The organism is Streptomyces sp. NPDC059477, from assembly GCF_042749375.1.
GTDB lineage: Bacteria > Actinomycetota > Actinomycetes > Streptomycetales > Streptomycetaceae > Streptomyces.
On the sequence record NZ_JBHYUG010000006.1, the window covers coordinates 40,669 to 156,011 of the forward strand.

Below are 115,343 nucleotides of genomic sequence, written 5' to 3' on the forward strand. Positions count from 1 at the left end.
GGGGGGGGGGGGGGGTGGGGGGCGGCGGCGGGGGGCATCAAGCCGGGGTCCACGGCCGCGGCACTGCGGGGCGCAAGGCGCCGGGCACGAGGCGGAGGACACCGACCCCGTGCCCGGTCCCGGCGACGGACCCAGCGTGCCGGACACCGGCGGCCCTCGGCATCCGTCGGTCCATCCGTCATTTCCGGGCGCTCGGGCGGGCGGCACAGGTCGTTCCGTGTCCGGGCCCGGCCGTGGAACGACCGATCCGGTGACGGATTCGTCCCTCCTCCCCGCCCGCGCAGACTGGCGCCATGTTCGAGGCCCGGCCAACAAGCCCGGCCCGCCCGTCCGGCCGAGAAGGAGCGATCAAGTGACTGGTGAGGTCATCACCGACGCCGAGCAGCGGGTCGATCACCTGTCCGCGTACGGCCGCGCCCTGAACCTCGTCCAGGCCGACACCCTGGACCGGTACCTCCGCGGCCGGGGCCTGACGACCCACCGGATCACAGGCGGGCGCGACAACCCGCTCCCCGCCGCACAGCAGGGCATCGGCCCCGCGGCGCACCGCGCCACCACGGCGCACGGGTCCCGCGCACGGGCGGACCTCCTCGACGCCCCCTCCATGACCGCACTGGTACGGGAGTACGGAACCGCGCCCGTACGGTGGTGGCTGCTCAGCGAGGGCCCGGCGGAACCGGACGCCACTTTCACGGTGCCGCGGATGCTCCGCCGCGCCGATGAGGACCTGACGCACGGCGTCGGAAACCTGGTCCAGCGGGTCACCGGCATGGTGCACCGCTTTCGCGGGGGTACGGTTCCGGCCGCGCGGGCGTCCACCGACGCCGACCGTGAACTCCTGGACCAACTCGCCGCCACGCGCGCGCAAGTGGGCGCCGCCCTGGAGTCGTACCGCTTCCGGCGGGCCGCTTCGGCGCTGACCACCTACGTCGGCACCTGCAACCGCTACGTCGAGTCCGCCGCGCCCTGGACCCTGGCCAAAGCGCAACGGCGGGGCGACGAGGCGGCGGGGCGCGACCTGGACCGGGTACTCGCCACCCTCATGACCGCCCTGCACGGCCTGGCCCCCTTATGGGCGATCTTCCTGCCGGAGTCCGGGCGGCGCATGGGCGAGCTGTGCGGGCCGCCCGGCACCGTACTGCCCCTTCCGCAGCCGCTCTTTCCCGCGTACGAGAACCGGGCGCCCGGATCCAAGGCCCCGGCTTCCGGGCGCAGGGGCCGGCTGGCCGGGTACAAGGGCCGGGCCTCCGTGCGCCAAGGCCGGACCTCCGTGCGCCAAGGCCGGACCTCCGGAGCCAAGGGCCGGGAGCCCAGGCACAAGACCCCCGCCGCCAAACCCAGTACCCCGGCCTCCACAGCCAAGACCTCGGCCTCCACAGCCAAGACCTCGGCCTCCAAACCCAAGGACGTGGCTGCCGAGCCCAAGGACGCCAAGGACGTGGGGTCCGGGCCCAAGGACGTGGCGGCAGCACCCCGGACCCCAGCCACCGCCGCCTCCCACGGGGGCACGTCATGACCACCCGCACGGCACGGCACACCAGCGCCCCGAACATCTCGGACCTGTCGCCGCTCTGGCGCACCCTCGCCAAGGGCCTGTACTCCAGCCCCGAGTGGCTCGCGTCCTACGAGCGGCCGGGAATCGACCGTACCTACACGTTGGTCACGGGCACCGGCGGCCCGAGACTGGGCGTGGTGGGGGAGCTGACCGCACGCGGACACCCCATCGTCGACAACCCGGCCCGGCTGCTGCACATGGACCCCGTCGACCTCTCGCCCTACCTGGGATCCGGCGAGCGGCAGCGGCTCGACCGGGCCCGCGCCGAGTCCGCCCGATCGTGGACGCCGGACCTCCCCGGCGTGGTGAGCGCGCTGCCCGGCGGCTTTCTGCCCGGTGTGCTGCGCGCCGACCCCGACGACTTCGCGCTGGCGGAGGAGGCCGTCACCCTGCTGGAGCACCAGGCCCACGAGGCGGGGGCGCACTCCACCGCGCTGGCCCATGTGCCCGAGACCGACCGGACCCTCCGAGACGTGCTGGCCCGCCGCGGGTACTCCTCCTTCACCTGCGTCGCCGAGTGCGTACTGCGCACGCCCTGGCGGTCGTTCGAGGCCTATCTCGGCGCGATGACCGAACGCAGGCGCAGCCGGGTCCGCCGCGAACTGCACGACTTCGCCGAGAGCGGCGCCGCCCTCGTGCCCGTCGACCCCCAGACCCTCGGCGACCGGCACGCCCTGCTGCACCAGGCACACAGGGCGAGGTACGGACACACGGTCACCCTGCCAGGGGCCCGGCGCATCCTGGCCGAGACCCTCCGCCATCTGGGCGGCTCCGTACGCCTGCTGGAGGTGCGGGCGCGTGGCCGCCTCGTCGCCTTCCTCCTGTACCACGAGTCGGACGGCCTCCTGTACCCCAAGCTGTTCGGCCTGTCCGACGACGTGGACGCCGTCGCGCCCTTCGCCCTCTCCCGCCTGTGCTACTACGCCATGGTCGAACGGGCCGTCGCCCGGGGGCTGCACGGCATCGTGCTGGGCCCGGAGGCCTACGGTGCCAAGGCCCGGCACGGCTGCGGGTACGAACAGCGCCTGTGCCATGTCAAGTTCCACCACCGGCCGCGCCGGGTCACCGACGAGATGGCGCGACTGCTCGACACGGCCTACCGCCGAAGGCTGAACTCCCAGCCGTGGTGCCCACTGTGACGGGCCGCCGGTCGTCATCCATCAGCTCTCGGGCGCAGCGGATCCACCGGGGAGGAACCGCCGCCGCGGGCATCCTGTTCCCGGGGACGCCCGCCCAACGGGAGGCGGCGCGCCCGGAGCACCGTGGGCCGGTCCGCGCAGCGGACGCCAAGGAACGAGAGGGAGCACGGATGCCGTATGACATTCGCGCCGTTCGGGTTCGGTGCGGGGCGGCGGGGCGCGTTGCCGCGTCGGCCGGGTGGGGCGCATGATGCGGGGATGTTGCCCGGTTTCCTGGCCCGGGCGGTCGAGCTGCTGCTCGGCCGCCGCGGGCGTTCGCTGCATGTGAAGGCGGCCGGAGCCGCGACGCTCATCCTTGTGATCGTGATGCTGGCGGGCTCCTACGCGGTCGTCGTCGCCGAGCGGGGCGCGCAGGGGGCGCAGTTGACGACGTATCCGAGGGCACTGTGGTGGTCGGTGGAGACCGCGACGACGGTCGGCTACGGGGACTTCTACCCGGTGACGCTGTGGGGGCGGCTGATCGCGGCGCTGGTGATGGTCGTCGGGATCACCGCCTACGGACTGGTCACCGCGGCCCTGGCCACGTGGTTCGTGGGCCGGGACCAGGAGCGCCGGCACCGTGGCGTGCAACGTGCCGAGGAGAGCATGGCGGAGGCGGCCCGAGCGTTGCACGAGCGCTTCGACCGGCTGGAACGGATGCTGGAGGGCAGCGGCGGCCCCAAGCGGTGACCTGGGACCCAAGAGGCCCAGCGGCCTGGATGACCTGATCGGCCCGGGACCTACTCCTCGGGCTCCTCCGCCGGAGGCACGATGTAGTCGTCCCAGGCCGGTGGCGGGATCGTGAAGGTCGCCGCGCAGGTGTACACCTCGCGGAAGAAGGCGGGGTCGGTGAGCGCGTCGTAGTGGCCCTCCTCCTGGAAGTGCCGTTCCGGGAGGATGCCCAGGGCCCGGCGGCCGATGCGCGCGGCCTCCTTGTCGCCGGGGGCACCCAGCTCGCCCGACAGCCGGAAGTCGAACGGCCTGGACGTGCCGTTGAGCCGGAGATAGAGGTCGAACTGGCAGTCGGCGTCGGTCTCGGTGTTGCGCAGGAAGGCGGTGAACCGCCAGCTGCCGTCCTGCCGGCAGACCAGCCGGGCCTCGGAGCAGTAGAGGGGCAGACGGGTGCCGACGGTGCTGTAGACCCAGATCTCCTTGCCCAGGGTGAAGGCCCGTTCGTCGCCGGGCGGGATCTCGCCGTCGGGCAGCGGCACGGTCGCCGGGGGCAGCGTGAACCAGTCGTGCCAGGTGCCGTCCACGTACCAGGCGGCGGTCCGCCTCCCGGATCCGCCGATGCCGAAGACCTCCATGTGATGGTCGTCGCGGGTCAGGGTGGCGAGATGGGCGGGCCCGGCGAAGGGCCGCTCGTCCCTGACCCTGAACCAGTCGTGCCAGTCCTCGGAGTCCCAGTAGTTCCCCCACGTCTGACCGTCCGCGGCGACGACGAAGACCTCCATGTGGTCCTCGTGGCGGGAGACCGTGGCCAGCGGTGACCCGGGTTCGAAGAGCCGGGTCCCGAGCGGGAACCACTCGTGCCAGGTGTGACCGTCCCACCAGTTGCCGCGCACCTGCCTGTCGGTGCCGATGCCGAAGACCTCCAGATGCTCCTCGTGCCGCGACATGCTGCCCAGCGGGGACCCCGGCGGGAAGTCGTACGATCCGATGGGCGTCCACGGTCCCCACTCACCGCCCCACGCGCCGGCGTGCACCCTGCGCTGTCCGTCGACCGCGTAGATCTCCATGTGGTCGTCGTTGCGGGTGAGCGAGACCAGGTGGGCGGCGGCCGGGAAGGTGTGGCCGGGGATCTCGAACCAGCCCTTCCACTCGCCGTTCCACCAGTTGCCCCACACCCGCCCCTCGCCGTCGACGCCCCACACCTCCATGTGGTCGTCATCGCGCGCCAGGGTGGCCAGCGGCGCACCCGGCGGGAAGGTGTGACCCGGCAGCGGGAACCAGCCCTTCCAGTCCCCGTTCCACCAGTTGCCCCACACCTGGCCGTCGCCGTCCACGGCGAAGACCTCCATGTGGTCGTCGTTGCGCGACACCGTGGCGACATGGGCGCCCGGCGAGAACGCGTGCCCGCCCAGCAGGAAGCTCCCCTCCCACGAGCCGTACCACCACCAGGACGTCCACATCCGCCCGGCGGTGTCGACGGCGAAGACCTCCATGTGGTCGGCGATCCGCGCCAGCGTCGCCAGCGGCGCACCCGGGGGGAACGACGCCTCCACGGTGAACGGCGGCGGCACCGTGTACTCGAAGGGCTGCCGGGTGGCCAGCACGGCGCCGATCCGGTCGAGGCTCGCGCGCGCCCAGGTGAAGCCCGCGAGGCTGTCGAGCGACTGGTAGAGCCCGACCGACTCACGGGCGGCCACGACGGCCTGTTCGGGCTCGCCCGCGCTCAGCAGATTCGAGCCCAGGACGACCAGGGCATGCGCCAGCGCGGGAACGTCCCGGGCGGCACGGTGGATACCGGCCTCCTCCGTGCCGGCCTGCGCCGCGTCGTGATGCCGGCCCGCCGTCGAGTAGCGGCGGGCGAGGTTCTGGAGCGCCCAGGCGATCCCGCCGGCCCGGTCCAGCCGCCGGTACCCGGCCGTGCCCTCCAGGGCCGCGCTGATCGCCTCCTCCAGCCGCCCGGCACCTTCGAGGTGCGAGCCCAGGGTGACCAGCGCATGGGCGAGCCCCGGCATGTCCTGGGCCGCCCGCTGGATGCCGACCCGCTCCTGTGTCGCCTCGGCGGCCTCCTGGTACCGGCCCGCCGCCGCACAGCGGTTGGCGGAATTCTCCAGGGCCCAGACGAGCCCGCCGCGGTTGCCCAGCTCGCGATAGAGATCCGCCCCTTCACGCGCCGCGGCGATCGCCTCGTCATGACGGGCGGCCTGCTGAAGTTCGGAGGACAGCACGATCAGGGCGTGGGCGAGACCGGACAGGTCACCGCTCTCCCGACAGACCCGGACCCGCTCCTGAGCCTCCTGCAAGGCACTGCTGGTGGTAGCCACGGCTCCACTCTTCCCCCGCGCGGGCCCCCCACCACCTCCGACGCGAACCGTCGCGAAAAGACGTGGGGAGAGACGACCCGGGTGGGGCACACGCCCCCGCTCCGTCACTCGTACCCCGCGGCCTCGCGGACGCCCGCCCGAAAGGCGCGCGCCAGTTCGGTGTCACGCGCGGCGTCCGAAGGAGCGCTTCAGGAATCGTTCGGCCGGGAGAGTGAGCGGGCCGCGGTGACCTCCTGGGTGTGCACGACGGCGTCGAACCAGTCGGTGAGCGATCCGCCGGCCAGATGGAAGGCGGAGTCGTCGGCGGCGTCATAGAAGGGGCCGATCAGACGGGTCCTGGTCGGGGTGTCGAGCCAGGTCCGTACGGTGGCCGGTGCCTCGGCGCGCAGGTCGAGAAGGTAGCTGCCGGGTCCGGCGGTGCCCAGGACCGTGTCGGCGAAGTCGGCGGGCGGGGCGGGGACCGCGTAGGGAAGCGTGCCGTGATGGAAGGTCAGGCCGATCGAGACGTAGCCCGCGCCGAAATGCTCGCGGAGATGGCTGCCCGCGGTGCGGTGCGGGACGGGCGGGGACGAGGGCGAGCCGGTCCGCGGGCGGCTGTCGGCGGTGTGGCCGAGGCCGCCCCAGTAGACGATCCGGTCCGCGGTCCGCTCCTGCCACCGGATGGTGTCCTCGGCCAGACTCCACTCGATCTCGGCGAGGGTGACCGACGGGGGTACCCGCCCCCGAGGGGCGCGGACCGTCTCGGCGAACCGGACCGGGTCATCGGGGTGCCGGCGGTTGAACGAGCGCATCCAGTGGACGACGTCGAGCATCTCCTCGGTCCGCCAGAAGGACCGGGCGCCGGCCAGCATCGGCCGCGGGTCACCCGCTCCCGTGCCGATGTAGGTGTCGAGGCCGACTCTCGACGCGTCGTCCCCTTCCAGCGCGAGGGTGCGGAACCCCAGTTCCTCGACCAGGAACCGGAGCATCCTGTGCGCGAGGACGGACAGTTCACGGGACTGACGGGTCGCGGCCCCGAGGGCCACCACTTCGGCGTCGCACACGACGTCGGCCAGCGGCCGGAGATCGGTCAACGGGCCTTCGGGGCCGGCGCTGGAGAGGCGATGGGCGTGCTGCCCGATCCACCGGGTCACCGATTCGGGCATGGGCGGACCTCCGTGAACTGCTGGGTCGCAGCGATCGGTTCGGGGACGCGTCCCCGGTCGCGGCCGGCGCCGCTGCGAGCAGCCTCGGACATGAAGCGGGGTTGAGGTCAAGCGGACCCGTACGACGAGGGGTGAATACCCGGGAACCGTCCTACCCCGTGTCATCGGAGGTCTACTGTCGGTGAACGCGACCGCGACAGAGAGGTATGGATTCCTGTGTCATCACCGTGCGACCCCAAGTACGCGCCGGCCGGCGACGTGGGTGCGGCGCTCTTGATGATCGACTCACAGCTCAAGGCCATCTACGACGGCAAGAGCGCGAGCGACCCCGAACAGGACGCGTTGGTGGCCCAGGTCACCGCGTCCATGGGCGCCATCGAGGCGGACGACGTGCTGGACGGCGTCTGTTCGATCATCTACGTGTTCATGAAGTGGCTGCGGCTGGCCCACGAGTCCCAGGACAAGGACGTCATCGAGTACGTGGTGCCCTCCGTCGTCGCCTCGATGACGATGATGCCCCGCAGTGTCCGCCCCGAGGCCATCCCCACCATGGCCGGTCTGCTCGTCGCCGCCGCCACCGGCCTGAGCCCCAGCCTCTGGCGGCGGCAGTACGGCGACTGGACCAAGACCGAGCTGACTCCCCTGGAGGCCACCGCCGTCCTGCTCGCCGAACACATCAACCACCTCACCGACGACCGTGACTTCGCCACCCGCCTGATCACCCAGGCCCTGTCCGACGCCGACGGATACGTCGACGCGGACGACGACGAGATGGACGAGAGCGAGGACTGAGCACCGTGCGGGGCAGGGCGCGGCCCGGCGGCACGGCGACTCACGGCCCCTCACGTCTCAGCGAGGGCCGGACCGACGACGGGATGACATCGACGGCCACATCGCAGGACGTGGCCTCCAGCGTGCCGTCGGTGCCCCTCAGCACCACCTGCGCCCAGCCCCGCCGGTCGTGGCTGTACGACGCCGTGCACACCACCTGCCGCAGGGCGGTGTCGTCGAGCGAGTCGAGGGGGAGGGGCAGCAGGACCGACACCTCGTGCTCACCCCCCACCGCCACCTGCACCGGCTGACCCGGCGGCAACGGGCGCTGTGTACCGCGCAGCCCGTTCGCCCGCTCCTCGGCCGTCGGGCCCTCGAACAGCGACTCGACGGCCTCCGCCACCAGCAGGGGCGGTTTCGGGGGCGGCGCCGCCCACGGCCGTTCCCGGAAGGACGGGATCAGCCCGCCGGTGGGGGACCGGAGGAACACCATGATCCAGTTGTCCGAGGTGAGCACCATGTCGATCACCGCGGGACCGCCCGCCTCGACGGGTTCCGTCGCACTGATGCCGCAGCCGGCGAGCAGGGTCGCGGCGAGGGCCACGGCACCCGCCCGGAGCCGGGTCCGGCGCGCGTCGTGCCGCGTACGGCCGCCCGCGCTCATGTGGGCTCCCCGCCGTCGAGCGGCAGCGTGACCGTGAAGACGGCGCCGGACGCGCCGGGCCGGTTCGCGGCGCGGATGGTGCCGCCGTGCAGCCGTACGTTCTCCTCGGTGATCGCCAGACCCAGGCCGCTGCCCGCCGAACGGGCCCGCGCCGGATCCGCCTTGAAGAAGCGGTCGAAGACGTACGGCAGCGCCTCCGGCCGGATTCCGGGGCCACCGTCGGCGACCTCCGTGACCAGCCGCGGCGTACCGTCCCTCGCCGTGTCCCGGCACAGTGTCACGGTCACCGGGTCCCCGCCGTGCCGCAGCGCGTTGCCGACCAGGTTGGCGATCACCACGTCGAATCGGCGCGGGTCGAGCCGGGCCCGGATGCCGTCCGGGAGATCGGTGCGGACGCGGTCGCTCCAGCGCCGGTTCGCCAGGGTGCGGCGGATGGTCTCGGCGACATCGACCTCGTCGGTGTTCAGCTCGGCGGCCCGCGCGTCGAACCGGGAGATCTCCATCAGATCCTCGACCAGCACCGCCAGCCTCCCCGTCTCCGTGCTGATCAGCCGTACCGCACGGGCCGTGTCCGGGTCGAGCCCGGCCGCCTCCTCGTCCAGCAGCTCGGTGACCGCGAGCATGCCCGCCAGCGGGGTGCGCAGCTCGTGGGAGACGTCGGAGGCGAACCGGCGGGCCCTGGTCTCCGCCTCCCGCAGCTCCGCCACCGACCGCTCCAGCGCCGCCGCCGACTCGTTGAACGTACCCGCGAGATCGGCCAGTTCGTCCCGTCCCTTGACGGGGATCCGGGTGTCCAGCCGTCCGCTGCCCATGTTCACGGCCGCCCAGCGCAGCTCGCGCACCGGGCGCAGCACACTGCGGGCGGCCAGCAGCGCGGGCACCAGCGCGATCGCCAGGCCCGGCAGGGCGCCGTTGCGGGCGGCCGTGACCAGCGCGTCGATCTGCGTCTGCTCCTCGTCCAGCGGCAGTACGGCGTACATCACCAGACCGGTGTCCAGCTCGGTGAACTCGGTGACACTCAGCACCACGGGCATGCCGACGACCAGATACGGCCGTCCGTCCTTGAGGACCCGCTGGAAGCTGCCGTGCGGATTGCTCGACGCCCGGTCGCGCAGCTCGTCGGTGACGACCGTGGACACCGGGCTGGTCCCCGAGGAGACGCGCAGGTTCGTGCCGTACTCGGCGAAGACGTACAAGGTGCGGGGCTTGCCCAGCTTGGCGAGGGTGCGGACGGCCTCCTGGAGTCCGGCCGCGTTGACCGGCACCTGGACCGTGTACTGGCGTATCTGGTCGCGGAACGAGGAGATGGCCGTGTCCTGGGTCGCCTGGAGCACCGAGTTACGGGCCTCGCGGTAGGTGAGGGCGGCGGTGGAGACGGCGCTGACCAGCGCGACCAGGAGGAACGCGAACACCAGACGGGTCCTGAGCCCGAGCCGGGCCCGGCCGGGCCGTCTCCGTCGGCGGGGTACCTCGGGCATGTCCTTCACAGCGGCCCGAAGCGGTAACCGAAGCCGCGCAGTGTCTGGATGTAGCGGGGCGAGCCCGGCAGATCCTCGATCTTGTTGCGCAGCCGCCGCACACAGGCGTCCACCAGGCGCGCGTCCCCGTGATAGCTGTGCTCCCACACATGCTCCAGCAACTGCTGACGGCTGAACACCTGCTCCGGCGCGGCGCTCAGATGCAGCAGCAGCCGCAGTTCCGACGGGGCCAGCGCCAGGGGCCGTCCGGCCTTGGTGACGGTCAGCCCGGCGCGGTCGAGGGTCAGTTCGCCGTGCCGTTCGATCGCGGGGCGCTCGGTGCCGGGTGCGTCGATCCGGCGCAGGACGGCCCGGATGCGCGCCTCGATCACCTCCGTACGGGCCGGTTTGACGATGTAGTCGTCGGCGCCCGCCTCCAGCCCTATGACGACGTCGAAGTCGTCGCCCCGGGCGGTGAGCATGATGATCGGGAGCTGTCCGGCCTCCCGGATCCGGCGGCACACCTCCACGCCGTTGATCCCCGGCAGCATCAGATCCAGCAGCACCAGATCGGGCCGGAAGACGGGGAGCGCGGCGAGTCCCTCCTCGCCCGCGGCCACGGCCGCCACCTCGTGGCCGCGCCTGCGCAGCCCCAGTTCGACCCCCTCGCGGACGGAGGGATCGTCCTCGATGAGCAGTACGCGTGGCACGGTGGCCTTCCTCCTCGGTTCCTCCGCCGGGACGTTCCTGGTTCTCCCGGTACCCCACTGTCTCCCCGGTTCGTCGTCGTCCCGTGGCCTTCAGCCGCGCGCGGGGCGCTTCCTGATCCGGCGCACGGTGCCGCTGAGCGCGGCGTCGAGTTCGGTGAGGCGCAGCGGGCGGGCCAGGGCCACGAAGACCATGCCGACCGCCACCGCTCCCACCACCCCCGCCGCCACCGGCCCGGCCCGCTCGCCGGTCAGTTGCGTGGCCGGCCGGGCCAGGCCCGCGGCGGGCACCGCAGCCACCAGCAGCCGGGTGAGGGTCCCGGCCGACGCCGAGCGCCACAGCGGCTCGCGGCGGTGCCGGGGCCGCCGGGAGTGCCGGCTCCGCTGCCGCGGCACCGGGCCGGGCAGTGGCGGCAGCAGCCGGCGCCGCAGCACCAGCGCGGTCAGCACCCACCCCACCAGCAGCGCGACCGAGTACGCCGCCGCCATCCCGGTCACCACGAGGCGCACCGGCAGCACGACATACGCGGCCACCGCCAGCCCCGCGTTCAGGGCCACGACCACCAGGTTGAGCAGGAAGGGCGTACGGGTGTCGCCGAGCGCGTAGAAGGCACGGGAGAGCACGTACTGACCGGAGAACGCCACCAGGCCCGGCGCGAACGCCATCAGGATGCCCGCCATCAGGGCCACGTCGTCCGGGTCGGTCCGCCCGTACCCGTACACCAGCGTCATCACCGGCTGCGCCACGGCCAGCAGCACACAGGCCGCGGGCACGATCATCGACGCGCTGGTGCGCAGCGCGTACGAGACGTCCCGGCGCACCGCCATCGGGTCGTCGTCGGCGGCGGCCCGGCTCATGCGCGGCAGCAGCGCCGTCATCAGGGAGACGGTGATGATGCCGTGCGGCACCGCCCAGAGCGTGTAGGCGTTGGTGTACGCGCTGAACCCCGCGCCGCCGTCGACGCCCAGCCGGGCCGCGTGCTGTCCGGCCATGGTCGCCAGCCGGGTGACGACCCAGTAGGCGGCCTGGTTGGAGAGCACCAGCAGCACCAGCCAGCCCGCCGCGCGCAGCGGCCGGGTCAGCCCGCTGCCACGCCAGTCGAACCGAGGCCGCCAGGAGAAGCCCGCCCGGCGCAGCGACGGGACGAGCGCGAGGGCCTGCACCGCGATGCCCGCGGTGGTGCCCCAGCCCAGCAGTGCCCGTTCGGCGCCGCTCAGCGAGCCTCCGTCACCGACCGCCAGATACAGGCCGAACACGGCGATGACGACGAGGTTGTTGAGGACGGGCGTCCACATCATCGCGCCGAACCGGCCACGCGCGTTGAGTACCTGGCCGAGCACGGTGAACAGCCCGAGGAAGAGGATCTGCGGCAGGCAGTAGCGGGCGAAGGCGATGGTCAGCTCGGCCTGGGCGCCGTTGTAGCCGGTGTAGAAGGCCATGATCTGAGGGGCCGCGGCGACGGCGGTCCCGGTGATGAGGAGCAGGGCGACCGCGCACACGGTCAGCAGCCGCTGGGTGTACGCGGCCCCGCCGTCCGCGTGCTCCTTCGCGGCCCGTACCAGCTCCGGCACGAACACGGCGTTGAGCGCCCCGCCGAGCAGCAGCATGTAGACGACCGTGGGCAGCGCGTTGGCCACCGCGTAGCCGTCGGCGGTCATCCCGATGCCGAGCGCGGCGGCGACGATCGCCGACCGGGCGAAACCGGTGGCACGCGAGACGATCGACCCGGCGGCCATGAGGACGCCGCTGCGGGCGAGCGATGGGGCCTCGCGCCCGGGAGGGGCGGGCGGCTCGTCCTGCTCGATGTGCCCGGTGTGCTCGTTGCGCTCCGGTCGGCCGACCGTCGAGGCGCGGCCGGCCGTCGACGTGCGGGCGGGGGTCGGGTTCACCGGCGCGCCAGATAGGCCCGGAACGCCCGGTACAGCGCCTGGTTGGCGGTCCCGCCCAACGGTCTCTCCCATTCCCCCAGCGTCTCCACGACGCTCCCCCCGGTGCCGAGCTTCCAGCGCAGAAGCCCGTACGAGCGGTCCGAGGGGTCGAGTGTGGAGGGTACCCCGCGCATGTCGTACACCTGTGCGCCGGATGCCTGGGCGTCCAGCAGCATCCGCCATTGCAGCGCGTTGGACGGGCGCACCTCGCGGCGGTGGTCGGCCGAGGCGCCGGTCTGGTACCAGACGCGCCGCCCGACCGTCACCATGGTGTGCGCGGCGAGGATCTCGCCCCGGTGGCGGGCCAGATACAGCTTCATCCGGCCCGGCTCCTCCGCGTTGAGCGCCGCGTACTGACGCTGGTAGTACGCCAGTGAGCGGCCGAGGCGGAAACCGTCGCGCCGCTCGGTCACCTCCAGCAGCCGGAAGAACTCGGGCAGCTCGGCCGCGCTGCCGACGACGACCTCCACCCCTTCCTTGCGGGCGCGCCGCACATTGCGCCGCCACTCCTGGTTCAGCCCGCTCCACAGCTCCTCGGCACCGCGCCCGGCCAGCGGCACCTGGAAGACATGGCGCGGCTGGGCGTCCGCGTCGCCCCCGTCCTCCCCCTCACCGCTGCCGCAGCGCCGCCATCCCCGGGCGAGCAGCCGGTCGGAGACCGCGGCGCCCAGCGGGTCGACCGCGCAGTCCAGCACATCCGCCAGCCGCCGCCCGGGCCCCGCGGCCGACTTCAGCGTGCGGGCGGGCCAACTGCGGTACGGGGGCGCCGGGCCGATCCGTACGGCGAAGGCGCCCGCCCCGCGCAGCCGGGCCAGCAGCGGATCGAGCCAGGTGTCGATACCGGGGTCGGACCAGTCGGCCACCGGCCCCTCGGGGAGGTAGGCGAAGTAGCGCCGGGTGCCCGGGAACTGGCGCAGCAGGGCCAGCGCCACCCCGGTCAGCCCCGGGGCGCCCGCCGACGGGTTCGGCCCCCAGCCCAGGAGCAGCGGGCGCCAGCCCTGCTTGACCTCGGCCCAGGAGGGGCACTGGAGGAAACCGGCGCCGAGCGCCGCGCCCCGCTCGGAGGCGAGGAACGCCCGGTGCGTGGCGGCGTCGATGGGTTCCAGCCGGACGACGCCCGGACCGCCGCCCGCGGACCGCTCACGCCCGTCCCGATCCGTCACGAGGAGAGCTGACACAGTGTGAGCCGCCTTCCGGTCAAGGTCCCGCGGCCCCGCCGGGCGGCGTGACCGCACAGGATGCTCACAGCGGTCCATGACCGCTCCGCGCGGGGAATGCGACCGGACGATGACCGTTCCCCACCCGTGGCTGTCACATGGCGCTCAGGGCGCTCACCAGCCGTTTTCCGGCCGTAGGGTCAGGAATGTCCCCCGGAACGGCCGAGCTGCGGACGGATGTGCGCAGCCGCAGCCGCCATGACATCCACCCAACCCCTGCTGTTCACCCTCGCCCACGGAGGTATCCGTTGCGCCCCATATCCGCGCCCCGTCCCGTCCGTACATCCGGGCCCCGTCCCGTCCGTACATCCGGGCCCCGTCCCGTCCGTCACCCCGCCACGCGTCTCGCGGTGGCCGCCACCGTGCTCGCCCCGCTGGCCCTGACCGCCTGTTCCGCCGACGGCTCGGGCGCGGGCGGGGACGACAAGCCGGGCCGGCCCGGGGCCGCGGACAAGCCCGTGACCGTGTCGGTGACGCCGACCGGGAACGGGGTCGAGCCCGGTCAGCCGATCCGGGTCACCGCCCAGGGCGGCAGCCTCACCGCCGTCACGGTCGTCGACGGCGACGGCAAGAAGGTCGACGGGAAACTGTCGGAGGCCGACACCGTATGGACGGCGGACCGCAAGGCCGGGTCGGCGGCCACGTACCGGGTCACGGCCGCGACGAAGAGCGCGGCGGGAACGGCGGGCAGCAGCCGGGCGTCGTTCTCCACGGCGAAGGCGGAGCAGCGCAACAAGGTCGAGTTCTGGCCGGGCAAGAACAGCACGGTCGGCATCGGCCAGCCGGTCTCCCTGGTCTTCGACCACCCGATCGGGAACCGGGCCGAGGTGGAGAAGGCGCTGAAGGTCACCACCTCCGACAACACCGAGGGGTCATGGGGCTGGATGAAGCACTACGACGGCCGCGACCGGGTCGACTGGCGGCCCAAGGAGTACTGGAAGGCGGGCACCCGCGTGACCGTCGAGGCCCCGCTGAACGGCATCTCCACCGACACCGACCGCATGTTCACCCGCGACTACGCCACACGCTTCACCATCGGAGCCCAGGAGGTCGTCAAGGTCGACCTGGACAACAAGCGGCTCACGCTTCAGCGCGACGGCGCCACCGTCCGTACGATCCCCGTCTCCGGCGGCACACCCGGCGGCGACAAGCGCTCCTGGGGCGGCACCTCGGTGCTCGTCTCCAAGGAGGGCACCATCAACATGAACTCCGAGACGGTCGGGCTGGGCGACGCCTACAACAAGATGGTCGACTACTCGATGCGGCTCACCTGGTCCGGGATGTACGCCCACGCCGCCCCGTGGAACGCCGCGTACTTCGGCAACCGGAACAAGAGTTCCGGCTGCATCGGCATGAGCACCGCCGAGGCCGCGTCCTTCTACCAGGACATCGAGGTCGGCACCCCCTTCGAGATCACCGGCAAGGACACCAAGGGCATCCCCGCCCAGGGCAACGGCTTCAGCAACTGGAACGAGACCTGGGAGCAGTGGCAGGAGCGCAGCGCGGTGCGGTGAGCGGGCGGAGGGAGGACATCCGTACACCTCGGAGGCGAATGTCAGTACGATCATGGCGTACACCGGACGAGGGGGAAGTGGACATGGCGAGGCGGCGACAGAACCGAGACGACGACAGGGACCGCGGACGCAAGCAGAAGCCCAGCCGAATGGACAAAGCCGAGGCGTGCACGGACAGTTGCAGTGCGGGGCGGGTCTGCTGTCCGGACCTGCTGCTCGCTTCCCTTCTCCTGCTGGTTCTGCCCGGCAGGGGCGGAAGTCCGGCCGCCGGTGCGCACGATCCCTCGGCGCCCCGCCCCGACGGCCGGGTGGCCGGCGCGCTGTACGACGGTGTCCGCCGCTACCGGACCAAGGTCAGCCCCACGCGGCCCGCCTGCTGCCCGTACACGCCGAGTTGCTCCACCTACGCCGTCAAGGCGCTGCACCGGCACGGCGCGTTGCGCGGGGGACGGCTGGTGCTGGGGCGGCTGCTGCGGTGCCGGCCCGGCGTCGCGCGGCGGCGGGGACACCATGACCCCGTACCTGAGTGAGCGAGCCGCGAACTCGGCGAGGCGAGGCCACCAGCCGTCGGCTTCCGGACCCCTTGGCCCTCTCGGCCGTCATTGCGCACTGGGCCTGACCCGCGCGATCACCGGCAGATGATCACTGCCCGTGGCCGGAAGAGTGCCGATACGAGCGACCGTCCCCGCGCGGGCCATGACCTGGTCGATGCGGGCCACGGGGAAGGCGGCGGGGAAGCTGAACGCGAACCCACGCTCGGCCGTGTTCAGCCGTGACGTCAACGGGGTCAGCCCCCGGTCGTCGACGGTGCCGTTGAGGTCGCCGAGGAGCAGCACCCTGTCCTGCTCCTCGGCGGCGATGACCCGGCCCAGCAGGCCCGCGCTCTCGTCCCGCCAGGACGACGCGAGGCCGCTCGCCCCGACACGGACCGACGGCAGATGCGCCACGTACGCCGCGATATCGCCGTACGGCGTCCGGACCACCGCCCGCAGCCCACGACTCCATGTCTCCGTGATCGCCCGGGGCTTGATGTCCACCGGCCGGATCCCGGTCAGCGGATGCTTCGACCACAGGCCCACCGTGCCGTGCACGGCGTGGTGGGGGTAGTCCGGAGCGAGCGTCCGCGCGTACACCTCCCGCGCGGGTGACACCAGTTCCTCCAGCGCGATGAGATCGGGCCCGGCGTCGGCCAGGGCGCGGGCGGTGCCCGCCGGGTCGGGGTTCTCGTCACTCACGTTGTGCTGCACCACGACCAGATCGCGCGGGCCGGGCTCCCCGGCGGGCAGCAGCAGACCGCCGAACTGATGGGTCCACGCCGCCACCGGCAGCAACAGCGCCAGCAGCGCGACGCCCGACCGGCGCAGCACGGCCGCCACCAGCAGCACCACGACCACCAGGCCGAGCCACGGCAGGAACGACTCCAGCAGACTGCCCAGCCGGCCGACGGCATCGGGCACCGCCCGGGGAAAAGCCACCAGCCCCGCGACCAGCACCGCCGGCACGGTGGACACCGGGCCCCACCATCGCCCCCGCGCCCCGCCGCCCGCACTCCACCACCCGGACCGGCGCCGCACCCACCCGTCCGTCCCCGACTTCCCCTGAACCATGGCTTCCCATCCGCTCGGACCTCCCTGTCCAGGACGGATCACCACAGAGATCAGTTCCGCCCCGCCGGCCCGGACCCCGTACACGTCCTGAACGTCACACCGACCCGGTGCGCCCGGCACGTGCGAAGGGCATCCCCGAGACATGACAACGGGGACTGTGCCACCCCGCACGCCGCTGTCAGCCTCGTTCAGGTCGATGTCACCACGACACGACCTGGAGGAGGGCCAGTTGAATCCGGAGTACGCCGCGTACTGCCAGACCGACGGTGACTTCTACGACGCTCCGTCCCGCATCGCCGACGCCGGCTCCCCGGAGACCGCCCGCTACGGAGCCGCCCGCGCGCCCGTCCCCGACGGCTGGGTCACCGCCCGGTCCGGGGACTGGCTCTCCTTCCTGCCGACCGGTGTCACCCTCCCCGCCCAGGGCTGGAAGATCCATGTCTCCGCCGCCACCGACAACGCCGAGTCCGTGCTGCGGCGCGTGCACGCCCACTGTCTGGCCCGCCGCCTTCCGCACAAGTTCGTGCCCGGCCCCCGGCTGCTGAAGCTGCGCAACGCCAAGTACGCGGACCGCGCCGGAAGCGGGAAGTTCATCACCGTCTACCCCGTGGACGAGGACTCCTTCCCCGCGCTCTGCCAGGAACTGGCCGGGCTGCTGGCGGGGGAGCACGGGCCGTACGTCCTCAGTGATCTGCGGATCGGCGACGGACCGGTCCACGTCCGCTACGGGGCCTTCGCCGCGCGCTACTGCCTGGGCGCCGACGGCCGACCCGTGCAGGCCATCGAGGACCCCACCGGCACCCTCGTCCCCGACCCCCGCGAGCCGCGCTTCACCCTCCCGGACTGGGTCACCCCGCCCGACTTCCTGCGGCCCCACCTCGCCGCCCGCACCGCCGTGGGCACCAGCGGCCTGCCCTACGAGCTTCAGGGCGCCCTCCACTTCTCCAACGGCGGCGGCGTCTACCTCGCCCGCGACACCCGCACCGGCGACACCGCCGTACTCAAGGAAGCACGCCCGTACGCCGGACTCGGCACCGACGGAGCCGACGCCGTCACCCGGCTCGACCGTGAGCGTGCCGCGCTCGAACAGCTCGCCGGACTGGACTGCGTCCCGCGCGTGCTGGACACCTTCGACCTCGGTGACCACCGCTTTCTCGCGCTGGAGCACATCCCCGGACGCACCCTCAACACCGAGATGGTCCGGCGCTTCCCGCTCTCCCACCCCGCGCCGACGCCCACCGAACTGGCGGAGTACACCGCCTGGGCCGAGCGGATGTATCAGCGGGTGGAGGCCGCCGTCGCACAGGTGCATGCCCGTGGGCTCGTCTTCAGCGATCTCCACATGAGCAACATCATGGTCGGCGACGAGGACGACGGCGGGCGCGTCGTACTGCTGGACTTCGAGGCCGCCTTCCCGGCCGACGAGGACCAGCGCGGACAGGTCGTCGCCAACCCGGCCTTCGTCGCCCCCGCCGACCGCACCGGCCGCGACATCGACCGGTACGCCCTCGCCTGTCTGCGCCTGGCCCTGTTCCTTCCGCTGACCACCCTCTTCATGGTCGACCGCGACCGCGCACCCCGGCTCGCCCGGTACGCCGCCGACACCTACCCGGTGGACGCCGCCACGCTGGAGCCCGCCGTACGGCAGATCGTGCGCGGCCTGCCCGACGCGGACGCGGAATCCGGGCCGCCGCTTCCCGGGCCGGGGGACTGGCCGCGCAGCCGGGACTCCATGGCCCGCGCCCTCGCCGCCTCCTGCACCTCCGACCGCCCCGACCGCTGTTTCCCGGGCGACATCGCCCAGTTCGCCAATCCGGCGGGCGGACTGTGCTTCGGACACGGGGCGGCCGGCGTGCTGTACGCCCTGCGCGAGACCGGCGCGCCCGACTGCCCCGAGGCCGAGGAATGGCTGCTCGACCGGGTGAAGTCACCCGCGCCCGGCACCCCGCCCGGCTTCCACGACGGGCTCGCCGGAATCGCCTGGACCCTGCACCGGCTGGGCCATCCCGCACAGGCGGCGGAACTGGCCCACCTCCTGATCCGCCAGCCCCTGGACCACCTCACCCCCGACCTGCACGGCGGACTGGCGGGCATCGCCCTCGCCCTCCACGACCTGGCCCAGGACACCGGCGACGCCGAACTCGCCACCGCCGCCGACCGCTGCGTCGACCGGGCCGCCCGCGCCCTCACCGCAGGGCCGCAGACCTCCCGTACCGGACTGCTGTACGGTGCCACCGGCCTCGCCCTGCTGTTCATCCGACGCCATGAGGCCATCGGCGACCCCACCTTCCTCGACCTGGCGGCCACCGCGCTCCGCCGCGATCTGGACCGGTGCAGACCGGCCCCCGGCGGCGGGCTGCACGTGGTGGAGGGGCGACGGCTGATGCCGTACCTCGGCGCGGGCAGCGCCGGACTGGCCCTGGTCCTGGACGACTACCTCACCCACCGCCCCGACGACGACCGGTTCTGCGCCGCCCGCCGGGCCATCGAACCCGCCCTGCGCTCGGCGTTCTACATCCAGCCCGCCCTGTACCGGGGGATCGGCGGACTCGTCCTGCACCTCGCCCGCACCCACCAGGGCGACCCGGCCGAACGCCGTCGCGTCATCGACCGGCACATCCGGCTCATGGGCCTGGAGGCGACCCCGTACGACGGTGAACTCGCCTTCCCCGGCGAACAGTTGATGCGCCGTTCCATGGACCTCGCCACCGGTACCGCCGGATGCCTCCTCGCGCTCGGCGCCGCCCTCGCCGACCGGCCGGTCTGCCTGCCCTTCCTCCCACCCCTCACCGCGCCGCCCGTCGGCGCCCCATGAACGCCCCTTGACCTGTCAGGGGGTCCAGCACCACCGCACCACACACCGCTGGTCTGTTCGATCCGTCCCCAGCACATTCGATCCGTCCCCATCAAAGGAGCACATCATGGCCCTTCTCGACCTTCAGAGCCTGGAGATCGCCGAGTCCGCCGACGAGCAGGCGGTCGGCGACCTGGAGAGTGTCAGCAGCGCGAGCCTGCTGCTCTGCCAGGGCAGCTCCGTCAGCCTGATCCAGTGCTTCTGAGCGCACTGACCGCCCTCGACACCCCGAGTGGCTGAGCCGCTGACCACCCAGGCGGTACGGACCGGTCCCGGACACCCTCCGGGACCGGTCCCGTCACACCGCCCACCCGCCCCCACGGCGGACGGCCCGCGCCCCCGGCCCGCCCGACCGTCCCTGATCCCCTTCATCTCCTTGGTCTTTCTCGTCCTCTCCGCCACCGGGGGCGCCCTCGCCGCGCTCGCCCTGCCCGCCGCGCTCGGCGTCGCCCTGGACCGGGTCGTGGCCGACGGCCGTGTCCCCTGGTCCGTACTGGCGGTGTGCGCGGCCCTGACCGCCGCCGAGGCCGGGTTCGACGCGCTGGTCACGCTGATCGGCGGTACCGGTACGGCGGCCGGGGCGGCCCGGCTGCGGACGGTCCTCCTCGGCCGTCTGCTGCACACCGAGGCACGCCATGCCGCCACTCACGCGCCGGGCGACCTCACCACCCGCCTGACGGCCAACGCCGCCGAGGCCGCCACGGTGCCGGTCGCCATCGCCCAGACCGTCGCCGGGGTGCTGGTGCCCGTCGGTGCGACCGTCGCGCTCTTCGTGGTGGACCCGTGGGCGGGGCTCGCGCTGCTCGCGGGCTTCCCGGCGCTCGTCGTCCTGCTCCGGCTCCTGGTACGCCGGACCTCCGTCACCGCCGCCGACTACCAGCGCGAACAGGCCCTCATCGCCGCCCGGCTGACCGAGGTCCTGGCGGGCGCGGCGACCGTACGGGCCGCCGGGACCGCCGCCCGGGAACGCGCCCGGATCACCGAGCCGCTCGGCCGCCTCGCCGCGCACGGCCGCCGCACCTGGGACGTCCACGGCCGCGCCGCCGCCGGCGCGGCCGTGCTGCTGCCGCTGCTGAGCCTGCTGGTGCTGGCCGTCGCCGGACTGCGGACGGCGACCGGCGCGCTCGGCGTCGGTGACCTCCTCGCCGTGGCCCGGTACGCGGCCCTCGCGGCCGGACTCGGCGTCCTCACCAGCGCCCTGAGCGGCATCGCCCGAGGCCGTAGCGCCGCCCGCCGACTGGACCCGCTGCTCGCCCTGCCCCCCGTACCCCATCGGGCGCACACCCTGCCGCCCGAGGGCGCCGGGACCCTGGAGCTACGGGACGTGGAGGTGCGACGCGAGGGACGGCGGGTTCTCGCGGAGGTGTCCTTCAGCGTTCCCGGCGGTACCTCGGCCGCCCTCGTGGGCCGCTCCGGCGCGGGTAGGTCGCTGGTCGCGGCCGTCGCGGGGCGGCTGACCGACCCCGACGCCGGGACCGTACTCCTGGACGGCGTCCCGCTCGACGCCCTCGCCCCCGAACGACTGCGCCACGCCGTCGCGTACGCCTTCGCCCGGCCCGCGCTGCTCGGCACGACCGTCGAGGACACGGTCGCCCTCGGCCCGTCCCGCCCCAGCCGCGCGGCCCTGACCGAGGCCCTGCGCGACGCGTCCGCCGACGGCTTCGTCTCCCTCCTCCCACAAGGCATCACCACCCCGCTCGCCGACGCGCCGCTGTCCGGCGGCGAGTACCAACGCCTCGGTCTGGCACGGGCGTTCGTGCGCGGCGGCCGGCTGCTGATCCTGGACGACGCCACCTCCAGCCTCGACACCGTCACCGAACACCGCGTCCAGCAGGCGCTCTCCCGCCGCGCCGGGGCCTGCACCCGCCTGATCGTGGCCCACCGCGTCACCACGGCCGCCACGGCCGATCTCGTGATCTGGCTGGAGAACGGGGGAGTACGGGCGACCGGACGGCACCGGGAGCTGTGGGCGGACGCGGAGTACCGGGGGCTGTTCCGGACGGCTGAGGACGCCACGCCCCTCCCGGCGCCCTCCTCCCCTCGGGGTGCGTCCCCGTGACGGACACAGGGGTGCCCGAAGGAGGTGGGGGTGAGGCCGGGGCGCTGCGCCGGGTCCTGCGGGACGGGCTGCCGTTCCTCCGCGCCCGGCGGCGGGTGCTGCTGCGGCTCGGCGGGTGGTCGCTGCTGGAGGCGGGCCAGACCTTCGCGGGCGGGTACGCCGTCGCCCGCTCCCTCGACGACGGCTTCCTCGCCGCCGCGCCCGGCACCGGCCTGCTGTGGCTGGCGGTCGCGGCCCTCGCCCTGGCACCCGCGTTCCTCGCCACGCGCGGTGTCTTCGGCCGCCTCGCCGACCTGGTGGAACCGCTCCGGGACGGGCTGGTGCGGCGGGCCGTCCGGCGGGCCGTCGACTCGGGGACGGGCGGCCCCGCCACCGTCGCCCGCGCGGTCGCGCAGGTCACCCACCAGAGCGAGATCGCCCGCGACGGCTGGGCCGGACTCGTGCTCGCCGCCCGGGGGTTCGCCTTCACGGCCGCCGGGGCGCTGGCCGGCATGGCGGCCCTCGACCCCCGCCTCCTGGTGGTCGCCCTGCCGCCCCTGCTGCTCGGCGTGGGGCTCTTCCTGGCCACCCTGGTCCCCATGGGTGCCCGCCAGCGGGCCTGTCTCGACCTGGACGAGGCGTACGCCGCCCACGCCGGACAGGCCGCCGCAGCCCTGCGGGACATCGCGGCGGCGGGCGCGGCGGGGCCGATGGCCGAACGCGCGAGGGACCTCACCGACCGGCAGACCCGGGCCGCCCGCTCACTCGCCCGCTGGGCCGCCGCCCGCGTCCTCGCCCTGGCCGTCGGCGAACGGCTCCCCCCGCTGCTCCTGCCCGCCGCCGCGCCCTGGCTGATGCGCGGCGGAGTGACCACCGGCGAACTGGTCGGCGCGTTCACCTATCTGACGGCGTCCCTCGCCCCCGCGCTGAACGCCCTGCTGACCGCCGTCGGGGCGGCCGGAGGGCGCCTGCTCGTGGTGCTCGACCGGTTCACGGCCACCGGAGCCGCAGAGCTGCTTCCGGGGCCCGAGCGTGCGGTGCCGCCGCTGTCGCCTGCCGGGCCCGAGCGTCCAGTGCCGCTGCCGTCGCTTCCGGCCCAGGGGCACTCCGTACGGCCGCCGGCGCTTTCGGTCTCCGGACATGCGGTGCCGCAGCCGTCGCTTCCGGCACTCGGGCACCCGGTGCCGCAGCCGTCGCCTCTGGCACTCGGGCACCCGGTACGGCTGACGTCACATCAGGCGCCCGAACCCCCGGTGCCGCCGCAGGCGCTTCCGGCGCTCAAGCTCCCGGTGCCACAGCAACCGCCTCCGGCGCTCAAGCAACCCGCCCCGCAGCAACTCCCTCCGGCGCCCAAGCACCCCGAAACCGGATCCGGAATCCGGGTGTCCGCCCCACCTGAGCCCATCCCTGAGCCCATCCCTGAGCCCATTCCTGAGCCCAGTTCCGCCCTCGCCCCCTACGCCGAACTCCGCGCCGTCTCCTTCGCCTACGGCCCCCACGCCCGCCCCGTCCTGGACCGGCTGGACCTGACCCTGAGGCAAGGGGATCACCTCGCCGTCGTCGGCCCGAGCGGCAGTGGCAAGTCCACCCTCGCCGCCGTACTGGCCGCAGTGATCGCCCCCACCGAGGGCGAGGTGCGCTGGCGGGGACGGCCCGCGTGCGAGGAGAGGGCGGCCGGTGCCGTACGTACGCTCCTGCCGCAGCAGCCGTACGTCTTCACCGGGACGCTCCGCGACAACCTGCGGTATCTGCGGCCCGACGCCCCGCCCGCCGAAGTCGCCGACGCGGTGTCGGCGATCGGTGTGGAGGCCCTGGTGGAGCGGTTCGGCGGACTCGACTCGCCCTTCGACCCACGGCACCTGTCCCCGGGCGAGGCCCAGCTCATCGCCCTCGCCCGCGCTCATGTGGCGACCGCCCCGCTGCTCATCCTGGACGAGGCCACCAGCCAGCTGGACCCGGCGGCCGAGGCCCGTGCGGAGTCCGCGCTCGCCGACCGCGCCGGGATCCTCGTCGTCATCGCCCACCGCCTCGGCTCGGCCCGGCGCGCCGGGCGCGTCCTGGTGATGGACGGCTCCCGCACCGACCTCGGCACCCCGGACGAACTGCTCGCCCGCTCACGCCTCTTCCGGGAACTGGCCGGTCACTGGGGCACGACGTGAACCGCGCCCCGTCCTCACCGCCCCCGTGTCCAGGCGGCGGCCCGGTGTCCGCGGGTCAGAGCCACCCGAAATCCCTGGACAGGCGGATCGCGTCCATGCGATTGCGGGCGCCCGTCTTGCGTATCGCCGCCGCGAGATAGTTCCGAACCGTCCCGCTCGCCAGATGCAGCGCGCTCGCTATCGCGCTGACCGACTCACCCTCCGCCGCCAGCGCGAGCACACGTAACTCGCGCGGGGACAGGGGCACATCCGTGGCGTGCAGCAGCCCGAAGGCGAGGGACTCGTCGATGTGACGTCCACCGGCCGCGACCTTGCGGACCACGGACCCCAGATTGTCCACCGGGCCGAGCTTGTCGACGTACCCGGTGGCCCCGGCGTCGCAGGCCCGGCGCAGATCGCCGGCGCGGTCGCCGCGCGCCAGTACCACCAGCGCGGGGAGCTGCCCGGCCGGTCCGCGCAGAGACTCCATGAAGGTCAGCACCTCCATGGAGTGCGGACACTCCAGGTCCGCGACGATCACGTCCGCCGGACACTCCGTCATACAACCGCGCACTCCGCCCTTGTCCGTGGTGCGCACCTGGATCTGTGGGTCCGTACTGAGCAGACAGGCCAGGGACGCCCGCCACAGGGGCACCGCGTGAACCAGGAGAACGGTCGTCATGTGAAGCTCCTCCGCTCGCTGCTTCGGTCTTGGCTCTTCGCTCACTTTCCGCGCAATCGCGTACGTTCTGTGCGCGACCGCCCACCAGTTGAGCACGAGGGGTCCACGAACCACTGACAAAATGCCCAACACGTCGGACGCGGAGGCGTAGCTGGCCAGAAAGAGCGGACGACAGCGCGGAAGCGTGCGGTGGAGCCAGTTCCGCTTACCGCTTACCGCGCGGACCGGGGGCGGCGTTCGCCCACCGAGTCCAGCAGCCGCCGGGCCCTGCTCGGCCGGTACGCCGGACCCTCCAGCCGTAGCAGCGCCCCGTTCCGGACCACGGCGTACGCGGCCGGTGTCGAGGACTGCGGGAAGGTCACCGGGTGGCGGCCCGAGGGCAGTGCGAGGCGGGCCGGGAGACGGAGGGCGGCGACCGTCCCCTCGGGGATCAGTTCGGCGTCCACCGCGAGGGCGGACACCGTCACCTTCACCCGTACCGGAGCGGTGCCGTCCATGGCCGGGATGTGGGGGAGGGGAAGCGTACGGTCGCCCCTTCCGGCGTTCGCCGACGCGGCCTGTGCGGTGTCGGGACCGAGCCGCCGCTGCCGTTGGCCGATGTCCAGGGCCAGTTGGCCGCTGCCGGTCCAGTAGGGGAGGGCGAGCCGGCCGCCGGTCAGGGCGCAGGGGGCGGCGGGGCTGCCGTGGGCCGCGCTGCCGGTGACGCGGACCATCCGGTCGATGCCGAGGAACTGGACGAACGCCCAGACGTCGTGCACGCCGCGCTCCAGGGGCCGTCCGCCGGCCAGCCGCTCCGGGTCCAGGCGCAGCGGGCCGGTCGCGATGAGCTGGGAGCGGCCGTCGCCGAGCGGGCGCAGGCTCACTCCCAGGTCGCCCTCCGGGTACCACCAGTCCTCGCGGTCCCGGTCCTTGACCACGAGTTCGGCGTGGGCGAGCCGTAGGGGGTCGGGAACGTCCCAGCCGTCGTCCGTGCCGGGTACGCCGCTGAGCAGCTCCGGGTCGAGGACGTACCGCCCGTCGCGTGTGGCGAGGGCGAGCGGTTGGCCGTCGCCGCGCAGCAGACCGAGCGTGATGTCGGCGACCAGGTGGCCGTCCGCCCAGCGCGGGGTGCCGACCTCGGTGTGGGCCCTGACCTCGCGGATGCGTTCGGCGAGCGTGACCGCGCCGTCGAAGTCGTCGCGTTCGAGGAGTTCGGCGCGGAGCCGGGAGACGGCGGGCAGGCCGTCGCGCACGGCGGCCGGGAACTCGGCCCGCGCCAGCTCACGGGCCGCCTCGAAGCGGGGGCGCTGCTCGGCCGGGTCCTCGCGCAGGATCTCTGGCTCGCGGGTGCGGGAGAGGATCTCGACGTGGTAGAGGCGGTGGAGGAGACGGTTCTGGAGGGCGTCGGGGTCCCCGGAGGGGGTGGTGCCGTCCTTGATCTGGCCGACGACGGTACGGAGGTTGGGCCAGAAGCCGTGCCGGGGGTTGAACCGGTGCTGGGTGTTGTTGCCGCCGTCGTCCCGCTTCATCCAGTAGTAGCAGGGATAGTCGGCGAGGACCGCGATCCGCTCGGCCTTGAGATAGGCGGCGCTGACGAAGAGCAGATCCTCCAGGATCCAGGGCCCCTCGGGGAAGCGCAGGCCGTGCTGCTCGACGAAGGCCCGCCGGAACATCTTGTGCGGCGACATGCTCTGCATCAGCTCGTCGTTCTCGATGGTGCAGGCGTCGACCGTGTGCCGGAACAGCCGGCGGGGGCGGACCATGGTGCTGGACATCTTGCCGAGCACGACATCGGCGTCAGTGCGGCGCGCGTGCGCGTACAGCCGCTCCAGCGCCTGCGGCCCGAGCAGGTCGTCGTGGTCGACGAACTGGATGTACTCACCCCGGGCGTGCCCCATTCCCACGTTGCGCGGGGCACCGGGCCAGCCGGAGTTCGGCTGGGTGTGCACCTGGACGTTCGGATGGGCGGCGGCGATCTTCTCCAGCCGGATCAGCGTGTCGTCCGTCGAACCGTCATCGACGTAGATCACCTCGTACTCGTCGGCGGGCAGACTCTGCCCGAGCAGCGACGGGGCGCATTCGTCGACGTACTTCCCGGTGTTGTACACGGGAACGATGACGCTGACCTTGACTCTCGGCATCCACTGGACTCTACCCGGCCCGCTTTCGCCATCCGGTGGCACGGATCATCGGGCGGATCACTGGGCGGGTCATCGGACGGATCGCCGGACGGATCGCCGGACGGATCGCCGGACGGATCGCCGGACGGATCGCCGGACGGATCGCCGGACGGATCACCGGGTGGAGATCTTGTGGACGACGGTGTCGTCCGGACTCAGCGGTCGCCCGTCCGTGGACAGGACTTCCAGCGCGCGCAGCGGCTGTCCCTGCGCACGGTCCACCAACTGTGAATGCGGTTCGCCGGGCGCGAAGAAGTTCTGTTCGCCCCACTGCCGCAGAGCCACGATGACGGGGAAGAGCGCCTCGCCCTTCGGGGTCAGTACGTACTCGCGGTAGGCGCTGCCGTCCGAGGCGGGGACGGTTTCGAGAACACCACCGGCGGTCAGGGTGCGCAGGCGCGTGGTGAGGATGTTCTTCGCCACGCCCAGACTGCGCTGGAACTCCCCGAAGCGCCGGCTTCCGTCGAAGGCGTCCCGCACGATCAGCAGCGACCACCAGTCGCCGATCGCGTCCACGGACCGGGCGACGGGACATTCGTTGTCGTCGAAGCGGGTTCTGGTGACCATGACGTCCCTCACTTTCATGTTGGTTGCAACATGCTACCAGGGCGGCTAGTGTCGTCCTGGCCAGTAGCAAGATGAAACCGAATGGGGAAGGGGGTCGGCGATGCCCGTCAGTGGTGACGCGGTGACGCCACGCACGGCGCACGGCAGAGGGACGGGTGAGGGCCACGGAGGGAAAGACGGGGGCGGCGGAGGAAGCAGCCCCGGATCCGCTCTGCCCCGTCGCGTCGTCGCACTCTTCGCCGTCGCCGCCGGGGCGGCGGTGGCCAACGTCTACTTCTCCCAGCCGCTCCTGGTGACCATCGGCCACGACCTGGGCATGAGCCCGGCGGTGGTCGGCAGTGTGGTCACCCTCACCCATGTCGGATACGGGCTGGGACTCTTCTTCCTGGTGCCCCTGGGCGACATGGCCGACCGCAGACGGCTCGTCGTGGCCCAACTGCTGCTCCTGGTCGTGGCGCTGGCCGTGGTCGCCGCCGCGCCCACGGCGGCGATCCTGCTCGCGGGCATGGCCGCGATGGGGCTGCTCGCCGTCGTCACCCAGACGCTGGTGGCCTTCGCGGCCTCACTGGCCCTGCCCGCCGAGCGCGGCCGGGTCGTCGGTCTGGTCACCGGCGGAGTGGTCATCGGGATCCTGCTCGCCCGCACGGTGTCGGGCCTCCTGGCCGATCTCGCGGGCTGGCGCTCCGTCTACATCGCCTCGGCGTCACTCACCGCCCTGCTCGCCCTGCTCCTGTACCGCGTACTGCCGCGTCACGGCGGCACGCCACCGGCCCCCCTGCGCTACGGGCAGCTCCTGCGCTCCACGCTCACCCTGTTCGCGCGGGAACGGCCGCTGCGGCTGCGGGCCCTGTTCGGGCTGCTGATCTTCGCCGCGTTCTCCACCCTGTGGAGCAGCGTCGCGCTACCGCTCAGCGAGGCCCCGTACTTCCTGTCCCACAGCGCGATCGGGGCACTGGGCCTGATCGGCGTCGCGGGTGCCCTCGCCGCGACCGTGGCGGGCCGCCTCAACGACCGAGGACTCTCCCGGTGGACCACTGGCACCGCCCTGGCGCTGCTCACCGTCTCGTGGCTCCCCCTGGCCTTCACCCGCAGCTCCCTGTGGGCCCTGGCCGTCGGGGTGATCCTCCTCGACCTCGCCGTACAGGCGGTCCACGTCACCAACCAGACCGTCCTCTACGCGCTCCACCCGGACGCGGGCAGTCGGCTGATCGGCGGATACATGGTCTTCTACTCGATCGGCAGCGCCGCCGGAGCCATCGCCGCGACGACCCTCTACACGACGGCCGGCTGGGGCGCCGTATGCGTACTGGGCGCCGCGTTCAGTGGCTCCGGGCTGGTGCTGTGGGCGGTGACCCGACACGGCTCCCCGGATCACACGTCCGAGGTGACCGCTCGCGAGGCGACGGACCATTGAACCGGCGCGGCCTCTCACGGCTCCCGTCGGGTCGTCCGCCCCGCGCCCACCCTCCTCGCCAGCCGTACGCCGAGCGCCGCCAGGAGAGCTGCCGCCAGGGCGTACACCGGCAGCCAGAGGGTCGTCGTGGCAGCCAGGCAGTCGTTGACGGCGTGTCGGCTCTGGTCGCTCCGCGCGGACTCCAGCGCGGCGCTGTCCTGGCCGCCCAGGCCGCCCAGCGCGGCCTGCGCCTGGAGGGCGGCGTAGTCACCGAGGCGGGCGCACTGGGCGCGGGTGCCGGGCATCGGGAAGAACCAGGCCCAGCGCTGTATGGCGGGGGCCACCGCGAGGGCCACGCACAGGCCGACGACCAGCGAATAGACCGTCAGGCTCCGCACATACCCGGATCTCGCGCCGGGGGTGGGGGACGGAGGGCTGGTGAAGGACAGGATCACCGCGAGCAGCGTGATGCCGAGGTAGGTGGAGAACCACTGCCACGAACCGGAGGAGAGGGCGAAAGCGAGGACGGCGGCGAGCGCGGTGCCCAGCACCCCGGCGCGATTACCGGCTCCCGGGTCCGTGCGGGGGGTCATGGCGCCCTGGCCGGCCGGGTGGCTGTGGTCGTCCATGCCCTCCGCCGCCTTCCGCCTGCTGCCTCGGCTGCTTCCTGCCTCGGCCGGGGCTCAAGTCTTGGACCGCGGCCCCGCGCGTACCCGCTCACCATGCCGGTCTGCCCGTCCCGGTCGCCCGGTTGGCGGGTGATCGAGTATCGCAGCGCTGTTATATTAGCGCTGTGACATCCACTGATCCCACCTCCCTCCCCGACCCCTGGCACTCCCTGCACATGCTGCTGGCCGCCATGGACGCCGAGATCGAGCAGGTCTATGTCGAGCGCGGGATCGAAGGGGTGCGACCCCGGTTCGCCTATCCGCTGATCCGGCTCGCCCACACCGGGCCGCTGACCATCCGCGACCTCGCGAAGTCCCTGGGCCGTTCGCACTCGGCGGTCAGCCAGACCGTCGCCGCCATGCGCAAGGAGGGGCTGGTGACCTCCGAGCCGGGCGCCGACGCCCGTACCCGGCGGATCGACCTGACCGAGCGCGGCCGGTCGCTGGTGCCGTTCCTGGAAGCGGAGTGGCGGGCCACGCACGCGACGGTCGCCGAGCTGGACGGTGAGATTCCGCATGCGATGACCGCCGTCGTCGAAGAGGTGCGGCGGGCGCTGGAACGCCGGTCGATGCGGCAGCGGATCCTGCACCATCTCGTCGAGCCGCCGCGATGAGGGCACGGGTCCGGTTCCTGGACACCCGTCCGCTGCGCGGCAGCCGGCCCTTCCGTGATCTGTGGATCGGTACGACGGTCTCCCAACTCGGCGCGCAGATGGCCAACGTGGCCGTACTGGCCCAGGTCTGGGACCTGACCGGCAGCCCCATCGGCACCGGCGCCATCGGGCTCGCCACCGGGCTGCCGATGGTGCTGTTCGGGCTGATCGGCGGCACCCTGGCCGACAGCGTCGACCGGCGGGCGGTCGTACGGGCCACCACCGCGGGCCAGTTGCTGGCCGCCGGCGGACTGTGTGCCCAGGCTCTGGCGGACAACCGGAATGTCGTGCTGCTCCTCGCCCTGGTCGCCCTGGGGACGTCCTGCGCCGCTCTCGGCGCGCCCGCCCGACGCACCTTCCCGGTCCGCCTGCTGCCCACCGACCAGGTCGCGGCCGGTCTCGCACTGAACAGCCTCTCCTTCCAGGCCGCGATGCTCGCCGGGCCCGCGCTGGCCGGGCTGGTCATCGCCCGCTGGGACCTGCCGGCCGCCTACGCGATCCAGGCCGTCGCCACGGCGGTCTCCGTGCTCGCGGTACTGCGCCTCCCCGCCATGCCTCCCATGGGGACCGGCGTGGCGGGTGGCAGACGCCGGCCCGAGCGCGGCGGGTGGCGGATCGTGCTGCGCCGCCCGACGCTGTGGGGCTCGCTGGTCACCGACCTGTCCGCGACGCTGCTCGCCATGCCGATCGCGTTGTTCCCGCTGGTCAACGAGATCCGTTTCGGCGGCGATCCACGGACCCTCGGCCTGTTCCTGTCCGCTGTCGCGGTCGGCGGGATCATGGCTGGTCTGCTCTCCGGCACGGTGACCCGCTGGCGCCGGAGCGGACTGGTGCAGCTCTGTTCGGCGAGTGTGTGGGGTCTGGCGCTCGCCGGTTTCGGCCTGGCCGGGCCGCTGTGGCTGGCGCTGGGCTGTCTGGTCGTGGCCGGGGCCGCCGACACCGTGTCCGTCGTCACCCGCAGTGCCCTGGTGCAGCTGGAGACCCCGGACGCGTACCGGGGGCGGGTCTCGTCCGTGGAACACGTCATCGGTGTCGCGGGTCCCGAGCTGGGCAACTTCCGTGGCGGTCTGCTGGCGTCGGCCACCTCCGCGTCCTTCTCCCTGGTCGCGGGCGGACTGTCCGCCGTCCTGGTGGTCGCCGCCGTGGCCGCGACCAACGGCCCCCTTCGCGCCTACCGCACCCCGCCGCCGCCTCCTCCCGCGAAGCCGGCCACCGCCGAGGTCGCCGACACGGCGACGCCCGGATAGGCCCGTCGAACCGGCCCTGCCACTTCCCCCCGGCCGTCCTTACCCTCCGGGGTTCACGCCGTCGTCGTACAACCGCTGCCGCTGCGGTGGGCCGGGCGGCGGGCGGGCAGGGGCGGTGCGGGGCGGCTGTGGGGGGATCGCTGGAGGCCGTTCCAGGGGAGCGTGGCGGTCAGGAGCCAGGTGACCCGGTCGGCGAAGTGGGGTTCGGGGACGGGGATCTCGACGCCGGGATGGCGGGTGTAGTGGTGGGTGACGGTGTCGGCGACATAGCGGGTCAGGGCGTCGATGCGGTGGCGCCGGGGGCGGGAGCCGGGGCCGGTGGTGAGCCGGCTGAGGGTGCGCAGGACGGTGGGGAGGCTGGCGTCGAAACGGATCTGGTGGGGCGGATCGACACCGGCCACGGTGAGGGTGTCGGTGCCCTGGTCGGCCCAGGCCGGGTCCTGCTGGGCCTGATCGGCTTCGTGGGCCTGGTGCCGGTAGAAGTCGGCGGCGTGCTGCTCGCCGCGGATCTGGTGGTAGAGGGAGAGCGTGTGGCAGGCGGGCGGGTGGCCGTCCCCGGCGGCGTACTGCCACCAGAAGCGGGCCCCGTCCTCGATCCCGGCGACATGCAGGGCGCACCCGAGCAGCCAGGCGGAGTGCAGGTCGGGGATCTGGTCGGTGAGGAAATCGAGGGTGCTGTGCCTGACGGTGCCGATGGCCGTCTCGCACAGGATGTGCAGGTACTGGGCGTCGGACCCGTCGTGGACGACGACATGCGCGGGCGGGCCGGGGCGGCGGGTGTCGTCGCCGGGGCGGGTGTCGTCGGGGACGTCGGGGTGCGGGTGGAGCCGGGCACGGGCGAGGAGCCGGTCGATGGCAGTCGCGGCAGTCATGGCGGTCATGGCGGGTGGTGTCACTCCGGGGTCGGTGGGCTCGACGGCCTCAGGAAGTCCTTGAGGGCGGCGCGTGCGTGATGGTCCACGGCGTGGGTGATGGCGTGGGCGTGGCCGAGGACGTCCGCGATGCGCTGATGGGGGATGCCGCACAGATGACGCAGGACGACGACGTCCAACTGGTCCTCGGGCAGGCGGGTGATGGCGTCGAAGAGATCGACGAGTTCGGTCAGGACGACGAGATGTCCCGGAGCCGCGGCGTGGTCGTGCACCTCGTGCGTGGAGAACACCGCCGGGCGCAGGTCGACCCGGCCGTCCTGCCAGCGCGAGGCGCGGATCATGACCCGGGATCGGAACAGCCGCCAGGCGTAGCGGTGGAGATTCTCGCTGGTGACCGCGTGGTTCCAGCAGACCCAGAGCATGTCGAACGCCTCGCGCACCACATACCGGGCGCGGCGGTCGGTCAGCAGAAAGGCGCGGGCGTAGTCGGCGTACGTCCCCGCCATGCGCTGAGTGAACGCCTGGTACGGCAGCGGCGGCCCGTGCCCGTCGTGGGCGACCTGGGCTATGGAGTACTCGATCCAGCCGTCCCCCTTGCGGGCCTCCCGGGCGCCCGCCGCCCACAGCCGGCGCAGCGGCGGGGCGGGCAGGCCCAGGGCGTGGGTCACGCTGAAAGTGATCTCCCAGGCGGGGTAATAGCCATTGCCGCGCAGGAGTTCGCTGATCCGGGTCTTGGAGTAGCCGGATCGTTCCACCAGGTCGTCCAGAGTGAGCCCGCCGGAGAACAGAATGGTGCGTACGGGTTCCAGCCAGGCGCGGTGCACAGGGCCCGCGTCCTGGGAGATGGGCGCGGGAGGGCGCCCGCGTTTGGGGGTGGCGGGCAGCGGCGGTGGTTTCGCCGGGCCGGGCGAGGGCGTCACCGCAGTGCCTCCCGGCAGCCCGGCCCGTAGGCTCTGGCGCCCCGTGGCCGGGCCCGGGTGCCGGGGGCGGTGCGGAAGAGGAATCGGACGATCTGGTGGGCCAGAAGGCCCGGGGAGAGCAGCAGGACCGCGGTCGCGACCGCGTGCCCCAGCACGATCGAGACCGTGCTCCATGCGAAGACCGCCGCCAGGACGGCAACGGTCAGCACCTTCTTACCGGACATCGCACTCGGTTTCTGTGAGCGAAGCAAGCGACAGCCCTTCCCCGCACCGGTGCTGACGCGGCGCCAGGAAGGACCGCCAGCATGCCGCCAACCCCGCCTGCCACGCCACGCGGTCACGGAGTTGCGGAACAAAGACCCACCGCACCACCGCCCGTCACTCCCCACCCGCCCCGGCATCCCGAGGACCCGGGCCCCGCACATCCTTCACCTCAGCGAACGGTTCGGGGCGCGGTACGGGAGCGCGTCCCGGTGCGACCGGCATCCCTCGCCCGGCGCCCGACCTGTCGGGCATACATATGGAAACGATATCGCAGGACTCTCTCCGTCGCCCCGCTTGTCCTCGACGGTGCTTGGTCGCGTGCCAGAGGGAGGGTGGTCGGCCCTCCTGGTGGCCGATCTGGGCCCCTGTGTTCCATGAATTACCTGGTCGTAGCCCCCTTCGGGGAGAGTCGGTCACGGGGTGCCCCGCAGGACCCCGGCGGCGTGCGCCCGCCATGAAACCCGCAGTGTCACACCTCTTGACACCCCGACGGCCCCAGTCGCATGCTCAGGCCACGATCAGTGATGGAAACCTTTCCATAGCTAGGGAGCATTCCGATGGGACGTCGGCGAACCATTCCCAGGAGACAGCGGGCCGCCGCCCTCGTGGTGGCCATGGCCTGCGCGGGCCTGACCGCCTGCGCGGCCACCGCGGAACCCGCCGGCAGCGCGAGCGAGGGCACCGGCTCGGCCGACGCGGGGGCGTGTGGAACGGTCACCTACCAGGACCCCGGCGGCAACGCCGACCTGAGCAGCCTCCCCGAGGAGACCAGGAACGGGTACAACGGCTACTTCGCGCCGGTCAACGCCTCCGCGTACAAGGACTTCAAGCGCACGTCGGACGGACCGATCAAGATCGGTTACAGCGATTCGTTCTCCGCCAACGGCTGGCGCGGCGACGCGCTGAGACGGCTGGAGGAGGATGTCGACCACCTCAAGAAGGCCGGTGTGGTCAGCAGTCTCCAGACGGCCAACTCCAATCTTGACAACAGCCTCCAGATCCAGCAGATCACCAGCATGATCAACCAGCAGGTGGATCTGATCCTGGCCATCCCCAACTCCCCGACCGCCTTCAACGGCGTCATCAAGCAGGCCCATGACGCGGGCATCCCCTTCGTCACGCTCAACGCCCATGTCACCTCGCCGTACGCGATCAACGTCGACACCAACTACCACCTGACGGGTGAGCTGGTCGCCGGCGGCATCGCGAAGATCGTCAAGGGGACGGGCGAGGTGCTCCTCGTCGACGGCATCAACGGCTCGCCCGCCTCCGCCGCACTGCACGACGGCTACCTGGCCGCGTTCGAGAAGTGCCCCGGCATCAAGGTGGCGGGATCCCTGGAAGGACAGTGGAGCGAGGCCACCGCCAAGTCGCTCATGCTCCAGTACCTCTCCACCCACCCCGGTGAACTCGCCGCCGTGGTCAACAGCGGCGGCATGACCAACGGGGTACTCCAGGCCCTGGAACAGACCGGCCGGCAGCCCGTGCCCATCGGTGACGCCAACCCGAACCAGGGCTCGCTCGTCTCGCTGCTCGACACCCTCCCCGACGCGTACGTGGCCGGCACCACCCCGCCGGCCCAGGGCATGGACGCCGCACTCCTCACCGGGATCGCCACCCTCCAGGGCCAGGGACCCAAGTACGACGCCATCGTGGCGACCCCGGCCGAGATCACCGGCCGCGACGCCCTGGACTCCTGGATCCGGGACGGCTGGACCGCGTCGTCCACCGCCCAGGCACCCGCACCGCCGGGATCCGACTGGCTGTCGGCCGAGCAGCTCGCCGCGTACTTCGAACGCCCCGCGCCGCTGCCCGAGCTGCCACCCCTGCCGTAGCGCCGCATCGGGGCGTCGGCATGTCAACAGGCGCCCCGAGCAGGACCGGTACAGGCGCCTCGACCACCAGCCGTGCGGGCGCCCGGCCACCAGCAGGACAGGCGCCCCGACCGGTACCGGTGCGGGCGTCTCACCCATACCCCTACGGGTCGGGTCACAGCACCTCCCCCAGACGGACAGGAATGGATCGGTGGAAGGAACATTCGGTGGTGAACCGGTCGGGCCGGGGCCCGGCCGAAGGACCAAGGCCGTACGCCAGGACCCCGCGGCGACACCGCTGCTGGAGGTCGCCGCGATGGCGAAGAGTTTCGGGGCGACCAAAGCGCTGACCGACGGGTCTCTGTCGATCGCGCCGGGCGAGATCGTCGCCCTGATGGGAGAGAACGGATCGGGCAAGAGCACGCTGGTCAAAACCCTCTCCGGGGTGATCCGACCGGACAGCGGGGACATCCGCCTCGACGGCGAACCGCTGGCGCCGGCCACCCCCCGCGCCGCGCTGCGCGCCGGAATCGTCACCGTCTTCCAGGAGATCCTGGTGGCACCGGACCTCACCGTCGTCGACAACCTGTGGCTGGGCTCGGGATCCCCGCTCGCCACAGGGAAGAACGAGCGCGCACGCCGCGCGGAGGCGGAGCGGATCCTGTCGGTGCTGTGCCCCGACCCTCCCGCCCTGGACGCGCGGGTCGACGAGCTGGACCTGATGCGGCAGCAGGTGTGCGTGATCGCCCGCGGCCTGCTGCGGCGACCACGGCTGATCATTCTGGACGAGGTCACCTCGACGCTCGACGTCACGATCCGCGACCGCCTCTTCGCGGAACTGCGCAGGCTCTGCGCCGCCGGGGCCGGAGCACTGTTCATCTCGCACCGCATGGACGAGGTGCTCTCGCTGGCCGATCGCTTCGTCGCGCTGCGCTCAGGGGCGACCGTCGGCACCCTCGACCGTGGCGAAGCCACCGCCGAGCGGCTGGTCCGGCTCATCTCCGGCGAGGAGGCCGCCAAGGAACGGGTCAGGGCCGTGCGCGCCACCGTGGCCGACAGCCGTCCGGTCCTTGAGGCCGCCGGAGTGCGGGTGCGGCCCGGCGCCGACCCGGTCGACCTGACCGTCAGGCGCGGCGAGATCATCGGGCTGGCCGGGCTCGAAGGCCACGGCCAGGACGAGTTCCTGCGCGTCCTGGCGGGGCTGCTGCCCCCCGGGGCGGGCACGGTGCGCGTCGTCCCGCCGGACGGGGGCGACGCGGTCGCGGTGCGCTCGTACCGGCAGGCGGTGCGTCTCGGCATGGCCTACGTACCCCGGGACCGCAAGGCGGAGGGCATCGCCGACGTGCTCTCGTCGCTGGACAACTTCAGCGTGCCGACGCTGCGCCGCGACTCGCTCGCCGGGGTGATCCGCCACCGGATGACGGCGAAGCGGTTCCGCGACTTCAGCCGGACCGTGAATCTGGCGCCCGCCCCGCGAACCCCGGTGGGCCGGCTCAGCGGCGGGAACCAGCAGAAGGTGATCATCGCCCGCTGGCTCGCGACCGAGCCCGGTGTGCTGCTGCTCAACGACCCCACCCGCGGGGTCGATCTGAGGACCAAGCACGAACTGTACGACCTGTTCGAACGGCTCGCGGACGACGGCATGACGATCGTGATGCTCTCCACCGAGGTGGAGGAACACCTGAATCTCATGGACCGCATCCTCGTCTTCCACGCCGGTTCCTGCACACGCGAGTTGACCCACGAGGAGGCCGACCGCGAGTCACTGGTGTCCGCCTACTTCGGACAGCGACACGACGCCCTGGCACACGGAGGCCCGCGATGAACCCCCGGATCGCCCTGCGCTCCCCGCTCGCCAAGGTGTGGGCCATGACCTTGGCCCTGGTGATCGCGAACGCCGTCGTCTCGCCCGACCTGCTCGCCGGGTCACGCCTGCCCGGCATGGTGAACCTCCTGGTCCCCCTGGTCCTGGCGGCACTGGCGAGCGTGCCGTCGATCCTCTCCGGCGGCGGTGGCCTCGACCTGTCGGTGGGCCCGCTCCTGGGATTCGTCAATGTCTTCGCGGTCGGGGTCCTGGTGCCCCGGGGACTCGGCTCGGCCTGGATCGGCATCCCGCTGTGCCTGCTGCTCGGCGCGGCCGTCGGCGCCCTGAACGGGGCCCTGGTGGCCTACGGCCGGCTCCAGCCCATCGTGGTGACCCTGGGCAGCTTCCTCGTCCTCGCCGGGCTGGCACTCGTCGTCATGCCCGAGCCCGTCGGCGGGGCCCCCGGATGGGCCGCGTTCCTCGCGGACAGCTCCCTCGGCGGATATCTGCCGCACTCGCTGATCCTCCTTCTCGCCGCCTTCGGCCTGTGGGCGGCGCTGCGCACGGCGGGCTTCGTACGCCTGGTCCGGGCCGTCGGCAGCGACCAGCGGGCGGCCTACACCTCCGGGGTGAACGTCCCGGCGATCCGGCTCGGCGCGTACACCCTGGGCGGTGTGTTCGCCGCACTGGCCGGCCTCGCACTGACCGCGCTCATCAACTCGGGCGACCCGACGGCCGGCCGGCAGTACACCCTGATGGCGATCGCCGCCGTGGCCCTCGGCGCGAACGCGCTGCACGGTGGCCGCGGCGGCATCCTCGGCCCGCTGCTCGGCGCCGGCACCCTCTTCCTCATCCAACTGCTGCTCTCCGCCGTCAACGTCTCGTCCCTGTGGATCCAGGTCGTCTACGGGACGGTGCTGCTGGTGGCGATCTGCCTGAACTCCACCACGGCGGGCGGAGCACGGCTCCGTACGGCCGCACCCCAAGGAGCCCGACCATGAACCTGAGCGCCGTCACCGGCCGGCTGAACGGAAGAATGACGTCCGGACCGGCCCAGTTGCTCACCATCGGTGCCATCTTCCTGGTGGGCCACACCCAGGTCGTCGGCTACAGCGGGCTGACCTCGATCCGGGCGATGGCCGTACTGGCCGCGTTCCTGGGCATCGCCGCCATGGGCCAGACCCTGGTGGTGCTGGTCGGCGGCATCGACCTGTCGGTGCCCGCGGTCATCGGCGCCGCCAATGTGATGGCCGCGAAACTGACCGGCGAGGGTTACTCCTCGCCCACGATGATCGCCCTGGTGCTCGCCTCCGGCTTCACCGTCGGGGTGGTCAACGGATATGTCACCAGCCGCTGGCAGGTGCCCGCGCTGATCGTCACCCTGGCCACCGGCTCGGTCGTCGGCGGCGCCGTCCTGCTCTGGACGAACGCGACCCTCACCGGCCGCGCCCCCGCCTGGCTGACCGAGTTCACCTCGTCCTCGGCCACCACCGGCCCGCTGCCCGTCGCCCCGGTCGTCGTGCTGTGGCTGCTGCTCGCGCTGGTCGCGGAGTTCGTGCTCCGCCGCACCCGCGCGGGCCGCAAACTGTATGTGCGGGGCGTCAACCAGAACGCCGCCCGGCTGATGCTGGTCAGCGACCGCGCCGTGACCACCCTCGCGTTCGGCTGCTCCGGCCTGCTGGCGGCCCTCAGCGGCCTGCTGCTGACCGGCTTCACCGGCTCCGGGCTCTTCGACATCGGCGCGCCCTACCTGTTCAGCGCGATCGCCGCCGTGGTCGTCGGCGGCAACTCCCTGCTCGGCGGACGCGGCAACATGCTGCGCTGCGTACTGGGCGTGATCGCCCTCACCGAACTCACCACCCTGCTCGTCGGATTCTCCCTGAGCGCCGCCGCCCAGCAAGCGGCACTCGGCGCGGTGATCGTCCTGGTCGTGGCCGGCTACGGCCGGGAACAGCCGCTGGGCAGCCAGATATGACCGGCCCGCCGGGTGATCAGGCGTACAGCAGCTCCGACTGCCACTCGTCCCGCGGCTGGTGGTGCAGGTTGAGGTAGGCCGCGGCCAGGGCCGGGGAAGCGAAACGGGGGTCGTCGCCGTCGATGTGGCCGGCGATGGTCACGGTGGTGACATGGACGCCGGAGCCCTGCTGCTCCTTGTGCAGGGCCTGGACATACGCCCGTAGCGCCGCCTTGCCCACCGACAGCGAGGTGTACTCGGGCGACGGGTCCAGGGCGAGCGCACCACCGGTGAACAGCAGGCTGCCCCGGCCCTCCGGCAGCAGCGGAAGGACCGTCCGCGCGGCGACCATCGCCCCGGTGACATTCACCGCGAGGGTGTGGGCGAAGTCCCGCGGGTCCTGTCCGGTGGGGGTGTCGGGAATCAGCAGCGCCGCGTTGTACACCAGCAGCTCCGGTGCTCCCACCTCCTCCGCGGCCCGGACGAGCGCCGTACGCAGCTCCTCGGGGTCGGCGGCGTCCGCCGGGCAGGCGCGCGCGACGCCGCCGTCGGCCGCCAGCCCGGCCGCGTACGTCTCCAGGCGCTCGGCACTACGGCCGAACAGCGCCACCGGGTGGCCGTCCTCGGCGCAGGCCTGTGCGAGGGCCAGGCCGAGGCCGGGGCCCACTCCGATGATGAACGCGGATCCCTTGCTCATGATGCTTCCTTCGACTGTGTGATGTGGTGCGCCACGGTTCTCTCTTCGGTTGTGCGGTGCGGTGCGGCCACGGTTCTCTCCTCGGCTGTGTGAAATGGTGCGGCCACGGTTCTCCCGTGGTGGGCAAGGGGACATCGCCCGTTCCCGTACTAACCCGCGGGGGCGAACTGCGGCAGACGCGCCATGATGGCCTGGATCTCGGCCTCGTCCGAGACACCCTGGAAATCGTGGCGCGGCGTGTACGGCGCTTCGAGCGCGCGGATCTCCTCCTCACCGAGGCCGATTTCCAGCGAGGCGACCGCGTCGTCGATCTGCCGGGTCGTGCTCGCCCCGACGAGGGGAGCGGTCACCACCGGCTTGCTGTGCAGCCACGCCAGGGCGACCTGGGCGCGCGGCACGCCCCGGGCATCGGCGACGCGGCCGACGGCGGCGACGATGTCACGGTCGGACGCCTCGGTCGCCGGTGAGTACAGCATCTCGGCGTACCCGTCATTGCCGCTCCGCGAGGTCGACCTCGCGTCCGACCACGCGCGGGCGAGCCGCCCCCGGGCCAGCGGGCTCCAGACGACCGTGCCGATGCCGTCATCGCGACAGAGCGGGATCATCTCCCGTTCCTCCTCGCGGGCGAGCAGGTTGTAGTGGTCCTGCATCGACACGAAACGGGCCCAGCCGTGCTCCCGCTGGAGGCGCAGCGCCTTCGCGAACTCCCAGGCAGGCATCGAAGAGGCGCCGAGGTAGCGGACCTTGCCGGACCTGACCAGGTCGTGCAGCGCTTCGAGGGTCTCCTCCAGCGGCGTCGTGTGATCGTTCCTGTGCACCTGGTACAGGTCGATGTAGTCCGTGCCGAGCCGCCTGAGCGAGTGGTCGACCTCGGTCATGACCGCCTTGCGGCTCAGGCCCTTTCCATTGGGTCCCGACCGCATCGGATTGCGCAGCTTGGTCGCGATCACGACGTCATCGCGATCGGCGAAGTCCCGCAGGGCGCGGCCCAGGATCTCCTCGCTGGAGCCCTGCGAGTACACATTCGCCGTGTCGAAGAAGTTGATGCCCCGTTCGATGGCGTGCTTGATGAGCGGACGGCTCTCGTCCTCGCCCAGTGACCAGACCGGGTGGCCGCGCTCGGGCTCGCCGTAGCTCATCGCGCCGATCGCGATCGGTGAGACCTCAAGTCCGGTGGTGCCCAGCTTTACGTAGTCCATGGTGCCGTCTCCTTCGATGGGTCCTGGGTGTGGGTACTCAGACGCGGACCGTCGTCTTGCCCCGGGCGCCGCCCGTCGCGTTCCGTGCCAGTGCCCCGGGGGTCTCCTCCAGCGTCACGGTCCGCTGGATCGGGACCGCGATCGCACCCGACGCCACCGCGGCGGTGATCCGGGCGAGCAGGCCGGGCTTGTCCCGCATCTGGAAGTTGCTCACGGCGATCCGTTCGGAGGCGAGCAGGTGCGGGGGCGCGGTGAAGGTGACGGACGCGGCCCCACCGCCGTCGCGGACGAGTGCGGCGTAGTCACCGAAGCGTGCCGTGTCACGGGTGAGGTCGAGGAAGACATCGATCCCGCCGGGATGCGTCCCGCGGATCTGCTCCGCCGGGTCACCGGCCGTGTAGTCGACCGTCCGTGCCGCGCCCAGCCGCCGGATCCAGGGCTCGGCATCGGGCCGGGCGGTCGCGATGACCTCCGCGCCGAGAGCCGCCGCGAGCTGGACGGCGAACACGCCCACCCCGCCGGTGGCCCCGGCGATCAGGATCGACCGGCCCGCCCGCACACCGAGGGCTTCGAGCACACCGAGAGCGGTCATGCCGGCGGTCGGCAGCGCCGCCGCGATCTCGGCGGGCATCCCGTCCGGGACCCGCTGGAGCGCCCCGGCGTCCGGGTGCTCGGTGACCACGGTGTAGTCGGCGAACGTGCCGGTGCCCAGCGGCGCGCGGAGAAACTGCCCGTGCACGAGGTCACCCGGCGCCAGCCCATGAACGCCTTCCCCCGCCTCCACCACCTCACCCGCGCCGTCCACACCGAGAACCAGCGGATACATCTGCGGCAGGGGCAGCAGGCCCTCGGCGATCCCCGCGTCGATCGGATTCACCGACGCCGCCTTCACTCGGACCAGGACCTCTCCCGGCGCCGGGCGGGGGACGGGCAGCTCCATCAGCTCCGGCTTGTCGCCCTTGTGGTGCACCGCGACAGCACGCATGACGTCATCTCCTGTGTCCTGACGGCCTCCCGCCCCCGTCGCGCTCATGTGCCGGGTGACATCGGACGGCCTGCTGCCAGTCAAACCGGGGCCACGGAGGATCTGAAGGACCGATCCGGGCAGCGTTGATACCCTGGGGGTATGAATGACCTGGAGACGCGACAGCTCCGGTACTTCGTCGCGGTCGCGGAACAACTGCACTTCGGGCGCGCCGCCGAACTGCTCGGCATGGCCCAGCCACCCCTCTCCCGCGCGATCCGCGAACTGGAGCACCAACTCGGCGTGCAACTCTTCCGGCGCAGCACCCGCCAGGTAGCCCTCACCCCGGCCGGGGAAGTCCTCCTGCGGGACGCCCGCACCGCGCTCGACGCGGTCAGCGCCGCCCGCCGCAGGGCCCAGCACGCGGGCGAGCCGACGCCACGACTGAGGCTCGCCCTCAAGGCGGACATCGACGGCGGTCTGCTGCCCCGGCTGCTCGACAGGTACGCCGAGGGGGAGGCGGCCATGCCGGTGGAGCTGGTACTGGGTCCGGTCGGCGAGCAGGCGCAGGCCGTGCGCGACGGCCGCGCCGACACCGCGCTCCTGCTCCACCCCTTCGACGATCGCGGCCTGGACTTCGAACCCCTGCTCAGCGAGCCGTTCCTGATCGCCCTCGCGGCGGCCGACCCGTTGGCCGCCCGGCAGCGCCTGAGCCTGGCCGATCTGGCGGGCCGGAGCCTTCCCGGCGGGGCCCCGGCCGACCAGGGCCCGGTACCCGGCCCGCGCGGCTGGGCCGCGACGTACGGCCGGCAGACCGGCCCGGCCTGGAGCGACATACCCACGTCCGGCACAGATGGCGACGCCTCGGACCACAGCGCCTCGGGCCACAGCGCCTCGGACCTTCCGCAGATCTTCCGGCTCGTCGAACTCGGCAGTATCGTCTGCTTCTTCCCCGCCTCGCTCACCCGGCGCTATCCACGCCCCGAGATCGCCTACCGGCCGGTGACCGACCTGGCCCCGGCGGCGCTGGCCGTGGCCTGGTCACAGCACTCGCACGCGCCGTCCGTCGCCGCCTTCGTCCGCGCAGCCGCCGAGGTCGCGGCCGACGCCACACGGGACGCGGGAAGCGCCTTGGAGGGCGCGCACCTGGCCCTGGGCTCGCATCGCGGGCCGGACACCGGCGGCAGCGGGCGCTGAGCACCGGGACGGCCGACCCGCATGAGTCCTCGGCGGCGGCGCGCCGGGGACAGGGTGGCGACCGCGACGGTCACGAAAGCGGTCGTGACGGTCGGGTCGCCGCCCTCCGTACGGTGATCCGGTCGCCGTCGCGCCTCGGGGTGGACCCGGCCCTGGGCCACGCCCACTTGGCCCACTGGCCGACGGCCGGGACCGCCGGACCATGAACCCACCCCACCTCACCCAGGCCCCACCCGGACCCACCGGGGACGCACACGGACATCCACACGGACGACACCCACCCCCAGCGAGCGGGGCACCGCACCCGCCCACCGCCCCACGCGGCACCACGCCCCACCCGCACCTCCGCTCGCCTCGATCAGCGCATCACCGTCCACCACGCACCCGACACTCCACACACGCGATACCCACGCACCCCGATACCCCGCGCCGAACCCGTCACGGAGACGCCAACGCGCGGTGGGACGCGGTGGCGACCAGCGCCGCCAGGGCGGCCGGGAGGGCGAGAGCCACGGGCAGGGACGTGAGGGAGGCCAGGAGGCCGATCGCCCCGGGGCCCGCGGCGAGACCGATGTAGCCGACGGCGGTGACCGTGCCCACCGCGCGAGGACCGCCCTGTCCCGCCGCGGTGATCAGCGACGGCACGGTGACGGACAGACCCAGTCCCAGGGCCGCCCAGCCGGCCAGGGCCGCCGGGACGTTGCCGATGACCAGCGAGCCGCCGAGACCGACGGCCGCCACGACGGCACCCGTGCGGACGACGGCGGGCGCCCCGAACCGCGCGGTCAGGCCATCGCCCAGAAGCCGTCCCACGGCCATGGCCGCCGAATAGACGGCATAGGCAGCGGCGGCCACGGCATCGGTGGCGCCCAGCCCGCTCAGGTGGATCGCCGACCAGTCCAGGGCGGCACCCTCACTGAGCAGACAGGCCGCCGCGAGGGCGGACAGCAGACTCACCCGGCGGCGCGACCCGGCGGCCGAGCCCGCGGCGGCGCTCCGGGCGGGGGCGTCCAACTGCGCCGCCAGACGGATCGCGGGCGTCGCGGCCGTGGCCGCGAGCGCCACCAGCACCCCCACCGCCGTGAACATCACCGAATGGGACACCCGGGCCGTGCCCGCGGCGAGGGCGGCGCCACCCACACCTCCCACCGAGCACGCCGCGTGGAGCGACGCCATGATGGGCCGGCCGCAGGCGGCCTGGCAGTTGACCGCGGCCGAGTTGATACCGACGTCGAGAATGCCGTGGGCGACCCCGAAGACAGCGGCTGCCGCGATCAGCGTGGTGAGGGTACGGCACTGGGCCAGCAGGACCAGGGTGAGGCCGAACGCCGTGCCGGGCCCGACCAGCAGGCGCGAGGGGCCATGACGGTGTGCCAGACGGCAGCCGAGCTGGAGACCGCCGACCATGCCGGCAGCCGCGGCCAGCAGCACCAGGGAGAGGCGCCCCGCATCGAGCCGGGCCGCCTCCTGGACCGACGGAAGCCGGGCGCCCCACACCGCCATCGCACCGCCGAGACCGGCGAAGAAGCCGGTGAGCAGCCAGCGGGCGGCCTCCGGGGACGCCGCCGCGGACGCGTGCGCCGACGCCGCCGCCGCGCGCCCGTTCATACGGCGTGCCCAGGGTGGGACACGGTGCCGCGCCCCCGGTTGCGGTGTGTGGTGACCGGCCGGGCATACGGGTCCGGCGGCACGGTTGGTGACATCACGTACTCCTTCACAGGGGCATGCGGAGGGCGATCGTGTTGCCGGTGGGCGCGTCCACGGGATGACGCGGGGCATGCGCTCTCTGCGGGAGCGGCAGGAAGACTTCCGGGCCCACCTCCGCCTCGCGGAAAAGCGGATCGCCAACCTTGAAACTGCTGTCGTTGATCCGAAAAATGGGCCGAGGGACATAAGCAATGGCCTGACGGTCAGGCTTCTCGATCCCGACCGCTTCGCTACCCCGGCAGAATTAGGACAATTCGAGATAGGGAATTAAATGGCGCCCAAACCGCCCGGGGTGGGGAAAATTTGATCCCCGACACCAGCCGCTCGACCGGGAAGCGAGTGCGGTGCAGGTGAGAACCATTTTCATGCCCGCTCTTCCCGTGATCTTCAACGACTGCACGCGCACCGAGGCGGTCGTTCTCGAATCCGGAAACCGAAACCCTCGCGGTATCCGTGCGTCGACGCTGACGCCCGAGCTGATTTTCAGAAAACGCTCCACATTGGCGTGAAATTTGTCGGAGAACGCCCATCGTCTGCCAGTCGGAACCATCCGCGCGTTGAAATCTTCTTTGTAGTCGATTCCGTATTATTCAAATCGTCCCGCGCGGTTTCCTCGCAGGTTCCGAAAGGGGCCGGTGCTGCGCCCATTTGGGCGGCGGGCATCTGTGGGGCGGGCATCCGCGGGTCGTGTGTCTGTGGGGCGGGCGTCTTCGCGCGCGGAGGGCCGTACCGGACGCGTCGCGGACCCGCCGCGGGAGTCACCCGGGCGACTCGCCGTCTCCCACCGGTGGTTCGCCGAACCGGGTCAGGATCAGCGCGCCCACCACCGCCGCCGTGAATCCCGTGATCGCCAGCCACTGGAGACCGTCTCGGGGCTGGTCACCCAGCCATGCGATGCCCGCGAGCGCCGGGCCGACGGTCTCGGTGAGGACCATGCCCGCCGTCGCCACCGTCACCGAGCCGCGCTGGAACGCCGAGGTCAGCAGCAGGAACCCGGCCGCCCCGCCGAGCAGCAGCGCGTAGAGCGCCGGATCGGTGAACAGGGCGGGAACCGCGAGGGAGTCGATCAGCCGTACCGAGATCTCGACCACGCCGAATCCCGCGCCCGCGCCGAGTCCCAGCAGCAGGGCGCGTGCGGTGCCCGGCAGACGGCCCGCGAGAGCGCCGGTGAGGAGGATGACGCCGGCGGCGCCGAGCAGGAGCCAGGGCAGGGCGGGCGGACCGGGCCTGCTGCCCTCGGGACCGGAGGCGAGGGCGATCATCGCCAGCCCCGCGCAGACCGTCACCACGGCACCCCGTTCGGTGGCGTTGAGACGGACGGACAGAAGACGGGCCGCGACCACCGCCGTGACCGCGAGGCTGGCCGCGAGCGCGGCGCTCACCGCGTAGAGGGGAAGGGACCGCAGCGCGATGACCTGGAGGCAGAACCCGATGCCGTCCAGGGCGAGTCCGGCGGCGTAACGCCATTGGCGCAGGGCGCGCAGCAGCAGTGCGGGATCGACGCCGGAGCCGGTCCCGGGCTCCGCCGCGCGGGCGGCGACGGCCTGGAGGACGGAGGCTGTGCCGTAACAGACCGCCGAAGCCAGCGCGCAGGCCATCGCCAGGTACACGTGATCAGACTCCAGGTGGATGAGAGGCCCGGTGCCGTGGGCGGCGGGGAGGCCGGGAGCTGCGGGTTGGCCGTCTGCGCTCCGACGTCAGCGCGTCGGCGGCGCGTCGGCCGGACCCTCGTACTCCTGCGCTCCGATGTACTCATGGGCCTCCGCGTCGGGGAGGCGGACGGAGTACGCCCAGAAATAGATCAGCAGGCTGAACGCGGCGATGGTCACCATGTCCCACCACAGGGGGAGGGCACCCGTCGCGCCACAGGACACCGTCGCGGCCGGGCCGGTGCTGCAATAGCCACCCTGCCACGAGATCACCCCCATGCCCACGAGATAGACGGGCAGCCACTGCGCGGAGCGCCAGTCCATGTGCGGGACCCTCGGGTTGAGTTTGAGCAGCGCCGAGCCGCCCAGCAGGACATAGCCGAGGACGATCGCCAGGCCGAGCCGCCACAGGGTGTCCCAGCCCGCCCAGTAGATGATCAGGTTGGCGACGATGAAGGCGACGGGCGCCCAGAACATGCCGCCGGGCAGCCGATAGGGCCGCTGCCGGTCCGGGTCCTGTCTGCGCAGGCACCCGAAGGCGAGCGGCGCACCCGCGTACATGAGGACGCTCGCGGAGGTGACGAAGCCGACCAGCTTCTGCCAGGTGGGGAACGGCAGGAAGATGATGAGTCCGACGACGAAGGCGAAGAACAGGCTGAACCACGGGACGCCTCGCCGGGTGGTCCGCTCGAAGACCTCGGGTACGTACCCGTTGCGGGACAGGCCGTACGACACCCGGGACGCGGCGGTGGTGTAGATCAGGCCCGTGCCCGTGGGCGAGACGACCGCGTCGATGTAGATCAGCGCGGCGAGCCAGCTCAGCCCGGCCGACAGGGCCAGTCCGGCGAACGGCCCCGCCTTGTCGGCGAAGGTCAGATCGGCCCAGCCATGGGTGAACGCGCTCTGCGGCAGCGCCCCGATGAACACCACCTGGAGGGCCAGATAGATGAGGGCGCCGAGCAGGATCGAGCCGATGACCGCCCGGGGGATGTCCCGCGCCGGATTGCGGCTCTCCCCGGCCAGCTGGTCGGCCTGCTCGAAACCCAGCAGCGCGAAGATGATGCCGCTGGTGCTGATGGCGGAGAGCACACCCTGTGTGCCGAAGGGAGCGAAGCCGCCATGACCGAAGTTGCTGCCGTGGAAGACGGTCGCCGCCAGCACGATGATGGTCAGGACGGGCACGGCGACCTTCCACCAGGTCGCGGCGCTGTTGGTGTGGGCGAGCCACCGGATGCCGAGGAAGTTCACCAGGACGAAGAAGGCCATGAAGGCGACGGCGAGCCCGTAGCCCGCCGCGGTGAGGTGGTTCTTCTCCGTCTGTACCCAGTCGGCATGGACACTGAGGTAGTTGAGTGACGCCATGACCTCGATCGGCGCCGTGGCCACCGCCTGGAGCCAGGAGAACCAGCCGAAGGACGCCCCCGCCGCACTGCCGAAGGCATAGTGGGGAAAACGCGCGGTGCCGCCCGCGACCGGATACATGGCCCCCAGCTCGGCATGCACGAACGCCAGGACGATCACGGCGAGAGCGCCGATCCCCCAGGAGAGCAGGGCGGCCGTTCCCGCCGCCTGCGCCGCGAACAGCGCCCCGAACAGCCACCCCGATCCGATGATGGACCCCGTGGACGTCCAGACCAGGCCGATCAGACCGATGTCTCGCTTCAGGCCCGGATTCGAGGACACCTCGGGTACGACCGTCTTCGGCATCTGCACGCACCATGTTCCACGGAGGACGACGAGACGCGCGGGACATGATGCACGCGTCGGCGCGACCCCTTTCCTCTGTCTATGTCCCGGTACCGGGCCCACCGCGCCACCGGGAAGAGATGTTGCGCCGGACGCGCGGCGAAGACACTCACGTCAGTGAAGGCAGTGAAGGCAGTGAAGATCCTCAGGGCTCCGAAGGCCCTGTTCTGAGCCCGTCCGGCACACGGGTGGTCGTATAGGCGCGGGTCAACCACCTCTGAAGGTGGGGAGCCTGGGCCAGCAGGTTCCGGTAGGTGCGTACGGCGTGGTGGTGCAGAGCCTCCGCCACGGGCGCCTCGACCGCCTCGGGCCGCCACAGGAGCAGGTGCCGCTGCCACAGCGGGTCACCGCTCAGCGGTTTGACCACCACACCGTCGATCGGGCACAGGGTGGGCTGGACGGCGGTCACCCCGAGACCCTTGGCGATCATCGACTGCAACTGGTCGAGCACATGGAACTCATGCGTGGCGGCCGGGATGAAACCCGCGGCCTGGCAGGCGTCGTAGAAGGCACCGGGCCAGCCCACCCCGTCGTCGGAGGAGACGAACCAGGTGTCCTCGGACAACTCCTCCAGCGGGACCTCGACACGGTGGGCCAGCGGATGGCCGGCGGGCAGGGCCACGAAGACCGGGACGGTGCTGATGGCGCGGTGCGCCAGCGCGGGGGAGTGCCGCACCGGCAGCCCGGGGTAGTCGACGCCCAGCGCGGCGTCGAGTTCGCCGGACTCCAGGAGTCTGAGGAGTTCACCGGTGGCGTACACACTGTGGACGGAGACCGTGAGGTCCGGGCAGGTCTCGCGCAGGGTGTCCAGGAGCGTCGGCACCACCGGGGTGTTGGTGACACCGAGCCGGAGCGTTCCGGCCGCCGCGGCCGGGTAGCCCGGGTTCCGCCGGCCGAGGGCATCGGCGCGGATCAGGATCTCGCGGGCCTGGCTCACGACGTCCGCGCCGTAGGCGGTCAGCTCCACGCCCGTGCTGCTGCGTACGAACAGCCCCTCGCCGAGCAGTCGCTCGATGCGCCGCAGCTGTGTGCTCAGCGCGGGCTGGGTGAACCCGAGCGCGACCGCCGCCCGGCCGACGCTCCCGCAGTCCGCGAGCGCGCACAGCACCCGCAGATGGCGCAGCTCCAGTTCCATCGGTACACCTCGCTGTGTGGTGGAAACGCGGTCCATTATGCGCGCGGGCGCGGTGGGCGGGGCCTGGTCTGCACCGGCTCGCCAACGACTGCGCGTACGGACTCGCGGACATGCGGTGGCCTGGCCTGAGCCATCCGTACGTCCCGACCGCCCCGCCCGGTCCCGGCCGCCCCGCTACGTTCCCGCCACCCGAACGTTATGACCGCCCCGCTCCTTCTCTTATGCCTCAACCCGTTGGCCCGGACCGGCCGGTCGTGGAAATCTCCACTGGGCGTCCTGTCCCGCCGTGCGGTGGAGCGGGTTCGCTCCCCGTGACTCTTGCACCGCGGTGCACGTCGAGGAGAGACACCATGCCGCTCACCCAGGTCAGCTTCGCCGTCGAGGCAACCCCGGCCGCGGTGCGCGGCGCCCGCCACCGTATCTCCGCGGCCGTGAGGTCCTGGGCCGGACAGTACGACGACGAACTGCGCTTCCGCCTGGAACTGGTGGCGTCGGAACTGCTCACCAACGGCCTGGTGCACGCGGGCGGCCCGCTCACCGTCGAGGTGACCCTGGAACACGATCTCGTCGTCATCGGAGTTCTCGACGGCGGTACGGCCTTACCGCGGCCCCGTGCGGCGGGAACCGACGACGAACGGGGCCGCGGCCTTGCCCTCACCGAGGCCCTCTGCCTGTTCCAGGGCGCCGAACACACCGCCACCGGCAAGCGCTGCTGGGCGGTGCTCGCCACGGCGTCGGCACCCGGCCCGGCCGCCGAGGACACACCGGGCAGCGCTCAGGACGGCGCCGCCCCGGACGTCGCGCGCTGGTCGCTGACCACCGCCGGACAACGGCTGCTGGCGCACCTGTCCCCGGCGACACCAGGCCACGGGGAACCATGTCCATGACCCATTCGATTCAGGAGACCACGGTGGCAGCGGAGACGGACGAGGACAAGCGACGCAAGAACGGTCTGTACCGGCAGGTGAGCGCCGAACTCGCCGAGAACATGAAGCGGGGCTGGGCGGACACCGAGCGCTACGGACTCCAGCCGATCGCGCAGGCGGCCCACACCGCGCGGCGCAGGGCGGAGCTGTCCGCCCGCTTCCCCGGAGAACTGCTGGTGATCCCGGCCGGCGGCCCGAAGGTCCGCGCCAACGACACGGCCTACCCCTTCCGGCCCTCCTCGGACTATGTGTACCTGACCGGCGACCAGTCACCGGACGCCGTGCTGGTCCTGGAGCCCGATCCGTACGGCGGACATCGGGCGACCGCCTACCTGCTCCCGCGCTCCGACCGCGAGAACGGCGACTTCTGGCTCGACTACCACGGTGAACTCTGGGACGGCCGCCGCAACAGTCTCGCCGAGAACGGACAACTGCTCGGCCTGCCCTGCAACGATGTCCGCACGCTCACCGACCGGCTCGGCGCCACCATCGGAGCGGCCCGTGTGCTGCGCGGCCATGACATGGGCATCGAGGCCGCCCTCGCCGCACGGACGACAGCCGAGCGCGACGACGAGTTCCGCGTGACCCTCTCCGAAATGCGCCTGGTCAAGGACGAGTTCGAGATCGCCGATCTCCGCTTCGCCTGCGAAGCCACCGCCCTCGGCTTCGAGGACGCCGTCCGCGCCCTCGGCACCGCCGCACCGACCCCCGAGCGCCTCATCGAGGGCACCTTCTTCACCCGCGCCCGCATCGAGGGCAACGACGTCGGCTACGCCTCGATCTGCGCGGCGGGACCCCACGCCACGACCCTGCACTGGGTCCGCAACGACGGCGAGGCCCGCCCCGGCGACCTCCTGCTGCTCGACGCCGGGGTGGAGACCCGCCATCTCTACACCGCCGACGTCACCCGCACCCTGCCCGTCGACGGCCGCTTCACCCCGATCCAGCGCAAGATCTACGACGCGGTGTACGCGGCCCAGGAGGCGGGCATCGCCGCGGTCAAGCCAGGTGCCGCCTACCGCGACTTCCACGACGCCGCCCAGCGGGTCCTGGCCGAGCATCTGGCCGCCTGGGGCCTGTTCGAGGGCCGGTCGGCGCGGGAGGCCCACGACCTGGGGCTCCAGCGCCGCTGGACCCTCGCCGGCACCGGTCACATGCTCGGCCTGGACGTCCATGACTGCGCAAAGGCCCGGACCGAGCTGTACGTGGACGGCACGCTGGAACCGGGCATGGTGCTCACGGTCGAACCGGGCCTGTACTTCCAGTCGGACGACCTGACCGTCCCCCAGGAGTACCGCGGCATCGGTGTACGCATCGAGGACGACATCCTGGTGACCGAGGAGGGCAACGAGAATCTCTCGGCCCGCCTGCCCCGCAATGCGGACGACGTGGAGGCATGGATGGCCCGGCTGCGCGGCTGATGCCTCTCACGGCCCACGTCACCGTGCGGCCGGCCACGACACAGGAGGAGTCACTCGATGAAGGAGCAGGACAACGTGTATGACATGAGCATGGAGAATCGAGACGCGCCGGCCACGGCGAACGGCGGCCCCTTCGAGGGAGGGTGGGCGGCCTCGGACCTGAAGCTGCCGCCGGTCACGGGAGCGGCGTACGCGGCCAAGCGGCGCGCGGCGGTGTCCGAGCGGTTTCCCGGTGAACGGATCGTCGTCCCGTCGGGCGGTCTGAAGGTCAGGAGCAACGACTTCGACTACCCGTTCCGCCCGCACTCCGCGTTCGTCCATCTCACCGCCGAACAAGGGTCGCAGGCGGTCCCCGACAGCGTCCTCGTCCTCGAACCCACCGGAAGCGGCCACTCGGTCACCCTGTTCACCCGGCCACGGTCACCGCGCGACGGCGGACCGAACGGCACGGAGTTCCACAGCGACCGACGGTACGGCGAGTTCTGGACCGGCCGACGCCGCACGCTCTCCGAGACCGCCGACGCACTCGGCATCGAGGCCGCCCCGCGCGACGACCTGGACCGGGCCCTGCGTCCCGACGTCCCGACCCGCGTGCTGCGCGGCGAGGACCCGCGCGTGGACGCACTCATCGACGCGCGGCTGTCACCGTCCCCCCACGCCGATGCCGAACTGGCCCAATTCCTCTCGGAGTTGCGTCTGGTCAAGGACGACTGGGAGATCGGCCAGCTGCGTACGGCCGTGGACTGCACGATCGCCGCGTTCCACGACGTCGTGGGGGAACTGGACCACGCCACCCGCCTCGCACGCGGGGAACGCTGGATCGAGGGCACCTTCAACCGGCGGGCCCGGCTCGGGGGGTACGGGCTGGGCTTCGAGACCATCGCGGCGGCCGGGGCACACGCCTGCGTCCTGCACTGGATGCGCAACGACGGCCCGGTGCGGGACGGGGACCTGCTCCTGCTGGACGCGGGGGTCGAGGCCGACTCCTTCTACACCGCGGACATCACCCGGACGCTCCCGGTCAACGGCCGCTTCACCGACGCCCAGCGCCGTGTCCACGACCTGGTGTCCGCCGCCCAGGCCGCGGGTGCCGCCGCGCTGCGGCCCGGCGCCCGGTACGGCGCTTTCCATGACGCCGCGATGCGGGTCATCGCCGAGGGACTCGACGCGTGGGGGCTGCCGCCGCACGGCCGACCGGGCGCGGCCTCGGGCTCTTCGTCGGAGGCCGACCTGTACCGCCGGTACACCGTCTGCGGCTCGGGCCATATGCTCGGTCTGGACTGCCATGACTGTGCCGGTGCCCGCAACGAGACCTACCTCGGCGGCACACTCAAGGCCGGTCATGTCCTCACCGTCGAACCCGGACTGTACTTCCAGCCCGACGACCTGACGGTACCCGAGGAACTGCGCGGCATCGGCGTACGGATCGAGGACGACTTCGTCATCACGGCCGACGGGTCCCTGTGCCTGTCGTCGGCCCTGCCCCGCGGCGCCGACGAGGTGGAGACCTGGATGGCATCGCTGCGCTGACCTCCCCGCACGGTCCGAACCGTCCGTCTGTCACAGCAACGTGACATTGTATAGTCGGAGGGTTATTGGGCTGGTCGGACGGAGGGGCAGCGATGACTCATCTCGAACCGCAGGTGATCTCCGTCCACGCCCATCTGCGCGATCAGGTCGCCAACGCGCTCCGGGCCGCCCTCACCGCGGGTGAGCTGCGTCCGGGAGTCATCTACTCCGCCCCGGCCCTGGCGGCCAAACTCAGTGTGTCCGCCACTCCGGTGCGCGAGGCCATGCTGGACCTGGTCCGGGAGGGCCTGGTCGAAGCGGTGCGCAACAAGGGGTTCCGGGTCACCGAGATGACGGAACAGGACCTGGACGAGTTCACCGAGCTGCGCACCCTGATCGAGGTCCCCACGGTCGGCCGGGTCGCCGCGACGGCGAGCGCCGAGCAACTGGAGACACTGCGTCCCCTGGCCCGGCAGATCGTCACGGCGGCCGAGCGGCATGACGTCCTCAAGTATCTGGAAGCCGATCACCGTTTCCACCTTGAGCTGCTGGCCCTCGCCGGCAACCACCACCTCGTGACCGTGGTGTCCGACCTGCGTAAACGCTCACGCCTGTTCGGCCTGAGCAGCCTGAACGAGACGGGGCGCCTGGTCGCCTCCGCGCAGGAGCATGTCGAGCTTCTCGATCTGATGGTGGCGGGCCGGGTCCAGGAGGCGGAGGAGTGCATGCGCCGTCATCTCGCGCATGTCCGCACCCTGTGGGCCGACGGCCGGGCGGATGCCGAGGACCAGGAACCCGCCGTACGGCTCGGCGGCTGAGAGAGCTTCCACCGTCGCCCCCATGAGGGCGGTAGCGCGGCGCGTGGTGAGTCCCTGACTTCCGGACCCCGCCCCTGCCCTGCCCACCAGGCGCTTTCCCCGCTATGAAGCCAAGTCCCGTTGGTCGTGGGGCAATTGGAAAACCCTGGATTCCGTCAGACGACTTCCCTGAGTCATGTCACCTGTGCAATGGTACATGTCACATAGGTCGTGGGCATGTCAATCTTGGCATCGGTCGCGCTCCGGTCCTTCCGACGGCGCGGCCCTCCCCGATCCACGACCCTCTCTTCCTCCACAGGCCACGCACGGCGTGGTCCTCACCCTCATGGGAGGCGTAGTGAGAAAGTCACTTGTCCGGCGGAGTCTGGGCGTGGCACTGCCACTTGCCCTGACCCTCGCCATGGGTACCGGCCTGCTGTCGCAACCGGCCGGCGCCCACCCCGCGACCTCGCTCTCCGCCGCACAAGCCGCGGCCGGGGACGGGCAGCAGGACGGCCCTCCGCCCATGGCTCAGTCGGCCACCGCCACCACCGCCGAGACCGAGCACATGGGCAAGGAGAGCCGCGAGGCGTCCGAACTCCCGCCGCTCGCGGCGGACAAGGACGCGCTCAAGGAGTCCTACCGCCCGCACGACGACGTACTGCCGCAGCCCTCGAAGTCAGCGGAGTCGGCGGCCAAGGACGCGGCAGCGGAGCAGACCGCCGCCGTGTGCAACGTCTCGGACTTCACCAGCCGCACCGGCAGCGCGCTGGTGCAGCAGATCAAGGCCTCCACGACCGACTGCGTCAACACCCTGTTCAGCCTGACCGGGACCGACGCCTACCAGGCCTTCCGCGAAGCGCAGATGACAACCGTCGCCTACGCCCTGCGCGACGGCTCGGCGGCCTACCCCGGCAACTCCAGCACCGGCATGCCGCAGCTCGTGCTGTATCTGCGGGCCGGCTACTACGTCCAGTACTACAACGCCAGTGCCGTGGGCACCTACGGCAGCGGCCTCCAGACCGCCATCCGCGCGGGACTCGACGCCTTCTTCGCCAGCCCGCACTCCGGCGATGTCAACGACGCCAACGGTGAGACCCTCGCCGAGGCCGTCACCCTCATCGACAGCTCCGAGGAGAACGCCCGCTACCTGTACGTCGTCAAGCGGCTGCTGGCGGACTACGACTCCTCCTGGAACTCCTCCTGGTGGATGCTCAACGCGGTCAACAACGTCTACACCGTGACCTTCCGAGGCCACCAGGTGCCCGCGTTCGTGACCGCCGTCCAGTCGGATCCCAGCCTGATCGACGCCCTGTACACCTTCGCGACCGGCCACCTCTCGCTGCTGGGCACCGACCAGTCCTACCTCACCTCCAACGCCGGACGCGAACTCGGCAGGTTCCTCCAGCACTCCACCCTGCGCGCCAAGGTCCGCCCGCTGGCCGCCGGACTGCTCAACGCAAGCTCCCTCAAGGGCACCACCGCCCCCCTGTGGGTCGGCGTGGCCGAGATGACGGACTACTACGACAAAGCCAACTGCGCGTACTACGGAACCTGCGACCTCCAGACCCAGGTCGCCAACGCGGTGCTGCCGGTGACCTACGTCTGTAGTGCCAGCATCACCATCAGGGCCCAGCAGATGGCGGCGGGCGAGCTGTCCGCCAGCTGCGACAGCCTGCGCAGCCAGGACGCCTACTTCCACGACATCGTCCGTGACAGCGGTCCCGTCGCGGGTGACAACAACACCAAGATCGAGGTCGTCGTCTTCGACTCCAGCACCGACTACCAGACCTACGCCGGCGCCCTGTACGGGATCGACACCAACAACGGCGGCATGTACCTGGAGGGCAACCCCGCGGCGGTCGGCAACCAGGCCCGCTTCATCGCGTACGAGGCCGAATGGCTGCGCCCGGACTTCCAGATCTGGAACCTCAACCACGAGTACACCCACTACCTCGACGGCCGCTTCGACATGTACGGCGACTTCGGCGCCAACATCACCACCCCCACCATCTGGTGGATCGAAGGCTTCGCCGAGTACGTCTCCTACTCCTACCGCGGTGTCCCCTACACGGCGGCCATGACCGAGGCGGGCCGTGGCACCTACGCCCTGAGCACCCTCTTCGGCACCACCTACAGCCATGACACCACCCGCGTCTACCGCTGGGGCTACCTCGCGACGCGCTACATGATCGAGAAGCACCGCGCCGACCTGGACAAGGTGCTCGGCTACTACCGCGCCGGTGACTGGACCGCCGCCCGCACCTATCTGACCAGTACCATCGGCACCCGCTACGACAGCGACTGGTACACCTGGCTGGCGGGCTGCGCGGCCGGCGACTGCGGCGGGGGCACCAACCCGCCCGGCAACCAGGCTCCCACCGCCGCGTTCACCACCGCCGCACAGGACCTGAAGGTCACCTTCACCGACCAGTCCACGGACTCCGACGGCACCATCGCCTCCAGGGCCTGGAACTTCGGCGACGGCACCACCTCCACCGCCACCCACCCCATCAAGACCTACAGCGCCGCCGGCAGCTACCCGGTGACCCTGACCGTCACCGACGACAAGGGCGCCACCGCCACCGCCACCAGGACGGTCACCGTCAGCAGCGGCGGCGGCACCGTCACCGAGTGCACCGGCACCGACAGCAGGGAGCTGGGCCAGAACTGCCGGCGCAGCAACCAGTCCGCCACCACCGGAAACTACGCCTACCTCTACCTTTACGTCCCGGCCGGCACCACCCAGCTGAAGATCACCACCTCGGGTGGCACAGGTGACGCGGACCTCTACTACAACGACAGCGGCTGGGCCACCACCAGCAGCAACAAACAGCGCGCCACCGGCACCGGCAACAGCCACACCCTGACCGTCAGCAACCCGGCGGCCGGCGCCCACTACATCAGCCTGCACGCCGTGAGCGGCTTCAGCGGCGTCACCGTCAGCACCAGCTACTGACCGACACGCGGGACGGCCCGGGGCGGCGGCACGAGGTGATCGAAAGGGATCACCACCGCCGCCCCGGGCTCGCGGCGCACCCGGGCGGGACCCGTCGAGGCTCTCGGTCTCACCCCATGGATTCCAGGATGTTGTCGATGATGTGCCAGAAGAGGAGTTCACCGAGGGCGGCGCCGGCCCCGGTGGTGGAGGACAGGACGCCCCGCGTGGACATACGGGTCGCGTCCAGCGGGTGACGGTAGATCCCGGCCGGTGGCGGGGTCTTGTGCTCCGGCCGCTCGGGGCGCACGGTCCCGGGCCGCAGATAGAGCATGAGACTGGTTTCGGTGAGGCCCGCGTGTTCCGCGTGCCAGCCGGGGAAGCCGGGCAGATGGTCGGCGATCCAGCCGTCACGCACCATGCTCCACCAGCTGAACGCCATGATCTCGGTCTCCGGGAAGGCGACCGCGGGCCGGCAGCCGTCGATGGCCTCGAAGAGCAGTGCCTCGTTCTCGTAGTGACCGTTGATGACGACCAGCTTGCCGGGCCGCAGCGGGGCCAGCGAAGCGAGGACATCGGAAAGGGAGTCGATCAGCGTGGTACCCCGCAGATGCAGGGTGCCGGGCCAGTGTGAACCGCCCCCGCTCTGCGGCAGTGACCGGGCGGCGATCGCCTGGACCGGCATCACGAACCCGCCGGACTCCGCGCCGACCTGCCTCGCCAGCGCCTCAGGGATGTCGAGGTCCACGGACAGCGGCAGATGCGGCCCGTGCTGCTCCAGACTGCCGACGGGCCAGACAAGGGTGGCGCCCCGCAGGGCGGATTCCACCTCGGCGCTCGTGAGATCGCCGTAGAGCAGGGAGGCCGGGGCACGCGTCCGCCGGGTCATGGGTGCGCCCTGCTTCGGCCGCCGTCGTCCTCGCCGTCCGGCGGCGGCAGACTGCGTCCGACGAGGCTGGTCGCCGACCGGCCCATGCCGGTGAGCCGGTCGTCGACACCTCGGCAGATCTTGGCGAGCGTCGCGTGCATGTCGTGGTGCAACGCCGTATAGACCTGGACGGCGTTCGCCCCCACACTCAGGTACTCGATCACATCCCCGCATTCCTGGACGCCACCGCCGCCCAGCACGGGGACGTGCGTCCCACGGCGACGCAGACCGTAGATCTCGGCCAGTACGAGCGGCTTGATACCTGGACCCGAGTACCCGTACACCCCGCCGAGCCGCACCCGGCCGGTGGACGGATCGACCGCCAGGCCCGCGATCGTGTCGCTGAGGGTGATGGCGTCCGCGCCTTCCCCGACCGCCGCGTCCACTCGCGCGTACAGGCCCTCGCCCGCCGCGAGCTTCACACTGAACGGTGTCCTGACGGCATTGCGGACCGCCCGTGTGTAGGCGGCCACCCGCTCCGGTGTGTCCTCGCCGTACCCCTCGTCGTTCAGGCAGGAGATGCCCAGCTCCAGGGCGGGGCTGCCGGCCGCCGTGACCCGCTCGGCGAGCCGGGCCAGTTCGGACGGCGTGTCGGCGTGCACCGACGCGATGAACGGCAGACCGTCGGCCGCCATCCGGCGTGTGATCGTCAGCCATTCCTCGACACCGCGACGTGAGTACGTCGTGCTGTTCAGCATCCCGGTCGGCAGGCGCAGGATCCGTTCGTCCCCGCCGGGAGGAGGGCCGGGATGAATGGTCTTGGTCACCACCGCGCCCGCTCCTCCCTCCAGCAGCCGACGAATATTGCGCTCCTGGTCGGTCAGCAGGCCCGATCCCACCACGACCGGGGAGGCCAGCCGCATGCCGAGCACCTCGGTCGCCGCGGCGTTGCCCGCCTCCCCGCTCACGTCGCCGCCGCCACCTTGCCGGTGACCGCGGCGAGCAGCCGCACGAAGGAGTCCGGGTGCCGCTGCGCGTCCTCCTGGTCGACCACGGACACCCTGGCCACCGTCGGCAGACCGCGCAGCAGATGACTGGCGTTCTCGGCCATGGGCACGGGGGTCACCATCACGATCGGCTTGCCCTGCGCCGAAGCCCAGCCCAGCTCGATGTGGGTGCCGTCGGTCCGCAGGAGTTCGCCCTCCAGCACCGGGAGGACCGGGACGAAGACATCACAGCGGCGCATCCAGTCGAAGTCCCGGACACTGACCTCGTCCGGTGTGAACAGCGGGGTGTCGACGCCGAACTTCTCCGCCACATGTGCCGAGAACACGGTGCCGTTCGCGGCGGTGACGGCCTCGATGATGTGGTGGATGACATGCCGGAGCGGGGTGTGGAACCCTCCGTTGCCCAGTGCGTGCTGAATGGGGCCGCCGACGAACACGCGGAGGCCGGTCAGATCGGGGGTGCCACGGGTGCTCTCGGTGAGGTCGGCAGAGATGTCGGTCATGGCGTTCGTTCTCCTGGCCTGTTGCGGGTGGTGGGACGGGTGACGCGGTCAAGCTGTCGTGGCGTCGTTGTCGGCGTCGTTGTCGGCATCGATGGCGGCGTCGTCGTCGGTGTTGTCGCGCGCCCGCTCGCCGAGCGCGATGTTGTGGACCCTGATCTGCGTGTATTCGAGAAGTCCCCAGTAGCCGTACTCGACGCCGACGCCGGACGCCCGATGCCCGCCGAAGGGGACGTCGTGCCGCAGGTCGCCATGGGTGTTGACCCAGACGGTGCCGCACTCCACCCCCGAGGCCAGTTCCCTGGCCCGGCGTTCGTCGCCCCACAGCGAGCAGCCGAGCGCGTGAGCGCCCGCGCCCGCCCGGTCGAGTGCCTCGGGGACGGTGTCGTAGGGCACGACCGGGATCACCGGGCCGAACTGTTCCTCGCGCTCCAGCGCGGTACCCGGCGGCAGGTCGGCGACGACGGTCGGCCGGTAGAAGTACCCGGGCCCGGGGAGCGCGTATCCGCCGGCCGCGAGCCGCGCCCCGGCGGCGACGGCCCGGTCGACCAGCCCGGCGACCCGGTCCCGCTGGACGGCACAGACAAGGGGGCCGAGGGCGGAGCGCGGGTCCATGCCGTCGCCGACCACCGTGGAGCGTGCCAGGGAACCCAGCAGCCCGACCAGCCGGTCATGCTTGTCCCGTGGCACATAGACGCGTTTGACGGCGGCGCAGAACTGGCCGCTGTTGACCATCGCCCGCCGGAACAGCTCCGGCGCGACCCGCTCGGGATCGGCGTCGGGCAGGACGATGGCCGGGTCATTGCCGCCGAGTTCGAGCACGATCCGCTTCAGGTCCGTCGCCGCGGCTCGGGCGATGTCCTGGCCGACCCGGATCGAGCCGGTGAACGAGATGAGCCGTACCGCGTTGTGCCGCGCGAGGAGCGCTCCCACGGCGGCGTCGCCGGAGACGACGCTCAGCGTCCCCGGCGGCAGTACCTCGCTCAGCAACTCGCCCATGAGCAGGCTGGACAATGGCGTCTCCGGCGCCGGTTTCAGGACCACGGTGTTCCCCGCGAGCAGCGCCGGGGCGATCTTGCAGACGGCGAGGAGCAGCGGGAAATTGGAGGGCGCGATGGCCGCCACGACGCCGTACGGCACATGCTCCAGGGAGATCTCCGCCCGTCCGTCGTCGACGAGCCGCCGGCGTCGCAGGCCGAGGGCTGCGGTGTGCGCGAACCAGTCGGCCGCCGCCCGTACTTCGGCCAGCGCGTGGCGCAGCGGCTTGCCCTGCTCACGGGTCAGCAACTCGGCCAGGTCCCGCTCCCGCACGGCCAGCGCGGTGCGGCACGCGCGCAGCAGGGCGCGCCTCCTGCGCGGCGGCAGGGCGGCCCACGAGCGGAAGGCGGTCGCCGCCGCGTCCACCGTGTCGTCGAGCTGCTCGGCGGAGGCCACGGGCGCGTGGGCGAAGACTTCCCCGCACGCCGGGTTTTCCACCGGGAGACGGCGGCCCGGGGCGCCGCGTACGGGGCGGCCGGCTACGGTCATGGCCGGTCTCATGAGCGGCTGCCGGCGGCGGTGGGCTTGGCCAAGGCGAGGGCCGGGGCCTCGGCGTCGGTGGTGGTGTCCTCTGCGGTGGCATCGCCGTTCACCGCCGTGGCCTTGCCCGCCGCCATGGCCGCGCCGACCGCCCGGTGGATCTCACCCGCGATGCGCTCGGCCGTCGCCGCGCTCTCCGCGCCCACGACGACGCCCAGTGAGGGCCGGTGCCGGGTGAGTGCGCGGACGGTCGACGGATAGGCCCGGATGCCGCGAGCCCACAGGTCCTTGAACACCGGGCGGACGTGGGCCGTGTACGACGCGACATCGGTGAGCCGTAGCGGCAGGGAGTCATGGGAGTGGATGACCGGGCGGTCGGCGGCCCACCGCTCCGCGAGGGCGATGGCGTGCATGGCACCGGTACGCCGGGCGTTGATCTCGGTCACGTACAGCTCACCGTCGAGGCCGAGCAGGCAGTCGACCGAGAACCAGCCCCGGTATCCGAGGGACCGGACGAACGCGTGGACGGCCGTGCCCAGTACGGTGAGCCGTTCCTTGAGTCCGGGGGCGAGGACTCCGGGGCCCAGGGCCAGGCTGCGGTACCGCAGTCCGTCGACGCCGAGCACGCTGTACTCCAGCCGGGGCGACTCACTCCCATCGACCAGGATGTCCATGGCCGGGCAGTCGACGGCATGGTCGATGTGGTCCTGCACGAGGAGCGGGAAGGCACCGAAGAAGGGCTCGCGTCTCAGCACCTGCCAGAGCCGGGCCGTTCCCTCGGCGCCGCCGCGCGCGATGGCGGAACCGTAGCCGCCGACGCCGTACATGCTCTTGACCACGGCCCGGCCGCCGCCGCCCCCGATCGCCTCGACCGCGCCCTTGAGCTGGTCCCAACCGGCGACCGAGATACCGCGCGGGACGCGGAACCCCGGGATGTGCGAGGCGAGATCGACGCAGCTCTGCTTCGATTCGAGATATTCGCAGGACCAGTAGTGCTCAGGGTCGGCGACGTCCAGTCGTACCTCCTGCCCCTGGCTGCGGAGCAGCGCGGCCAGGGTGTACAGCTCGGGTGACGCCCCCCAGGACACGAACCGCACCGTGCGCGCCCCGCCGGTCGCGGTGCGCAGGGCGGCGAGCGCCCGGTCGTCGTGGAGCAGATCGTGGACGAGACGGCCGGTGCGCGGTGCCGGTGACACGACCGGGGGCACGGAGGTGCCGAGAGCGGCGTGGACATCGGCGAGCCAGGCAGGGGAGTATCCGGCCGGGAGCAGGAGTACACGCTTCTCGGTGCTCCAGAAGACGCACTGGTCGGCGAGGCCCGTGCCGTGTTCGATCAGGTCGCGTTCCACTCCCGGGTCGAGATCCAGCAGTCCGCGTTTCAGATTGAACTCGACGGTGTTCGGGATCACCAGGTCAATGGTGTGGGGCATGGCGTGGGACATGCTCTCCTGCCTTCCCTGACGTAGGACGCGAGTGGGGTGCGAGGACCGGGGGTCGGCCGAGCGGTGGCAGTACCTGTTCCAGGGTCTTGGCGAGCGCGAGCGTCGTGCGGTCGCCGAGATAGGGTCCGGCGACCGCCATGCCGACCGGCAGACCCAGGCGCGTGAGCCCGACCGGGACCACCGTCGTGGGCAGGTGGCACACGCCGGTCAGCCCGGCCCAGGTGAGCTGGTCCCAGTAGGGCCTGCTCCGGCCGTCGACCTGGATGTCCCGCTCGGCGAAGGGGCGGTGGTCGTGCGGCGGCGCGGCGGTCGGGGCGACCGGAAGGAGGATCGCGTCGTACATCTCGAAGAACGCCCGCCAGCGGAGTCGCAGCCTGGCCCGATGCGCGTCGGCCTCCGCCCAGGAACGGTGGGACAGGGCGACGTGCTCGGCCCCCAGCTCCGCGCCCGGGACAGCGTCGCCGTGCACGATGGTGTCGACGTCCCGCACGGAGTACGTGCTGAACGCGACCGGTGTCAGCAGCGCGCGGAACACCCGGTCGCTCGTGTCCAGACGGATGCCTCTCGGGGCGACCTGCTCCACCGGGACACCCGCGCCGGCCAGTCGACCCGCCGCCTGTTCGAGCAGGCGGCGTACCTCCCCGTCCACCGGGCAGTACGCGTCGTCGAACCAGGCGGCGACCCTGCGGACCCGGCGGGCGGGCGGCAGGTCGAGCCGCCAGGCGGGGGCGTCACGGGAGTCGGGCCCGGCGACCGCGTCGAACACGGCGACCAGATCGTCCACGGTACGGGCGAACGGTCCGGCCACCGTCAGGTCCGTGACCGTATGGGCGAAGGGCGCGGGCGGCACATGCCCGTAGGTGGACACCGTACGGAAGCTCGGCCTGTGCCCGAAGACGCCGCAGTGCGAGGCGGGAAGGCGGATGGAGCCGGCCACGTCGGAGCCCAGTTCGACCGGGGTAAGACCGGCGGCGACCGCGCCGGCCGACCCCCCTGAGGAACCTCCGGTGGAGAATGCCGGATCCCAGGGGTTGCGCGCGGTGCCGAACAGGTCGCTGTGCGTCTGTACGTCGGCCGAGTGCTCCGGCAGGTTGGTCTTGCCGAAGACGACGCAACCCGCGCGGCGCAGCGCCGCCACCGCGTCGGCGTCGCGGACGGGTACATGGGCGGACAGCGTGGCCGTACCCCCGGTGGTGCGTGTCCCGGCGGTCGAGAAGCAGTCCTTGACCGTCATGGGGACACCGTGCAGAGGTGGCAGCAGCTCACCGCGGGCGGTCAAGGCGTCCGCCTCCTTCGCCGCCGACATGGCGTCCTCGCACAGGGTCACGACCAACCCGAGTCCAGGGTTGCGCTGTGCGACGGCGTCGAGGAGCGCCGCCAGGTGTTCGCGCGCCGAGACCTCGCGCGCGGCGATGGCCTTCGCCGCCTTGAGCGCGGGCCACCAGCACAGTTCCTCGTCGCCGCCCAAGGTGCCACCACCTGTTGCCGTCGGGGCTCGTGTCGTCATGGGTGATCACCCGGCGACCGAGGTGGGCTCGGTGAACGCCACCTCGTCCGCGGCGAAGGAGACCAGGAGCTGTTCGACGGCCGTGAGGAAGGCCCGTACGGCTTCCGGGGGCAGCACCCGCGGGTCCGCGCCGAGGATGATCCGGACGCGGTCCGGTACGTCGTCGTGGATCACGAGGAAGAAGCGCTCGGCCTCGTGGAGTTCGTCGTCATGCCCGATACGGCTCTCGGCCGCCGCCTTGCGGATGTCCGCCGGTGTCGCCCGCCCTGTCGGGGGACGGTCCTCGCGGATCGATCGCGCGTCGTTGAAACAGCACGACAGATCGAGGCGCTCGCCGCGTTCCCGTTCGTGCTTCTCGACCAGGCGCTCGGCCCGACCGGGGTCGTAGAGACCGTTGGCGTAGGCCCGCAGCGCCGCGACACGGGCCGAGCGCATGACGTCGGCGACGGTCCTCCCGTTGGTGTCGACGACCGCGAGCACCTCTTGGTGCAGGTTGGCGACCGTGCCGCGCAGTTCCTGGTCGGTGCGGTTGGCGGTGAGGAGCCGGAGCGCGCACCGGGGGAGACCGGCGCGGCGCGCGAGCAGCAGCGCCACCACGGCGAGCAGGACCGTCGAACTGCTCGTCCTGTGGCGCTCGGCGAGCACCGGGAGCGCCAGGGCCACCGCCCGCGAGGTCAGGACGGCGCTGTAGAAGGGCGGCAGGGCGTCCTCCGGGACCGTGGCCGCGCCGGGAAACATCGTGGAGGGCATCGCCGCGAGTTGTTCGTCCCAGTAGCGGTCGGCGCGGGCCAGCAGACGCCGGCCGCGTTCCGACTCCTCGAACGCCGCCTGCTCCACCGGCTGACGCGAGGGCGGCGGCGGCCCGGCGGCGACACCGCGGACATGGGCGGTCAGCAGCCGCGTGATCTCGGCTTCGAGGACGCGCAACCCCGTCAGGTCGGCGGCCATGTGCGAGACGAAGAGGACACCGTGGACCGGTTCACCGTCATGGCACACCACCGCGGCCCGGAACGGCAGATCCACCGCGTGGTCGAACGCGCCCCGGCGGGCGCCCGCCCCCCACTCCGCGATGATGTCCCCCACGCCTGCCGCGCCGGCGGCGGGAAGGGCCTCGACCATGAAGGACCCGGACCGGATCACCTCCTGGCGCAGTACACCGTCCGCACCGACGCGGTACACCGTGCGCAACGACTCATGGCGGCCGACCAGTTCGCCCAGCACCTGGCAGACCTCGGGCCAGACGCTGCCGAGAGGCAGCACAACCGGGTGGAGCTGATGGTAGAACGCGGAGTCCGGCATCCGCCGCTGGATCAGATTCCACATGTGCCGTTGTCCGCACGTCGCCGGACCGGCGGCGGAACGTCCACCGGAGAACGCGACTTCACACCGAATCGATTCAGCCACGGCCCGCCCCTAATAGCTCGAATGCACACCGGGTGTGAGCAAGTGGGTTTCCCGACCGTGCAGAGCCGGCGAGAAGACGCACATCAGCGTCATCCCGTGCTGCGAGCGCAGGACGTGTGGTTCCCCCATGCCCGGGGCGTACAACATCCCCGGTCTGATCTCGAAGACACCGTCGTCCGTCTCCACGGAACCGGAGCCGCTCACGCAATAGCAGATTTCCTGGTGATTGTCGTACCGCAAATACGATTCGCTGCCGGGCTGTACATAGGTCTCGGTCAGACTGAGCCCCAATTCATCGGCCTGTACGAGCAGTCGCCGACTCGTTCCATTGCCCCAGTCCACGTCACATTCGGTTCCCACGACATCTTCGACCGTGCGTACCAGCAAGGTTCACCCGTCCAGGATTCGGTGTATTTCCAGGGTCGGGCATCGAGTCTATGGAGCACGGGACCGGGAAATCCATGGACAGTACGGGTATAGCCACGTGGCTAGGCCCGCCGGAGCGCCCGTTCGAGGCTTCCTGGGGCCGGCCGTCGCGCCTGACCCTGGGGCTTGTCGCGATGCCGACGGCGGCATAGGGAGGCTCCCGGGCGACCGATGAGTGCGATGTGCGCGATGTGACCGACGCGTGCGATGCGTGCGATGTGACCGACGCGAGGGATACGAGGGATGCATGCGATGCGAGCCATCATCCTGACCGGAGGGAAAGGGACACGCCTCCGGCCTCATACCGAACACCGGCCCAAAGGTCTGCTTCTGCTGAGCCAGTACTCCATCCTCGAAGTCATCATCCGCCGACTTCGAAACGCCGGGTTCCGTCATATCACCTTGTGCGTCTCCCACTTGGCCGACCAGATCGAGGCCGAATTCGGCGACGGGGGGACACTCGGCGTGCGGATCGACTACAGCGCGGATCCGCAGCCCATGGGAACCGCCGCGCCGCTGGCCCGGGTCGCGGACTGGAACACGCCGGCCCTGGTCATGAACGGCGACGTCCTGACCGCGCTCGACTTCGCCGATCTCTACCGGACGCACCAGAACAGCGGAGCTGTTCTGACCGTCGCGTCACACCGGCGCCCCGTACCGATGGGATTCGGCGTCCTGGATATCCGCGGTGACCTGGTGGCCGGTATCTGGGAGAAGCCGACGCTCCATCTCGACATCTCCGCCGGCATCTATGTGGCGAATCCGGCCGTTCTCGATGTGATGACCCCCGGCGAACCCATCGACATGCCCGATCTGGTGGCCGCGATGATGGAACGCGGCCACCGAGTCCACGCCTATTCGTTCAGTGACCGATGGCACGACATCGGAACTCCGGAACGGTACGAAGAGGCGAAACGCTGCTTCGCGGAGAACCCGGACCTGTATTTGCGCAACATCGACGCCGAGGGCCGGAGCGGCCCCGAGAGCCGGTCCGAGGAGAACGGATACCCGGAGTTGCTCCACTATCCCCGCGAACCATCCCTAAGCAAGCCATCCCTAAACAACCCATCCCCCCACAACGCATCAAGAGAGGCCAACGGATCCGTGACACAGGACGATCCCGCGACCGACGGCCTGACCTCGAAGATCGCCCAGGAGATGGGGGCGGTACTGCAATGCCGGCCGCCGGGCCCCGCCGACGACTTCTTCCTGCTCGGCGGCGATTCCCTGCGTGCCGTCGAGTTGATGACGCGGCTCACCGAATGGTTCGAGCCGCAGGACGCGGCGGCGGCCGACCGCCTGCATGCCGCGCTGCTGCTCGCGGTGTTCGACGACGCCAGCCCGGACGCCCTGGCCGAGGTCGTCCGGTCGCACCGCCTGGCAAGCAGGTCGAGCCGATGACGTACGGCGAGACGCTCCACCCCCGCGATCACCGGAGAACGACGCCCATCACACCCCCCACCCTCACCACCTGCCTGCGAGTAGCGGCCCACCGCACCCCCGACGCCCTCGCCGTCAGCACCCGGGGCAGCGCCGCCTGGCAGGACATGACCTTCGCCGAACTCCACGACCGAGCGTTCACGGCGGCGGCGCACGCGACCGCCTGGGAACGGCCGGCGGGACCGGTGATCGTCCTGGTGGACAACACGCCGATCTGTGTCGCGGCGATGCTGGGGCTGTTCCTGGCCGGTGTCGACACCGTGCTCGTGGAACGCGAGAACTCGCACCTGGGCGACGCCCGTTCCGTCCTGCACCGGCTGCCGCCGGCCGGGCTGGTCGGCCCCTCCGACGTCCAGGTCGTCCCGGGTCTCGCGCAACGCACCTTCGAGGAGCTGGCGCACGCGCCCGTACCGCCCGGCGTGGTGGTGCGGCGCGAGGACCCCGCGACGGCCGTCCTCCAGCTCACCTCCGGCAGCACGGGCGAACCCCGCGTCGCCCGGCAGACACTGGGCAGCACGCTCGCCGGCGGGGTGCTGTACCGGGACATCCACCGGATCACCGCCGCCGACACCGTGCTCGCGATGGTGCCGCTGTCACACTCCTTCGGCCTGGTCGGCGCGCTGGCGACGGCCCTGGTCTCCGGCGCCGGGCTGCGGAGCATGACCAGGTTCCGGCCCGGCGCGGTGCTGGAAGCCCTCGACGCGGGCGCCACGGTACTGCTGGGCACGCCGCTGGTGTACCAGTTGCTGACCCCGGTGCTGCCGCACACCGGACCCTCCGGGAACGTACGGGTCGCGCTGTCCTCCGGCGGTCCCCTGACGAACGCCTCGGCGCAGGCGGCGGCGGCCCGGCTCGGCGTACCCGTGCACCGGGTCTACGGCAGCACGGAGACGGGCCTGATCGCCTGCGAGCACGACCGCGACGACCCATGGCCGGCGGACTGTACGGGGGTGATGGCACCGGGCGTCGACTGGCGGGTCCGGACCGGCCGCTCCCGAACGGCCCGGCAGGGGCGCGGCCAACTACTGGTGCGGACCTCGACGATGTTCGAGGGGTACGAGGACGGCGGCGGCGCCCCACCGATGGAGGGCAACCTCCTGGCCTGCGGAGACCTCACCGAGGTCGACGAGTACGGCCATGTCTTCGTCGTCGGGCGCAAGGACGCCTTCGTGAACGTGGGCGGGCGCAAGGTCAGTCCGCGACGCGTCGAGAACGTGCTCGCGGAGCATCCCGGAGTCCGTGAGGCGCAGGTGTTCGGGGCACCGGGGCGGACCGGCGAAGAGGAGATCCACGCCGCTCTGGCCCTGCGTCCGGGCAGCGACGCCGCCGCCGTCCTCACCTTCTGCCGGGCCCGGCTGATGCCCTACGAGGTGCCGCACCGCGTGCACGTACTCACCACCTTGCCACGTACCGGCATGGGCAAGATCGACCGGCATCGGCTGCGGGAGATCGCGGCGGCCGGACACCGGAATGGGGACAACCGATGACCGACAGCACAAGTAGCAGCACAAGTAGCACCAGAGACAACAGCAGAGATATCAGCAGAGAAGACGCCAGAGATGACAGCACCTGGGACCGTGGCCCGGTCGTGGTCGTGGGTCTCGGCTATGTGGGGCTGCCCCTGGCCGCGTCCCTGGCCGCCGCGGGCGTGGACGTCATCGGCGTCGAGACGAACGCCGAGACCCGCCGGACCCTCGCGCAAGGCAGGGCACCCTTCTACGAGCCGGGCCTGACGGAACTGCTGTGCGCGCTGCCGCCCGGCCGGTTCACCGTGGCGGCCACGCTCCCGGAGCGGGCGCCCCATGCCGCCGTGATCTGCGTGGGGACCCCGATGTCCGCGGCGACCGGGCAGCCGGCGCTGGAGCAGCTGGAGGCCGCCGCCGACGCCGTGGCCGCGGCGATGTCGGACGACACCCTCGTCGTGGTCCGCAGCACCGTACCGGTCGGCACCTGCCGCGAAACCGTCCTGCCGCGCCTGCGGAACCGGGTCGCCGAACCCCTCCTGGCGTTCTGCCCCGAGCGGCTGATCCAGGGGCGGGCCCTCGCCGAACTGGGCACGCTCCCGCAGATCGTCGGCGCCCTGGACACGCGGTCACAGGAACGGGCCCGCGCCCTGCACGCACGCATCACCCCGGCCCATGTCCCGGTGTCGTCACTGGAAGCCGCGGAGATGATCAAACTGATCTGCAACGCGCACACCGACGTCATGTACGGCTTCGGCAACGAGGTCACCATGATGGCCGCGTGCTTCGGGCTGGACGCCGACGAACTGATCGCCGGCGCGAACCTCGGCTATCCGCGACCGGACCTGGCCCGCCCCGGATACGTCGGCGGCAGCTGCCTCACCAAGGACCCCTACCTGCTCACCCACGGGACACGCGCCCGCGGCTACCGGGCCCCGATGGTGGCGGCGGCGCGGCACGTCAACGAGAGCGTGCCCGCCTTCGCCGTCGAGCACTTCACCCGGGCCTACCGGGCGGGGACGACCCGGCCGCTGTCCGAGGCCAAGGTGCTGGTGTGCGGGGTCGCCTACAAGGGGCGACCGGAGACGGACGACGTACGCGGCGCCGCGTCGGCCCAGGTGGCGAAGGCCCTCGACGGTGTGGTGGCGACCCTGGCCGCCCATGACTTCCTCGTACCGCCCCACCGCGTCAAGGAACTGGGCTGCGAGCCGATGGCCCTGGAGGAGGGCCTTCGCGGGGCCGACGGGCTCCTCCTGCTCAACGACCATCCGGGGTACGCCGAGATCACCGCCGAGCACCTCCGCTCCAGGATGCGCCCCCCGCGTGTGGTGTTCGACATGTGGGGCCTGCTCGAACCCGCGCTCGCCGGGCACGGCGACATCACCTATCTGAGGCTGGGCCGTGTCTGAACGCGCGCTGATCACCGGGGGAGCCGGCTTCATCGGCCTGCACCTGGCGAGGGAACTGCTGCGCACCGGAACCGAGGTCGTCCTCCTCGACGACTTCTCCCGGGGCCGCCCCGACGACGCGTTCACCGCGCTGTGCGGGCACGCCCGAGCGGTGCCCCACGACCTCCGCCTCCCCATCCCGGACGACCTGCTGCCCACCGTCGACCACGTCTACCACCTGGCCGCGAAAGTCGGCGTGGGCCAGAGCAACCGGGCTCCCGGCGACGTCCTGCGGACCAATGTGCTCACCACCGTGAACGTACTGGACTGGTGTGCCCGGAACCCGCCGCAGGCGCTCTTCCTCAGCTCCACCAGCGAGGTGGGGGACGGAGCCGTACGCAGCGGCCTCGCCACGCTTCCCGCCCCGGAGGACGTGCCCTACGTGCTGCCCGACCCCGCCCTGCCCCGCGCGGCGTACTCACTGGGCAAGGTCGTCTCCGAAGTGCTGCTGCTGCACGCCGACGGGGAGTTCCGGGTCCGCATCGGCCGCTACCACAACGTGTACGGGCCGAGAATGGGCTACGCGCACGTCATCCCGCAGTTCATCGAACGGCTCCTGGCCGGGCAGCACCCCTTCCCCCTCTACGGCGCCCACCAGACCAGATCCTTCTGCCATGTCGACGATGCCGTCGCCGCCACGGTGGCCATGACACGGCTGCCCTCGGACGAGCCCCTGGTGGCCAACATCGGCAACGCCGACGACGAGATCAGCGCCCTCGCGCTCGCGGAACGGCTGTTCACGATCGCGGGCACACACCCCGAACTGGTCATCCACGAGCCGCCCCCCGGCTCTCCCGAACGCCGGCTGCCGGACCTGAAGGTGCTGACCACGGCGACCGGCTACCAGCCCCGGGTGGATCTCGACACCGGGCTGCGGCAGACGTACGCCTGGTACGCCTCCGCCCTTCCGTACCGGCACGGGGCCGTGTCATGACCGCCGTCCACGTGGCCTTCGGGGGCTATGAGGGGACCCAGGCGGGTGCGGAGCGCATGGCGTGGCGCACCACGGCACGGCTGGCGGCGCGCGGCTACCTCATGACCGCCGTCACCGACTCCGTGCCGCCCCCCGGACTCGACCGTGACACCATCCAGGTGGCCAGGGCGGCCGTTGACACCCGGTTGGGTCCCGTGCGGACGACTCCGGACCTGGTGCACGCCTACGACCTCGGACAACCGGACCCTGTCCGCCGCGCGATGAGGGTCGCACGGGAACACCGGGTCCCCTTCGTCCTCACACCCGCCACGGACCCACAGCTGTGGCCCGATCCCGCGCTGGGCCGCCGGGCCTGCGCACTGGCCTCGGTGATCTACACCTTGACCGCCGCCGAGCGGGCGGCGCTGTGCCTGGCGGGCGCACCCGTGGACCGTATGCGGCACGTCGCCCAGGCCCCCGACCTCGCCGGACGCCCCGACAGGGCGGCGTTCCGCGCCCGGCACGGCATCGACGGCCCGGTGGTGCTGTTCGCGGGCCGCCGCATTGCCACCAAGGGCTACCGGCAACTCCTCGCCGCCGCGCCGCTGGTCTGGGACCGGCTGCCGGACACGACGTTCGCCCTCATCGGGCCCGGCCCGGGCCGCCGCCCCGACCCGGCGGAAGCCCACCTGTACCGGGACGGCCGCGTGCTCGATCTGGGCGTGGTGTCGGACCAGGACAAGTGCGACGCCATGGCCGCGTGCGACGTCCTCGCGCTGCCGACCACGGCGGATGTCTTCCCGCTGGTCTTCGCCGAGGCGTGGTCATGCGGGCGGCCCGTGATCACCGGCCGTTTCCCGGGCGTCGAGGACGTGGTGCGGGACGACGTCGACGGGCTGATCGTGGGACGCGGGGCGCGTGAACTCGCCGACGTTCTGGTCACGCTGCTCACCGACCACGGACGCCGACGGGCCATGGGGGCCGCCGGTCTCGCCCGCAGCCGCACCGAGTTCGGCTGGGACCGGGTCGCCGACGACGTGGCCGCCGGGTATCACGCGGCTCTCACCCCACGACGGCCGGTCATGGCGCGGTACACGGCGAGGGAGGCAGGGTGAACACCAACCCGCAGTGGAGAGTGACGGTCGCCGACACCTCCATCGGCGCCGAGGAGCGGGCGGCGGTCACCGAGGTCCTCGCCTCGCGATGGCTGTCACTGGGGCAGGTGACCCGTGCCTTCGAGCGCGAGTTCGCCGCCGCGCTGGGTGCCGCCGACGCCGTCGCGGTCAGCAGCGGAACCGCCGCCCTGCACCTGGCCATGCTCGCGCTCGGCATCGGACCGGGCGACGAGGTGATCACCCCGTCCCTCAACTTCGTCGCCTCCGCCGAGGTCGCCGCCCTCCACGGAGCCCGGCCGGTCTTCGCCGACGTGCGCTCGGGCAACGACCTGACGGTCGCCCCGTACGAGGTGGAGAAGCTCATCACCGCCCGCACCAGGGCCATCGTCGCGATGCACTACGGCGGACACCCCGCCGACCTGGAGGCGCTTCGGGCGATCAGCCGCACCCGCGGTGTCGCCCTGATCGAGGACGCCGCCCACGCGCCCCTCGTCCCGACCCCGCTCGGCATGGCCGGGACCGTCGGCGACCTCGGCTGCTTCAGCTTCTTCGCCACCAAGAACATCACCACCGGCGAGGGCGGCATGGTGGTCGCCCGCGACCCCGACGTCCTCGCCCGGGTCAGGGCGATGCGCTCCCACTGCCTGACCCATGACACCACGGAGCGGATGCGCACCGGAGGCGCCACCTACGACGTACCCGCCGTCGGACTCAACTACCGGCCGACCGAGATCTCCTCCGCGCTCGGGCGGGTGCAACTGGCCAAACTCACCCAGGACCGCGCCCGCCGGCAGTGCGTCATGTCGGTGTACCGCGAGCGGCTGGGCCTGGCCATGCCCTTCGACGACCGGCCGGACGACGGCGCCCACCACCTGGCCGTCGTCCTGCTCCCCCCGCACATCGAACGCACCCTGCTGCGCGAGGAGTTGAACACCCTCGGGGTGCAGACCTCCGTGCACTATCCGCCGACCCACCAGTTCACCTACTACCGGGAACAGCACGGCAGCGCGCTGCGGGAACTGCCGCTCACCGAGCACCTCGCACCCCGGCTGCTGACGTTGCCGCTGCACGCCCTCATGTCCGACGACGACGCGGTCTATGTCGCCGACGCCGTCACCACCGGCCTGCGCCGATCGGCGTGGAGGTAACGCGATGGAATTCACCACCCACGCGGGCCGTGTCCACGCCGGGGGGCGGCCTGTGCCGGTCGTCGGCGTCAACTACCACCCCTCCCGGGCGGGCTGCCGCATCTGGAGCGACTGGGATCCGGCCGCCGTGCGCGAGGACTTCGCCGCCATGGCCGAAGCGGGGTTCACGACCGTCAGACTGTTCGTGTTCTGGCGCGACTTCGAACCCGCACAGGGCAGGCCGGAACCCAAGGCTTTCGCCCGGCTGTCCGAAGCCGTCGCGATCGCCGCCGAGCACGGGCTGTCCTGCGTCCTGTCCCTCTTCACGATCTTCATGAACGGCCGTCTGCTGGACCTCGACTGGCGTCATGGCCGCAGCCTCTGGCGCGATCCGGCGATGCGCGACGCCGAGGAGGACTTCGCGCGACACGTCGCCCGCGCGGTGCGCGCCCACGGCAACGTCCTGGCGTTCGACCTCGGCGACGAGATCCCCGCCGTCGCCCCGGCGGAGGCCGGCGCCCTGTCCCGCGAGGAGGTGGCGTCCTGGTACGCGCGGATGGCGGGCGCGCTGCGCGAGGAGGCGCCGGGCGTGCTGGTCCTCCAGGCGAACAACGCGTCGGCCGTGTTCGGCCCGTCGCCGTTCGGCGTGGACAACGCGGAGCCGCTCGACGTGATCGGTGTCCACGGCTTCCCGTCCTGGGCGGCCGGTTCCATCGAGTCCACCCTGTCGTACAAGGCCACCAGCCTGAACTCGTTCCTCGTCCGGTTCGCCGCCGCCTACGGGGCGCCGCTGGTGGACGAACTCGGCAGCTACGGAGTGAACGAGGCCACCGCCGCCGCCTACCTGGGCGCGTCCGCCGCGTCGGCGCTCGCCAACGGCGCCATCGGCGTACTCGCCTGGTGCTGGCAGGACATCGCGTCGACCGACGAACCGTACGCGGGCAGCCCGGCGGAACGGCACGCAGGGCTGCGGCGTCTGGACGGATCCGCGAAACCGGCGTTCACCCGGTTCGCCCGACTGGCCCGCTCGGCCGCCTCCCTCGCGCTCGACCCACAGAACCCCCGGATCGCCGTGTACCTGCCCGAACGGATCCGCGCCCGCCCACAGTCGTATCTCGACCACGAGGTCGGCACGGTCGCCGCCTTCTACGCCCATCTCCTGCTCAAACGCGGGCATCTCGACTTCCACTTCGTCGCCGGACCCGTCGACGGCCATGACCTGGTCATCTGCCCCTCCGCCGACCAGCTGACCCTCACCGACATCCAACGCCTCAAGTCCGCCGCGTCCGGCGGCGCCACCGTCTACGTGTCCCTCGGCGACCGGCACCACGGGTTCCCCGGCGAGGAACTGACCGGCGCGGAGATCGTCGACTTCGCGCTGTCCGACAAGGGGAAGGCGTCGTTCTCCTGGCGGGGCACGGACTGGCCCGTCGACTGGCACGCGGGCAGATCCGCCCCGGTGACCCTGCGGGCGACGACCGGCCGCGTGGCCGCCACGTTCGCCGATGGCACCCCGGCGCTGGTCGTCCACCCGGTCGGCGCCGGGCGCATGGTGTTCTGTGCCGTGCCCGTCGAACGGATGCTTGATGTCCCCGGACGGCTGGAGTCCCGGCCGTGGCACTCCCTCTACCAGGGGATCGCCGAACTGGGCGGAATCCGGCCACTCGTGAAGTCGGTCGCACCCGAGGTGGAGATCGCCGTCGGCGCGCGGACGACCGTACTGGTCAACCACGGCACCGTCCCCCGGCAGGCGCTCGGCGTCACCGTCGCCGCGAAGGACTGGGCGGTTCTCGCGTCCCCCGGACCGGGAGCCGCCGCATGATGAGCGGGGTGGTCTACCGAGGGCCGGGAAGGATCGAGGTCGACACCGGACTCGACCTGCCCCGGGTGCGACACGACCGGGACGCCGTCGTCCGGGTGACGAGGACCGCCATCTGCGGCACCGACCTGCACCCCTACCGGGGCGAACTGCCCGGGTTCGCCATCGGGAGCGTGCTCGGCCACGAGTTCGTGGGGGTTGTCACCGAGGCGGGCCCGCAGGTCCCGTTCGCCGTCGGCCGGCGGGTCGTCGCCTCCGACATCATCGCCTGCGGCCGGTGCGCCCGGTGCACGGGAGGCTGGCACTACCAGTGCCCCGAGCGCACGCTGTTCGGCTACTCCACCCTGGCGGGCCCCGAGGTCGCGGGCGGCCAGGCCGACTACGTCCGGGTCCCCTTCGCGGACGTGGTGCTGTCCGCCTGCCCCGACGACCTCGACGACGACCGGATGCTGTTCGTCGGAGACATCCTGAGCACCGGCTACGCGGGCGCGGAGGCCGCGCGGATCACTCCGGGGGATGTCGTCGGCGTGGTCGGCGGGGGACCGGTCGGGCTGCTGTCGGCCCAGTGCGCCGGGGTGTTCGGCGCGGCACGCGTCGTGGTGACGGACCCCGACCCGCGCAGGCGCGCGAAGGCGGAGGAGCTGGGCTTCGAGGCCGTCGAGCCGTGTGCGTTCGGCCCGGTCCTGCGCTCCGGCTCGGACCGGGGGGCAGCCGCGGTGATCGAGGCGGTCGGCTCCGCCGCGGCACTCACCTGCGCACTGGAGAACGTCGGCTACGGCGGCACCGTCGTGGCCGTCGGCTCACACGCCTCACGGGCGGTGCCGCTCGACGCCCGGGCCGCCTTCGCCCGGGAGTCGACGCTGCGGTTCGCGGTGGGCAACCCCCTCCGCGTACGGGACCGGGTGGTCGCCCTGCTGCGCGCCGGCCTGCTGGACCCGGCACCGCTCGTGTCGCACCGCCTGCCGCTGTCCGAGGCGGCCCACGGCTATCGGATGTTCGACGCACGCCAGGCGCTGAAGGTCGTACTGCTGCCGGAAGGGGGCGCCTCGGACGGGTGACGGGGTGGAGTTGGGGTGAGCGGTGTGGGGGCGGCTGCGGGTGCGGTGAGCGATGTGCGGGTGGCCTGGGAGCGGGTCAGCGCTGGATGAGTCCGCGTTGGATGGCGGTGACGACGGCCGCTGTGCGGTTCGGTGCGCCCAGTTTCAGGAGCACGCTGGCGACGATGCGTTTGGCGCCATGGGTGGAGATCGACAGGCGCCGGGCGATCTGCTTGTTGCTGAGTCCCTGGGCGAGCAGTGCCAGTGCCTCGTTCTCGCGCACGGTCAGGGAGCCGTTGCGCTCCCGGGCGGATACCGGGAGCCCGTTCGCGCGCTGGATCAGCTCGCGAGCCAGCGGGGCCGGCATGGGGACCTGCCCCGCCACCAGCTGACGCAACGCGTCCTCCAGGGCGCTCGCGCTCAGCTCGCCGAGAATCAGGAATCCGTCGGGATTGAAGGGGCCCGCGAAGCTCTGGACCGTCAGGTCGGTGCTGTGCAGGATGAGCAGGATCTTGGGCCGGGCGCCACCGGAACCGCCGAGCGCGCCGTCGATCTCGGCGAGGTCGCTCAGGATCAGTACGTCGGGTGACCGGGCGCCGACCACGCCCTGGGCCTCGGTCCAGTCCTGGCAGTGCCGGACCGTACCGACCAGGGGGATGCCGTCCAGCGTGGCGTCCATCCCGAGCCGCAATATCTCGTCCCGGAGCAGAGTGACGATGTCCAGCGGCCGGAAGATTTCAGTGCCACACGATAAAGCCGAAGCGTCCACAGTCCCCCCGTTGGCTCTATACGCAGCGAATCAAGCCGTACGGTCGACTTTCTACCAAATTCGTGATCGAACGGGCAAGAGGGAGGCGCTCGTACTGGCCAAGTGCCATGAGCGGATAATCGGACAACGCGCAATTCTCCGACAGCTTTACCGGCATTCGGCGGAGACAGCGGGGGGTGTTGTTTCGGTGTCGAAATCTGTAGCTTGAGAGTGAGAATTCGAGGCGAGTAAGTGAGTCTTTCGGGCCGTGGCAGTAGGACGCGGCCTCGGCCACGGCTTCCGCCGTGCGCTTTTCCGGCACTCTTGGAGGTCCAGGAATGACACTCGCGCAGGAGAATGTCCACCCCGACCGCAACGAAGTCTTCACCGCCACCGAATTACGTGAGCTGACCCGCCGCTCCAGCGGCCTGGCCCTGCGCCGCTCCTCGGCGCACGCCCTGCTGTACGCGGTCATCATGACCGGGGCTTTCGTCATCGACACCTGGTGGGCCACCGGGCTGGGCTGGGTACTGGGCGCCTTCGTGGTCGCCTCGCTGCACAACGTGCTGCACTGCACCTCACACGGCACCTTCATGAGGACCCACCGCGGGAACCGCCTCGCCGGACAGTTCGCCGGCACGCTCCTGCTCATGAACAGCGCCCTGTACCGGGTGTTCCACCTGCACCACCACCGCAACACCCAGACGGCCGACGATCCCGAACCCGACGGCGTCATCGTCAATCCGGGGCAGTACGTCATCGCCATGCTCAATCTGGACTACTTCCTGGGCTTTCTGCGGATGTCCGCGGCCTCCCTGAGGCACCGGTACCCCTACTTCGTCACGACCGACCGAGCCCGCGCCGCCATCCGCCGCGACACCGGGATCATCGTTCTGTGGGTGGCCGCCGCAGCCGCCGCCACCGCCCTGTGGCCCATGGCGATGCTCACCCTGTACATCGCGCCGACCTGTCTGGCCTGGATCCTGAACAATTTCTCCATCATGCCCGAGCACTACTACGTGGACCGGACGGACAACCCGTGGCGCAACACCAACTCGGTGTACACGAGGAGCACATGGTTCGGCTTCCTCAACTGGAACACCAACTACCACGCCGAACACCACCTCTATCCCGGGATTCCGGCCTGGAACCTGCACGAGGTGTCGAAGCGGGTACGCGGGCATCTCGCCTTCACCGAGACGTCCTACCTCCGCTTCCACGCCCGACTGATGGCCGACCTGGTCAACGGCCGGGCCAAGGAGCGGCCCTTCACACTCCAGGAGGGCCGGGCGACGAGCTTCTTCTACCCACTGGAGAAAACCGAGGCGAAATTCAAGGGGCCGGTGTCTTGAATCGGATGCCCCGGGGGACCGCTGAAACTCCCGGCCGGGCGCTGGCTGTTGTTTTCGGTCTGAAATCGGTAGCTTGCCGGTGAGACCCGTCGCATCGGCACGGGATTTCGGAGGACAGCATGACGGTGAAAGAAGAACGTGTGTGCGGCGATGCCCGGAGCGGACACACCCTGGTGCGGGCCCGGAGCCTGGTGAAGCGCTTCGGTGATTTCACCGCGGTCGCCGGTATCGATTTCGACATTCACAGAGGGGAGTCTTTCGGCTTGCTGGGGCCGAACGGCGCGGGAAAAACAACGACCATGCGGATGCTGAGCTGCGTCAGCGTGCCGTCCGGCGGCGAACTGCGGATCCTCGGCCGTGACCCGGCACGGGAACAGACAAAAATCCGCGAGCGGCTGGGGATCTGCCCCCAGGCGGACAATCTCGATCTGGATCTGACGGTTGTCGAAAACATCACGACGTATGCGCGGTACTTCGGTATGTCCCGAGCACGGGCCCTGCTCCGAGCGGCCGAGCTGCTGGAGTTCGCGCGGCTCAAGGACCGGGCCGGGGACCGGGTGCAGTCCCTGTCCGGCGGGATGAAGCGGCGGCTGAGCATCGCCCGCGCGCTGGCCAACGAACCCGACATGGTGCTGCTGGACGAGCCCACGACCGGCCTGGACCCGCAGGCCCGGCACCTGCTCTGGGAGCGCCTGTTCCGGCTCAAGCAACGCGGGACGACACTGGTGATCAGCACGCACTACATGGACGAGGCCGAGCAGCTGTGCGACCGGCTGGTGATCATGGACGGTGGCCGGATCGCCGCGGAAGGATCGCCGCGCGAGCTGATCGAGGTCCATTCGAGCCCCGAGGTGGTCGAGCTGCGGTTCGGCTACGACGCGGCCGACACGTACGCCGGGAAACTGGACGGGATCGGTGACCGGGTCGACCCGCTGGCGGACCGCGTCCTGGTCTACGCCCGCGACGGCGACGCGGTGGTCAACGAGGTCCACCGCCGTGGCCTGCGGCCCGCGAGTGTGCTGGTGCGCCGGTCCACGCTCGAAGACGTCTTCCTCCGGCTCACCGGCCGGGCACTGGTGGAATAGCGATGGTCCATCCCTCGGTGGCCGTGCTCGAACGGCACATGCTCCTGTACCGCCGGCTCTGGAAAGCGTCGGTGTTCTCCTTCTTCGCCCTGCCCTATCTGTTCCTGGTCAGCATCGGCGCGGGCGTGGGGGGCTATGTCGGCGAGGTCGACGGGGTCTCCTACCTGGACTGGATCGCGCCGGGCATCCTGGCCTCCACGGCGTATCAGATCGCCGCCAACGAATCGACGTACGGCGTCCTCAGCGACTTCGAGTGGGTCGGCGGATTCCACGCCATGCGCGGCACGCGGGTGTCGATCCGGGACATGATCGCCGGCTGGCTCCTGTATGTGCTGTTCGTGGTGACCCTGTCCGTCGTCGCGTTCCTGGCCATCGCCTGGATGTTCGGTGTGCTGCACTCGCCGTGGGTGTGGACCGTGCCCCTGGTGTGCGCGGTGCTGGCGCTCGGCGCGGCGGGCCCGACCATGGCGTTCGCGGCGTGCATCCGCAACGACGGCTACTTCGAACTGCTGATCCGCTTCGTCGTCATCCCCAGCACCCTGTTCGCCGGAGTGTTCTTCCCCATCAGTGAACTCCCCGACGGCTTCCGGCAACTCGCCTGCGCGTCGCCCCTGTGGCACGCCGTCGAGCTGTGCCGCGCCGCTGTACTGGGGACATCGCCCGCCTGGCCGGTTGCCTGGCACATCGGATACCTGCTGCTGTGGGCGGTGGCGGGCTGGATCTGCGCCGAGGTGGCATTCCGCCGTCGGCTCGCGAGCTGAGGGAGCCCCACGATGCTCACACAAGCCATCGCCGGTCGCCTCTTCGCGACCCGGTCCGCAGCAGTGGTCAAACGCAACGCACGGGCCATGCAGACCGGGCCCTCGGCCTGGCTCCTCGTCATGGCCGGGCTGGTCGAGCCCCTGTTCTACCTGCTCTCCATCGGCATCGGAGTCGGCAGCCTGATCGCACAGGACATCTCCTACCGGGGCCACCAGATCCCCTACGCCGCGTTCGTGGCCCCGGCGATGCTCGCCACCTCGGCCATGACGGCGGCCTTCTCGACCACGACCTTCTCCTTCTTCGCGAAACTCCGCCAGTCCAAGGTGTACGAGGCCGTCCTCGTCACCCCCGTGCGCCCCATGGAGGTCGCCGTCGCCGAGGTGGTGTGGAGCGCCGTACGCGGGGCGGTGTTCTGCGGCCTCTTCCTGGTCGCGATGGTGCTCCTGGGCACGGTCCCGGCCGGCTGGGCACTGCTCGCCCTCCCGGCGTCCGTCCTCGCGGTCGTCGCGTTCGCCGCGATCGGGCTCGCGGCCAGCACCCTGATGCGCGGCTGGCACGACTTCGACGCGCTCACCACGGCCCAGATGGGACTCTTCCTCTTCTCCGGCACCTTCTCACCCACCCAGGACTACCCGGTCGCGGCACAGGCCCTGCTCGAAGTCACCCCGCTGTACCACGCGGTCGAACTCCTCCGCCGCATCTGCATCGGCGACCTCGGCCCCTCCTGCGTCTGGCACACCGTCTACTTGCTGGCGGCCACGGCCCTGTGCCTCACCTTCGCGGCCCGCCGCATCCACGCCATCGTGTACGACTGACAGCGCACCCTTGCGCGGCGTCGTGACCGTAGTCTCGGACCGAAGGCCGCCGCGAGGTCGGTTCACACTTCCTCCACATACCTGTCACTGGCCAGCTCCTGCGCCCACCTAAGATCACTGTGCCGACGGCCCGTGCGGTGACGATCACCGGCCCGGGATGAGCGACACCGCGATGGCGTACGGGACAAGCCGCCCCCGAATGGGGCCGGTTGGGGAAGAAGGGCGGGGCCCAGCGTGGGCAAGGGTGGGGAATCCATACCGGACGAGGAGTGGGAGCGCTTCCTCCGTGAGGCAGGGGCCGGGGGCAAGGACGCGCCCGAGGAGCCGTCCGCACGCGCCCGCATGGTGACACGTCGGCTCCAGGAGGAGGGCGGCCCACCGCAGCCCTGGCGGAGTCACCAACCGCCCCGGCGCCGCGGCGGCAAGGGCTGGTACGTGGTCGGCCTGCTGGCCCTGGCCGCCGTACTGGTCGTGGCGCTGGATCCCGGACGGGTCACCGGATGGTTCACGGACGGCGGAGCGGATGGCGGGAGCGCGCCGCTCGCCGCTGAGTCCGAGCGCCCGGACCAGCCGCCGCCGACCGACCCGGTGGCTCAAGGGCCGACCCTGGACGAGCCGTTCAGGGGCTCGCCCGCGGCACAGTGGGCCGACGGCACGGCCGGGATCAGCCTGCCCGAGGCGCGGGCCACCGGCTGGATGGACAAGGAACAGGTCGCCCAGGCGCTGCAACAGACCCGCGACTTCCTCGCCGCGTCCAGCCTGGAGACGGGCGTGCTGCGCGGTGACCGGCCCACCGAGGCGCTCTCGCTGATCAACCCCCACCAGCAGGACGTCCAGGACTATCTGACGGCCGCCTTCGACACCCCCAGCCAGGAGAACAACCCCCTGCTGCTGTTCAGCCGGTTCGAGGACACCGAGATAGAGCTTGTCGGCGACGTGATCAAGACGCGCGGAAGCATCACCTACCGCGAGGGCGACAGCGGCGCGGTCGAGGTGACCACCGATGTCACCTACGTCTATCCGGTCACCCGCGCCGCGGAGGGCAGCGACGAGGTCGCCCGCACCATCGTGCGCCGCGAGATCATCATGAGCTGGGACGACCCGGTGAAGATCGTCATCGAGCCGGGCACCTTCTCCCTCGTCTCCTACATGGTGGACACCACCAACGGCGGCTGCGACACCTTCACCGGCTACCTCACCCCCGAGTTCGACTCGGAACTCGCGCAGCCGTCCCCGGGAGACGGCCCCGCGGTCGACCCGTACGACCGCAGCGAGTCGATGGACACACGTATCGCGGAGGCCGGCGACGCGGAGTGCGGAACCGCCACCCGATCCTGAGCGCCGCGAGGGCGGCCGAGGGGAGGTGACCTCCGTTCGTGCGGTCACCTCCCCTTCGGGCCACGGACGCCGGCTACCGTCGACCGTGATGCAGGCCGCCGCCGCGCCCCGATCGCGCGTCACGCGCCCCGGGCCTGCGCGGCGGCGCAAGCCGCTCGCGCTGGTCGCCGCCCTGCTGCCGTTGAACGGCGGACGAGTGGTTTCAGGAGAAGGCGCGGATGACCGCTCGGATCTCCGCCACGTGGTTCCCGACCGCGCCGAAGTGGGCCAGGGCACTGAGGTGTTCGCGCAGATGCAGCAGCGGCATACGTTCTCGCCAGCCGTCGGCCGGCGGTGAGATCTCCTGGTAGGCGCCGAAGAAGCGCTCCGGCGGCGGGGCCGTGCAGTACAACATGCTCAGCTCGGACTCCGCCCACATCCAGCACACCGCCGGATCGATGAACGCGGGCTCGCCGCCGACGGTCGCGACCATGTTGCCCTGCCACAGATCGCCGTGGTTCAGCACCGCCGGTGCGGGCGGGACCAGTTCGGGAAGGCGGGCGCAGATTCGCTCCAGGCCCGCCACATCGGCCGCGTCGAGCGCCTGACGCACCTTGGGCTCCCGCACGTAGCGGAGGATGCGGCGCTCCGCGAAGAACTCGTGCCCGTCATCCATCCACCCGTTCTCCTGGGGCAGGAGTCCCAGCCAGCCGTCGGAGTCCCAGCCGAAGCGGTCCCCGCGCACGGAGTGCAGTGCGGCGACGGCCCGGCCCGCCGCCTCCCAGTACGCGTCCGTGCCGGGAAGGTCGGCCTCCAGCGACTCCAGCAGGAGATGACGCGCGCTCACCTCGATCACCCGGGGCACCTGGAGCCCACCCGGCTCCGCGAGTACGCGCAGTCCCTGCGCCTCGATGGGGAACAGGGTGGCCGGTGCGTTGGAGGTGCCCTTGAGCACGAGGTGGGATCCATCGGCCAGAGTCAGGCGCCAGACGTCGTTCGCCACACCGCCGGTGAGCGGTTCGGCGCCCACGACATCCGCGGCGACAGCGCTGGGCAGGCTCATCAGCCCCGGATCGACGTACAGGATGGCTTCGAATTCCCTCTGGGGGAGCATCGACACCGATTGCCTCTTTCCCTTGGTGCAGTGCGTCGGTCGGTCGGGTGAAAGCGCCGTCCTGGAAGGTCTTGGCATGATCGTCCCACTCCGGGCGTTCGAGGAACAGCGTCCGGTTGACAGCGCGGGTGCTATCGCCGGTCGAGGTGCTGGGCGAGGGTGGCCAAGATGTCGTCGACGGGACCGAACGTGAGCATGGCGGTGGTTCCGCCCGCGATCTCGCCGCGCAGGGGAGAGAGGGCGTCGTGCGCTTGTGCGGCCAGTGACTTGTTCCGGAGCTGGACCGCTGTCCGTGCGGTGATGGCCCAGAGCGAGTCGTACAGGTGGTCGGCAGCGGGTGGGGGCAGGGTGCTGGCGGCGTGGCGGGCCGCCGCGAGGTCGCCGTGGGCGAGGTCGAGCAGGGGCCGGGCCCAGGGGCGGTAGGGGCCCCAGTCGAGGGCGGGGTCGGTCGGCGCGGGGCGTCCGTGGCGCAGACGGAGGGAGAGGAGCGCGAGCGGGAGAAGGCCTGCTTCCACGCCGGGCATCCCGGCGCCGGCGAGGTCGGTGGCCACCCCGCGATAGGCGCGAGCGGCCTCGGCGGGGTCGTTCGACCGTTCCGCCAGCCGCATCGCCCGGAAAGCGGCCGTAAGGACGTGCACCAGCGGGGACTCGTGCACGGTGGCGAGCCGCTCGGCCGCCACGACATGGGGCTGCGCCTTCTCGGTGTCGCCGCGGGCGGCCTGGACCTGGATCTTGATCAGATGGCCGAGGATCTCGAACATCGGGAGATCATGCCGCGTGGAGACGTCGATCAGCTCGCGGGCGATGGCGTCGCGTTCGCCGGTGCGCCCGGGGTGCTGGAAGGACTGGATGAATCCGGCGTTGAGCGCGAGCACCAGTACGTTGGGGTCGTGCAGGTCCCGCGCCAGCCGCTCGGCTTCGCTCGCCGCCTCGGCGGCCCAGCGGTCACGGGTGCCGCGATGCTCCAGCGCGATGGTGGCGAGGAGACGGGCCCGAAGCGCCGGTGAAGCCCCAGGCCCAAGCCGGTGCAGAGTGCGCCGGGTGGTCGCCACCAGGGCCGCGGACCGTACGGGATCGTCGGTGCGCGACCAGATGGTGGGGACGTCGTACGCCGCGATCACGCGGGCGGTGAGGTCAGGGTCTCCGGTCCGTTCCGCTTCCGCGACCGCCGCGGCGCGTTGCTCCTGGGCGAGCACCAGGTTGGTGCCGCCGGTGACCGCGGCGGCCCGGGCGACGGTGCTCATCGAGCGCAGCCGGGTGTACGTACCCGTCGCCTCGGTGCGCGTGAGCAGGCGCAGCCGGTCCTCGTCCCGGGGCGCGGGCGTGAGGTGGGGGGCGTGCCGGAGGATGTCCCGTTCGAGATGGTCGAGACCGTCCGCCGATTCCAGTCCGAACCGGTCCAGCAACCTGGCTCGCGCGTCACGGATCAAGGCCAGCGCGTCGACCTGACGGCCGGCCTGGTAGAGAGCGTGGGAGAGCAGGACCCAGGCATCCTCCCGCCATGGGTGCACCGTCGCGAACGCCTCCAGCGCCGGGACGAGCGGCGCGCCACGTCCGAGGTCGAGCATCGCCCGCGCGCGCAGTTCGACGGCCTGCCGGTGAAGTTCGGCCAGCCGGGCGCGCTCCGCCGTCAGCCAGGGCGAGGCGTCGAGGTCCGCGTACGGCTCGCCCCGCCACCACGAGAGCGCCTCGCTCAGCGCACCGGCGGCCCGGCCGCCGGGCTCGTCGCGCATGGCCCGCAGGGTGTCCTCGAACCGGTGGGCGTCGATGTGCGCCCGTGGAATCCGCAGGGCGTATCCGGTACCGACGGTCTCGATGACCTGGGACCGGGTGCGCGGGAGACGTTCCGGTTCCAGGGCGCGGCGCAGCTCGGCGACGAACGTGCGGATCGTACCGGCCGCCGTGGGCGGCGGGTCCGCCCACAGATCACCGAGCAGCACCGCGAGCGGGACGGCCCGGCCGTCCGCCGCCACCAGCCGGGCGAGAACCTCACGGCGGCGCCGGCTGCCGACCGGCACGGGCCGGCCCTCGGCATCCGTGACGTCGACCGGTCCGAGCACCTTGACGAGGATCTCCATGCCCTCATTGTCATCGGCTTCGGGCTGCCGCCGCTGACCCACTGCTAACCCGGCTCACCGATCCTCATCCTGTCCACGCATCCACCCGTGAGCGAGAGCGGCTCAGGGGTCAGACAGCAGGAAAGGGCCACTATGGGCATCAGCATCACGGGGTTCGAGACCAGGCCGATCAAGGTGGCCGACGGCGTTGAGCTGAACGCGGCGGTCGGCGGAGAAGGACCGGCCCTCGTGCTGCTCCACGGCTTCCCCGAGACCCACCTGATGTGGCGGCATGTCGCACCCGCCCTGGCCGGGCACCACACCGTGATCTGTCCCGACCTCCGCGGTTACGGCGCCAGCAGCAAGCCGGACGCGGTCACCGAGGACACGTACGCGAAGCGCACGATGGCCGCGGATGTGGTCGGCCTCGCCGACGCGCTCGGGTTCGACCGGTTCGCGCTGGTCGGGCACGACCGCGGCGCGCATGTCGCCTTCCGGGCCGGTCTGGATCACCCGGACCGGATCAGCCACCTGGGAATCCTGGACATCGTCCCCACCCTGGACACCTGGAACGTTCTCCACGGGGTCGGCGCGGCCGTGGCCTTTCATCTCTACCTGATGGCCCAGCCGCCCGGTCTGCCCGAGCAGCTGATCGCGGGCAGCTCCGACGCGTTCTTCGGCCACTTCCTCGACAGCTGGTCCGCCGGCTCCGACGCCATCCCGGCGGACGTGCGCGCCGAGTACCTTCGCGCCTCCCGGAACGCCATCGCGTCGATCGTCGCCGACTATCGCGCCACCGCGACCATTGACATCGCACATGACCAGGCCGACCTCGACGCCGGCAACCGGCTCACCATGCCGGTGACCGTCGTCCAGCAGGACTGGGGCCACCGGCTCGGGTTCGACGCCACCGGGATCTGGCGGCCGTGGGCCACCGACCTTGAACACTTCACCACCCAGGCGGGCCACTTCATGGCCGAGGAGGCTCCGGAGGACATCGCGACGGTGATCCTCGACCTGGTGAAGCGGTGAGTGCCGCGCGCGGGGGGTCGGTGTCGGCCTGACTCACCGGGGCTCCCGGTGTCGCGGTCCCCGGCCACCGACGGGTCGCGTGACGCCCGCCGGTCCGAGGATCAACCCGTCACGGCATGGGGAGCACGTCATCGACCGACTCTCCTCCGAAGCTGTGTCAGACCCTTTCGTCGCTGGTCACCGGCGTGACGGTCAGCTGAGTGAGGTGGTTGGCGCGGAGCGCGGTGAGTGTTCCGAGGGCGGCGATCGCCGCGAAGCCGAGCAGGAGGAGGCGTGCGGACGTGACGGTGGAAGGGCCGCCCAGGTTGACCAGGAGACCGGCGACCGCCGCACCGAACGCCGTCGACATGGTGAGTACCGTCGCGATCGCCGCGGCGGCCTTCTCTCCCTCCGCCTTGTCCGGTGTGCCGGCCATCGCGGCAACGGACAGGTGGGGCATGGCCAGACCGATCCCGGTACCGGCGAGGAGCAGAACGGGCAGCCAGGCGATGACCAGAAGGGTTGGTGCGTCGCCGTGCTGCAAGAGAGCCAGCACGGCGAGCCCCGCCGCAAGAAGACCGGGACCGGCCACCCGTAGCCTTCGAACCGTCCGCTGCCGACGTGCTGAGGAGCTGATGACCTGGCTCACCGACCAGCCGAGCGACAGGGCCGCGCCGAAGAACCCGGCGGCGGCCGGTGGCAGTCCGCCCAGGCGCTGACCGAACAGCGGCAGGAAGATCTCCACGGCGACACCGGCCGCGAGGAACACGATGGTCAGATAGACCCACCGCACAGCGGAGCCGGTTTCATAGGTCGAGCGGGGCAGGACCTGGACCTGACTCCGCTTCTCCGTCACCACGAACGCCACGACCAACGCCAGTGCCAGCGCGATGAACACCCCCGCCATGACCTCGTTCGAGAGGATCCCGGCGACACTCACGGCACCCGCGGCCCCGATGACCAGCACCGACGAGCCCAGCGGCACCGGCACCGCCACCGCCTCGGCGGGGTCGCTCCCCGGAAGCACCCGGGGGACGAACGCCGCCATCACCGCGGAGGCGACAGCCAGCACGACGAAGGCCGTTCGCCACGATCCGAACTGGGCGAAGAGCCCGCCCAGAGCCGGGCCGACGAAGTTGCCCAGGCCGAACATGGCGGAGATCAACGCACTGCCCCGCACCCACAGTTGGCGCGGCAGTGCCGAATAGATCAGTGCGAACCCCAGACCGGTCAACAGGCCCGCCCCGAGTCCCTGCGTGCCCCGGCCGACCAGCAGGACCGGCATGGACGGACTCGCCGCGCAGACAACCGAACCGACGGTGAAGACGCCGAAGCCGAGCAGATAGGAGCCGACACCACCGCGCCGGGAAAGGGTGCGGCTCACGAGCATGGTCGCGACGACCTGGGCGGTCAGGAAAACGGTCATGCTCCACGCGTAGAGGCGTTCACCGCCGATGTCCGCGACCGCCGTCGGCAGCAGGCTCGCGGCCAGGTAGATCGTGACGGCGCCGATGAGTACACCCCCGGCGAGCACCACGGCGGTGCCGACATGGCTGCCGAGTTCCCGCCACGACCCGACGCTCCGACTGTCGTCCACTGATGAACTCCGTCCCTTGATCGGCTACTCGCGGGCATCATGGCGGGGCGGGGAGACCCGGTAATCCGGCATATCGGACGTGATCTGTCTCACATTGACGGGCTGGCGTGGCTTCGCGTACGTCGTCGCCGGAGCGAGCCGGGCCGGACTCCGCTCACGCTCCGCCTCCCTCTCCGCGCAGAGCGTGTCCATTGCCCGTGATGCCGGGCTCTCCCGCCGCCGGAGCCCGGCCGCATCGGCGCGGCGCCGGGCGATGGTGCCGGGCGTAGCGTGGGTGTATGGCAACGATCCGCGGTCGGCCGGCGCGGCTGCGCGGGGACGAGCGGGGCTGGCTGCGTGGAGCGGAGCCGCCACGCTGGGTGCGGGTGCTGCCCGTCGCCCTGTTCGCGGGGGTGACGGCGGCCACCCTGATCAGCCGAAACGCGCTGGACATCGGATTCCTGCTGGGGGCCATCCCGCCGCTCACCGTGCTGAGCTACGGTCCGCTGGCCACGGGGGTGATGGGCGCCCTCGTCGTGACCGTGATGAACGTGCCGAGGACGCATCTCAACCAACCCGGGAACACCGATCTGCTCACCCTCGTCTTCGTCGTGCTACTGAGTGTGTTCGTGTCCTATGTGCGCAGTCACCGGGACGCCCAGCTGGTCACCGAGCGGACGGTCGCGGAGGCCGTACAGCGGGCGGTGGCACCGCCGCTGCCGGACCGGGTCGGGGACATCGGCTGCTCCGGGCTGTACCGGGCCGCCCAGCACGGGACACTGGTCGGCGGGGACTTCTTCGACGTGCGAGAGGGTCCGTACGGGGTGCGGGCCGTGATGGCCGATGTACAGGGCCACGGACTGGCCACGGTCCCCACCGTGGTGTCGCTGCTGGGCGCCTTCCGGGAGGCGGTGCTCGACCAGCCGGATCTGGCGGGGGTCGCGGCGCGGATGGACCGCAGACTGACGGTGGACTCCTCGGGTGCGCGCGACTCCGAGATGTTCGCCACCGCCGTACTGATGGAGTTCTCCGCCGATGTCCGCTCGGTGCGGATCGTGGTGCGCGGCCATCCACCGCCCGTACTGCTGCGGGACGGACAGGCCCGGGAGATCGCCGTCACCTCGGGGATTCCGCTGGGCATCGGCCGGTTCGGGGGCGACCCGCCCAAGGAGATCACCCTGGGACTGGGGCCGGGCGACCGGCTGTTCCTGGCCTCCGACGGGGTGTGGGAGGCCAGGGGCGACTCCGGCGACTACTACCCGCTCGCGGCGCGGCTGCGGGCGTTCGACGGCGAGGACCCGGCCGTGCTGACCGCCCGCATCTGGGCCGACCTGCTGGAGTACTGCGGCGAGGTCGGGGACGACGCCACGATGCTCGTCCTGACGCCGCTGCCCGTCGAGCCCTGACGGCCCCGGCAGGCCGCGCGGCTCGCCCTCACAGGCCCCGTGTCCCCAGTACCTCAAGACCCCATGCCGCAGGCAACGCATCGGTGAGCAAACCAGTCTGCACTCACATGAAGATCTCTTTCCTCATTCACAACGCCTACGGGATCGGAGGGACCATCACCACCACGAACAACCTGGCCGGCGCGCTGGCCGAACGGCATGAGGTGGAAATCGTCTCGGCACTCCGGCACCGCGAGAACCCGAACGTCCCCACACACCCGCGGGTAGGGCTGCGCCCCCTCGTGGACCTGCGGTCCGAGCGGGAGCACCCGCTCCATCTGACACCGGCGAAGGTGTTCCCCACCTACGAGTACCGCTACCGGCAGTACAGCGCCCTGACCGATCAGCGGATCGGGGAGTTCCTGGCGGCGACGGACGCCGATGTCGTGGTGGGGACGCGGCCGGGCCTCAACGTGCACATCGCCCTCCAGGCGCCCACCAGAACCGTGCGGGTCGGACAGGAACACCTCACCCTGGACAACCACCCGCCCCGACTGCGCCGGGTGCTGCGCCGGACGTATCCGCGCCTGGACGCCCTGACCACCGTCACCCACGCCGACGCCACCGCGTACCGCAGGAAGATGCGACTGCCGGGCGTCCGCGTGGAAGCGCTGCCCAACAGCGTCCCCGATCCCTCGCTCCCGCCCTCGGACGGCACGGCCCCGGTGGTGGTCGCCGCCGGCCGGCTGGTCCCGGTGAAGCGGTACGACCTGCTCATCGAGGCGTTCGCGGCGGTGGCCGCCGAACATCCCCACTGGCAGTTGCGGATCTACGGAAAGGGCGAGGAACACGACCGGCTGAGACGGCTCATCGAGGAACTCGGCCTGTACAACAACGTGTTCCTCATGGGCGTCGCGATCCCCATGGAGGCCGAGTGGGCCAAAGCGTCGATCGCCGCGGCGACATCGAGCTTCGAACCCTTCGGCATGACTCTCGTCGAGGCGATGCGCTGCGGACTCCCCGTCGTCAGCACCGACTGCCCGCACGGCCCGGCCGAGATCATCGCGGACGGCGAGGACGGCACGCTGGTCCCCGTCGGCGACCGCGCGGCCCTCTCCGCCGCCCTGCTCACCCTCGTACGGGACGACGAGACGCGCCGCCGGATGGGGCGCGCGGCACTGAAGAACTCCGAACGCTACGCCCCCGGCCCGATCGTGGCCCAGGCGGAGGACCTCTTCGGCGCCCTGGCCACGGCGAGAGCGGCGGGCCGTCCGGCCGCCACGCACACCACCGGCATCGACGGCACGCTCGTGGCCGGCGGCTACGCGGCCCGCGACGCCGCCTACTCGGCCGCCAGCACCATCCTCAGGACCGTACGGAAGGCGAAGCGATGACCACCGACCGCGGCGAGAGCGCCGAGAGTGCCGCGAGCGTACGGCCGTCCGGTCAGCAGCCTGCCGCCGGGACCGCGCGTCCCCGCGCCCACTGCACGGTGGCCGGCGACGGCCGTATCGCCCTGCGGATCACCACGCCCGTCACGCCCGCGCCCACGGCCTCCCGCCCCCGGCTGCTGCTGCGTCTGCGCCCTCCGAAGGGCCGACCCGAGCAGGTCAAGCACGTGTTCGACCTGGAACCGGCGGACGGCCCCGGCCACTGGCGGACGACCATCGAACCGGAGCCCACCCTGGAGGAGGGCCGATGGGACCCCTACCTCCTGCCCGCCGCCGACGACCCGGCCACCGACCCGGCCGACACCTCCCGCCAACGGCTCCTCCCCGGCGTCCGCGATCTGCGCGCCCTCATGACCGGCCGCACTCCCGGCGCGACCCCGTCACCGCTGGCGGTCCGTGTCCCGTACGTCACGCTGGACGGCTACCTCGCCCTGCGTACCTGGCTGCGCACGGCGCACGCGGAGGTGGACCGCGTCCGTGTGACCGATGCCGCGCTGTCCGTACAGGGCCGGCTCTTCGGCGCCGACCTGGGCGCCGGAGCGGTGGCCCTGCTGCGCCGCCGCGGAAAGGACGGCCCGGTGCGGGAGGCGGAGTTGACCGCCCAGGACGCCCACAGGTTCTCCTTCACCGCCGCCTACCAGGACCTGCTCGACGCACCCGGCACCGCCGGTCCCGGCCTGTGGGACGTCTTCGTACGACCGTCCGCGGACACGCCCCTGGTCCGTACGGCCCGGCTCCTGGACGACGTCGCCGACCGCAAGAAGGTGTTCGTGTACCCGTCCTCGACACTGGACGCCCTGGAGGCACGCCCCTACTACACGGTCGACAACGATCTCGCGGTGGAGATCACCGGCGGCTGACCGGGGTGTGAGACACCCCGGCGGTGGCGGCGCGGGCCGGGGCAGCCGTCAAGGACCGGTGACGCGGCGGGAGGCGGGGAGCGGGTGCCGCCGCCGAGGCGTCTGGTGGGGCTGCTGGCGGGTGTTGGGGCGTGTTGCCCGGTATGAGCGCCTGTGCGCCCTGCACGCACTCTGCCCCGATCCCGCGGGTACGGCGCATCGTCGGACCCGTGGGGGATACACAGGAGCAGGAGTGCGCGGGGCGTGGTGACGGCAGCGCCTGCCCGTACGGGGCGGTGCTGACGATCGACGTGGGGCCGGTGGAGTACCGGTGCGACGAGTGCCGGCACTACTGGGAGCTGGACGAGACGGAGCCGGAACGCCGGGCGGGTGCGGAGGACTCCCTGACCCAGCCGCTGGGCGACCCGGGTGAGGCGGGTGAGGGCGCCGCGGCGTAGTGACGCCCGGTGGGTGTCCGCGTGGACGGCACGACGGAGATCACCCTGGAGACCCTGCACAGGTACGCGTCCGGACAACTGGCCCGCTACAAGCTCCCCAAGCGCCTCAAGATCGTGCCGGTCGTCCCGAGGAACGCGGCCGGAAAGCTGGACAGGGCCCGCGCCCGGCGCCTGGCCGACGAGGCGAACTGACGATGCTCACCGTCCCGGCCCTGCCCGCGCTGGACATTCCCGGCCCCTGGCGGACCACCGTGGAGTCACGGACACGCTTCACCGCGCGCGCCGTCCGGCGATGTCATCGTCCAAGTGGAACCCTGCGCGGTCGGCCGCCTCCGCGACGCCTACCCCGAGGGCGCCCGGGACGTGGAACTCCTGCTCACACCCGCCCCGCACAGGAACCTCCTGCCGGACGTCCTACGATCCGCGGCGCACGCCGTCCGCGCGGCGGACCCCGAGTGCCGCCGCGTGGTCTACGCCATACCCGAGGACGACCGCCCCTCGGCCGAGGCCGCCGCGACCGCCGGCTTCCGGTACGTCGTCGACATCGACCTCCGCGACCGCCACCTGAGCCCCACCTGTCGGCGAGGGGCGGGGAACCCGTCGACACGCGGAGCCCAGAGGCGGTACGGAGGGCGGCCCCCGTCACCGCATCGGCGGGCCGTGACCGTACCCGGGCCGCAACCCGTGACGGCAGGCGGCTGTGGCGCGTTTCGTCAGATGTGCACCAAGAGCCGTACAACTTCTCCCTAACAACAAGTGTCTGGTACGGCAACAGCACTTGTCCCATGGAGGGATATTTTGATCAAGGTAAGCGTTGTTGTACCTATCTACAACGCTGGTTCCTACATCGAGCGTTGCGCGCCCTCGCTCGTCAACCAGAGCCTCGGGGCCGACGCGTACGAGGTCGTGTACGTCGATGACGGGTCGACGGACGACTCGGCCGAGCGTCTCCGGCGGCTGGCCGAGGCGCATGCGCACGTCCGGGTCTACGAGCAGGAGAACTCCGGCTGGCCGGGCAAGCCGCGCAATGTGGGGGTCGACCGGGCCAGGGGGAAGTACGTCCAGTTCGTGGACCAGGACGACGAGTTGTCGTACGAGGCGCTGGAGCGGCTGTTCGCCCTGGGGGATCGTAACGGGTCCGACATCGTGCTGGGCAAGACCCACGGGACGATGCAGGGGCCCAGCAATGTGTTCAAGCGGACGGTCGAGCGGTGCACCGCCGCCGACGCACCCCTGTTCGAGAGCCTGACACCGCACAAGATGTTCCGCCGGGACTTCCTGCGGGATCACGGGATCCGCTTCCCGGAGGGCCGCGTCAGGCTGGAGGACCAGCTGTTCATGGCCCGCGCCTACGTACGCGCGAAAACGGTGTCGATTCTCGGCGACTACCCCTGCTACCAGTGGAACCGGCGCGAGGACGGTGGCAACAACAGCAGCCGCCGCGTCACCGCCGACGACTACTACGGCCACCTGGACAAGGTGGTGGAGGCGATCAAGGAGGGCACCCAGCCGGGCGACCTCCAGGACCGGCTGCTGCGCCGTTCGTTCCGAGTGGAGCTGCTGCGGCCGGTGAGCGAGCCACGGGTGCTGCGGCGCACGGGCAAGGATCTGGAGGAGTACTTCACCACCGTCCGCCGGATGGCGATGAGGAGCTACCCGCCGGGGGTACGTGATGGGCTTCCGGCGATCAGCCGGTTACGTGCGGAACTGCTCGTGCGGGACCGGCTGGACTCCCTGATCGAACTCGCCCGCCGCACCGAGCGGATCACACCGCACGTCGAGGTGGACGACATGCGCTGGCGGAACGACAAGCTGGTGATCCGGACCCGGATCGGCATGATCCGGGCCGACGGCCGCCCGCTGACCCTCGTCGAGCGCGGCGGACGGATGCTGCTCGACCCCGAACTCCTCGACGGCATCGAGGGAGCGGAGGGCTGGGAGGTCCCCGATCCCTTCTCGCACGCGTACGGGGAACTCATCGTCCACGACACCGCCAAGAACCAGTGGTGGTTCCCCGACGGGGAGTTGGCACCGGAACTGGAGTCGCTCGGCGGTGGCCGCCACCGGGTCGTGGTCGCCGGGGAGACGGTCATCGACCCGCTGACGCTCACCGGTGCCGGGCCCATGACCCCCGGCACCCACCAGGTCTGGGTCGGCGCACAACTGCTGGGTGTCGGCCGTCGCCCCCGACTGGTCCCCACCCGGGGCCGTGCGCGTATCTCGCTGGGCACCGTCGCCGTCGGCGTACCACCGCGCCTGGTCTCCCCGACCTGGACCGGGCCCGGCGGCCAGTTCGAACTCGCCGTCAGCGGTCCCGACCGGATCGGCACCACCCGCCGCCTCCTGCTGCGGACCGCCGCCGACCACCGCGTCCGCCAGGGCTACCGCTCGGTGGTGCGACGCCTCCCGCGCGGCGTGAAACAGAACATCCGCGCCGCGGCGCGCCGTGCCGACGGGTGGATGCGGCGGTAGCGGGGGCGGGGGGGAGGGAGGGAACGGGGCCTGTTGGTCGTGCAGTTGCGGGCGGATGCGCGTAGTTGACCCCGTGGTGGTGGGCCAGGTGCGGCTCGCGGTCCGAGGGGCGGGCAGCGGCCGACATAGTCGCACCGCCAGGGGCAGTGTCTGCGGGGCCGCACGCAACCGGGTGGCCCGCAGGCGCGTCCAGGCAGGCAACGACGCCCACCGAGAGGTCCCCTCCGTGCTCGCCCTGCTCCGCAAGACGGCCCTCGCCGTGCTCATCGCCGTGGCCCTGGTGATCCTGGTCGCCCTGATCGACCCGGTCTACGCGCTGATCCTCGCCGTGCTGCTCTTCATCATCGGCACCTGGGTGGTCCACTTCGCGCTCTCCCACCGGGAGCCGCAACCCCCGGCCGACACCTGGCGCCGGGACGACCACCGCGGCCCGGGGCAGTTCTCCCGACGGGCGTCCGCGGTAGGGGTGGTGTTCGCCGCCGACGTCCGTGCCGCCCCGGATCCGGGACACCGCCGACACCGCCTCAGATGGGACTGTTCGGCCCGCAGCCCCGCAGATGAACGCGATCACCTCGTCCAGCCGGGGCTCTCTCGCCATCCAGTCCACTGGACATCTCCGCGCGCGGGCCGTCACCTCCGGCCACCGGGCCGGTGCCCGGCGGGCCATGCCGTACCGCCGGGCAGCCGCCGGTCAGTCCTTCAGCGGGATGCTCAGCGGGAAGGCCATCTCGAAGCGGTGCTCGGCGAAGCGCCATATGCCGTCCGCGCCCTGCTCGCACTGGCCGTGCACCCTGCCCACCCGCAGCTGTACATGGGTCTCGGACACCGTCGGCTCGAAGGCGTAGGTGGTCATGACCGCCTCGGACCGGGCACGGTCCGCACCCTCCGGAAACACCTGGAGGTTGGCCCAGGTGTGGCAGGTCCGCCGCCGCAGGTCGGTGAACCGGCCCCCGTAGAACTCCGCCACCGCCGCCCGGCCCCGCAGCGCCTCACCCGTCGGGGGAGAGAAGGAACAGTCGGTGGTGAACAGCGCGGCGACCTCCTCCGCACGCTTGCCGTCGATCGCGGCGCCGAAGCTGGTCAGCAGGGAGCCGATGCCACGGTGAGCGGCGTCGGCGGGTGCGGCGGAGGTGCCGAGGTGGGGATCGGGCGGGGTGAGAACCATCGTCGGTCGTCCCTTCTGGTACTGCCCTGAGATGGGCCGGATGCCGTGCACGGTACCGGCGACGGGCGCCGCGGGCGTCGTCCGGAGAACATCCCGGCAGGAGCATTGACCCTAAGTCACCTAGTGACTTAGTCTGAGCCACGTTACAGGCCGAGCCGCCCGACAACCACTGCCCGGAGCCCCGCCCGGCTCCACCACCCGCACCCCTCTTCGCCCGCTGACGGCACCCCTGTGTGCTGCTGCGGACGGCCGCGCCGCACGTCTGCGGCCCTCCCACGCCCGCCAGTTGCACACCGGGCGACCCGACACGTCGGCGCCCGTGGCCGACCACGGAGGATGCACCCATGACGGATGACATGAACAACGAACCGAAGTTCCGGAGATTCGACCGTGGCCGGGTCGCCGACCGGATCATGGAGGACCTGCGCAACCAGATCCTGACCGGCACCCTGACCGACGGATCGCGGCTGCCGGCGGAACGCGAACTCGCCGAACAGTACGGGGTCAGCGGTGCCACCGTCCGTGAAGCCGTACGTGCCCTGACGACCATGGGCCTGGTCAGCGTGCGCCACGGCAGCGGCTCCTTCGTGACCGCGTCGGCGGACCGGATGATCGCCGAGTCGATCGCCTCGGCGATCCAGCTGAAGCACGTGGGCGCCCCCGAGGTGCTCGATCTGCTCGGCGTGCTGAACGCGCGCGCCGTGGAGACCGGCGCCACCGACGCCTCCGACGAGGAGATCGCCGCGCTGCGCTCGGCCGCGGAGAAGCTCGCGGTGGTGACGGACGTGGAGGAGACGGCCGCCGATCTGCGACGGTTCCTCCACCGGCTGTCCGACCTCTCGCGAAACGCCTTGCTGTCGACGCTGTGCCGGTTCTTCTCCGAGGTGCAGGTGGAACTCGCCTTCGCCCTCTCCGGAGGACCCAACCTCGCCGACTGGCAACGCAACACGGGCGCCCTGCACGCCCACCGCATGGCCGTCGTCGAAGCGGTCGAGGCCCGCGACGGCGCGCGGGCGGCGGCCATGGTCCGGGCCTACCACACCCGGGCGCTGGAAGTGGTCACCGCCCGCCCCCGCGCCGACGGGGCCACGCTCTCCGATCCCCAGTTCTCCCAGCTCATCGCAGCCCTGATCGACACCCGGTTCACCGCGACCGCACGGTGACCGACTGACCCCCACACCGCCCGCAGCGCCGCCCGGCCACCACAGGCCGCCGCGCACCGGACCGTGAGGGCCGCCGAGCGGCACCCCGCCCAGCGGCCCTCAGGAGGAACACCACTCAGCAGGACCAGACATTTCACCGAGGAGACCCATGTCCCGCCAACGGATCAATGACGATTCCGCGACCCCCAGCAGAGGCAGCACACGCGCCGTGGCGATGGTCATCGCCCTGTGCGGCTCGGTGGCCCTCCTGGACGGGTTCGACACCCAGGCGATCTCCCTCGCCGCCCCCGCGATCGGCGCCGAGTGGCATGTCGACCCGCATGACTTCGGCACCATCTTCAGCATCGGCCTGCTCGGCGGGCTGGTCGGCGCGATGGTCGCCGGAGTGATCGGCGACCGGGTGGGCCGTCGGCCCCTGGTGCTGTTCGGCGTCCTGGAGTTCGCCCTCCTCACCCTCCTGACCCCGGCCCTCGCCACCTCGATGGAATCCCTTGAGGTACTGCGCTTCGTCACCGGGATCGGCCTGGGCGCCGCGGTACCCGGCATCGTCTCCCTGGCGTCGGAATACGCTCCGGCCAAGTCCAGGGCCACCATCGTCGGCCTGATGTGGTGCGGCTTCCCCATGGGCGCCGTGATCGGCGGCCTGCTCGCCGCGTGGATGATCCCGGCCCTCGGCTGGAAGAGCCTGTTCTACGTGGGCGGCGTGGTGCCGCTGCTGGTCCTGGTGGTGGCCTTCGTCAAGCTCCCCGAGTCCGCCCGCTTCCTCCAGGTCCGCGGCGACACCGCAGGCGCGGCCGACGTACTGAACCGACTGGGCATCGACCCCGCGACGGCGGTGGAGGAGGCCCAGCACGACAGCGCCCCCAAGTCACCCATGGTCGACCTGTTCCGGCAGGGCCGGGCCAGCGGCACCCTGCTGCTGTGGGCCGCCATGTTCTTCACCCTGCTGATGGCGTACTTCCTGACCGTCTGGCTGCCCACCATCGCGGCCGGTGCCGGGATGAGCAACGCCCTGCTGGCCGTGTCCGCGCTCAACCTCGGCGGCGTCATCGGCTGTCTGGCGATCAGCAGGATCGCCGACCGCCTTGCCAGGCCCGCCCTGCTGATCGGCGGGGCCTACGCGGTCGGCGCGGTCTTCATCGCCCTCATCGGCTGGGCCGACGGCTCCGGCGGGCTGCTGCTGCTCGTCACCTTCGTGGCCGGTCTCGGCGCCATCGGCGCCCAACTGTGCACGGTCTCCCTGTGCGCGATCTTCTACGAGACCCGGCTGCGGGCCACCGGTGTGGGCTGGTCCATCGGCGCCGGCCGCTTCGGCGGCATCATCGGACCGATGCTCGGAGCCAAGCTGCTCGCCGACGGGGCGTCCCCCGCGACCATGTTCCTGGTGGCGGGAAGTGCCTCACTGATCTGCGGACTGGTGCTGTTCGCGTTCAGCCTGACCCGACGGCACCTCGCCGAGGCGCGGACCCCCGTACCGGTCCCCCTTGAGAACAAGGCTGTCACGTCCTGAGTGTCTGGAGAAACCCCATGAAGATCGTTCCCTTCGACGAGAGCAACTGGAAGAAGGACCACCCCACCGGAGCCATCGCGTTCCAGCACATGCTCAAGGGCGACCCTGAGTCCCGCGAGAACTTCATGTACATCCTGGGCCGCCAGGACGCCGACTTCGCGATGCCCCGCCACCGGCACAACTTCGAGCAGATCCGGCTGCCCATCGTGGGTCCGATGAACATCGGCCGGGGCCAGGTCCTGGAGGTGGGCCAGGTCGGCTACTTCCCGGAAGGGCTGTCCTACGGGCCGCAGGACGACCCGCTGGGCAAGGCCGCCCCGGGCGAGCGCCTGTCACTCGTCCTCCAGTTCGGCGGCTCCTCCGGCTACGGCTTCATGAGCATCGAGCAGCGCCGCAAGGCGTGGGACGAACTGCTGGAGAGCGGAGGGAAGTTCGTCGGCCCCTACTACCACCGGCCGGACGGCAAGGTCCAATGGGGCCTGAACACCATCTGGGAGCATGTCTTCGGCGAGCGCCTCAAGTACCCCCGGCCGCGCTACAAGAACGTGCAGATCGCCGACATCAAGCGGTTCAACTGGCTGCCCGTGGAGGGCGCCCAGGGTGTCGAGAACAAGTTCATGGGGTCGTACTCCGAGCGGGGTGTCTGGATCGAGATGGTCCGCATCGCCAAGGGCGCCACCTGGACCTCGACCGACCCCCGGGCCCGCCGCCTGCTGGTGGTGCGCTCCGGTGAGGGCACCGCCGAGGGCCAGGACGTGTCCGAACTGACCGCCATCCAGGCCGATCCGGGCGAAACCCTGCGGATGACCGCCACGGAACAGCTGGAGATCTTCCTCATCGGACTGCCGCCGGTGGTCATCCCGCAGGCCGAGTCCGACGAGTACGACCTGGAGGAGATCCCGGGACATACTCTTCCGGACACCCTCCCGGAGCAGCCGGTTCCGCAGCGGGCCTGATATCTCTGGGGCCGACCGGCTCACGCGGCGTGCACGGCATCACCCCTTCGGTGCCGTGCGCGCCGCTGTCGGCTGGACCGGACCGGACACCGCGAGGTACCACGCGGGACCCGCAGGACCACGTACGAGCAGCACGAGGAACGGAAGAGAGAACATGCACCTTCGACTCAACGACGCCACCCGGATCGTCGACGCCGCGCTGGAGCACGGGCACACCCTGGGCGCCAGGCCGCTGACCGTGGCGGTCCTGGACGCGGGTGGCCATCTGGTGGCCCTCCAGCGGCAGGACGGCAGCGGGAACCTCCGGCCGAAGATCGCCGAGGCCAAGGCATGGGGCGCGCTGGGGATGGGGGCGGGTGGACGCAACCTCGCCGAGCGGGCCGCCGACGCGCCGGAGTTCTTCACCGCGCTCGCCGCCATCTCCGACGGCCGGATCGCCCCGGTGCCCGGCGGAGTACTGATCCGCGACGGCGAGGGCCGGGTCATCGGCGCCGTGGGCATCAGCGGCGACCACCCCGACAAGGACGAGGCGTGCGCGGTCCACGGCATCGAGACCGCCGGGCTCACGGCGGACGGCGGCTGAGCCACGGGGGCGCCACACGCACCGACGAAGGGGGGCCGGAGTATGCACTCCGGCCCCCCTTCGGGTGGCTCCAGCCGCTCTCAGCCGAGGCCGTCGGCGCCGATCCGTACGGCGGATTCGTCGAGGAGGGTGTCCGTGACGGGCCGGGGTGTGCCGGCCAGGTCCAGGACGGGGCTGGCCTCCTTGTACCAGGATTCGATGACGGCGTTGCCCCAGAAGTCGCGGCGGCGGTCGTCGTGGACGTTCCAGCGGTAGGTCTCGTGGTCGGGGTCGCCGGTGTAGTAGTCGGAGGTGTAGATCTCGACGCGGTGGCCGTCGGGGTCGCGGAGGTAGAGATAGAAGGCGTTGGAGACACCGTGGCGGCCGGGGCCGCGTTCGATGTGGTGTTCCTTGCGGAGCGCCCCGAGGATGTCGGCGGTGCGCAGCACCTGGTGGGATTCATGGGTGGCCACGCCGAGGTGGTGCAGCCGGGGTCCGGCGCCGCCGGTGAAGGCGACGTCGTGGACGGTCTGCTTGCGGTACATCCAGGCCGCGTACAGCTCGTGCTCGTCGCCCTCGATGGTCTCGGAGCAGCCGAAGCCCAGTGACGTGTAGTGGCGGTAGGCGGCGGGGATGTCGGGGGTGCAGATGTTGAAGTGGTCGAGGCGGGCGATCTCGGCGCCGCGGCGCAGGTCGTAGCGCTGGATGAGGCGTTCGCCGCGCTCGATGTGGTGGAAGAACTCGATGGGGAAGCCGAGGGGGTCGATGACCCGGACGGCGTCCCCGACCGCGTGGGTGCCCTGCCCGGCGGGTGTCCGGCGCACCGGGCAGCCCAGGCCGCTGAAGTACCGCTCGGCCTTGTCGACGTCCTCGGGGGTGCGGACGCGGTAGGCGAGATGGTCGAGCGCCGCCACCGGACCCTGGCGCAGGACCAGGGAGTGGTGGGTGAGTTCGTCGGTGCCGCGCAGGTGGAGGGCGTGGGAGTCCTCGTGCTGGACGTGGAAGCCGAGCATCTCGACCCAGAACCAGCGGGCCGCACCCAGGTCGGTGACGGCGAGCTGGGCGTAGGCCGAGCGGACGACGTCGGGGGCGTCGGGGTGGGCTCCCGCCGAGGGGGTGGGTGCGGTCATGACCGGGCTCCGAAGCGGGGAGTGTGGACGTGCCCCAGGGCGACGTGCACGATCTTCGACTCGGTGTAGAAGTCGATGCTGTGGGCCCCGCCCTCCCGGCCCACCCCGGACGCCTTGACTCCGCCGAAGGGAGTGCGCAGGTCACGAACGTTGTGGGAGTTGATCCAGAGCATGCCGGACTCGACGGCGTGGGCGATGCGGTGGCCGCGGCTGAGGTTGCTGGTCCAGATGTACGCGGCCAGGCCGAACTGGGTGGCGTTGGCCAGGTCGATCGCCTCGTCCTCGGTGTCGAAGGGGGCGACGGCGACGACCGGGCCGAAGATCTCCTCCTGGAAGATCCGCGCGTCCCGGGAGACATCGGCGAACACGGTGGGCTGGAGGTAGTTGCCCCCGCTCAGATGCTCGGGGCGGGTCCCGCCGGCCAGCAGACGGCCCTCCTTCCTGCCCAGGTCGACGTAGTGCATGACCCGGGCGTAGTGCTCGGGGTGGACGAGCGCGCCCACCTCCGTCGCCGGGTCCGAGGGGGGTCCGACGCGGATCGCCGCGGCGCGCTCGGCGAGGCGCCGGGCGAACTCCTCGTAGACGGGACGTTCGACGAGCACGCGCGAGCCGGCCGTGCAGCGTTCGCCGTTGAGGGAGAACACACCGAACAGCACCGAGTCGAGCGCCTCGTCGAGATCGGCGTCGGCGAACACCACCACCGGCGACTTGCCCCCCAGCTCCATGGAGGTGGTCTTGAGGTGCTGGGCGGACGAACGGATGATGTGGCGGCCGGTGTCGGTGGAGCCGGTGAAGGAGATCAGCGGCACCTCAGGATGGTCGACGAGGGCCTGTCCGGCCTCCTCGCCGATGCCGTGCACGATGTTGACCACCCCGGCGGGCACCCCCGCCTCGGCGAAGATGTCCGGCCACAGCGAAGCCGACAGCGGCGTCCACTCCGCGGGCTTCAGGACGAGGGTGCAGCCCGCGGCGAGCGCCGGGGCGAGCTTCCAGCTCTCCAGCATGAACGGGGTGTTCCACGGGGTGATCAGCCCGGCCACGCCGGCGGGGGAGCGTACGACGTAGCTGATCTGTTCCTCGCCCTGGCGGAAGGCCTCCTCCCCGAGGGCGACGATCACATCGGCGAAGTAGCGGAAGTTCTCCGCCGCCCGCCGGGCCTGTCCCCGCGCCTGAGTGATCGGCAGACCGGAGTCGAACGACTCGAACTCCGCCAGCTGCTCATGGCGGGCCTCGATCGCGTCCGCCACCCGGTGCAGGACGGTGGCCCGTGCGCGGTTCGACAGCCTGGACCAGGCCGGGAACGCCGCCCGCGCGGCGGCCACCGCACGGTCCACATCGGCGGCGCCGCCGGCGGCTGCGCGCGCATAGGCGGTGTTGCTGACCGGGTCGGCCACCTCGAAGGTGCGCCCGTCGGCGGAGTCGAGCAGGGTGCCGCCGATCCAGTGCCGGATGGCGTCGGGAAGACCAGTGGGTCGCATGACAAGGGGGCCTTTCAACGTCGGATCGATCTACGGGACCTGCGCCGGTCCGGGGGGAGAGAGGGGAGCTACGGGAGCGGGCCGATCTGGAGGAGCTACCCGACCGGGCCGATCTGGGCGGGCTACGGGACCGGGGCGAGCTGGGGAGTCAGGTCGCCGCCCTCGGCCAGCAGGGTGCGGATCCGGGCGATTCCCGCGTCGGTGGGGCCGGTCAGCGGGGGCCGCACATGGGCGGAGGCGATCCGGCCCTGCTGGTGCAGGAGCCACTTGACGGGTGCCGGGTTGGTCTCCACGAACAGCAGATCCACCAGCGGGTGCAGCCGGTAGTGCAGATCCCGGGCCGCGTCGAAGTCACCGGCCTCCCACAGCTCGTACATCCGGGCCACCGCCCCCGGGGCGATGTTGGCGACCGCGCTGACGAACCCGGCACCGCCCAGCGCGAGCAGCGGCAGGCACAGCAGCTCGATGCCGGACCACACCAGCAGCTCTCGCCCGCACGCGTGCAGCACCCGGGAGAAGTGCTCGAAGTCCTTCGTCGTCTCCTTCACCCCGACGAAATTGTCGAACTCGGTGAACAACCGCTTCACCGTCTCCGGGGAGATGTCGACCGCCGTGCGCGAGGGCACGTTGTAGGCCACGATCGGCAGATCCGGAAACTCCCGTGCCACCGTCGCGTACCACTGGTAGAGCGCCTCCTGGGTGGGGCGCGCGTAGTAGGGGGTGATGACCAGTGCGGCGTCCGCCCCCAGATCGCGGGCGGCGGCCGTCATCTCCAAGGTCTCGTCCAGCTTGTGCGACCCCGTTCCGGGCAGGAACGGCACCCGGTCGGCGATCTCCTGAGACACCGTCCGCATCGCGGCGATCCGCTCGGCCGTGCTCTGCGCGCTGGGCTCACCCGTCGACCCGCCCAGCGACACCCCGTGCGAACCCGACTCCAGCTGGAAACGGACGAGGGCCCGCAGACTCTCGTGATCGACCGCCCCGTCATCGCCGAACGGCGTCACCACCGGGGCGATCGACCCACGCACCGACGCCGGATCACTACGAAACTTCATCATCCACTCCTTGACCGTGATTGCGTGTGGTGTCCTGCCGGGCGCACCACTGCCGGTACGCCTCACGCCAGGCCGGGCCCAGCGGGTAGAGGCCGTCGATGCTCTGCCCCGCGTACACCTGCTCGGTGACGAACCGCTCCTGCCGCTCCTGTTCCCGGCTGTCGGCGATCAGTTCCTCGGCCAGCTCGGGCGGCACCACGACCACGCCGTCACTGTCACCCACCAGCAGATCGCCCGGCTGGACCAGGGCGCCCCCACAGGCGATGGGCACCCCCGTGTCCCACGGCACATGACGCCGGCCCAGCACCGAGGGATGGTCACCACCTCGGTACACCGGCAGGTCGAGCGCCGCGATCAGCGCGCTGTCCCGGATCGAACCGTCGGTGACCACCCCCGCCGCACCCCGCTGGAGCGCCCGCAGCGCGAGGATGTCGCCGAGCGTGCCGGCCGTGGTGTCCCGGCGGGCGTCCATCACCAGCACCTGCCCGGGACCGAGTTCCTCGATCGCGCGTTTCTGCGCGTTCATCCCGCCGCCGAACCGCTTGAACAGGTCCTCGCGCAGCGGCAGATACCGCAGGGTGTGGGCCACCCCGACCATGGACCGGCCCGGCTGGGTGGGGCGGACCCCGTCGATCGACATGTGCGGCAGCCCGTGCTTGGCCCGTAGCTGGGCACTGAGCGTGGCCACCGACACCGACCGCAGGCCGTCCGCGATCCGCTTGTCGAGCAGCGGCTTCGGCGCGAACGCCGCACCCCACGCTGCCTCCCGCTCCTCGGGAGTCGCCCTCGGCATGGCGCCGTACGGGGCCAGCGGCTCCCCCCGCACCACCTGACTGCGCAGGCGGCCGGTGGACAGGGTGCCGTCACCGACCTCGACCTCGACGGTGTCCCCGGGAACCACCACCGACGCCCCCGCGGGGGTGCCGGTGAGGATGACATCGCCCTCCTCCAGCGTGACCAGCCGGGACAGATCCGCCACCAGCTGTCCGAAGGGGAACAGCAGGGTGTCCGTGGTGTCGTCCTGCACCAGTTGACCATTGACCCAGGTCCGCAGCCGCAGCCCCGCCGGGTCGAGCGTCCGGGCGTCCAGCAGCCGGGGCCCGATCGGCGTGAACCCGTCGGCGCCCTTGGAGCGCAGGTTCGAGCCCCGGTCCGCATACCGCAGGTCGTACACCCCCGCGTCGTTCGCGGCGGTGACGTACGTGACGTGCCGCCACCCGTCCTCCGGGGCCACGCGGTGTGCCCGCGCGCCGATCACCAGGGCGATCTCCCCCTCGAACGCCATCAGGTCACACCCCTCGGGGCGCACCAGCGGCTCCCCGGAACCCGCCAGCGACGACGGGGGCTTCAGGAAGTACGACGGCTGCGCCGGAACCCGGCCCCGCTCCGCCACCCGGCTCGGATAGTTCAGATGCAGGGCGATGACCTTCGATGGCGTGCTGCCGAGCGGGTGCCCCATCAGCCGCGCGCCTTGTCCGTGGAGCCCTGCTCCGGGCCGCCCCGCCCCGTCTCGCCGTGCCGCATGCGTTCGCGCAACGACAGCAGGCCGTCCACGGCGTCCATGCCCGGGCTGGGCACTCCGGTACGGCGGGCCAGTTCCCTGACCGCACCGAGGATGGCGTCCGTCTCCAGACGCCGGCCACGGTCGGAGTCCTGGAGCATCGAGGTACGGAAGGCACCCAGCCGGCGGGCCACGTCGAGGCGCTCCTCCGCCGTCATGGCCGTCGGCACACCCAGCCTGGCCCCCACCTCGGCGGCCTCCGTGAAGATCGTCGCGCACAGGTCCCGTACGGCCGGCGTGTCCAGGATGTCGATCACGGTGGCCTCGGTCAGCGCGCTCACCGGGTTGAGGTTGACGTTGCCGAGCAGCTTCTCCCAGATCGCGGTGCGGATGTCGGTGTTCAGCTCGGCCCGCACCGGACCCTGCGACAGCGCCTTGGCGTACTTCTCGGCGCGTTCGCTGCTGCCGCCCAGCGGCTCACCGAGGATCAGCAGATCGCCGCCGGTGTGCGCGACCTCGCCGGGTGCCGGGACGGAACTGCTGAAGTGCGCGACGCCGGCCAGGACCCGCGACGGCGGCAGCAGTTCGAGCAACTGCCCCTCGGGGTCCACCGCGCGGATCACCTGGTCGCCCGGGGCGTCCTCGACGGTCGCCAGCAGCCACCAGGGCACGCCGTTGGCCACGACCAGCAGATCGGCACCCGCCGCGATCCAGGGGAGCACGGAGGCGACGGCACCGGGCAGATCCTGCGTCTTGACGCAGATGACCACCAGGTCCGGCTCGTCCAGCCGCGCGGGGTCGGCGGAGGCGGCCAGTTGGTGCCGTACCTCCTGCCCGCCCGTGCGCAGCAGCAGGCCGTGCTCCACGATCGCGTCGAGGTGGGCGCCCGGGGCACCCAGCAGGGACACCTGGGCACCGGACGGGAGGAAGGAGGCGGCCAGGGCCGCGCCGACGGCTCCCGGCCCCACAATCGTGATCTTCACGGACATCCCTCAGCTCTGGTAGGACGGGTCGATACGGTCGATCTTGCGGCGCAGCGCCTCGAACAGCGTGCGCCCGGCGCCGGTGCGGTCGCCCAGCTGGAACGACTCCTGGGTCGACTGGACCGCGGCCTCATGACTCACCTTGGCCAGCGGCTGCCCGGCGGACGCCGCCGCCAACTGGATCTCGCAGGCACGCTGAAGCGTCCACAGGGCGGAGAACGCGGCCGGCAGGGTGGGGCCGAGCGCCAGCAGCCCGTGGTTGCGCAGAATCATCAGATTGCGCTCACCCAGGTCGCTGACCAGCCGCTCCCGCTCGCCGGGGTTGACGGTGATGCCCTCGAAGTCGTGGTAGGCGACCATGTCGTGCAGTTGGGCCGAGTAGAAGTTGTCCGGGTCGAGGCCGTCGGCGAGACAGGCGACGGCGGTGCCGGCGGTGGTGTGGGTGTGCATGACGCAGTGGGCATCGGAACGGGCGGCGTGCAGCGCGGTGTGGATCAGCAGCCCGGCCTCGTTCACCGGCCACGGGGAGTCGGACAGGATCCGGCCCTCGTAGTCGATCTTCACCAGGTTCGACGCCGTGACCTCGTGGTACATCAGGCCGAACGGGTTGATGAGGAGGCTGCCCTCCTCGCCGGGAACGCGCAGCGTGATGTGGTTGAAGATCATTTCGACCCAGCCGAGATGGTCGAAGATCCGGTAGCAGGCGGCCAGTTCCAGACGGGCCTGCCACTCGGCGTCACTCATGGACGGGGGCGGCTGGGGGACGGGCGGATGCGCCGCGAGAGTCACCGTGGCTCCTTCGGGTCGGGCGAGGGCGAGGGTGGGGGTGGGGCGATGCGAGGGTGGGGGCGGTGGCGGGGGTGGGGGCCGTGCTGGACGTGACCCGTGACGACGGGGGACAGCTGGGGAGAGCGGCTCACCACGAGCATCGGACTTCCACGCTCCTCGCGGCAATGGCGGAACGTACACTGAAGGCCCGCAGCCGATGTCGGATCCGACATCGGGCGCCGGGATCCGCCAAGTGTCTGCCATGAGGGAGGACCCATGCCGCCACTGTCGCTGCGGCGCCTGGTGGGCGCACTGCCCCAGGGCGCGGTGACCTCATTGACCGAGGGCGGGCCCGAGGTGGTCACCGGGGTCGACCTGCTGGACTGCCCGGACGCCGTCGGCGGCCTCCCGCCGGGGCTGCTGCTGCTCGGCGTGGGCCTCGACCCCGGTGGTACGGCGGCCGGGGAAGCCCTGCGGACAGCGGCGCGCTGCTCGGCCGCCCTCGCCGTCAAGACCCCGCTGCCCGCCGCCCCCGCCCTGCTGGAGCAGGCCCGCCGCGAGGGGGTGGCGGTGCTCGCCGTGGACCCCCAGGTGCCGTGGAGCCGCATCCAGCACATGGTGGGCACGCTGCTCGCCGCCCCGTCCGCCACGGTGGGCCGGGGCGGGGAGCGACCGGCCGGCGGCGACCTGTTCGCCCTGGCCGACGCCCTCGCCGCGATCGTCGGCGGGGCCGTCGCGATCATGGACGTCCACCGGATCGTCGTCGCCTACTCCACGCTCCCCGGCCAGCCCATCGACGACACCCGCCGACGCGGCATCCTGAGCCGGCAGGTCCCCGAGGACGCCGTGGCCGACCATCTGGACCGCGAACTGTGGCGGGCGGACTCCGTGGTACGCCATCACCGGCCCGGTGACCTGCCGCGGATGGCCGTGGCGATCCGGGCCGGCATGGACGTCCTGGGATCCCTCTGGGTTGCCTTCCCACCCGACGGCCCGGCCGGCGACTTCGAGGCCGCCCTCCGCGAGGCCGCCGGGGTGGCCGCCCTCCACATGCTCGCGCTGCGCCGCCAGATCGACGCCGACCAGGACAGCCGGAACCAGGCCCTGCGGGCCGCGCTTGACCCCCCGCGGCCCGGTAAGTCCCCGCCCGGTGAGCCCTCCGGGGCTTCGGCCGGGCTGCTGCTGCCGGGAGTGCTGGTCGGGTTGGCGGAAGCGTCGGTGTCCCCGAGTCCGACGGGGTCTCCGGAGTCGACCGCGCCTCGAACCCGGAAGGGGTCCCCGGATGCCCCCGCGCCTCGAACCAGGACCAGATCCACGGACTCGACCGCGCCTCCGAACCCGACCGGGTCCCCGACCGGTTCCCCGGACCCGACCGCATCACCAGTCCCGACCGCGTCCACGGCCCAGACCCCACGCCCGGCCCAGACCCCGCCCCCGGCCCAGACCTCACCCCTGCCCCCACCCCCGGTCCCGACGCCGCCCCCGACCGAATCCGCGCCCCGCACCACACCCGAAGAGGCCCGACGCCGATGCCGTGCCGATCTGCTGCGCCTGCTCGACCTGGTGGCCCTGGACGGGCGCTCCCTCGGCTACGAGCCCGCTGCGGCGGTCATCGGCGGGCGGCTGTACGCCCTGTTGCCGGCCGCCTCCGGTGCCGCCGTGCCCTTCGGTCAACTGCTGGACCACCTTCTCCAACGGGCGTACCGCGCCACCCGGCGCCGGTACGTCGCCGTGCGCACGGACGCCGATGTCGCCCCGCCGGGGCTGCGCATCGCACGCCACGACATCGACGCCGCCCTGGACCACCTGGACGACACCGGCGCCGAAGCGGGCCTGTACCGCATCGGCGACCTCCGCGCCGACCTGGTGCTGCGCCGGCTGCTGCGGACCGTCCGTGAACGGGCGGACCTGCGCACCGGCACCGCCGAGCGGATCGCCGCCCACGACGCCGAGCACGGCACCGAGTTCCTGACCACGCTGGCCGCCTACCTCAGGCACTTCGGCGAGGTCGCCCCCGCCAGCGCGGCACTGCACGTCCACCAGAACACCCTGCGCCAGCGGCTGCGCAAGGCCGAGCGGATCTTCGGCCTGCCCCTGGAGGACCCCACCCTGCGCCTGCTGCTGGCGGTGGAACTCGCGGCCGTACAGGGCGGCCCGGCCGGGAGGCCGCACGGCGACGGCCCGCTGCCCGGTACCAGGTGACGACGGAGAGACCATTCGACTCCGCGAAGCCACAGACGGCACCACTCGGGCAAGTAGCCTGCCACCACCCCGAACGACCGTCACCGGAAAGGCGGTTGATGCCGCCACATCCGACGGGACATAGCCTCTAGTCCGTCAGATCGAGACGTCGCCGACCGGCGAAGGCACGGCGCACGGACGCAGGACCATGAGTGAGTCCTCCAATGCCGCCGCCATGGCAAAGGGAAACCGGTCCAGCTCAAGACAGAGTTCTACGTCATCGGGATGGACCCCTTGACGCACACCCTCCGCCAGCTCGGCGGCGGCGCGTGACCCGGCGGCGCGGCGCAGGAACCCGGCAGCGTCCGTCCCCGGCGCGACGGCTCTCCGGGCGATGTAGTGAGCGCAGGCCAGATCCTCATCGGCCCGTCCGTCGTCGCCGGTGACCACGAACGTGACACCGTCACCCCCGCGTGTCCGCAGGACTTGAGCCGTCGCCTCCGCCACCACGAAGCTCGCGCACAGCACCAGCGACGCCTTCTTGACCGCGAGGGCCCCGACCGTCCCCGCCGTGGTCTTCTGCACAACGGTGCGTCCACCGAGGTCGGCCGACCGCAGCAGGCCGGGCGAGTTGACCAGGTCGAAGCCGGGCGCCCTCGGGCCGTCCTTGAGCGTCACCCACTCCGGGTGTCGAGCCTTGAGCGCCAGGGCTTCGTCCAGCGACCCGGCAAGAACGATCTTCTCCGCCCCCTGGGCGAAGACCCAGGCAGCCACGGTGAAAGCGCGCATGACGTCGACCACGACCGCCACCGACGGGGCCTCGGCGACCTCGGCGATGCCAACGAAACGAGTGTCCATTCCGTTCATGATCGCGCCCGCCCGCCCCGACGCGGCCGGGGAGTGCTCCACCTCACATGGTGATACGGCAGCCCACCAGCGTACGGGCGCCCATCGTGCAGCTGTTCCAACTGATGACCGTCCTCCCGATGCTCATCGTCTTCGTCCTGGCCCAGCACCACTTCGTGGAGGGCCCGTCGCACTCCGGCCTCAAGTGAGGGCCGGGGGGCGTCGGTTCCGCTCATTGATCGGGGTGACCGAGGGGACACGTTCAGGGCGGTACGATCCCTCATGGCGTCATGGAAGTCAGCGCCTGTGCCCAACCGTGTGCGTTCGGGTCTGTTCCTTCCTGGCGATCCGGGCCGCGCGGGCGAGCACCGCCCCGCTGGCCGCGTCCGCTCCTGGGATGTTTCAGAGCGCTCACTTCCGACAGTGCGCCGCCGGTCGGCGTCGATCCGCACTGCCCGCCCGAGCCCTGCCGATCAGCCGCCAACGGCTCGCAGGCTCTCCTTTGGAGACGACGTGAAAATTCTCCCCGAGATCTCCCGCACGCTCAGTGAGTACCTCCTCATCCCGGGCCTGACCACAGAAGACTGCACGCCGGACAACGTGGATCTCGGAGCGCCCCTGGTGCGTCACCGGGTAGGCGAGGAGCCGGCCATCAGGGTCGCCACCCCCATGGTGGGCGCCATCATGCAGGCGGTGTCGTCACCCGCGCTGGCCATCGCCCTGGCGCAGGCGGGCGGGCTGTCGTTCATCCACCAGAACCAGCGGATCGAGGACCAGGCCGCGGACGTACGGGCGGTGAAGCGGCACAAGGCGGGCTTCCGGACCGGCGAGATCACGGTGTCGCCGCGGACACCTCTCGGCGAGGTGGCCCGGCTGCTGGCCGGGGCCGAGCAGGGCGTGGCCGTGGTCACGGAGAGCGGGGAAGCGGATGGCGAGTTCCGGGGAATCATCGGCCGAGATGACTTCCATCTGGAGCGTCACGGAGCCCACGAGACCGCGGGCAACCGGATGCGGGGCCGCGACAGCCTGGTCACCACCTCCGCATCGGCCACCCTGTCCGACGCGAACGAGCTGATCTGGCAGCACCACCTTGACGTCCTGCCGGTGCTGGAGAACGGCCGGGCCGTCTCCCTGGTCCTCAGGAGTGACTACCAGGCCCATAAGACGTACCACCGTGCGACCGTCGATGCCGAGAAGCGTCTGCGGGTGGGCGCCGGTGTCAATTCCCGGGACTTCAAGGACCGTATCCCAGCCTTGGTGGAGGCCGGTGCGGACGTACTGTGTCTGGACTCCTCCGACGGCTACTCCGTCTACCAGGCGAAGACGCTCGAATTCGCCCGGGAGGAGTATGGGGACGACATTTCCGTCGGCGCGGGGAATGTCGTCGACGGACGCGCCTTCCGCTATCTGGCCGACGCGGGCGCCGCGTTCGTGAAGGTCGGGATCGGTGGCGGGGCCATCTGTACGACCCGGGAGCAGAAGGGCATCGGCCGAGGGCAGGCGTCCGCGCTGCTCGATGTGGTCGAGGCACGCGATGCCTACGCCCAGGAGACCGGGATGTATGTGCCGCTGTGCTGCGACGGGGGTCTGCTGAGCGATTCGCACATGGCGATGGCCCTGGCGATGGGGTCGGACTTCGTCATGCTCGGCCGCTACTTCGCCCGGCTGGACGAAAGCCCGTCGCGGAAGCTACAGATCGGCGGCCAGTGGTACAAGGAGTACTGGGGGGAGGGTTCGCGGCGCGCGCAGAACGCGGACCGTTACGGCCAGCGCGGGCAGCTGGTCTTCGAGGAGGGCGTCGACGGCTACGTACCCTACGCCGGAAGCCTGTACGACAACGTGGAGCGGACCCGGGCGAAGCTGACCGCGACGATGATCAGCTGCGGGTCGACGACACTGCCGGACTTCCACCGGGACGCGGTGCTGGTCGCGGTGTCCCCGGAGTCGTTCAAGCAGACCGGCGCCGAGATCGAGGTACGGCGTCCCGCGATCGACGCCGGGGAGTGACGTGCGCGCCGTCGGCCGGTCGGAGGCACCGGCGTTGTAAAAGCGGAGGTGCCCGGCCTTCTCGCCGATGAGTTCCGCGTCGTCCGGCGGTCGTAGTGTCGAAGGCCCGTTACCGAGGAGGACTTCTGATGCGCAGCGTGACTTACTCGATGAACGTCTCACTGGACGGATACATCGTGGGACCGGACGGCGACTTCAACTGGTCGGGGCCCGACGAGGAGGTCTTCAGCTCCTGGATCGACGAGATCCGCGAGGTCGGCGTCCACCTGCTGGGACGGCGGCTGTACGAGACGATGCTGTACTGGGAGACCGCCGACCAGGATCCCTCGTTCGACGACGCGAAGCGTGAGTGGGCCGCGCTCTGGAACGGGCTCCCCAAGGTGGTGTTCTCCACCACGCTGACGACGGTGCAGGGCAATGCCCGCCTGGCCTCCGACGGCCTGGCGGCGGAGATCGCGCGATTGCGGGCCGAGCCGGGGGAGGGCGACATCGCGATCGGTGGCGCGAGCCTCGCCGCCGAGGCGGCCGGGCTGGACCTGATCGACGAGTACCGGGCCAGGGTCTACCCGGTGCTGGTCGGCGGGGGCGTGCCGTTCTTCCCCCAGCATGAGCGCCGGGTGGATCTCGAACTCGCCGAGACCCGCACGATCGGACCGAAGGTCGTTCACCTCCGCTACCGCGTGGCGCGTTAGCCGGGCCGTCCGTCCGCCGAGCCTCAGGAGGAGCGGGCCGGGTAGACCGTCCTGGAGGACTTCAACGCCGCCACCCGGCACCTACTCGATCGGCAGCGACCGCGGGCCCGCATCGCGGTCGCTGCCGCTGTCGATATTTTGTGACCCCCTGTCGAGAAATTGCACGCACTCATCTTGTCCATGCACGGACAAGTCCCTAGGTTGATGCCCGCCCGCACCTCGAATCCCCCCATGCGAGGAACTCGTGAGCATCTCCAGACGATCCGTCATCAAATCCGCGGTCATCGCCACGGCCGCAGCCACCTCGACAGGCGCCTTGGCCACATCCGCCCCCGCCGCCGCCACCGCCGCCCCCGCCGCCTCACCCCCGGGCGACGTCGTCGGCAAGATCACCGTCGGCTACCAGGGCTGGTTCGCCTGTATCGGCGACGGTGCCCCCATCAACAACTGGTGGCACTGGAGCCAGAACGCCTCCCAGCCCCCGTCCCCCTCCAACACCACCATCGCCTCCTGGCCCGACATGCGGGAACTGACCCGGACCTACCCCACGGCCTATCCCAGCCTCGGCAACGGCCAGCCCGCCACCCTGTTCTCCTCCTGGGACCAGCAGACCGTGGACACCCACTTCCAGTGGATGCGCGACCACGGCTGCGACACCGCCGCCCTCCAGCGCTTCAACCCCTTCGGCGCCGAAGGACCCACGCGCGACGGAATGGCGCAGAAGGTCCGGCAGTCGGCGGAGACGTACGGCCGCAAGTTCTACATCATGTACGACGTCACCGACTGGACCGTGATGCAGAGCCAGATCAAGGAGGACTGGACGAACAAGATGCGGGCGCACACCGCGTCCTCGGCGTACGCCCGGCAGAACGGCAAACCGGTCGTCTGCATCTGGGGCTTCGGCTTCAGCGACCCGAAGCGCCCCTTCGCCCCCGCCCCCTGCAAGGACGTGGTGGACTGGTTCAAGGCGCAGGGCTGCTACGTCATCGGAGGCGTCCCCACCCACTGGCGCAACGGCGTCGACGACTCCCGCCCCGGGTTCCAGGACGTGTACCGCTCCTTCGACATGATCTCGCCCTGGATGGTGGGCCGGATCTCCGACGTCGCGGGCGCCGACCGGTTCCTGCGCGACCTCAACACCGCCGATCTCGCCGACTGCGCCGCCCGGGGGGTCGACTACCAGCCCTGTGTCATCCCCGGCGACCTCCAGTCCGGCCACCGCCGCCACGGCGACCTCATGTGGCGCCAGTTCTACAACCTGGTCGGCCTCGGCGTGCAGGGCTTCTACATCTCCATGTTCGACGAGTTCAACGAGGGCAACCAGATCGCCAAGACCGCCGAGACCGCAGCTCAGGTCCCGACCGGCTCCGGTATCCGCGCACTCGACGAGGACGGTACGGCCTGCTCGTCGGACTACTATCTCCGGCTCACCGCGGACGGCGGACGCATGCTCAAGGGGCAACTCGCCCTGACCGCGACCCGCCCCACCGTCCCCTTCCCGGGCGGCCCCCAGCCGGTCGGCGACCTGGCCCTGCGCCGTACCGTCACCGCCAGCGGACACACCCAGGTCTACGCGCCCGGCAACGCCGTCGACGGCGACCCCGCCACCTACTGGGAAAGCGCCAACAACGCCTTCCCCCAGTGGATCCAGGTGGACCTCGGGGCGGACCGGAGCGTCGCCCGCGTGGTACTGACCCTGCCACCCAACCCGGCCTGGGCCACCCGCACCCAGACCCTGTCCGTCCTCGGCAGCACCGATGGCATCACCTTCACCACCCTGTCCGCCGCATCGGGCCGCACCTTCAACCCGGCCACCGGCAACACCACCACCATCACCCTGTCCACCCCCGCGACCGTCCGCCACGTCCGCATCCACGTCACCGCGAACACCGGCTGGCCCGCCGCCCAGCTCTCGGGCCTGAGCGTGTACGGGCCCTGACCCGAAGGCCGGCCGCGTCCCGCACCCGGCGTCCCCCGGGACGGCGCGGCCGGACCATCGAGCCGTGGGCCCTGCGGCCGGCGGCACCCGGCGCGGTACGGCGCCCGGCGAAACGTGAGCAGCCATCGGACCGAACGGTGCTACTCGCCGTCCTCGGCCATCTCCCGCAGCAGTGGGGCCATCCGCAGCGGCACCACCTCCACCATGGACAGCATGGTGTTCGACCGGAGCACCCCACTGCACGACAGCAGCGCCCGAGTCACCCGGTACAGATCCGCGCTGTCCCGTGCCACCACCCGCAGCAGCAGATCCGCGCCGCCCGTGATCGCGTGCACCTCGCAGACCTCCGGCACGGCGGAGATCTCGTCAAGGGTGCGATGCCCGTCCACCTGGCCGATCTCCAGGGTGACGAACGCCATCACCGGCCGCCCGAGCCGCTCCGGCCGCACCCGTACGCTCGGCGGGGCGAGCGTCCCGTCCGTCTCCACCCTGTGCTGCCGGTTCTGGACCGTGTTCCTGGCCAGGCCCAGCCTGTCGGCGAGGGCCACCGTCGTGGCCAGCGGGTCCTGGTCGAGGGCGAGCAGAACTCTGGCCCCGGTGCGGTCCACGTTGCGCATGATGTGTCTCCCTGCCCGCCCACCCACGACGGATATGAGCATTCTGATCAATAAATCATCCAACTATTGCCCAGAATAGTTAACCCGCGCTCCCATCGACGCAGACCCGACGACGAGACCTGAGGACGAGACCTGAGGACGCAGATCCTGTCGACGGGCACACCCCATCGACGGTAGGAGGCAGCGACGATGCCCATCACGCCTGGTGAAGCCATCACCCTCGCCGAGCTGGAGCAGGATCCGTACCCGGTGTACGCACGGCTGCGGGCGGAGCAGCCGGTCGCCTGGGTGCCGGTGGCGCACGCGACGTTCATCACCCGGTGGGACGACGTCGTACGGGTGGCCCGCGACGCGGAGACCTTCAGCGCCGCCGTCCACGACTCCCCGCTCACCGAAGCGATCGGCCCCAACCTCCTGCACAGTGACGGCGAGTACCACGCGACACGCAGGGCCCCGCTCACGGCGGCCCTGCGGCCGTCGTCGCTGCTGCTGAACGCCGAGCCCGTGGTGCAGGCCCTGGTCACCGGGCTCATCGACGAACTGCGGTCCGGTTCCCGCAGACACGCCGATCTGATCCATGACTTCGCCGTGCCCCTGTGCGTCCGCACCCTGTGTGCCGTGACCGGCCTGCCCGCGAGGCTGCCCGAAGCGCAGGTGTGGGGCTG

Annotated in this window: 96 protein-coding genes and 1 pseudogene (1 of these 97 running past the window's edge); 53 read left to right on the plus strand and 44 right to left on the minus strand. The window is 71.6% G+C overall.

Annotated features, from left to right (window positions below; translation table 11 throughout):
- Window positions 1-769: 769 nt before the first annotated feature.
- Window positions 770-1,063, plus strand: a pseudogene (locus ACFXAZ_RS04740) (class I tRNA ligase family protein); the annotation flags it as partial.
- On the opposite strand, the gene ACFXAZ_RS04745 reads toward ACFXAZ_RS04740, so the two are convergent.
- The gene (locus ACFXAZ_RS04745; RefSeq protein ID WP_384585371.1) at window positions 1,041-1,553 is read right to left on the minus strand and encodes a hypothetical protein; all 513 of its coding nucleotides are present in this window, start codon (window positions 1,551-1,553) and stop codon (window positions 1,041-1,043) included. The pseudogene ACFXAZ_RS04740 and the gene ACFXAZ_RS04745 overlap by 23 nt on opposite strands.
- On the opposite strand from ACFXAZ_RS04745, the gene ACFXAZ_RS04750 reads away from it, so the two are divergent.
- Both ACFXAZ_RS04750 and ACFXAZ_RS04755 read left to right on the plus strand, forming a co-directional pair.
- Window positions 1,513-2,694, plus strand: a complete 1,182-nt coding sequence (locus tag ACFXAZ_RS04750) for a GNAT family N-acetyltransferase (protein ID WP_384585065.1) — start codon at window positions 1,513-1,515, stop codon at window positions 2,692-2,694. The two genes, ACFXAZ_RS04745 and ACFXAZ_RS04750, sit on opposite strands and share 41 nt — an antisense overlap.
- A gap of 258 nt (window positions 2,695-2,952) precedes the next feature.
- Complete coding sequence (locus ACFXAZ_RS04755; RefSeq protein WP_384585068.1) at window positions 2,953-3,423, plus strand: potassium channel family protein; 471 nt, start codon at window positions 2,953-2,955, stop codon at window positions 3,421-3,423.
- A 50-nt stretch (window positions 3,424-3,473) separates the two neighbouring features.
- Here ACFXAZ_RS04755 and ACFXAZ_RS04760 read toward each other — a convergent pair whose 3' ends face one another.
- Window positions 3,474-5,726 (minus strand): hypothetical protein, encoded by a 2,253-nt coding sequence (locus ACFXAZ_RS04760; RefSeq protein WP_384585070.1) that lies wholly within the window; start codon window positions 5,724-5,726, stop codon window positions 3,474-3,476.
- Window positions 5,727-5,914: 188 nt separating this feature from the next.
- Window positions 5,915-6,871 carry an erythromycin esterase family protein gene (locus tag ACFXAZ_RS04765; protein ID WP_384585073.1) on the minus strand — a complete coding sequence of 319 codons (957 nt, stop codon included), beginning with the start codon at window positions 6,869-6,871 and terminating at the stop codon, window positions 5,915-5,917.
- A 216-nt stretch (window positions 6,872-7,087) separates the two neighbouring features.
- Here ACFXAZ_RS04765 and ACFXAZ_RS04770 point away from each other — a divergent pair, with 216 nt between their 5' ends.
- Window positions 7,088-7,663: a hypothetical protein gene (locus tag ACFXAZ_RS04770; RefSeq protein ID WP_384585075.1), complete on the plus strand. Its 576-nt coding sequence runs from the start codon at window positions 7,088-7,090 to the stop codon at window positions 7,661-7,663.
- A gap of 40 nt (window positions 7,664-7,703) precedes the next feature.
- Here ACFXAZ_RS04770 and ACFXAZ_RS04775 read toward each other — a convergent pair whose 3' ends face one another.
- The 5 genes from ACFXAZ_RS04775 to ACFXAZ_RS04795 all read right to left on the minus strand — a co-directional run bounded on the left by ACFXAZ_RS04775 (window position 7,704) and on the right by ACFXAZ_RS04795 (window position 13,577).
- A complete protein-coding gene (locus tag ACFXAZ_RS04775) occupies window positions 7,704-8,306 on the minus strand; it encodes a hypothetical protein (RefSeq protein ID WP_384585078.1) in 603 nt (200 codons plus the stop codon).
- Complete coding sequence (locus ACFXAZ_RS04780) at window positions 8,303-9,784, minus strand: ATP-binding protein (RefSeq protein ID WP_384585080.1); 1,482 nt, start codon at window positions 9,782-9,784, stop codon at window positions 8,303-8,305. Before ACFXAZ_RS04780 ends, ACFXAZ_RS04775 begins: the two co-directional genes overlap by 4 nt.
- A gap of 5 nt (window positions 9,785-9,789) precedes the next feature.
- Window positions 9,790-10,473 (minus strand): response regulator, encoded by a 684-nt coding sequence (locus ACFXAZ_RS04785; protein ID WP_384585084.1) that lies wholly within the window; start codon window positions 10,471-10,473, stop codon window positions 9,790-9,792.
- Window positions 10,474-10,563: 90 nt separating this feature from the next.
- Complete coding sequence (gene murJ / locus ACFXAZ_RS04790) at window positions 10,564-12,207, minus strand: murein biosynthesis integral membrane protein MurJ (RefSeq protein ID WP_384585374.1); 1,644 nt, start codon at window positions 12,205-12,207, stop codon at window positions 10,564-10,566.
- 149 nt (window positions 12,208-12,356) lie between these two features.
- Window positions 12,357-13,577 (minus strand): lipid II:glycine glycyltransferase FemX, encoded by a 1,221-nt coding sequence (locus tag ACFXAZ_RS04795; RefSeq protein WP_384585087.1) that lies wholly within the window; start codon window positions 13,575-13,577, stop codon window positions 12,357-12,359.
- Between the two features lie 389 nt (window positions 13,578-13,966).
- Here ACFXAZ_RS04795 and ACFXAZ_RS04800 point away from each other — a divergent pair, with 389 nt between their 5' ends.
- Window positions 13,967-15,130: an Ig-like domain-containing protein gene (locus tag ACFXAZ_RS04800; RefSeq protein WP_384585090.1), complete on the plus strand. Its 1,164-nt coding sequence runs from the start codon at window positions 13,967-13,969 to the stop codon at window positions 15,128-15,130.
- A 149-nt stretch (window positions 15,131-15,279) separates the two neighbouring features.
- Window positions 15,280-15,660 (plus strand): membrane protein insertion efficiency factor YidD, encoded by a 381-nt coding sequence (gene yidD, locus ACFXAZ_RS04805; protein ID WP_384585093.1) that lies wholly within the window; start codon window positions 15,280-15,282, stop codon window positions 15,658-15,660.
- A 69-nt stretch (window positions 15,661-15,729) separates the two neighbouring features.
- Here yidD and ACFXAZ_RS04810 read toward each other — a convergent pair whose 3' ends face one another.
- Entirely contained in the window at window positions 15,730-16,641 is a 912-nt protein-coding gene (locus ACFXAZ_RS04810) for an endonuclease/exonuclease/phosphatase family protein (protein ID WP_384585096.1), read from the minus strand.
- A gap of 325 nt (window positions 16,642-16,966) precedes the next feature.
- Between ACFXAZ_RS04810 and lanKC the strand changes: the two genes are divergently transcribed.
- The 4 genes from lanKC (at window position 16,967) to ACFXAZ_RS04830 (ending at window position 23,788) form a co-directional block, all read left to right on the plus strand.
- A complete protein-coding gene (gene lanKC, locus ACFXAZ_RS04815) occupies window positions 16,967-19,552 on the plus strand; it encodes a class III lanthionine synthetase LanKC (RefSeq protein ID WP_384585377.1) in 2,586 nt (861 codons plus the stop codon).
- 106 nt (window positions 19,553-19,658) lie between these two features.
- The gene (locus ACFXAZ_RS04820) at window positions 19,659-19,796 is read left to right on the plus strand and encodes a SapB/AmfS family lanthipeptide (protein ID WP_384585099.1); all 138 of its coding nucleotides are present in this window, start codon (window positions 19,659-19,661) and stop codon (window positions 19,794-19,796) included.
- A gap of 171 nt (window positions 19,797-19,967) precedes the next feature.
- The gene (locus ACFXAZ_RS04825; protein WP_384585102.1) at window positions 19,968-21,650 is read left to right on the plus strand and encodes an ABC transporter ATP-binding protein; all 1,683 of its coding nucleotides are present in this window, start codon (window positions 19,968-19,970) and stop codon (window positions 21,648-21,650) included.
- Window positions 21,647-23,788, plus strand: coding sequence for an ATP-binding cassette domain-containing protein (locus ACFXAZ_RS04830; protein ID WP_384585105.1), 2,142 nt, complete (start codon window positions 21,647-21,649; stop codon window positions 23,786-23,788). The genes ACFXAZ_RS04825 and ACFXAZ_RS04830 overlap by 4 nt, the downstream gene beginning before the upstream one ends.
- A 55-nt stretch (window positions 23,789-23,843) precedes the next feature.
- Here ACFXAZ_RS04830 and ACFXAZ_RS04835 read toward each other — a convergent pair whose 3' ends face one another.
- The 3 genes from ACFXAZ_RS04835 to ACFXAZ_RS04845 all read right to left on the minus strand — a co-directional run bounded on the left by ACFXAZ_RS04835 (window position 23,844) and on the right by ACFXAZ_RS04845 (window position 27,175).
- Window positions 23,844-24,449 (minus strand): LuxR C-terminal-related transcriptional regulator, encoded by a 606-nt coding sequence (locus ACFXAZ_RS04835; RefSeq protein ID WP_384585108.1) that lies wholly within the window; start codon window positions 24,447-24,449, stop codon window positions 23,844-23,846.
- Window positions 24,450-24,661: 212 nt separating this feature from the next.
- Complete coding sequence (locus ACFXAZ_RS04840; RefSeq protein ID WP_384585112.1) at window positions 24,662-26,569, minus strand: glycosyltransferase family 2 protein; 1,908 nt, start codon at window positions 26,567-26,569, stop codon at window positions 24,662-24,664.
- 153 nt (window positions 26,570-26,722) lie between these two features.
- Window positions 26,723-27,175 carry a winged helix-turn-helix transcriptional regulator gene (locus ACFXAZ_RS04845; RefSeq protein WP_384585115.1) on the minus strand — a complete coding sequence of 151 codons (453 nt, stop codon included), beginning with the start codon at window positions 27,173-27,175 and terminating at the stop codon, window positions 26,723-26,725.
- A gap of 100 nt (window positions 27,176-27,275) precedes the next feature.
- On the opposite strand from ACFXAZ_RS04845, the gene ACFXAZ_RS04850 reads away from it, so the two are divergent.
- On the plus strand, window positions 27,276-28,589 hold the full coding sequence (locus tag ACFXAZ_RS04850; protein WP_384585117.1) for an MFS transporter: 1,314 nt from the start codon (window positions 27,276-27,278) through the stop codon (window positions 28,587-28,589).
- A 14-nt stretch (window positions 28,590-28,603) separates the two neighbouring features.
- On the opposite strand, the gene ACFXAZ_RS04855 is transcribed toward ACFXAZ_RS04850, so the two are convergent.
- The gene (locus tag ACFXAZ_RS04855) at window positions 28,604-29,197 is read right to left on the minus strand and encodes a hypothetical protein (protein ID WP_384585120.1); all 594 of its coding nucleotides are present in this window, start codon (window positions 29,195-29,197) and stop codon (window positions 28,604-28,606) included.
- Between the two features lie 164 nt (window positions 29,198-29,361).
- On the opposite strand from ACFXAZ_RS04855, the gene ACFXAZ_RS04860 reads away from it, so the two are divergent.
- A complete protein-coding gene (locus ACFXAZ_RS04860; RefSeq protein WP_384585123.1) occupies window positions 29,362-29,850 on the plus strand; it encodes a MarR family winged helix-turn-helix transcriptional regulator in 489 nt (162 codons plus the stop codon).
- Complete coding sequence (locus ACFXAZ_RS04865; RefSeq protein WP_384585125.1) at window positions 29,847-31,136, plus strand: MFS transporter; 1,290 nt, start codon at window positions 29,847-29,849, stop codon at window positions 31,134-31,136. Before ACFXAZ_RS04860 ends, ACFXAZ_RS04865 begins: the two co-directional genes overlap by 4 nt.
- Before the next feature lie 53 nt (window positions 31,137-31,189).
- On the opposite strand, the gene ACFXAZ_RS04870 is transcribed toward ACFXAZ_RS04865, so the two are convergent.
- Genes ACFXAZ_RS04870 through ACFXAZ_RS04880 form a run of 3 tightly spaced genes read right to left on the minus strand, consistent with a single transcriptional unit; the run spans window position 31,190 to window position 33,152 of the window.
- On the minus strand, window positions 31,190-32,017 hold the full coding sequence (locus ACFXAZ_RS04870; RefSeq protein WP_384585128.1) for a hypothetical protein: 828 nt from the start codon (window positions 32,015-32,017) through the stop codon (window positions 31,190-31,192).
- Window positions 32,018-32,028: 11 nt separating this feature from the next.
- Complete coding sequence (locus tag ACFXAZ_RS04875; protein WP_384585131.1) at window positions 32,029-32,928, minus strand: XRE family transcriptional regulator; 900 nt, start codon at window positions 32,926-32,928, stop codon at window positions 32,029-32,031.
- On the minus strand, window positions 32,925-33,152 hold the full coding sequence (locus tag ACFXAZ_RS04880) for a hypothetical protein (protein ID WP_384585133.1): 228 nt from the start codon (window positions 33,150-33,152) through the stop codon (window positions 32,925-32,927). Before ACFXAZ_RS04880 ends, ACFXAZ_RS04875 begins: the two co-directional genes overlap by 4 nt.
- Window positions 33,153-33,749: 597 nt before the next feature.
- On the opposite strand from ACFXAZ_RS04880, the gene ACFXAZ_RS04885 reads away from it, so the two are divergent.
- From ACFXAZ_RS04885 to ACFXAZ_RS04900, 4 genes are all read left to right on the plus strand, one after another.
- On the plus strand, window positions 33,750-35,027 hold the full coding sequence (locus ACFXAZ_RS04885) for a substrate-binding domain-containing protein (protein WP_384585136.1): 1,278 nt from the start codon (window positions 33,750-33,752) through the stop codon (window positions 35,025-35,027).
- Between the two features lie 190 nt (window positions 35,028-35,217).
- The gene (locus tag ACFXAZ_RS04890) at window positions 35,218-36,831 is read left to right on the plus strand and encodes a sugar ABC transporter ATP-binding protein (protein ID WP_384585139.1); all 1,614 of its coding nucleotides are present in this window, start codon (window positions 35,218-35,220) and stop codon (window positions 36,829-36,831) included.
- The gene (locus ACFXAZ_RS04895; RefSeq protein ID WP_384585142.1) at window positions 36,828-37,811 is read left to right on the plus strand and encodes an ABC transporter permease; all 984 of its coding nucleotides are present in this window, start codon (window positions 36,828-36,830) and stop codon (window positions 37,809-37,811) included. Before ACFXAZ_RS04890 ends, ACFXAZ_RS04895 begins: the two co-directional genes overlap by 4 nt.
- Window positions 37,808-38,785 (plus strand): ABC transporter permease, encoded by a 978-nt coding sequence (locus tag ACFXAZ_RS04900; RefSeq protein WP_384585145.1) that lies wholly within the window; start codon window positions 37,808-37,810, stop codon window positions 38,783-38,785. The genes ACFXAZ_RS04895 and ACFXAZ_RS04900 overlap by 4 nt, the downstream gene beginning before the upstream one ends.
- Before the next feature lie 16 nt (window positions 38,786-38,801).
- On the opposite strand, the gene ACFXAZ_RS04905 is transcribed toward ACFXAZ_RS04900, so the two are convergent.
- From ACFXAZ_RS04905 to ACFXAZ_RS04915, 3 genes are all read right to left on the minus strand, one after another.
- Entirely contained in the window at window positions 38,802-39,461 is a 660-nt protein-coding gene (locus ACFXAZ_RS04905) for an SDR family NAD(P)-dependent oxidoreductase (RefSeq protein ID WP_384585147.1), read from the minus strand.
- Between the two features lie 149 nt (window positions 39,462-39,610).
- Window positions 39,611-40,660 carry an aldo/keto reductase gene (locus tag ACFXAZ_RS04910; RefSeq protein WP_384585150.1) on the minus strand — a complete coding sequence of 350 codons (1,050 nt, stop codon included), beginning with the start codon at window positions 40,658-40,660 and terminating at the stop codon, window positions 39,611-39,613.
- Between the two features lie 37 nt (window positions 40,661-40,697).
- A complete protein-coding gene (locus ACFXAZ_RS04915) occupies window positions 40,698-41,645 on the minus strand; it encodes an NADP-dependent oxidoreductase (protein ID WP_384585153.1) in 948 nt (315 codons plus the stop codon).
- A gap of 141 nt (window positions 41,646-41,786) precedes the next feature.
- Here ACFXAZ_RS04915 and ACFXAZ_RS04920 point away from each other — a divergent pair, with 141 nt between their 5' ends.
- Window positions 41,787-42,821, plus strand: a complete 1,035-nt coding sequence (locus ACFXAZ_RS04920) for a LysR family transcriptional regulator (RefSeq protein ID WP_384585156.1) — start codon at window positions 41,787-41,789, stop codon at window positions 42,819-42,821.
- A 438-nt stretch (window positions 42,822-43,259) separates the two neighbouring features.
- Here ACFXAZ_RS04920 and ACFXAZ_RS04925 read toward each other — a convergent pair whose 3' ends face one another.
- The 4 genes from ACFXAZ_RS04925 to ACFXAZ_RS04940 all read right to left on the minus strand — a co-directional run bounded on the left by ACFXAZ_RS04925 (window position 43,260) and on the right by ACFXAZ_RS04940 (window position 49,058).
- The gene (locus tag ACFXAZ_RS04925; RefSeq protein ID WP_384585159.1) at window positions 43,260-44,429 is read right to left on the minus strand and encodes an MFS transporter; all 1,170 of its coding nucleotides are present in this window, start codon (window positions 44,427-44,429) and stop codon (window positions 43,260-43,262) included.
- An 857-nt stretch (window positions 44,430-45,286) separates the two neighbouring features.
- Window positions 45,287-46,126, minus strand: a complete 840-nt coding sequence (locus tag ACFXAZ_RS04930) for a hypothetical protein (protein WP_384585379.1) — start codon at window positions 46,124-46,126, stop codon at window positions 45,287-45,289.
- A 99-nt stretch (window positions 46,127-46,225) separates the two neighbouring features.
- Window positions 46,226-47,884: an APC family permease gene (locus ACFXAZ_RS04935; protein ID WP_384585161.1), complete on the minus strand. Its 1,659-nt coding sequence runs from the start codon at window positions 47,882-47,884 to the stop codon at window positions 46,226-46,228.
- Between the two features lie 184 nt (window positions 47,885-48,068).
- Window positions 48,069-49,058: a LysR family transcriptional regulator gene (locus tag ACFXAZ_RS04940; protein WP_384585164.1), complete on the minus strand. Its 990-nt coding sequence runs from the start codon at window positions 49,056-49,058 to the stop codon at window positions 48,069-48,071.
- A gap of 350 nt (window positions 49,059-49,408) precedes the next feature.
- Between ACFXAZ_RS04940 and ACFXAZ_RS04945 the strand changes: the two genes are divergently transcribed.
- The 5 genes from ACFXAZ_RS04945 to ACFXAZ_RS04965 all read left to right on the plus strand — a co-directional run bounded on the left by ACFXAZ_RS04945 (window position 49,409) and on the right by ACFXAZ_RS04965 (window position 56,670).
- A complete protein-coding gene (locus ACFXAZ_RS04945; RefSeq protein ID WP_384585167.1) occupies window positions 49,409-49,945 on the plus strand; it encodes an ATP-binding protein in 537 nt (178 codons plus the stop codon).
- Window positions 49,942-51,405 carry an aminopeptidase P family protein gene (locus ACFXAZ_RS04950; RefSeq protein ID WP_384585170.1) on the plus strand — a complete coding sequence of 488 codons (1,464 nt, stop codon included), beginning with the start codon at window positions 49,942-49,944 and terminating at the stop codon, window positions 51,403-51,405. The genes ACFXAZ_RS04945 and ACFXAZ_RS04950 overlap by 4 nt, the downstream gene beginning before the upstream one ends.
- 84 nt (window positions 51,406-51,489) lie before the next feature.
- A complete protein-coding gene (locus tag ACFXAZ_RS04955) occupies window positions 51,490-52,935 on the plus strand; it encodes an aminopeptidase P family protein (RefSeq protein WP_384585382.1) in 1,446 nt (481 codons plus the stop codon).
- A 92-nt stretch (window positions 52,936-53,027) separates the two neighbouring features.
- On the plus strand, window positions 53,028-53,732 hold the full coding sequence (locus ACFXAZ_RS04960; protein WP_384585173.1) for a GntR family transcriptional regulator: 705 nt from the start codon (window positions 53,028-53,030) through the stop codon (window positions 53,730-53,732).
- A 325-nt stretch (window positions 53,733-54,057) separates the two neighbouring features.
- Window positions 54,058-56,670, plus strand: coding sequence for a collagenase (locus ACFXAZ_RS04965; RefSeq protein WP_384585176.1), 2,613 nt, complete (start codon window positions 54,058-54,060; stop codon window positions 56,668-56,670).
- Between the two features lie 109 nt (window positions 56,671-56,779).
- Here ACFXAZ_RS04965 and ACFXAZ_RS04970 read toward each other — a convergent pair whose 3' ends face one another.
- The 8 genes from ACFXAZ_RS04970 to ACFXAZ_RS05005 all read right to left on the minus strand — a co-directional run bounded on the left by ACFXAZ_RS04970 (window position 56,780) and on the right by ACFXAZ_RS05005 (window position 65,282).
- Window positions 56,780-57,538 (minus strand): creatininase family protein, encoded by a 759-nt coding sequence (locus tag ACFXAZ_RS04970; protein WP_384585178.1) that lies wholly within the window; start codon window positions 57,536-57,538, stop codon window positions 56,780-56,782.
- Window positions 57,535-58,485: a dihydroorotate dehydrogenase gene (locus tag ACFXAZ_RS04975; RefSeq protein WP_384585180.1), complete on the minus strand. Its 951-nt coding sequence runs from the start codon at window positions 58,483-58,485 to the stop codon at window positions 57,535-57,537. The genes ACFXAZ_RS04970 and ACFXAZ_RS04975 overlap by 4 nt, the downstream gene beginning before the upstream one ends.
- The gene (locus ACFXAZ_RS04980) at window positions 58,482-59,027 is read right to left on the minus strand and encodes a nucleoside 2-deoxyribosyltransferase (RefSeq protein WP_384585183.1); all 546 of its coding nucleotides are present in this window, start codon (window positions 59,025-59,027) and stop codon (window positions 58,482-58,484) included. The genes ACFXAZ_RS04975 and ACFXAZ_RS04980 overlap by 4 nt, the downstream gene beginning before the upstream one ends.
- A 48-nt stretch (window positions 59,028-59,075) precedes the next feature.
- Entirely contained in the window at window positions 59,076-60,551 is a 1,476-nt protein-coding gene (locus ACFXAZ_RS04985; RefSeq protein ID WP_384585186.1) for an aldehyde dehydrogenase family protein, read from the minus strand.
- 8 nt (window positions 60,552-60,559) lie between these two features.
- Window positions 60,560-61,972, minus strand: a complete 1,413-nt coding sequence (locus ACFXAZ_RS04990; protein WP_384585189.1) for a hypothetical protein — start codon at window positions 61,970-61,972, stop codon at window positions 60,560-60,562.
- Window positions 61,956-63,491: an amidase family protein gene (locus ACFXAZ_RS04995; RefSeq protein WP_384585192.1), complete on the minus strand. Its 1,536-nt coding sequence runs from the start codon at window positions 63,489-63,491 to the stop codon at window positions 61,956-61,958. The genes ACFXAZ_RS04990 and ACFXAZ_RS04995 overlap by 17 nt, the downstream gene beginning before the upstream one ends.
- Window positions 63,492-63,497: 6 nt before the next feature.
- A complete protein-coding gene (locus ACFXAZ_RS05000) occupies window positions 63,498-64,814 on the minus strand; it encodes a condensation domain-containing protein (protein WP_384585195.1) in 1,317 nt (438 codons plus the stop codon).
- Window positions 64,815-64,904: 90 nt separating this feature from the next.
- Entirely contained in the window at window positions 64,905-65,282 is a 378-nt protein-coding gene (locus ACFXAZ_RS05005; RefSeq protein WP_384585198.1) for an ectoine synthase, read from the minus strand.
- A gap of 291 nt (window positions 65,283-65,573) precedes the next feature.
- Between ACFXAZ_RS05005 and ACFXAZ_RS05010 the strand changes: the two genes are divergently transcribed.
- The 8 genes from ACFXAZ_RS05010 (at window position 65,574) to ACFXAZ_RS05045 (ending at window position 75,704) form a co-directional block, all read left to right on the plus strand.
- Window positions 65,574-66,722, plus strand: coding sequence for a sugar phosphate nucleotidyltransferase (locus tag ACFXAZ_RS05010; RefSeq protein WP_384585201.1), 1,149 nt, complete (start codon window positions 65,574-65,576; stop codon window positions 66,720-66,722).
- Window positions 66,719-68,248, plus strand: coding sequence for a class I adenylate-forming enzyme family protein (locus tag ACFXAZ_RS05015; RefSeq protein WP_384585204.1), 1,530 nt, complete (start codon window positions 66,719-66,721; stop codon window positions 68,246-68,248). Before ACFXAZ_RS05010 ends, ACFXAZ_RS05015 begins: the two co-directional genes overlap by 4 nt.
- A gap of 101 nt (window positions 68,249-68,349) precedes the next feature.
- Window positions 68,350-69,633 carry a nucleotide sugar dehydrogenase gene (locus ACFXAZ_RS05020; protein ID WP_384585207.1) on the plus strand — a complete coding sequence of 428 codons (1,284 nt, stop codon included), beginning with the start codon at window positions 68,350-68,352 and terminating at the stop codon, window positions 69,631-69,633.
- On the plus strand, window positions 69,626-70,606 hold the full coding sequence (locus ACFXAZ_RS05025) for an NAD-dependent epimerase/dehydratase family protein (protein ID WP_384585210.1): 981 nt from the start codon (window positions 69,626-69,628) through the stop codon (window positions 70,604-70,606). Before ACFXAZ_RS05020 ends, ACFXAZ_RS05025 begins: the two co-directional genes overlap by 8 nt.
- Window positions 70,603-71,700 carry a glycosyltransferase family 4 protein gene (locus ACFXAZ_RS05030; RefSeq protein ID WP_384585213.1) on the plus strand — a complete coding sequence of 366 codons (1,098 nt, stop codon included), beginning with the start codon at window positions 70,603-70,605 and terminating at the stop codon, window positions 71,698-71,700. The genes ACFXAZ_RS05025 and ACFXAZ_RS05030 overlap by 4 nt, the downstream gene beginning before the upstream one ends.
- On the plus strand, window positions 71,697-72,848 hold the full coding sequence (locus tag ACFXAZ_RS05035; protein WP_384585216.1) for a DegT/DnrJ/EryC1/StrS family aminotransferase: 1,152 nt from the start codon (window positions 71,697-71,699) through the stop codon (window positions 72,846-72,848). Before ACFXAZ_RS05030 ends, ACFXAZ_RS05035 begins: the two co-directional genes overlap by 4 nt.
- A 4-nt stretch (window positions 72,849-72,852) precedes the next feature.
- On the plus strand, window positions 72,853-74,649 hold the full coding sequence (locus ACFXAZ_RS05040; RefSeq protein WP_384585219.1) for a cellulase family glycosylhydrolase: 1,797 nt from the start codon (window positions 72,853-72,855) through the stop codon (window positions 74,647-74,649).
- Window positions 74,646-75,704 (plus strand): alcohol dehydrogenase catalytic domain-containing protein, encoded by a 1,059-nt coding sequence (locus ACFXAZ_RS05045; RefSeq protein WP_384585222.1) that lies wholly within the window; start codon window positions 74,646-74,648, stop codon window positions 75,702-75,704. Before ACFXAZ_RS05040 ends, ACFXAZ_RS05045 begins: the two co-directional genes overlap by 4 nt.
- A 76-nt stretch (window positions 75,705-75,780) precedes the next feature.
- On the opposite strand, the gene ACFXAZ_RS05050 is transcribed toward ACFXAZ_RS05045, so the two are convergent.
- Window positions 75,781-76,362, minus strand: coding sequence for a LuxR C-terminal-related transcriptional regulator (locus ACFXAZ_RS05050; RefSeq protein WP_384585224.1), 582 nt, complete (start codon window positions 76,360-76,362; stop codon window positions 75,781-75,783).
- A gap of 407 nt (window positions 76,363-76,769) precedes the next feature.
- On the opposite strand from ACFXAZ_RS05050, the gene ACFXAZ_RS05055 reads away from it, so the two are divergent.
- The 5 genes from ACFXAZ_RS05055 (at window position 76,770) to ACFXAZ_RS05075 (ending at window position 81,783) form a co-directional block, all read left to right on the plus strand.
- Complete coding sequence (locus tag ACFXAZ_RS05055; protein ID WP_384585227.1) at window positions 76,770-77,783, plus strand: fatty acid desaturase family protein; 1,014 nt, start codon at window positions 76,770-76,772, stop codon at window positions 77,781-77,783.
- A 119-nt stretch (window positions 77,784-77,902) separates the two neighbouring features.
- The gene (locus ACFXAZ_RS05060) at window positions 77,903-78,868 is read left to right on the plus strand and encodes an ABC transporter ATP-binding protein (RefSeq protein WP_384585230.1); all 966 of its coding nucleotides are present in this window, start codon (window positions 77,903-77,905) and stop codon (window positions 78,866-78,868) included.
- A 2-nt stretch (window positions 78,869-78,870) separates the two neighbouring features.
- Entirely contained in the window at window positions 78,871-79,629 is a 759-nt protein-coding gene (locus ACFXAZ_RS05065) for an ABC transporter permease (RefSeq protein ID WP_384585233.1), read from the plus strand.
- Between the two features lie 12 nt (window positions 79,630-79,641).
- On the plus strand, window positions 79,642-80,445 hold the full coding sequence (locus tag ACFXAZ_RS05070; RefSeq protein ID WP_384585237.1) for an ABC transporter permease: 804 nt from the start codon (window positions 79,642-79,644) through the stop codon (window positions 80,443-80,445).
- Between the two features lie 234 nt (window positions 80,446-80,679).
- Entirely contained in the window at window positions 80,680-81,783 is a 1,104-nt protein-coding gene (locus tag ACFXAZ_RS05075) for a hypothetical protein (RefSeq protein WP_384585239.1), read from the plus strand.
- 202 nt (window positions 81,784-81,985) lie between these two features.
- Here the strand turns inward: ACFXAZ_RS05075 and ACFXAZ_RS05080 are convergent, their stop codons facing one another.
- Window positions 81,986-82,876 carry a fructosamine kinase family protein gene (locus ACFXAZ_RS05080; RefSeq protein WP_384585385.1) on the minus strand — a complete coding sequence of 297 codons (891 nt, stop codon included), beginning with the start codon at window positions 82,874-82,876 and terminating at the stop codon, window positions 81,986-81,988.
- 131 nt (window positions 82,877-83,007) lie between these two features.
- Entirely contained in the window at window positions 83,008-84,954 is a 1,947-nt protein-coding gene (locus tag ACFXAZ_RS05085; protein ID WP_384585242.1) for a BTAD domain-containing putative transcriptional regulator, read from the minus strand.
- A 132-nt stretch (window positions 84,955-85,086) separates the two neighbouring features.
- On the opposite strand from ACFXAZ_RS05085, the gene ACFXAZ_RS05090 reads away from it, so the two are divergent.
- Entirely contained in the window at window positions 85,087-85,965 is an 879-nt protein-coding gene (locus ACFXAZ_RS05090; protein ID WP_384585244.1) for an alpha/beta hydrolase, read from the plus strand.
- A gap of 157 nt (window positions 85,966-86,122) precedes the next feature.
- On the opposite strand, the gene ACFXAZ_RS05095 is transcribed toward ACFXAZ_RS05090, so the two are convergent.
- Window positions 86,123-87,541 carry an MFS transporter gene (locus tag ACFXAZ_RS05095; protein ID WP_384585247.1) on the minus strand — a complete coding sequence of 473 codons (1,419 nt, stop codon included), beginning with the start codon at window positions 87,539-87,541 and terminating at the stop codon, window positions 86,123-86,125.
- A gap of 278 nt (window positions 87,542-87,819) precedes the next feature.
- Between ACFXAZ_RS05095 and ACFXAZ_RS05100 the strand changes: the two genes are divergently transcribed.
- The 6 genes from ACFXAZ_RS05100 to ACFXAZ_RS05125 all read left to right on the plus strand — a co-directional run bounded on the left by ACFXAZ_RS05100 (window position 87,820) and on the right by ACFXAZ_RS05125 (window position 94,125).
- Window positions 87,820-88,926 (plus strand): PP2C family protein-serine/threonine phosphatase, encoded by a 1,107-nt coding sequence (locus tag ACFXAZ_RS05100; protein ID WP_384585249.1) that lies wholly within the window; start codon window positions 87,820-87,822, stop codon window positions 88,924-88,926.
- 107 nt (window positions 88,927-89,033) lie between these two features.
- Window positions 89,034-90,299 carry a glycosyltransferase family 4 protein gene (locus ACFXAZ_RS05105; protein ID WP_384585252.1) on the plus strand — a complete coding sequence of 422 codons (1,266 nt, stop codon included), beginning with the start codon at window positions 89,034-89,036 and terminating at the stop codon, window positions 90,297-90,299.
- Complete coding sequence (locus ACFXAZ_RS05110) at window positions 90,296-91,216, plus strand: transferase (RefSeq protein WP_384585254.1); 921 nt, start codon at window positions 90,296-90,298, stop codon at window positions 91,214-91,216. The genes ACFXAZ_RS05105 and ACFXAZ_RS05110 overlap by 4 nt, the downstream gene beginning before the upstream one ends.
- Window positions 91,217-91,425: 209 nt before the next feature.
- Complete coding sequence (locus tag ACFXAZ_RS05115) at window positions 91,426-91,653, plus strand: hypothetical protein (protein WP_384585257.1); 228 nt, start codon at window positions 91,426-91,428, stop codon at window positions 91,651-91,653.
- Between the two features lie 21 nt (window positions 91,654-91,674).
- Entirely contained in the window at window positions 91,675-91,845 is a 171-nt protein-coding gene (locus ACFXAZ_RS05120) for a hypothetical protein (protein WP_384585260.1), read from the plus strand.
- 606 nt (window positions 91,846-92,451) lie between these two features.
- On the plus strand, window positions 92,452-94,125 hold the full coding sequence (locus tag ACFXAZ_RS05125) for a glycosyltransferase (protein ID WP_384585261.1): 1,674 nt from the start codon (window positions 92,452-92,454) through the stop codon (window positions 94,123-94,125).
- A gap of 691 nt (window positions 94,126-94,816) precedes the next feature.
- Here ACFXAZ_RS05125 and ACFXAZ_RS05130 read toward each other — a convergent pair.
- On the minus strand, window positions 94,817-95,290 hold the full coding sequence (locus tag ACFXAZ_RS05130) for a nuclear transport factor 2 family protein (RefSeq protein ID WP_384585264.1): 474 nt from the start codon (window positions 95,288-95,290) through the stop codon (window positions 94,817-94,819).
- A gap of 344 nt (window positions 95,291-95,634) precedes the next feature.
- Between ACFXAZ_RS05130 and ACFXAZ_RS05135 the strand changes: the two genes are divergently transcribed.
- The 4 genes from ACFXAZ_RS05135 (at window position 95,635) to ACFXAZ_RS05150 (ending at window position 99,502) form a co-directional block, all read left to right on the plus strand.
- The gene (locus tag ACFXAZ_RS05135) at window positions 95,635-96,453 is read left to right on the plus strand and encodes a FadR/GntR family transcriptional regulator (protein ID WP_384585267.1); all 819 of its coding nucleotides are present in this window, start codon (window positions 95,635-95,637) and stop codon (window positions 96,451-96,453) included.
- Between the two features lie 148 nt (window positions 96,454-96,601).
- Window positions 96,602-97,963, plus strand: a complete 1,362-nt coding sequence (locus tag ACFXAZ_RS05140; RefSeq protein WP_384585269.1) for an MFS transporter — start codon at window positions 96,602-96,604, stop codon at window positions 97,961-97,963.
- Window positions 97,964-97,980: 17 nt separating this feature from the next.
- Complete coding sequence (locus ACFXAZ_RS05145; protein WP_384585272.1) at window positions 97,981-98,919, plus strand: hypothetical protein; 939 nt, start codon at window positions 97,981-97,983, stop codon at window positions 98,917-98,919.
- 154 nt (window positions 98,920-99,073) lie between these two features.
- A complete protein-coding gene (locus ACFXAZ_RS05150; protein ID WP_384585274.1) occupies window positions 99,074-99,502 on the plus strand; it encodes a heme-binding protein in 429 nt (142 codons plus the stop codon).
- An 80-nt stretch (window positions 99,503-99,582) separates the two neighbouring features.
- Here the strand turns inward: ACFXAZ_RS05150 and hpaD are convergent, their stop codons facing one another.
- The 6 genes from hpaD to ACFXAZ_RS05180 all read right to left on the minus strand — a co-directional run bounded on the left by hpaD (window position 99,583) and on the right by ACFXAZ_RS05180 (window position 106,417).
- Window positions 99,583-100,611 (minus strand): 3,4-dihydroxyphenylacetate 2,3-dioxygenase, encoded by a 1,029-nt coding sequence (hpaD, locus tag ACFXAZ_RS05155; RefSeq protein WP_384585277.1) that lies wholly within the window; start codon window positions 100,609-100,611, stop codon window positions 99,583-99,585.
- Window positions 100,608-102,089, minus strand: coding sequence for a 5-carboxymethyl-2-hydroxymuconate semialdehyde dehydrogenase (gene hpaE / locus ACFXAZ_RS05160; RefSeq protein WP_384585280.1), 1,482 nt, complete (start codon window positions 102,087-102,089; stop codon window positions 100,608-100,610). Before hpaE ends, hpaD begins: the two co-directional genes overlap by 4 nt.
- Window positions 102,090-102,211: 122 nt before the next feature.
- On the minus strand, window positions 102,212-103,147 hold the full coding sequence (gene dapA, locus ACFXAZ_RS05165) for a 4-hydroxy-tetrahydrodipicolinate synthase (protein ID WP_384585283.1): 936 nt from the start codon (window positions 103,145-103,147) through the stop codon (window positions 102,212-102,214).
- Complete coding sequence (locus tag ACFXAZ_RS05170; protein WP_384585286.1) at window positions 103,131-104,603, minus strand: fumarylacetoacetate hydrolase family protein; 1,473 nt, start codon at window positions 104,601-104,603, stop codon at window positions 103,131-103,133. The genes dapA and ACFXAZ_RS05170 overlap by 17 nt, the downstream gene beginning before the upstream one ends.
- Entirely contained in the window at window positions 104,603-105,628 is a 1,026-nt protein-coding gene (locus ACFXAZ_RS05175; protein ID WP_384585289.1) for a 2-dehydropantoate 2-reductase, read from the minus strand. Before ACFXAZ_RS05175 ends, ACFXAZ_RS05170 begins: the two co-directional genes overlap by 1 nt.
- A gap of 9 nt (window positions 105,629-105,637) precedes the next feature.
- On the minus strand, window positions 105,638-106,417 hold the full coding sequence (locus ACFXAZ_RS05180) for a class II aldolase/adducin family protein (RefSeq protein WP_384585292.1): 780 nt from the start codon (window positions 106,415-106,417) through the stop codon (window positions 105,638-105,640).
- 255 nt (window positions 106,418-106,672) lie between these two features.
- On the opposite strand from ACFXAZ_RS05180, the gene ACFXAZ_RS05185 reads away from it, so the two are divergent.
- Window positions 106,673-108,598 (plus strand): helix-turn-helix domain-containing protein, encoded by a 1,926-nt coding sequence (locus ACFXAZ_RS05185; RefSeq protein WP_384585294.1) that lies wholly within the window; start codon window positions 106,673-106,675, stop codon window positions 108,596-108,598.
- Window positions 108,599-108,733: 135 nt separating this feature from the next.
- Here ACFXAZ_RS05185 and ACFXAZ_RS05190 read toward each other — a convergent pair whose 3' ends face one another.
- Window positions 108,734-109,435 carry a 2-phosphosulfolactate phosphatase gene (locus tag ACFXAZ_RS05190; protein ID WP_384585297.1) on the minus strand — a complete coding sequence of 234 codons (702 nt, stop codon included), beginning with the start codon at window positions 109,433-109,435 and terminating at the stop codon, window positions 108,734-108,736.
- A gap of 56 nt (window positions 109,436-109,491) precedes the next feature.
- On the opposite strand from ACFXAZ_RS05190, the gene ACFXAZ_RS05195 reads away from it, so the two are divergent.
- From ACFXAZ_RS05195 to ACFXAZ_RS05210, 4 genes are all read left to right on the plus strand, one after another.
- The gene (locus tag ACFXAZ_RS05195; protein WP_384585300.1) at window positions 109,492-109,632 is read left to right on the plus strand and encodes a hypothetical protein; all 141 of its coding nucleotides are present in this window, start codon (window positions 109,492-109,494) and stop codon (window positions 109,630-109,632) included.
- Between the two features lie 304 nt (window positions 109,633-109,936).
- Entirely contained in the window at window positions 109,937-111,430 is a 1,494-nt protein-coding gene (locus ACFXAZ_RS05200; RefSeq protein ID WP_384585303.1) for an IMP dehydrogenase, read from the plus strand.
- Between the two features lie 128 nt (window positions 111,431-111,558).
- Complete coding sequence (locus ACFXAZ_RS05205) at window positions 111,559-112,122, plus strand: dihydrofolate reductase family protein (RefSeq protein ID WP_384585306.1); 564 nt, start codon at window positions 111,559-111,561, stop codon at window positions 112,120-112,122.
- Between the two features lie 244 nt (window positions 112,123-112,366).
- A complete protein-coding gene (locus ACFXAZ_RS05210) occupies window positions 112,367-114,061 on the plus strand; it encodes a discoidin domain-containing protein (RefSeq protein WP_384585309.1) in 1,695 nt (564 codons plus the stop codon).
- A 140-nt stretch (window positions 114,062-114,201) separates the two neighbouring features.
- Here the strand turns inward: ACFXAZ_RS05210 and ACFXAZ_RS05215 are convergent, their stop codons facing one another.
- Complete coding sequence (locus tag ACFXAZ_RS05215) at window positions 114,202-114,678, minus strand: Lrp/AsnC family transcriptional regulator (RefSeq protein WP_384585312.1); 477 nt, start codon at window positions 114,676-114,678, stop codon at window positions 114,202-114,204.
- Between the two features lie 189 nt (window positions 114,679-114,867).
- Between ACFXAZ_RS05215 and ACFXAZ_RS05220 the strand changes: the two genes are divergently transcribed.
- Window positions 114,868-115,343, plus strand: the start of a protein-coding gene (locus ACFXAZ_RS05220; RefSeq protein WP_384585315.1) for a cytochrome P450. Its footprint extends 1,696 nt past the window's final position; the window shows 476 of its 2,172 coding nt (coding positions 1-476); the start codon lies at window positions 114,868-114,870; its stop codon lies beyond the right edge, outside the window.

Coding starts and splice junctions, on each gene's coding strand:
- ACFXAZ_RS05150 (WP_384585274.1), top strand. CDS start 99,074: ATGCACCTTCGACTCAACGACGCCACCCGGATCGTCGACGCCGCGCTG.
- ACFXAZ_RS05085 (WP_384585242.1), bottom strand. CDS start 84,954: ATGGAGATCCTCGTCAAGGTGCTCGGACCGGTCGACGTCACGGATGCC.
- ACFXAZ_RS04880 (WP_384585133.1), bottom strand. CDS start 33,152: ATGTCCGGTAAGAAGGTGCTGACCGTTGCCGTCCTGGCGGCGGTCTTC.
- hpaE (WP_384585280.1), bottom strand. CDS start 102,089: ATGCGACCCACTGGTCTTCCCGACGCCATCCGGCACTGGATCGGCGGC.
- ACFXAZ_RS04965 (WP_384585176.1), top strand. CDS start 54,058: ATGGGAGGCGTAGTGAGAAAGTCACTTGTCCGGCGGAGTCTGGGCGTG.
- ACFXAZ_RS04855 (WP_384585120.1), bottom strand. CDS start 29,197: ATGGACGACCACAGCCACCCGGCCGGCCAGGGCGCCATGACCCCCCGC.
- ACFXAZ_RS05010 (WP_384585201.1), top strand. CDS start 65,574: ATGCGAGCCATCATCCTGACCGGAGGGAAAGGGACACGCCTCCGGCCT.
- ACFXAZ_RS04970 (WP_384585178.1), bottom strand. CDS start 57,538: ATGACCCGGCGGACGCGTGCCCCGGCCTCCCTGCTCTACGGCGATCTC.
- ACFXAZ_RS05000 (WP_384585195.1), bottom strand. CDS start 64,814: ATGTGGAATCTGATCCAGCGGCGGATGCCGGACTCCGCGTTCTACCAT.
- ACFXAZ_RS04895 (WP_384585142.1), top strand. CDS start 36,828: ATGAACCCCCGGATCGCCCTGCGCTCCCCGCTCGCCAAGGTGTGGGCC.
- ACFXAZ_RS05090 (WP_384585244.1), top strand. CDS start 85,087: ATGGGCATCAGCATCACGGGGTTCGAGACCAGGCCGATCAAGGTGGCC.
- ACFXAZ_RS05110 (WP_384585254.1), top strand. CDS start 90,296: ATGACCACCGACCGCGGCGAGAGCGCCGAGAGTGCCGCGAGCGTACGG.
- ACFXAZ_RS04955 (WP_384585382.1), top strand. CDS start 51,490: ATGAGCATGGAGAATCGAGACGCGCCGGCCACGGCGAACGGCGGCCCC.
- ACFXAZ_RS05055 (WP_384585227.1), top strand. CDS start 76,770: ATGACACTCGCGCAGGAGAATGTCCACCCCGACCGCAACGAAGTCTTC.
- ACFXAZ_RS04945 (WP_384585167.1), top strand. CDS start 49,409: ATGCCGCTCACCCAGGTCAGCTTCGCCGTCGAGGCAACCCCGGCCGCG.
- ACFXAZ_RS05030 (WP_384585213.1), top strand. CDS start 70,603: ATGACCGCCGTCCACGTGGCCTTCGGGGGCTATGAGGGGACCCAGGCG.
- ACFXAZ_RS04940 (WP_384585164.1), bottom strand. CDS start 49,058: ATGGAACTGGAGCTGCGCCATCTGCGGGTGCTGTGCGCGCTCGCGGAC.
- ACFXAZ_RS05145 (WP_384585272.1), top strand. CDS start 97,981: ATGAAGATCGTTCCCTTCGACGAGAGCAACTGGAAGAAGGACCACCCC.
- ACFXAZ_RS05135 (WP_384585267.1), top strand. CDS start 95,635: ATGACGGATGACATGAACAACGAACCGAAGTTCCGGAGATTCGACCGT.
- ACFXAZ_RS04950 (WP_384585170.1), top strand. CDS start 49,942: ATGACCCATTCGATTCAGGAGACCACGGTGGCAGCGGAGACGGACGAG.
- ACFXAZ_RS05190 (WP_384585297.1), bottom strand. CDS start 109,435: ATGGACACTCGTTTCGTTGGCATCGCCGAGGTCGCCGAGGCCCCGTCG.
- ACFXAZ_RS04845 (WP_384585115.1), bottom strand. CDS start 27,175: ATGGTCACCAGAACCCGCTTCGACGACAACGAATGTCCCGTCGCCCGG.
- ACFXAZ_RS04745 (WP_384585371.1), bottom strand. CDS start 1,553: ATGTTCGGGGCGCTGGTGTGCCGTGCCGTGCGGGTGGTCATGACGTGC.
- ACFXAZ_RS04930 (WP_384585379.1), bottom strand. CDS start 46,126: ATGGCCTGCGCGCTGGCTTCGGCGGTCTGTTACGGCACAGCCTCCGTC.
- ACFXAZ_RS05065 (WP_384585233.1), top strand. CDS start 78,871: ATGGTCCATCCCTCGGTGGCCGTGCTCGAACGGCACATGCTCCTGTAC.
- ACFXAZ_RS05140 (WP_384585269.1), top strand. CDS start 96,602: ATGTCCCGCCAACGGATCAATGACGATTCCGCGACCCCCAGCAGAGGC.
- ACFXAZ_RS04775 (WP_384585078.1), bottom strand. CDS start 8,306: ATGAGCGCGGGCGGCCGTACGCGGCACGACGCGCGCCGGACCCGGCTC.
- ACFXAZ_RS04865 (WP_384585125.1), top strand. CDS start 29,847: ATGAGGGCACGGGTCCGGTTCCTGGACACCCGTCCGCTGCGCGGCAGC.
- ACFXAZ_RS04990 (WP_384585189.1), bottom strand. CDS start 61,972: ATGCCCCACACCATTGACCTGGTGATCCCGAACACCGTCGAGTTCAAT.
- ACFXAZ_RS04905 (WP_384585147.1), bottom strand. CDS start 39,461: ATGAGCAAGGGATCCGCGTTCATCATCGGAGTGGGCCCCGGCCTCGGC.
- ACFXAZ_RS04935 (WP_384585161.1), bottom strand. CDS start 47,884: ATGCCGAAGACGGTCGTACCCGAGGTGTCCTCGAATCCGGGCCTGAAG.
- ACFXAZ_RS05015 (WP_384585204.1), top strand. CDS start 66,719: ATGACGTACGGCGAGACGCTCCACCCCCGCGATCACCGGAGAACGACG.
- ACFXAZ_RS05195 (WP_384585300.1), top strand. CDS start 109,492: ATGGTGATACGGCAGCCCACCAGCGTACGGGCGCCCATCGTGCAGCTG.
- ACFXAZ_RS04840 (WP_384585112.1), bottom strand. CDS start 26,569: ATGCCGAGAGTCAAGGTCAGCGTCATCGTTCCCGTGTACAACACCGGG.
- ACFXAZ_RS05045 (WP_384585222.1), top strand. CDS start 74,646: ATGATGAGCGGGGTGGTCTACCGAGGGCCGGGAAGGATCGAGGTCGAC.
- ACFXAZ_RS04985 (WP_384585186.1), bottom strand. CDS start 60,551: ATGACCGTAGCCGGCCGCCCCGTACGCGGCGCCCCGGGCCGCCGTCTC.
- ACFXAZ_RS04885 (WP_384585136.1), top strand. CDS start 33,750: ATGGGACGTCGGCGAACCATTCCCAGGAGACAGCGGGCCGCCGCCCTC.
- ACFXAZ_RS04870 (WP_384585128.1), bottom strand. CDS start 32,017: ATGACCGCCATGACTGCCGCGACTGCCATCGACCGGCTCCTCGCCCGT.
- ACFXAZ_RS04980 (WP_384585183.1), bottom strand. CDS start 59,027: ATGACCGACATCTCTGCCGACCTCACCGAGAGCACCCGTGGCACCCCC.
- ACFXAZ_RS05130 (WP_384585264.1), bottom strand. CDS start 95,290: ATGGTTCTCACCCCGCCCGATCCCCACCTCGGCACCTCCGCCGCACCC.
- ACFXAZ_RS04820 (WP_384585099.1), top strand. CDS start 19,659: ATGGCCCTTCTCGACCTTCAGAGCCTGGAGATCGCCGAGTCCGCCGAC.
- ACFXAZ_RS04780 (WP_384585080.1), bottom strand. CDS start 9,784: ATGCCCGAGGTACCCCGCCGACGGAGACGGCCCGGCCGGGCCCGGCTC.
- ACFXAZ_RS05080 (WP_384585385.1), bottom strand. CDS start 82,876: ATGCTCCCCCAGAGGGAATTCGAAGCCATCCTGTACGTCGATCCGGGG.
- ACFXAZ_RS04960 (WP_384585173.1), top strand. CDS start 53,028: ATGACTCATCTCGAACCGCAGGTGATCTCCGTCCACGCCCATCTGCGC.
- yidD (WP_384585093.1), top strand. CDS start 15,280: ATGGACAAAGCCGAGGCGTGCACGGACAGTTGCAGTGCGGGGCGGGTC.
- ACFXAZ_RS04755 (WP_384585068.1), top strand. CDS start 2,953: ATGTTGCCCGGTTTCCTGGCCCGGGCGGTCGAGCTGCTGCTCGGCCGC.
- ACFXAZ_RS05185 (WP_384585294.1), top strand. CDS start 106,673: ATGCCGCCACTGTCGCTGCGGCGCCTGGTGGGCGCACTGCCCCAGGGC.
- ACFXAZ_RS05040 (WP_384585219.1), top strand. CDS start 72,853: ATGGAATTCACCACCCACGCGGGCCGTGTCCACGCCGGGGGGCGGCCT.
- ACFXAZ_RS04910 (WP_384585150.1), bottom strand. CDS start 40,660: ATGGACTACGTAAAGCTGGGCACCACCGGACTTGAGGTCTCACCGATC.
- dapA (WP_384585283.1), bottom strand. CDS start 103,147: ATGATGAAGTTTCGTAGTGATCCGGCGTCGGTGCGTGGGTCGATCGCC.
- ACFXAZ_RS05105 (WP_384585252.1), top strand. CDS start 89,034: ATGAAGATCTCTTTCCTCATTCACAACGCCTACGGGATCGGAGGGACC.
- ACFXAZ_RS04765 (WP_384585073.1), bottom strand. CDS start 6,871: ATGCCCGAATCGGTGACCCGGTGGATCGGGCAGCACGCCCATCGCCTC.
- ACFXAZ_RS05170 (WP_384585286.1), bottom strand. CDS start 104,603: ATGGGGCACCCGCTCGGCAGCACGCCATCGAAGGTCATCGCCCTGCAT.
- ACFXAZ_RS05205 (WP_384585306.1), top strand. CDS start 111,559: ATGCGCAGCGTGACTTACTCGATGAACGTCTCACTGGACGGATACATC.
- murJ (WP_384585374.1), bottom strand. CDS start 12,207: ATGGCCGCCGGGTCGATCGTCTCGCGTGCCACCGGTTTCGCCCGGTCG.
- ACFXAZ_RS04925 (WP_384585159.1), bottom strand. CDS start 44,429: ATGAACGGGCGCGCGGCGGCGGCGTCGGCGCACGCGTCCGCGGCGGCG.
- ACFXAZ_RS04850 (WP_384585117.1), top strand. CDS start 27,276: ATGCCCGTCAGTGGTGACGCGGTGACGCCACGCACGGCGCACGGCAGA.
- ACFXAZ_RS04995 (WP_384585192.1), bottom strand. CDS start 63,491: ATGACGACACGAGCCCCGACGGCAACAGGTGGTGGCACCTTGGGCGGC.
- ACFXAZ_RS05050 (WP_384585224.1), bottom strand. CDS start 76,362: ATGGACGCCACGCTGGACGGCATCCCCCTGGTCGGTACGGTCCGGCAC.
- ACFXAZ_RS04915 (WP_384585153.1), bottom strand. CDS start 41,645: ATGCGTGCTGTCGCGGTGCACCACAAGGGCGACAAGCCGGAGCTGATG.
- ACFXAZ_RS05215 (WP_384585312.1), bottom strand. CDS start 114,678: ATGCGCAACGTGGACCGCACCGGGGCCAGAGTTCTGCTCGCCCTCGAC.
- ACFXAZ_RS04920 (WP_384585156.1), top strand. CDS start 41,787: ATGAATGACCTGGAGACGCGACAGCTCCGGTACTTCGTCGCGGTCGCG.
- ACFXAZ_RS05100 (WP_384585249.1), top strand. CDS start 87,820: ATGGCAACGATCCGCGGTCGGCCGGCGCGGCTGCGCGGGGACGAGCGG.
- hpaD (WP_384585277.1), bottom strand. CDS start 100,611: ATGACCGCACCCACCCCCTCGGCGGGAGCCCACCCCGACGCCCCCGAC.
- ACFXAZ_RS04750 (WP_384585065.1), top strand. CDS start 1,513: ATGACCACCCGCACGGCACGGCACACCAGCGCCCCGAACATCTCGGAC.
- ACFXAZ_RS04835 (WP_384585108.1), bottom strand. CDS start 24,449: ATGACGACCGTTCTCCTGGTTCACGCGGTGCCCCTGTGGCGGGCGTCC.
- ACFXAZ_RS04900 (WP_384585145.1), top strand. CDS start 37,808: ATGAACCTGAGCGCCGTCACCGGCCGGCTGAACGGAAGAATGACGTCC.
- ACFXAZ_RS05060 (WP_384585230.1), top strand. CDS start 77,903: ATGACGGTGAAAGAAGAACGTGTGTGCGGCGATGCCCGGAGCGGACAC.
- ACFXAZ_RS05070 (WP_384585237.1), top strand. CDS start 79,642: ATGCTCACACAAGCCATCGCCGGTCGCCTCTTCGCGACCCGGTCCGCA.